This window comes from Hafnia paralvei ATCC 29927, assembly GCF_001655005.1.
Classification (GTDB): domain Bacteria; phylum Pseudomonadota; class Gammaproteobacteria; order Enterobacterales; family Enterobacteriaceae; genus Hafnia; species Hafnia paralvei.
This window is the reverse complement of record NZ_LXET01000009.1, coordinates 1-107,705: the sequence shown is the minus strand read 5'-3', so window position 1 is coordinate 107,705 and position 107,705 is coordinate 1. Positions and strand designations below refer to the sequence as shown.

General features: G+C 48.9%; 87 protein-coding genes, 2 pseudogenes, 1 riboswitch and 1 other annotated feature. Of the genes and pseudogenes, 43 read left to right on the top strand and 46 right to left on the bottom strand.

From position 1 onward, the window contains the following. Positions 1–169: 169 nt before the first annotated feature. The 3 genes from M988_RS03485 to M988_RS03475 form a co-directional block, all read right to left on the bottom strand. Entirely contained in the window at positions 170–1,642 is a 1,473-nt protein-coding gene (locus M988_RS03485) for a DASS family sodium-coupled anion symporter (protein WP_039185769.1), read from the bottom strand. A gap of 193 nt (positions 1,643–1,835) precedes the next feature. After that, a complete protein-coding gene (locus M988_RS03480; RefSeq protein WP_064572861.1) occupies positions 1,836–2,639 on the bottom strand; it encodes a nucleotidyltransferase domain-containing protein in 804 nt (267 codons plus the stop codon). After that, a complete protein-coding gene (locus tag M988_RS03475; RefSeq protein ID WP_064572858.1) occupies positions 2,639–3,775 on the bottom strand; it encodes a slipin family protein in 1,137 nt (378 codons plus the stop codon). Before M988_RS03475 ends, M988_RS03480 begins: the two co-directional genes overlap by 1 nt. A gap of 510 nt (positions 3,776–4,285) precedes the next feature. Here M988_RS03475 and rtcR point away from each other — a divergent pair. Beyond that, the gene (gene rtcR, locus M988_RS03470) at positions 4,286–5,863 is read left to right on the top strand and encodes an RNA repair transcriptional activator RtcR (RefSeq protein WP_064572856.1); all 1,578 of its coding nucleotides are present in this window, start codon (positions 4,286–4,288) and stop codon (positions 5,861–5,863) included. A 5-nt stretch (positions 5,864–5,868) separates the two neighbouring features. On the opposite strand, the gene M988_RS03465 is transcribed toward rtcR, so the two are convergent. Continuing rightward, positions 5,869–7,050, bottom strand: coding sequence for a sugar efflux transporter (locus M988_RS03465; protein WP_064572854.1), 1,182 nt, complete (start codon positions 7,048–7,050; stop codon positions 5,869–5,871). 225 nt (positions 7,051–7,275) lie between these two features. On the opposite strand from M988_RS03465, the gene sgrR reads away from it, so the two are divergent. From sgrR to M988_RS03440, 5 genes are all read left to right on the top strand, one after another. Beyond that, positions 7,276–8,994: an HTH-type transcriptional regulator SgrR gene (gene sgrR / locus M988_RS03460; RefSeq protein ID WP_008814615.1), complete on the top strand. Its 1,719-nt coding sequence runs from the start codon at positions 7,276–7,278 to the stop codon at positions 8,992–8,994. 186 nt (positions 8,995–9,180) lie between these two features. Then, positions 9,181–9,275, top strand: a riboswitch (TPP riboswitch). A gap of 47 nt (positions 9,276–9,322) precedes the next feature. Further along, positions 9,323–10,321 carry a thiamine ABC transporter substrate binding subunit gene (gene thiB / locus M988_RS03455; RefSeq protein WP_064572853.1) on the top strand — a complete coding sequence of 333 codons (999 nt, stop codon included), beginning with the start codon at positions 9,323–9,325 and terminating at the stop codon, positions 10,319–10,321. Further along, positions 10,297–11,901: a thiamine/thiamine pyrophosphate ABC transporter permease ThiP gene (gene thiP / locus M988_RS03450; RefSeq protein ID WP_064572850.1), complete on the top strand. Its 1,605-nt coding sequence runs from the start codon at positions 10,297–10,299 to the stop codon at positions 11,899–11,901. Before thiB ends, thiP begins: the two co-directional genes overlap by 25 nt. Next, positions 11,898–12,593: a thiamine ABC transporter ATP-binding protein ThiQ gene (gene thiQ / locus M988_RS03445; protein ID WP_008814618.1), complete on the top strand. Its 696-nt coding sequence runs from the start codon at positions 11,898–11,900 to the stop codon at positions 12,591–12,593. Before thiP ends, thiQ begins: the two co-directional genes overlap by 4 nt. Before the next feature lie 201 nt (positions 12,594–12,794). Continuing rightward, positions 12,795–13,793: a DUF3829 domain-containing protein gene (locus tag M988_RS03440; RefSeq protein ID WP_064572849.1), complete on the top strand. Its 999-nt coding sequence runs from the start codon at positions 12,795–12,797 to the stop codon at positions 13,791–13,793. A 68-nt stretch (positions 13,794–13,861) separates the two neighbouring features. Here the strand turns inward: M988_RS03440 and M988_RS03435 are convergent, their stop codons facing one another. Continuing rightward, entirely contained in the window at positions 13,862–14,629 is a 768-nt protein-coding gene (locus M988_RS03435) for a DedA family protein (RefSeq protein ID WP_064572847.1), read from the bottom strand. Between the two features lie 1,123 nt (positions 14,630–15,752). On the opposite strand from M988_RS03435, the gene M988_RS03430 reads away from it, so the two are divergent. From M988_RS03430 to M988_RS03405, 6 genes are all read left to right on the top strand, one after another. Continuing rightward, positions 15,753–18,107 (top strand): DNA polymerase II, encoded by a 2,355-nt coding sequence (locus M988_RS03430; protein ID WP_039185749.1) that lies wholly within the window; start codon positions 15,753–15,755, stop codon positions 18,105–18,107. Between the two features lie 230 nt (positions 18,108–18,337). Next, on the top strand, positions 18,338–21,244 hold the full coding sequence (gene rapA, locus M988_RS03425) for an RNA polymerase-associated protein RapA (RefSeq protein ID WP_008814622.1): 2,907 nt from the start codon (positions 18,338–18,340) through the stop codon (positions 21,242–21,244). Continuing rightward, positions 21,244–21,990: a bifunctional tRNA pseudouridine(32) synthase/23S rRNA pseudouridine(746) synthase RluA gene (gene rluA / locus M988_RS03420; RefSeq protein ID WP_008814623.1), complete on the top strand. Its 747-nt coding sequence runs from the start codon at positions 21,244–21,246 to the stop codon at positions 21,988–21,990. The genes rapA and rluA overlap by 1 nt, the downstream gene beginning before the upstream one ends. A 156-nt stretch (positions 21,991–22,146) precedes the next feature. Next, entirely contained in the window at positions 22,147–23,298 is a 1,152-nt protein-coding gene (locus tag M988_RS03415) for a double-cubane-cluster-containing anaerobic reductase (protein WP_064572845.1), read from the top strand. 9 nt (positions 23,299–23,307) lie between these two features. After that, positions 23,308–24,096 carry an acyl-CoA dehydratase activase gene (locus tag M988_RS03410; protein ID WP_008814625.1) on the top strand — a complete coding sequence of 263 codons (789 nt, stop codon included), beginning with the start codon at positions 23,308–23,310 and terminating at the stop codon, positions 24,094–24,096. Then, entirely contained in the window at positions 24,086–24,343 is a 258-nt protein-coding gene (locus M988_RS03405) for a putative Se/S carrier protein (protein ID WP_008814626.1), read from the top strand. The genes M988_RS03410 and M988_RS03405 overlap by 11 nt, the downstream gene beginning before the upstream one ends. A gap of 177 nt (positions 24,344–24,520) precedes the next feature. Here M988_RS03405 and djlA read toward each other — a convergent pair whose 3' ends face one another. Then, positions 24,521–25,354, bottom strand: coding sequence for a co-chaperone DjlA (gene djlA, locus M988_RS03400; protein WP_039185742.1), 834 nt, complete (start codon positions 25,352–25,354; stop codon positions 24,521–24,523). Between the two features lie 159 nt (positions 25,355–25,513). On the opposite strand from djlA, the gene lptD reads away from it, so the two are divergent. The 9 genes and pseudogenes from lptD to M988_RS03360 all read left to right on the top strand — a co-directional run bounded on the left by lptD (position 25,514) and on the right by M988_RS03360 (position 33,958). Continuing rightward, positions 25,514–27,916 carry an LPS assembly protein LptD gene (gene lptD, locus M988_RS03395; protein ID WP_008814628.1) on the top strand — a complete coding sequence of 801 codons (2,403 nt, stop codon included), beginning with the start codon at positions 25,514–25,516 and terminating at the stop codon, positions 27,914–27,916. Between the two features lie 108 nt (positions 27,917–28,024). Continuing rightward, complete coding sequence (gene surA, locus M988_RS03390; RefSeq protein ID WP_008814629.1) at positions 28,025–29,323, top strand: peptidylprolyl isomerase SurA; 1,299 nt, start codon at positions 28,025–28,027, stop codon at positions 29,321–29,323. Next, entirely contained in the window at positions 29,304–30,320 is a 1,017-nt protein-coding gene (gene pdxA, locus M988_RS03385) for a 4-hydroxythreonine-4-phosphate dehydrogenase PdxA (protein WP_064572843.1), read from the top strand. Before surA ends, pdxA begins: the two co-directional genes overlap by 20 nt. Then, positions 30,313–31,125: a 16S rRNA (adenine(1518)-N(6)/adenine(1519)-N(6))-dimethyltransferase RsmA gene (gene rsmA, locus M988_RS03380; RefSeq protein ID WP_039185736.1), complete on the top strand. Its 813-nt coding sequence runs from the start codon at positions 30,313–30,315 to the stop codon at positions 31,123–31,125. The genes pdxA and rsmA overlap by 8 nt, the downstream gene beginning before the upstream one ends. Before the next feature lie 76 nt (positions 31,126–31,201). Then, positions 31,202–31,579 (top strand): Co2+/Mg2+ efflux protein ApaG, encoded by a 378-nt coding sequence (gene apaG, locus M988_RS03375; RefSeq protein WP_004089015.1) that lies wholly within the window; start codon positions 31,202–31,204, stop codon positions 31,577–31,579. A gap of 57 nt (positions 31,580–31,636) precedes the next feature. Next, entirely contained in the window at positions 31,637–32,470 is an 834-nt protein-coding gene (gene apaH, locus M988_RS03370; RefSeq protein ID WP_008814632.1) for a bis(5'-nucleosyl)-tetraphosphatase (symmetrical) ApaH, read from the top strand. 422 nt (positions 32,471–32,892) lie between these two features. Further along, positions 32,893–33,021, top strand: a pseudogene (locus tag M988_RS23095) (fimbria/pilus outer membrane usher protein); the annotation flags it as partial. Between the two features lie 71 nt (positions 33,022–33,092). After that, the gene (locus M988_RS03365; RefSeq protein ID WP_064572841.1) at positions 33,093–33,635 is read left to right on the top strand and encodes a fimbrial protein; all 543 of its coding nucleotides are present in this window, start codon (positions 33,093–33,095) and stop codon (positions 33,633–33,635) included. A 20-nt stretch (positions 33,636–33,655) separates the two neighbouring features. Next, positions 33,656–33,958, top strand: a complete 303-nt coding sequence (locus tag M988_RS03360; RefSeq protein WP_064572836.1) for a type 1 fimbrial protein — start codon at positions 33,656–33,658, stop codon at positions 33,956–33,958. A 130-nt stretch (positions 33,959–34,088) separates the two neighbouring features. Here the strand turns inward: M988_RS03360 and M988_RS03355 are convergent, their stop codons facing one another. Then, complete coding sequence (locus M988_RS03355) at positions 34,089–34,757, bottom strand: helix-turn-helix domain-containing protein (RefSeq protein WP_008814635.1); 669 nt, start codon at positions 34,755–34,757, stop codon at positions 34,089–34,091. 130 nt (positions 34,758–34,887) lie between these two features. Here M988_RS03355 and M988_RS03350 point away from each other — a divergent pair, with 130 nt between their 5' ends. The 9 genes from M988_RS03350 (at position 34,888) to M988_RS03310 (ending at position 44,246) form a co-directional block, all read left to right on the top strand. After that, positions 34,888–35,793, top strand: coding sequence for a LysR family transcriptional regulator (locus M988_RS03350; RefSeq protein ID WP_008814636.1), 906 nt, complete (start codon positions 34,888–34,890; stop codon positions 35,791–35,793). 589 nt (positions 35,794–36,382) lie between these two features. After that, entirely contained in the window at positions 36,383–36,925 is a 543-nt protein-coding gene (locus M988_RS03345) for a fimbrial protein (protein WP_039185727.1), read from the top strand. A gap of 133 nt (positions 36,926–37,058) precedes the next feature. After that, positions 37,059–37,751: a fimbrial biogenesis chaperone gene (locus tag M988_RS03340; protein WP_008814638.1), complete on the top strand. Its 693-nt coding sequence runs from the start codon at positions 37,059–37,061 to the stop codon at positions 37,749–37,751. Positions 37,752–37,900: 149 nt separating this feature from the next. After that, positions 37,901–40,453, top strand: coding sequence for a fimbria/pilus outer membrane usher protein (locus M988_RS03335; RefSeq protein WP_341458090.1), 2,553 nt, complete (start codon positions 37,901–37,903; stop codon positions 40,451–40,453). Between the two features lie 325 nt (positions 40,454–40,778). Further along, complete coding sequence (locus M988_RS03330; RefSeq protein ID WP_169817466.1) at positions 40,779–41,459, top strand: fimbrial protein; 681 nt, start codon at positions 40,779–40,781, stop codon at positions 41,457–41,459. Positions 41,460–41,474: 15 nt separating this feature from the next. After that, entirely contained in the window at positions 41,475–41,999 is a 525-nt protein-coding gene (locus M988_RS03325) for a fimbrial protein (RefSeq protein WP_064572834.1), read from the top strand. Between the two features lie 71 nt (positions 42,000–42,070). After that, positions 42,071–42,604: a fimbrial protein gene (locus M988_RS03320; protein ID WP_064572828.1), complete on the top strand. Its 534-nt coding sequence runs from the start codon at positions 42,071–42,073 to the stop codon at positions 42,602–42,604. A gap of 19 nt (positions 42,605–42,623) precedes the next feature. Beyond that, positions 42,624–43,151: a fimbrial protein gene (locus M988_RS03315; protein WP_008814643.1), complete on the top strand. Its 528-nt coding sequence runs from the start codon at positions 42,624–42,626 to the stop codon at positions 43,149–43,151. A 171-nt stretch (positions 43,152–43,322) separates the two neighbouring features. Then, on the top strand, positions 43,323–44,246 hold the full coding sequence (locus M988_RS03310; RefSeq protein WP_008814644.1) for a LysR family transcriptional regulator: 924 nt from the start codon (positions 43,323–43,325) through the stop codon (positions 44,244–44,246). Between the two features lie 71 nt (positions 44,247–44,317). Here the strand turns inward: M988_RS03310 and folA are convergent, their stop codons facing one another. The 3 genes from folA to M988_RS03295 form a co-directional block, all read right to left on the bottom strand. Further along, the gene (gene folA / locus M988_RS03305; protein ID WP_008814645.1) at positions 44,318–44,800 is read right to left on the bottom strand and encodes a type 3 dihydrofolate reductase; all 483 of its coding nucleotides are present in this window, start codon (positions 44,798–44,800) and stop codon (positions 44,318–44,320) included. A 122-nt stretch (positions 44,801–44,922) separates the two neighbouring features. Beyond that, the gene (locus M988_RS03300; RefSeq protein ID WP_039185718.1) at positions 44,923–45,396 is read right to left on the bottom strand and encodes a threonine/serine exporter; all 474 of its coding nucleotides are present in this window, start codon (positions 45,394–45,396) and stop codon (positions 44,923–44,925) included. Beyond that, positions 45,387–46,163, bottom strand: a complete 777-nt coding sequence (locus M988_RS03295) for a threonine/serine exporter family protein (RefSeq protein ID WP_064572826.1) — start codon at positions 46,161–46,163, stop codon at positions 45,387–45,389. The genes M988_RS03300 and M988_RS03295 overlap by 10 nt, the downstream gene beginning before the upstream one ends. 164 nt (positions 46,164–46,327) lie before the next feature. Between M988_RS03295 and M988_RS03290 the strand changes: the two genes are divergently transcribed. After that, positions 46,328–46,942: a LysE family translocator gene (locus M988_RS03290; protein WP_064572824.1), complete on the top strand. Its 615-nt coding sequence runs from the start codon at positions 46,328–46,330 to the stop codon at positions 46,940–46,942. A gap of 44 nt (positions 46,943–46,986) precedes the next feature. Here M988_RS03290 and kefC read toward each other — a convergent pair whose 3' ends face one another. The 5 genes from kefC to dapB all read right to left on the bottom strand — a co-directional run bounded on the left by kefC (position 46,987) and on the right by dapB (position 55,393). Continuing rightward, positions 46,987–48,873 carry a glutathione-regulated potassium-efflux system protein KefC gene (gene kefC / locus M988_RS03285; RefSeq protein WP_008814649.1) on the bottom strand — a complete coding sequence of 629 codons (1,887 nt, stop codon included), beginning with the start codon at positions 48,871–48,873 and terminating at the stop codon, positions 46,987–46,989. Next, positions 48,866–49,438, bottom strand: a complete 573-nt coding sequence (gene kefF, locus M988_RS03280; protein WP_039185709.1) for a glutathione-regulated potassium-efflux system oxidoreductase KefF — start codon at positions 49,436–49,438, stop codon at positions 48,866–48,868. The genes kefC and kefF overlap by 8 nt, the downstream gene beginning before the upstream one ends. 233 nt (positions 49,439–49,671) lie before the next feature. Beyond that, entirely contained in the window at positions 49,672–52,896 is a 3,225-nt protein-coding gene (carB, locus tag M988_RS03275; protein ID WP_008814651.1) for a carbamoyl-phosphate synthase large subunit, read from the bottom strand. Between the two features lie 17 nt (positions 52,897–52,913). After that, positions 52,914–54,101 carry a glutamine-hydrolyzing carbamoyl-phosphate synthase small subunit gene (gene carA / locus M988_RS03270; protein WP_064572819.1) on the bottom strand — a complete coding sequence of 396 codons (1,188 nt, stop codon included), beginning with the start codon at positions 54,099–54,101 and terminating at the stop codon, positions 52,914–52,916. Between the two features lie 470 nt (positions 54,102–54,571). Then, entirely contained in the window at positions 54,572–55,393 is an 822-nt protein-coding gene (dapB, locus tag M988_RS03265) for a 4-hydroxy-tetrahydrodipicolinate reductase (RefSeq protein WP_064572816.1), read from the bottom strand. 513 nt (positions 55,394–55,906) lie between these two features. Between dapB and xdhA the strand changes: the two genes are divergently transcribed. From xdhA to xdhC, 3 genes are read left to right on the top strand one after another with little or no spacing between them, the layout of a single operon-like run. Beyond that, on the top strand, positions 55,907–58,192 hold the full coding sequence (xdhA, locus tag M988_RS03260; protein WP_064572814.1) for a xanthine dehydrogenase molybdenum-binding subunit XdhA: 2,286 nt from the start codon (positions 55,907–55,909) through the stop codon (positions 58,190–58,192). 2 nt (positions 58,193–58,194) lie between these two features. Continuing rightward, positions 58,195–59,073, top strand: a complete 879-nt coding sequence (gene xdhB / locus M988_RS03255; protein ID WP_008814655.1) for a xanthine dehydrogenase FAD-binding subunit XdhB — start codon at positions 58,195–58,197, stop codon at positions 59,071–59,073. Next, the gene (xdhC, locus tag M988_RS03250; protein WP_008814656.1) at positions 59,070–59,546 is read left to right on the top strand and encodes a xanthine dehydrogenase iron sulfur-binding subunit XdhC; all 477 of its coding nucleotides are present in this window, start codon (positions 59,070–59,072) and stop codon (positions 59,544–59,546) included. Before xdhB ends, xdhC begins: the two co-directional genes overlap by 4 nt. Before the next feature lie 259 nt (positions 59,547–59,805). Here the strand turns inward: xdhC and M988_RS03245 are convergent, their stop codons facing one another. From M988_RS03245 to ribF, 6 genes are all read right to left on the bottom strand, one after another. Next, a complete protein-coding gene (locus M988_RS03245; protein WP_114445855.1) occupies positions 59,806–60,789 on the bottom strand; it encodes an alpha/beta hydrolase family protein in 984 nt (327 codons plus the stop codon). 57 nt (positions 60,790–60,846) lie between these two features. Further along, positions 60,847–61,794: a 4-hydroxy-3-methylbut-2-enyl diphosphate reductase gene (ispH, locus tag M988_RS03240; protein WP_064572810.1), complete on the bottom strand. Its 948-nt coding sequence runs from the start codon at positions 61,792–61,794 to the stop codon at positions 60,847–60,849. Beyond that, positions 61,775–62,245, bottom strand: coding sequence for an FKBP-type peptidyl-prolyl cis-trans isomerase (gene fkpB, locus M988_RS03235; protein ID WP_008814659.1), 471 nt, complete (start codon positions 62,243–62,245; stop codon positions 61,775–61,777). The genes ispH and fkpB overlap by 20 nt, the downstream gene beginning before the upstream one ends. Before the next feature lie 5 nt (positions 62,246–62,250). Beyond that, positions 62,251–62,739, bottom strand: a complete 489-nt coding sequence (lspA, locus tag M988_RS03230) for a signal peptidase II (RefSeq protein ID WP_039185770.1) — start codon at positions 62,737–62,739, stop codon at positions 62,251–62,253. 11 nt (positions 62,740–62,750) lie between these two features. Continuing rightward, positions 62,751–65,600 carry an isoleucine--tRNA ligase gene (gene ileS / locus M988_RS03225; protein ID WP_048797516.1) on the bottom strand — a complete coding sequence of 950 codons (2,850 nt, stop codon included), beginning with the start codon at positions 65,598–65,600 and terminating at the stop codon, positions 62,751–62,753. Between the two features lie 92 nt (positions 65,601–65,692). Then, positions 65,693–66,631, bottom strand: a complete 939-nt coding sequence (ribF, locus tag M988_RS03220) for a bifunctional riboflavin kinase/FAD synthetase (RefSeq protein WP_008814662.1) — start codon at positions 66,629–66,631, stop codon at positions 65,693–65,695. A gap of 408 nt (positions 66,632–67,039) precedes the next feature. On the opposite strand from ribF, the gene rpsT reads away from it, so the two are divergent. Further along, positions 67,040–67,303, top strand: a complete 264-nt coding sequence (gene rpsT / locus M988_RS03215) for a 30S ribosomal protein S20 (RefSeq protein WP_008814663.1) — start codon at positions 67,040–67,042, stop codon at positions 67,301–67,303. Between the two features lie 68 nt (positions 67,304–67,371). On the opposite strand, the gene nhaR is transcribed toward rpsT, so the two are convergent. The 4 genes from nhaR to dnaK form a co-directional block, all read right to left on the bottom strand. Continuing rightward, a complete protein-coding gene (nhaR, locus tag M988_RS03210) occupies positions 67,372–68,274 on the bottom strand; it encodes a transcriptional activator NhaR (RefSeq protein WP_004089142.1) in 903 nt (300 codons plus the stop codon). Between the two features lie 236 nt (positions 68,275–68,510). After that, positions 68,511–69,692 carry a Na+/H+ antiporter NhaA gene (nhaA, locus tag M988_RS03205; RefSeq protein ID WP_008814665.1) on the bottom strand — a complete coding sequence of 394 codons (1,182 nt, stop codon included), beginning with the start codon at positions 69,690–69,692 and terminating at the stop codon, positions 68,511–68,513. Positions 69,693–69,914: 222 nt separating this feature from the next. Beyond that, a complete protein-coding gene (dnaJ, locus tag M988_RS03200) occupies positions 69,915–71,042 on the bottom strand; it encodes a molecular chaperone DnaJ (protein WP_004089150.1) in 1,128 nt (375 codons plus the stop codon). Positions 71,043–71,165: 123 nt separating this feature from the next. Continuing rightward, a complete protein-coding gene (gene dnaK / locus M988_RS03195; RefSeq protein ID WP_064572808.1) occupies positions 71,166–73,076 on the bottom strand; it encodes a molecular chaperone DnaK in 1,911 nt (636 codons plus the stop codon). A 513-nt stretch (positions 73,077–73,589) separates the two neighbouring features. Here dnaK and satP point away from each other — a divergent pair. Beyond that, positions 73,590–74,189, top strand: coding sequence for an acetate uptake transporter (gene satP / locus M988_RS03190; RefSeq protein WP_008814666.1), 600 nt, complete (start codon positions 73,590–73,592; stop codon positions 74,187–74,189). An 85-nt stretch (positions 74,190–74,274) separates the two neighbouring features. Here satP and M988_RS03185 read toward each other — a convergent pair whose 3' ends face one another. From M988_RS03185 to tal, 13 genes are all read right to left on the bottom strand, one after another. Further along, complete coding sequence (locus tag M988_RS03185; RefSeq protein WP_064572806.1) at positions 74,275–75,768, bottom strand: MFS transporter; 1,494 nt, start codon at positions 75,766–75,768, stop codon at positions 74,275–74,277. Positions 75,769–75,854: 86 nt separating this feature from the next. Next, entirely contained in the window at positions 75,855–76,754 is a 900-nt protein-coding gene (nanA, locus tag M988_RS03180; protein ID WP_039185688.1) for an N-acetylneuraminate lyase, read from the bottom strand. Between the two features lie 186 nt (positions 76,755–76,940). Then, complete coding sequence (locus M988_RS03175) at positions 76,941–77,705, bottom strand: transcriptional regulator NanR (RefSeq protein WP_371328677.1); 765 nt, start codon at positions 77,703–77,705, stop codon at positions 76,941–76,943. 228 nt (positions 77,706–77,933) lie between these two features. Further along, on the bottom strand, positions 77,934–79,268 hold the full coding sequence (locus M988_RS03170; protein ID WP_064572804.1) for an MFS transporter: 1,335 nt from the start codon (positions 79,266–79,268) through the stop codon (positions 77,934–77,936). Between the two features lie 165 nt (positions 79,269–79,433). Next, positions 79,434–80,021: a molybdopterin adenylyltransferase gene (mog, locus tag M988_RS03165; protein WP_008814670.1), complete on the bottom strand. Its 588-nt coding sequence runs from the start codon at positions 80,019–80,021 to the stop codon at positions 79,434–79,436. Then, complete coding sequence (locus M988_RS03160) at positions 80,018–80,674, bottom strand: HAD family hydrolase (protein WP_008814671.1); 657 nt, start codon at positions 80,672–80,674, stop codon at positions 80,018–80,020. Before M988_RS03160 ends, mog begins: the two co-directional genes overlap by 4 nt. Positions 80,675–81,368: 694 nt before the next feature. After that, positions 81,369–82,067, bottom strand: coding sequence for a DNA-binding transcriptional regulator CsiR (gene csiR / locus M988_RS03155; RefSeq protein WP_061059570.1), 699 nt, complete (start codon positions 82,065–82,067; stop codon positions 81,369–81,371). A gap of 131 nt (positions 82,068–82,198) precedes the next feature. Further along, on the bottom strand, positions 82,199–83,599 hold the full coding sequence (gabP, locus tag M988_RS03150; protein ID WP_008814673.1) for a GABA permease: 1,401 nt from the start codon (positions 83,597–83,599) through the stop codon (positions 82,199–82,201). Positions 83,600–83,740: 141 nt separating this feature from the next. Further along, positions 83,741–85,024 (bottom strand): 4-aminobutyrate--2-oxoglutarate transaminase, encoded by a 1,284-nt coding sequence (gene gabT / locus M988_RS03145; protein WP_008814674.1) that lies wholly within the window; start codon positions 85,022–85,024, stop codon positions 83,741–83,743. Between the two features lie 117 nt (positions 85,025–85,141). After that, positions 85,142–86,590 carry an NADP-dependent succinate-semialdehyde dehydrogenase gene (gene gabD, locus M988_RS03140; RefSeq protein ID WP_064572802.1) on the bottom strand — a complete coding sequence of 483 codons (1,449 nt, stop codon included), beginning with the start codon at positions 86,588–86,590 and terminating at the stop codon, positions 85,142–85,144. 48 nt (positions 86,591–86,638) lie between these two features. Continuing rightward, positions 86,639–87,898 (bottom strand): L-2-hydroxyglutarate oxidase, encoded by a 1,260-nt coding sequence (gene lhgO, locus M988_RS03135; RefSeq protein WP_064572799.1) that lies wholly within the window; start codon positions 87,896–87,898, stop codon positions 86,639–86,641. Between the two features lie 86 nt (positions 87,899–87,984). Continuing rightward, a complete protein-coding gene (glaH, locus tag M988_RS03130; RefSeq protein WP_008814677.1) occupies positions 87,985–88,962 on the bottom strand; it encodes a glutarate dioxygenase GlaH in 978 nt (325 codons plus the stop codon). A gap of 310 nt (positions 88,963–89,272) precedes the next feature. Continuing rightward, positions 89,273–90,226 (bottom strand): transaldolase, encoded by a 954-nt coding sequence (gene tal, locus M988_RS03125; RefSeq protein ID WP_064572798.1) that lies wholly within the window; start codon positions 90,224–90,226, stop codon positions 89,273–89,275. A 478-nt stretch (positions 90,227–90,704) separates the two neighbouring features. Here tal and M988_RS03115 point away from each other — a divergent pair, with 478 nt between their 5' ends. Together M988_RS03115 and yaaA are read left to right on the top strand one after the other, a co-directional pair. Next, positions 90,705–92,138 carry an alanine/glycine:cation symporter family protein gene (locus tag M988_RS03115; RefSeq protein ID WP_039185664.1) on the top strand — a complete coding sequence of 478 codons (1,434 nt, stop codon included), beginning with the start codon at positions 90,705–90,707 and terminating at the stop codon, positions 92,136–92,138. Between the two features lie 129 nt (positions 92,139–92,267). Next, complete coding sequence (gene yaaA, locus M988_RS03110) at positions 92,268–93,047, top strand: peroxide stress protein YaaA (RefSeq protein WP_039185662.1); 780 nt, start codon at positions 92,268–92,270, stop codon at positions 93,045–93,047. Between the two features lie 131 nt (positions 93,048–93,178). Here yaaA and thrC read toward each other — a convergent pair whose 3' ends face one another. The 6 genes and pseudogenes from thrC to yjjY all read right to left on the bottom strand — a co-directional run bounded on the left by thrC (position 93,179) and on the right by yjjY (position 99,521). Then, positions 93,179–94,468 carry a threonine synthase gene (gene thrC / locus M988_RS03105; RefSeq protein WP_008814681.1) on the bottom strand — a complete coding sequence of 430 codons (1,290 nt, stop codon included), beginning with the start codon at positions 94,466–94,468 and terminating at the stop codon, positions 93,179–93,181. Between the two features lie 3 nt (positions 94,469–94,471). Further along, positions 94,472–95,401, bottom strand: a complete 930-nt coding sequence (gene thrB, locus M988_RS03100; RefSeq protein WP_061059566.1) for a homoserine kinase — start codon at positions 95,399–95,401, stop codon at positions 94,472–94,474. A gap of 1 nt (position 95,402) precedes the next feature. Then, positions 95,403–97,862: a bifunctional aspartate kinase/homoserine dehydrogenase I gene (thrA, locus tag M988_RS03095; RefSeq protein WP_064572790.1), complete on the bottom strand. Its 2,460-nt coding sequence runs from the start codon at positions 97,860–97,862 to the stop codon at positions 95,403–95,405. Between the two features lie 25 nt (positions 97,863–97,887). Then, positions 97,888–98,011: a sequence feature (Thr leader region), on the bottom strand. After that, entirely contained in the window at positions 97,947–98,030 is an 84-nt protein-coding gene (gene thrL / locus M988_RS23315; protein ID WP_071603088.1) for a thr operon leader peptide, read from the bottom strand. (Overlaps the previous feature by 65 nt.) 241 nt (positions 98,031–98,271) lie before the next feature. Further along, positions 98,272–98,958, bottom strand: coding sequence for a tRNA/rRNA methyltransferase (locus M988_RS03090; RefSeq protein WP_039185653.1), 687 nt, complete (start codon positions 98,956–98,958; stop codon positions 98,272–98,274). Positions 98,959–99,372: 414 nt separating this feature from the next. After that, a pseudogene (gene yjjY / locus M988_RS23090) lies at positions 99,373–99,521 on the bottom strand (YjjY family protein). A 112-nt stretch (positions 99,522–99,633) separates the two neighbouring features. Between yjjY and arcA the strand changes: the two are divergent. Continuing rightward, positions 99,634–100,350, top strand: coding sequence for a two-component system response regulator ArcA (arcA, locus tag M988_RS03085; protein WP_004089205.1), 717 nt, complete (start codon positions 99,634–99,636; stop codon positions 100,348–100,350). 140 nt (positions 100,351–100,490) lie between these two features. Here arcA and M988_RS03080 read toward each other — a convergent pair whose 3' ends face one another. Continuing rightward, complete coding sequence (locus M988_RS03080) at positions 100,491–101,606, bottom strand: tRNA/rRNA methyltransferase (protein ID WP_008814685.1); 1,116 nt, start codon at positions 101,604–101,606, stop codon at positions 100,491–100,493. 270 nt (positions 101,607–101,876) lie between these two features. Here M988_RS03080 and trxC point away from each other — a divergent pair, with 270 nt between their 5' ends. The 4 genes from trxC to pssA all read left to right on the top strand — a co-directional run bounded on the left by trxC (position 101,877) and on the right by pssA (position 107,341). Continuing rightward, on the top strand, positions 101,877–102,308 hold the full coding sequence (gene trxC, locus M988_RS03075; protein WP_039185648.1) for a thioredoxin TrxC: 432 nt from the start codon (positions 101,877–101,879) through the stop codon (positions 102,306–102,308). Between the two features lie 132 nt (positions 102,309–102,440). Beyond that, positions 102,441–103,133 carry a tRNA-uridine aminocarboxypropyltransferase gene (locus tag M988_RS03070; RefSeq protein WP_064572789.1) on the top strand — a complete coding sequence of 231 codons (693 nt, stop codon included), beginning with the start codon at positions 102,441–102,443 and terminating at the stop codon, positions 103,131–103,133. Positions 103,134–103,177: 44 nt separating this feature from the next. Next, complete coding sequence (locus tag M988_RS03065; protein WP_064572787.1) at positions 103,178–105,853, top strand: bifunctional acetate--CoA ligase family protein/GNAT family N-acetyltransferase; 2,676 nt, start codon at positions 103,178–103,180, stop codon at positions 105,851–105,853. 132 nt (positions 105,854–105,985) lie between these two features. Continuing rightward, positions 105,986–107,341, top strand: coding sequence for a CDP-diacylglycerol--serine O-phosphatidyltransferase (pssA, locus tag M988_RS03060; RefSeq protein ID WP_008814689.1), 1,356 nt, complete (start codon positions 105,986–105,988; stop codon positions 107,339–107,341). Positions 107,342–107,443: 102 nt separating this feature from the next. On the opposite strand, the gene M988_RS23015 is transcribed toward pssA, so the two are convergent. Continuing rightward, positions 107,444–107,705, bottom strand: a 262-nt coding sequence (locus M988_RS23015) for a hypothetical protein (RefSeq protein WP_211271667.1), incomplete at its 5' end; no start/stop codon positions are given.

Sequence of the window (107,705 nt, the reverse complement as noted above, 5' to 3'; positions counted from 1 at the left end):
TTCATCGGTCGCCTTCGCCAGTAGGCTCATGGAAACGCATGTGCTGACCGGCGAACGAAACATTTCACCGTAATCCCATAGGATATTGACGTTCCAAACCGGAGCGAAGATGGCGTCTCGAATAAAAGCGCGCGAGTGCAGAGAACAAGTGGACGGAATCTGGTTCCTATTACCAATACCCCAACCACTTCCACCACAAACTCCCAATCACCATCCAAATCAGCAGGTTAATTACACTAAGGACAAAACCGGTTTTCCACCATTCCCCCAGCGTCACATATCCAGAACCAAAAATAATAGGCGCCGTCCCTGTACCATAGTGGGTTAAGGACATCATCAGCGAGGAGGAAAATGCTAATACCAGACCCAGCAGCGCAGGCGGTGCGCCCAGCGCCAATCCTGCGGCAAAGAACGCGGCGAACATAGCGGTGATGTGCGCAGTGGTACTGGCAAAGAAATAGTGCGAATAGACGTACACCAGCGTCAGCAAAATCATCCCGCCAATCCAGCCCATGCCAAGATGAGAAATCGCACCACCGACCGTTTGGGAGAGCCAACTAATCAGCCCTAATTTTCCCAGATAGGTCGCCATCATCACAAGCGCGGCAAACCACACTACCGTATCCCAAGCACCTTTGTGCTTGAGCACGTCATCCCAACTCAAAACACCGCTGGCCAACAGAATAGACAATCCGATAAATGCTGCGGTGGTTGGATTTACCGTCCAGTCACTCCCCAATAGGAAAGCCGGGATTCCTGCCCACAGGAAGAGCAACAGCGCGAATACCCCTAGGGTAATTTTTTCCGCCAGCGAAATTGGCCCCAGATCACGCAGTTTATCTTTGGCAAATCGCGGCGCATCAGGCGTGCTTTTAATCTCCGGTGGATACAGCCAGTAAACAATTAACGGCATCACCAGCAGAGAAATAATGCCCGGTACCAATGCAGCAATTGCCCACATCGACCATGTCAGCTCAAAGGTCGAATCCGTTCCTTTCAGTAAAAGATTCACAATTAACGGGTTGGGCGCAGTCGCGGTGATAAACATCGCCGACGTTACGGGGTTGATGTTGTAGTTCACTAACGATAAATAGCGACCAATTTTCTCCGTTGAGCCCGGCTCCGGCTTCGAGCCAAAACTATCGGCAATCGACTTCATTATGGGGTGGATGATCCCCCCACCGCGCGCGGTATTACTTGGCGTAACCGGCGCTAACGTTGTTTCAGCAAGCGCCAACGCATAGGCAATGCCCAGCGTTTTTTTGCCAAACAGCGAAATAAAGTAATAACCAATGCGTGCCCCCAGCCCCGTTTTATTGAGGCTCAGGGAAATCATGATGGAAATCCCGATCAGCCAAATCAGCTGATTTGAAAAACCACTGAGCGCATCGTCCAGCGCAGCGGTGGGCTTACCCGGATTCGTGACTTGTGTAACGGCCACCAGCGCAATAGCAATAATGGACACGGCACCAATCGGCATCGCTTTACCAATAATGGCTGCAATGGTGCCCACGAATAGCGCAAGCAAGTGCCATGCATTTGGACTAACGCCCTCAGGCACAGGGATCACGAACCAGATAATCAATGCGATAGCGATGGAGATCAGCGAAGGTATAGGTTTAAGCGGTGTTAATTTACCCATATTGTCATCAACTCTTCCAAAGTGAGTCGGTATCTCAAAGCGAGACAGGCAAGCGTAGTTAGGTTTTGCACCTTACATCATACGTTTTATAGGCTCACTGCGCACGGGCCATGTGCATGCGATTGGGTGTATGACAGTGGTTTATCCAAAAATCAGTAAGCACAGTTATCCTCATCTGCGCTTACTGCTCAACTTAACAATTAACCTCCTGAAACAGCAATCGGTTCAAAACATCATCACTACATGCAACATTGTCTACCATTTCACAACGAGAAAGATTGTCATCCAGCTCATATTGAATGAACTCATGGATCTTCTTCATCCGAGGCCCATACTTAGCTTCGCTGGCTTCACATTTTGCATACAATAATTGCGCTATTTCATCCAATAAATCAGCGTCATCAACAGTGCCAGCCACTAATTGATCGAAACGCATAGGCGGAACACCTTTACCTGCTTCAATCCAACGCACCGCCAGCAATGGCCGCAACACGTAGAAGTATTTTTTCAAGCGAACTTCTTCACCTTGCAGATACCCACGAAAGTTTTTCCGCGCCATCGACAAATAGTGATAACGCCCACGTAAGCCAGAGAAGTAATCGGGCAACAATGCTCTTAATGCAGCGGTCGCCCTTTCCTCATTGCGATAAACAATCGGGGAATCCAGCCATTCCATCAACGTTGGGTTCGAGCGTTTTATCAACCCCAACGTTTTACGTAGCTCCCAGCCACACACGTCTAACTCATCGTCAATTGGCATTTCTATCACATCACGACCGGGCTCAACTCGCAGATACCATTCTGGTCGATGAACGTAAATAAAGCGCACATCATAATCACTGTCCGTTGAAGCAAATCCCCAGCCTCGGCTGCCTGATTCACAGGCGTACAATATGCGTATCTGATATTCCTCTTCCAACGCACACAGCGTCTGTTGAATACGCATCCGCATTGCGGCGCTTACGCCGCATGAAGTTCTGAGTTCCATAGGTAACATTACATCCCTTTAATTTGTATAAGCCCGTTTAGCACCTGATCTAATCCACCAAACACGGATATTTTATCGATACGCTCTGCGACTCTTTCCAACGTTTCTAACTCTTTTAGGCGCAGCGCCACGGGGTTGTTTTCCATGACTTTCGCCGTATTTAATAACGATCGCGTCGCAGAGGTTTCTTCACGACGGCGGATCACATTAGCCTGAGCCAATTTTTCCGCTTCAACCACACGCGACAAAATGGTTTTCATATCACCCGGTAAAACAATGTCTTTAACACCTAGCGATACGACCTCAATGCCATAGCCAACCAGTTTCCGCGACACCTGCTCACTCACGATGTCGTCTATAATCTGCTTATTCTCCAGCAACTCGTCTAATGTGCGTGTACCAACAGCCTCACGCAGCGCGAACTGCAACTCGCGATAAATGTGCTCCAGCGGTTTAGCAACCAAAGCAAATGATTGCAGCACATCGCTGTAGCGCCAGTTAGCGGCTAAGTTCAACCGAAGATTCACTTTGTCACGGGTCAATATCTCTTGCCCGCTGACTTCTAACACCTGCAAACGGGTATCAACAATTTCGGCTTCCACCGCATGGTTGAAGCGCCAATATCCACTAATACCAGGGCTTAACAACGCCTGTGTTGCACCATCAATTTTTAATATGCCGACATGCCACGCTGGCACCTGCACCAATAACACCCCTTCTCCACCTTTAATCGTACGGTTGCGTAATTTCGGTTGATGCAGCGCAGCCACAATCTCTGACGGTACTTCTACATTATTAGCCTCAATTCGTTCGATGCGTTGCTGATTGCCATTCAACCAATAAAGACGACGCGTCCCCGGTGGCAATATTTCCTGTAAAATGTCATTTTCATAGCGCAGGCCGATCTCTTGTTCAGATAAATCCACCGCGGTGCAATAGCGTTCAACCCACTCAGGCTGGTAGCTGCGTAAATGTTCGGCCAGTGCGGGTTCCACTCTGCTATCGCTAAGATTAACCACCGTCACTGCCAACTGATTAGTCCAGTCAAAAAAGCGATATTCTCCCGCTTCGAGTACTTTCTGATAATCGCCTTTCTTCGTCAGTAAACCGATCTGCCCTTTTTGTATAATGATGTTCTTACGCATATTTTTTCTTCCTTGTGATTAATTAGCCCGCTGTCTTAGAAAACGGGCAGTGACGCGAAGCGGGTGGGGAGAACTCTCTAGCCGATACTCGCGCTAACGAGACCTTGCCACCTGCCCAGCGTGTTAGCTGGTTTTCTACGACGGTAACCATTAACGGCTTGGCTACACGGGCTGGCACTACAATAAATTTCTAAATTTCCTACCCATCAGGAATATTTGATGTTCTGGGATTCGAACCCAGGTTAACCAGGCCATCTACCGCTGGCAGAACACATCGCAGATAACGCAACTTGGCGTTCTTAATGTGCCGGTGGGAGTTTAGAATCCCTACGACCCCAGCAAGTGGCGTTATAAATATTGCCAAAAGCGTGCCATTTTTTAAAAACAGCAAAATAAAAAATTAATCACATGAAAAATAAGACATTTATTTTTATCGCTCGCGATATCGCCTTGAAGCAAATGCGTGTAAAGTTATCTTAAAATATCGTCATTTATAATTTAGGATAAACAATGAAGCGCAGAGTCGTTATTGGTGTGCTGGGCACTGTTCTGGATAAGCGCGGTAAACGAGCAAATCGTTGGAATAAATGGCGACCGACGGTAGGACTATGCCAACAGCCTGATTTGCCCATTGACCGGCTCGAACTTCTGTATCAGCCAAGAGATCTCGGCATGGCGCAGCAGGTAAGCGATGATATTGCCCAGCTCGGCAGCACTCAGGTTTGCCTGCATCAAGTTAATCTGCACGACCCGTGGGATTTTGAAGAGGTTTATACTGCATTTCTCGACTTTGCCACCCATTACCCTTTCGATACCGATAACGAAGAGTATTTAATCCACATCACCACCGGCACCCATGTGGTACAAATTTGCTGGTTCCTGCTCGCTGAAGCCCGCTATTTCCCAGCCAGCCTGCTACAAACCTCGCCAGCGCCTAAAAGCCAAGAGAAAACTGAGGCCACTCCCGCCGGTGTTTACTCCATTATCGATCTTGACCTTAGTCGCTATAGCAAATTAACTCGTCGCTTCCAGCGTGAACAGCAGGCTTCAATTTCATTTTTGAAATCGGGGATTGCCACTCGTAATGCCACCTTCAATACGCTGATTGATCAGATTGAACGCGTTGCCTTACGTTCGACGGCACCTATTCTGCTGACTGGCCCCACCGGGGCGGGTAAGTCATTTTTGGCACAGCGTATTTACCAGTTGAGACAATCACGGCATAAAGTTAGCGGGCGATTTGTGGCCGTAAACTGTGCGACGCTACGCGGGGACAACGCGATGTCAACCTTGTTTGGTCACATCAAAGGGGCATTTACCGGTGCGCTACAGGCGCGTAGCGGCCTGCTGCGAGAAGCCGACGGCGGCGTGCTGTTTTTGGACGAGATCGGAGAGTTAGGACTCGATGAACAGGCCATGCTGCTCAAAGTAATCGAAGAAAAAAGGTTTTTACCTTTTGGCTCAGATAAAGAGGTTTCCAGCGATTTTCAACTCATTGCAGGCACCCATCGCGATATGCGGCAATGGGTCAAGCAAGGACGTTTTCGCGAGGATTTATATGCGCGCATCAATATGTGGACTTTTCCTCTCCCCAGCTTGGCGCAGCGGCGAGAAGATATAGAGCCGAATCTGGATTTTGAACTCAACCGCTATAGCCAAGAACAGCAAGCACAGGTGCGTTTCAATAAAGAAGCACGTCAACGCTATCTGCAATTTGCCTGTTCCGAGCAGGCTGAATGGCGAGGAAACTTCCGTGAACTAGCGGCTTCGGTCACCCGTATGGCAACACTTGCGGATACAGGCCGTATTGATGACGAACTGGTACAAGAAGAAATCGCTCGGCTACAACAAAACTGGCAAAAAGATCAGCCAGAAATTTTACCCGATCTTCCCGAGTTAGATCTGTTCGATCGCAGCCAATTAGCCAGCGTGATCAGCGTCTGCCGCTCGTCAGACAGCTTATCCGAGGCAGGACGTAAGCTATTCTCCGTATCACGCCAACTGAAAAAACAGCCCAATGACGCCGACCGTCTACGTAAATATCTGGCGCGTTTTGGGCTAAGTTGGGAGATCATCAAAGGAGAATAAATTACCTAAGGCACATCTCGCACTCGCAAGCACAAAATCAAGGCCACTATCGCCAGCGCTGTCGCTAGCCAATATACCGCGTAGTGGCCTAATGTTTCAGCCAGCGCGCCTTGTAATACCCCTGCCATAATCACACCGGTCGAAATACTGTTAGTGAATAGCGTCGTCGCACTGCCCGCTCGACCCGGCATTAAATCTTGAAAATAGAGCATGCCGATACCGGCAATAATTCCGATGAACACCGCGTTAAACAACTGCAACACCATCAATGCCAATTTGAATTTAAACAACACCAAACCGGCATAAAATAAGACCCCAGCGGCAACGGCAAACAGCATCATGTTACGTTTGCCAAAACGTTTAACGTAGTAACCCGCTAGAATCATCGCGGGAATCTCTAAACCTGCAGCAGTCCCCATCAAGAGCCCTGCCAAATTTTCTGGCAGATCAAGATCTTGCGTGATATACAGCGGCATATCAATGATATACATGGTATTGCAGGTCCACATCAGCATGGAGGAGATAAACAGCATCACCACGTTTTTGTCGCCAAACGCATTGGTGGGAATAACGACGGCTTCACCCGTGGTTTCTGTGCGGGGCATTGATGGCAACATAAAGGCCACCAGCACAATCGCAAGAATAAACACGGCAGCAGCAATCAAATACATAAAAGTGAAGCCGTAATTCAGCGCCAGCATGAATGAAAGCGGCGGCCCAATCACCCATGCCAAAGAGAGCTGTGCTCGCATCACCGAACTAAACATCACAACTTCGCTGGCTGAACGGTCGGCATATTCACGCGCTAAGGCAAAAATCTGCGGCATTCCCGTATTCGCCAGCGCTGCCAAGAAAACGCCTGCGGAGATCAGCAACAAATAACTGCGACAAAACGCAAACAACAGGCAGTTTCCCACCGCCATTGCGCAACAAAACATGATCAGTTTGCGACGATCGCCCTGACGATCGGAACGCTTCGCTAGCAAGAAACTCACCGCAATCCCGACAATCGCATTCACCGTATAAAAGAGGCCAACCCAAAGGGGACGCACCTTCACTTCAGTCGTTAAAAATAAACTTAGCGTAGGAGCCTGAAGCGCTCCCGCAATTCCGGTTAAGAATGCAACAATCAAAAACGCGGCATAGATGGGATTAATTCGGCGGCGAGCAGTCAACAAAGAGGTCATCCTGATTTCCTAAGCTGGCATTATCAAATACGGCTGGCAGTACGATAACAGAAAAAAACCAGCAGGCAGACCTGCTGGTCGGTGAAAAGCACCATTACTCAGAAACACTCTTTGATGTCGGAGAGACAAATGATTACTCACCTCTTTCTCTTTCATCTGCTGAAATTATCTGCGTAATATAGGGAAAGAAAAATTGATAGCTTTACCTAAAAAGGTTCCTCTTTTATGGCGACGTCGCGTTTACAACATCAATTCATCCGCTTATGGCAAAGTTTTCAAGGCAAATCAGCGGAAACCACGCTAGCCGATCTGGCAGAAACGCTCAGTTGCTCGCGTCGTCATGTGCGAACCTTACTCAACGCTATGCAGCAACAAGGATGGTTACATTGGCAGGCCGAGTCTGGACGTGGTAAACGCTCCACACTCACTTTCCAATCAACTGGCCTTCAGGTACAGCAGTTACGCGCCGAAGAGCTGCTAGACCAAGATCATATCGAGCAGTTAGTGCAACTGGTTGGCGACCGCAGCTCAGTGCGCCAAATGCTGCTCTCTCAGCTAGGACGCAGCTTCCGTCAGGGTAAGCATATCCTGCGTATTCTTTACTATCGCCCGCTGTTTAATTTGCTTCCAGGAACGCCAATGCGTCGCTCCGAAACCCATTTGGCCCGACAGATATTTAGCGGCCTCACTCAGCTAAATGAGGAAAACGGGGAACTCGAGCCCGATCTAGCGCATCACTGGCAGGCTTTAACGCCGCTGCATTGGCGCTTTTACCTACGCCCCGCTATTCGTTTTCATAACGGACGCGAGCTAGAAATGGCCGATGTGATCCACTCTCTTGAACGGCTGCGGGAACAACCGCTGTTTTCACATCTGAAAAGCATTACCTCCCCAAATCCGTACGTTATTGATATTCAAATAAGCACGCCAGATGAGTGGCTACCGTGGCTACTCGGCAGCGTCAACGCCATGATTCTACCGCGCGAATGGAAATCACTGCCCAATTTTACTCGCTCCCCCATCGGGACTGGGCCCTATCAGGTGGTACGTAATACCCAGACTCAGCTTAAAATCCGCGCCTATGACGACTACTTTGGTTTTCGCGCGCTAATCGATGAAGTCAATATCTGGGTGTTACCCGAAATTTCGGAAGAACTGGTGCACGCAGGCGTGCAGCTTCAGTCCGATGAAACCGGAAAAGATGAATTAGAAAGTCGTTTGGAAGAGGGCTGCTATTTCATGCTGTTTGATCAGCGCTCAGCAATCACCTCCGACCCCGCAGTGCGTGAATGGCTGTGTCAGGTCATCAACCCTATCGCGTTGCTGAATAAAGCGAGCAAGATCCATCAACGCTACTGGTCACCTGCGTATGGCATTTTGCCTCGCTGGCACCACAACCTACTGATTAGCGATAACGAGAAACCGGCCCATCTGACCCATCTCACGCTGACGGTGTACACCAAGCACTCGGAGTTTCACGCAATATTCTTGGCACTAAAACCGCTGCTTGCAGACTATGGCGTTGAGCTCACGATGCAAGAAATCAGCTATAGCCGCTGGTATGAAGGCGATGCAAAAAGCGATCTGTGGCTGGGTAGTGCTAACTTTTACATGCCGCTCGAATTCTCGATTTTTTCGATGATGTATGAATTGCCTCTGCTACAGCACTGCCTGAGTGGCGATTTGCAGCAAGATGCCAGCCAGTGGCGTAACAACGCTCTGCCGATGGCGGAATGGAGCCAACGTCTAGTGCAAGAGCATCAGCTTCACCCCCTATTTCATCACTGGCTCAAACTCCACGGACAGCACAGCATGCGCGGTGTCCGGATGAACACTCTCGGCTGGTTCGACTTCAAATCCGCATGGTTCGCGCCTCCAGCGCAATCCAACGAAAGCGATATTCACGAATTAACCGTTTCAACCGGCTGTGAAAAACCTCGATAACGTTATTAATCCTTTCTAATAACACATGCTCTCTTTACAATAACGCGCTGTTCTCAACGGGGTGCAGAAAACAGAGTTGGATCGGCGATCTAAAAAACGCCGTGAGCAAGCGTTCAGCCGATGGAGGCCGGAGCGGAGTAACCGCAGCATACAATAGTATGTGAGGATTACGAGCACCGCACGACATCGGATCAACGCGGGCGCAACCAGTTTTTTGCTGAGAGAAACCCGTCGAACCTGATCCGGATAATACCGGCGGAGGGATTTGAGAGCGTATCCACGCTTGCTCAAAGACCTTTGCGACCTGACTTAACTCACGGAGTGCAAAGTGTTGAAACGAATAATTCCTGCCTTGATGCTGATATCTACGGCTTTTGCGGTGCATAGCGCTGCCGATAAACCGGTTCTAACGGTTTATACCTATGACTCTTTTGCTGCGGAATGGGGGCCTGGCCCGAAAGTGAAAGCCGCTTTTGAAAAAGAGTGTGGCTGCGAGCTGAAATTTGTGGCGCTAGAAGACGGCGTTTCGGTGTTAAACCGCATTCGAATGGAAGGCCAAAAGAGCAGTGCCGACGTAGTGTTGGGGCTGGATAATAACTTGGTGCAGGCGGCGGAAAAAACGGGGCTGTTCGTGCCTAGCAACGTTGATACGCAGACACTCACTGTCCCTGGCGGCTGGCGGAATAACACATTTGTGCCTTATGACTATGGCTATTTTGCCTTCGTTTACAACAAAAACACGTTGAAAAATCCGCCAACTAGCCTGAAGCAATTGATAGAAAACCCTGAAAAATGGAAAGTGATTTATCAAGATCCACGCACCAGTACACCCGGTCTTGGCCTGATGCTGTGGATGCAAAAGGTGTATGGCGACCAAGCGCCACAGGCGTGGCAAAAATTGGCGCAAAAAACCGTGACGGTCACCAAGGGGTGGAGCGAAGCGTACGGTTTATTCCTTAAAGGCGAAGCCGATTTAGTCTTGAGTTACACCACATCGCCGGCGTATCACATCATCGAAGAAAAAAAAGATAACTACGCCGCCGCTGAATTTAGCGAAGGGCACTATCTGCAGGTAGAAGTTGCAGCGCAGCTTGCGGGCAGCAAACAACCAGAACTGGCACATAAATTTATGCAGTTCATCACAACACCGGCATTCCAGAATGAAATGCCTACTGGAAACTGGATGTATCCGGTTATCCAAACGACGCTGCCACAGGGCTTTGAACAGTTAAACGTCCCCGCTAAGGCTCTCGAATTCACCCCAGCCGAAGTCGCTCAAAACCGCGCAACATGGATCCGCTCATGGCAAGCCGCCGTCAGCCGTTAATTCCATTCTGGTTACTTCCAGGGCTGTTCGCCGCCATTGCTATTATTGCCGTGGCGACGGCAGCGTTTAGCGCCCTTTGGCGTCACGCTCCGGAGTCGGATTGGCATAGCCTGTTGCAAGATGACTACCTGTGGCATGTCGTGCGTTTTACTTTTTGGCAGGCGTTTCTGTCCGCCATGTGCTCCGTATTCCCTGCCATCTTGCTCGCACGGGCGCTGTTCCGTCGCCGATTCATCGGCAGGCAGCTATTGCTGCGGCTCTGTGCCATGACACTGGTGCTACCGGTACTGGTCGCGGTCTTCGGTATCCTCAGTGTTTATGGAAGGCAAGGCTGGCTGGCGCAAATTTGCCAATGGCTGGGGATTGATTACGCATTCTCGCCTTATGGTTTACAGGGCATTTTGCTTGCGCATATCTTCTTTAACCTGCCGTTAGCGGCGCGCCTATTGCTACAGGCGCTGGAGAATATCCCCACAGAGCAACGCCAGCTCGCCGCTCAACTCGGCATGAGCAGTTGGCAGCAGTTCCGTTTTGTTGAATGGCCCTATCTGCGCCGCCAAATCCTGCCCGCTGGCGCGCTCATCTTTATGTTATGTTTCGCCAGCTTTGCCACCGTGCTGTCTCTTGGCGGGGGCCCTCAGGCGACGACTATCGAACTCGCTATTTATCAGGCCTTAAGCTACGACTACGACCTCAGCAGGGCTGCGCTTTTAGCCATGCTGCAACTGTTCTGCTGTTTAGGCTTAGTGATGTTGAGCCAAAAACTCAGCGGTATTCTCCCCGTCGGCCATACACGAGCCATCAAATGGCGTAATCCGCAAGACACTCTCTTCGCTCGCTGGATCGACGGTAGCGTAATTTTATGCGCCCTGCTGCTTATTCTGCCCCCGCTGTTTGCCGTGGTTGCTGATGGCTTAAATCAGGCGGTTAACCGCGTGCTCGTCCAGCCTATTTTGTGGCAGGCCACGCTTACATCGTTAAAAATTGCACTCGGCGCTGGTTTGCTGGCCGTGTTGCTAACCATGATGCTGTTGTGGAGCAGTCGTGAACTGGTGCTGCGCCAGCGACGCTGGCTGGGGCAAGGCATGGAGTTAACCGGAATGCTGATTTTAGCGATGCCGGGCATTGTGCTAGCCACCGGCTTCTTTTTGCTGCTCACGGATACCATTGGCATTCCACAGTCCGCCTACGGATTAGTGATTCTAACCAATGCCCTTATGGCCATCCCGTACGCGCTTAAAGTGCTTGAAAATCCAATGCGCGATCTGGCTGAGCGTTATAATCCGCTGTGTCTATCGCTGCGCATTCAAGGCATTAACCGACTCAGGCTGATTGAGCTACGCGCGCTTAAGCGCCCGCTGTCTCAAGCCATGGCGTTCGCCTGCGTTCTGTCCTTGGGGGATTTTGGCGTGGTGGCGCTATTTGGCAATGAGCAATTCCGTACGCTGCCATTCTACCTTTATCAGCAAATTGGGGCTTATCGCAGCCAAGATGGTGCAGTCACCGCGCTGTTATTATTGATCTTGTGTTTCTTACTTTTCACTCTGCTGGAACGCCTTCCAGGGCGGGATAAATCATGATTACGCTGAACGATCTCACTTATCTCTATGAGCATCAGCCGATGCGTTTTTCACTCGATGTTTCTGCGGGAGAGCGGATTGCCATATTGGGGCCAAGCGGCGCAGGCAAAAGCACTCTGCTGGCGTTAATTGCGGGTTTTCTCATGGCAGACAAAGGCACGGTGATGCTTGATGGTATCAATCACACCAACACGCCCCCCTCTAAGCGCCCCGTATCTATGTTATTTCAAGAGAATAATCTGTTCTCTCATCTGAGCATTGAGCAAAATTTAGGATTAGGGCTTGATGCGGGATTACGTTTGAACCGCACTCAAAAACAGCGCTTACATGAGATTGCGCAGCGGGTCGGAATTATCGATTGTTTACCCCGATTGCCGTCCCAGCTTTCTGGTGGACAACGTCAACGGGCAGCGCTGGCGCGCTGTCTGCTGCGTCATCAGCCCATCCTGTTGCTCGATGAACCCTTCTCCGCGCTCGATCCGGCGCTACGTGGCGAGATGCTGCAACTGTTGGAACAGGTGTGTTCAGAGCAAAACCTCACTCTGCTGATGGTTTCGCACAACCTAGATGATGCCGCGCGCATTGCGTCGCGCACGTTGCTGATCGCCGATGGACGATTCGCCTACGACGGCAGCACCCAAGATTTGCTCGATGGGAAAGATCCGCTGGCTGCGGCGCTACTAGGACGTTAAATCGACATCATTCATATGCTGAGAAGATGATAAATGCGTCAGTTTACGCAATCTATTTTCAGCGTATCATTTATTCTATTTATTATTTTATAAGTTTTGTTATTTTAATAATTATTATTCCCTCCTGTTCTAAATTAGATATTGTCACCATGATACAATTGTCACCGGATACATTATTTTATAAATACAAAATAGGGAAATATGAAAATTTTATATAAATGGAAAAAGCTAGCACTGTGCATATTGCTGGCAAGCACCACAACCATCACTGCCTGTGATGATAATAAAAGCACCAAGACTGCGACATCAGAGAACGACACGCAGAAACAGGTTAGAGATAAAGAGCAACACCAAATAGTTAAATACAATGCTTATATTGATGTTGCTAATGCTGAGTTCATTACCGATGGTTTCTCCGGTGATTTTGAGACGCAGATGCAATTCATCAACGACAACATTGAAAATAAAAAACCGTTAAAAAATTACTTCGCAGTCAACGACAATAATATTCAAGGCAAGAAAAAAGGGCTAGAGAACGCCCTTAAAATGGAAGGAAACCTCGCTGAACTGGACGTTGCAGCGGAACAATACCTGCAAGCGCTCAACGTTCTCGAACCACTGAATCAAGAACTATCCATGTATGGAAGTACTAAGGAATATCTTTCAGACGGTGGTAAGCTATTTATGGAGAAAGAACCCGCGTTGTTTGAACAACTCAAAAAAGTTCTGTTAGCGGAGAATGAGTTTAAAGAACAGATACAGATACTTGATGAGAAAAATATAAAGCAGACGTTCGATAGCGCTAAAAAAGAATCATTGTCCTATTATAAAATAGGCGTTATTTACTACGGCAAACTCATTAGCCGTGAAATAAAAGAAGCCATTTCTCAAGCGGATAATACCGGCCTCGCCAAACTGGATGAAAATATCAACTTGATGAACACGCTAGTTAAAGGCTATGACAAAACTAAAACGGTTACCGGCGGTACCTGTCTGAGTAGCATGACTTTATTTTTAGCCTCAGCGCGCACTATTAGCAATGAACTGAAACATGATAGAACAGAATACACCACGGTTCCCCCCGCCGCCTTCCCAGGTATGGCGAGTATGCAACGAGGTTCCCCTGCTCAGCAGGAAGCAAACACGATGAATGATAATTTATCTTCTGTCATCGATAGCTTTAACACTGACGGATGTTAACCCCAAGCTTTCATAACAAAACTGAGAAAGGTTAAATATCAAGGGCTGGTATCAACCCGCCCCTAACCTTAAAAATGCACCACCTTCCACAATAGCGAGCGATAAATGGGCATGAGGGGATGGTTGTGCATAAAGACAAAACTCACTGCGGCCAAACCCCACATGGTCACGGTGGCGATACGCAGGCGCAGCGGTGTTAACCACTGAGAGAGTTTATCCGCCGAGCGTTTCCCTTCTCGCCACCAGCGCCAACTTAGCCAGCCAGCAATCCAAATCGATACCACAACTAACGCGAGCAGCACTTTGAATAGCGTACTGCCACTACCGGCGGGGATATCAATCGCCACTCCCGCCAGAATGCCTGGAAAGAAATAAACCGGCGGCCACGTAATACAGCCAATGATATTGGGTGGAATAAATTTGCGCGGTGGGAGCGCCAACATTCCCGCCACCATCGGCACAACGGGACGAGTAGGGCCTACGAAGCGTCCAATCAACACTGTCATCATGCTATGACGATGCAGCGCATGTTCTGTTCTATCCAGCAGCGCTTTATTCTTCTTGATAAATGACCAACGATGTAATGGATCTTTAAAGGCGCGGCCAATAAAATATGAAATCCAGTCACCAGCAAAACACGCCAAAATCCCCACGCCCCAAGCATAGTAAAAATTCACCTGTCCACTACCGATCAGAGCACCTAGCGTCGCCATCATGACGGTTCCCGGCAAAAGCAGCCCCACCAACGCCAGAGACTCTAAAAACGCCACTAAAAATACGGCGATCAATGAGTAGGCCACTGACTGAGTCACCAAGTGTTGCAGGTATGCTTCCATAATTCTTCCACCGGAAATAATGAGCCAGCGATTTTGCGTAGCGCCCTCTTTGTCGTCAACATCTCATTGAGGGGATAAACGTTTATTTACAAATGAGTAACTTAATGAGTATAGGTAATGGTGGGGATTTCGGCTGAATGACGATTATGAAGCGACTGTGTCATATTTCGTTCGCCAACCGTTTATGAAGCAGCTGTGTAAGATTTCGTTCGCCGGTCAGCAAATGCGTTTCCATGAAACTGCTGGCGAAGGCGACCGATGAGAGCCCCGTTGCGCGGGGGCTCTCAACTCGCGCGCTTTTATCCGAGACGCCATTCCCGCTCCGGTTTGGTATCGCCCATCCAGGGCGCCCCAAACTCCGCCGATACATCCCTGTATCGGCGGCTCTCCCTACCAAGACTTAAACGATTAAAAAGGCAAAGGCAAAGGCAAAGGCAAAACAATATTGTTTTGTTTTTTCGTGTTGAAAGAATGCATGATAGAACCGCCATCAGGGAAGATGGCGGTAGGTCGAGGGCGTACAGGATGTGCGCTCCGAGACCGGTCGGCCAAACGACGCGGTAAAAAAGCGCGAGAGTCGAGAGGTTGCGCGCTGGCAACCGCTCGTCGGACGCCTACGCCAGCAGTTTCATGGAAACACAAACGCTGACGGGCGGACGAAAACTTTCACCATTTTTACATAGAAAGGTTCTGACGTATTTTTGTGTTGAAAGAATGCATTTTAGAACCGCCATCAGGGAAGATGGCGGTAGGTCGAGGGCGTACAGGATGTGCGCTCTGAGACCGGTCGGCCAAGCGACGCGGTAAAAAGCGCGAGAGTCGAGAGGTTGCGCGCTGGCAACCGCTCGTCGGACGCCTACGCCAGCCGTGTCATGGAAACACAAATGCTGACGGGCGGACGAAAACCTTCACCGTTCTAGTATAGAAATAATCTGGATGGAAGTCGGAGATTGAGCTGCCTTGCTCGGACGCTGGCACGGAGTGCATATCAGTTTCGGTGCATTAGGCGTACGAAACATTACATCGTTCTAACATACAAGAGCCAAGCACCCCGTAGACAACCACTGTATAAATACTCATACTAGCAATCAATACTTTCCCTTTATCGGCCAAAAGCACCACGATGACCCAATCCCCACAGCAAGGCTTCGTCCTCACCCGTCATTGGCGGGATACACCGGCCGGCGTGTCGGTGGAGCTGTGGCTGGCAACCGATAATGGACCACAAAAAGTTATTCTACCGCCGCAGAAAGCAGTGGCCTTTTTGCCCGCGGAGCAGCTTCCACAAGCTGAAAAACTGCTGCATAGCGAACGTCATGTGGAAATCAAACCATTGCCGATGAAGGATTTTCATCATCGTCCCGTGGTCGGCGTCTATTGTCACAGCTATCGCCAACTGATGAACCTTGAAAAGACATTCAAGGAACATGGAATCACGCTGTATGAGGCCGATATTCGCCCACCGGATCGCTATCTGATGGAGCGTTTCATCTGTGCTCCGGTGTGGTTTTCTGGCCATCAGGATACTCAAGGCGTTTGGCGTAATACCCAATTGAAACCGAACCCCTCCTATCGCCCCACGCTTAAGCTAGTCTCGTTGGATATCGAAACCACCATGCACGGTGAACTCTATTCCATCGGACTTCATGGCTGTGGCCAGCGCGTGGTCTATATGTTGGGGCCAGAAAACGGTGATGCCAGTCAGTTAGATTTCGAACTGATCTATGTCAACAGTCGTCCTCAGCTATTAGAAGCGTTAAATCAGTGGATAGCGCAGCACGATCCTGATGCGATCATCGGCTGGAACCTGATCCAATTTGACCTACGCGTATTGCAAAAACACGCCGAACGCTACGCGATACCGCTGCGTTTAGGACGCGGTGGCGACGTTTTAGAATGGCGCGAGCACGGTTTTAAGCAAGGGCATTTTTTTGCCTCTGCCACCGGCCGGTTGATTATTGACGGCATTGAGGCGCTCAAAAGCGCATTTTGGAATTTCCCTTCGTTCAGCTTAGAAAACGTTTCACAAACGCTGTTGGGCGAGGGTAAAGCCATGGACGATCCTTACAGTCGGATGTCGGAGATCGACCGACGCTTTCGCGAAGATAAGCCAGCGCTGGCTCATTACAACCTGAAAGACTGTGAGCTAGTGACCCGCATTTTTGACCATACGCATTTGATGACGTTTTTGCTTGAGCGCGCGACGGTCACAGGCCTGAATGCTGACCGTAACGGTGGCTCCGTCGCCGCATTTACCCATCTCTATCTGCCACGTATGCATCGCGTCGGATTTGTCGCGCCTAATCAGGGCGATTTGCCAGAAGAGGCGAGCCCCGGCGGCTTTGTGATGGATTCGCGCCCCGGTTTGTATGACTCCGTGTTGGTGTTGGACTATAAAAGCCTGTATCCCTCGATTATCCGTACGTTTCTTATCGACCCCGTCGGCTTAATTGAAGGTTTGCGACAACCAGACGACGCGCATTCTATCTCCGGTTTTCGCGGTGCGCGCTTTGCCCGCGCACAGCACTGTTTACCAGACATCGTTAGCCAAATCTGGCAGGGGCGCGAAGCCGCCAAACGAGAGAAGAATGCGCCGCTCTCACAGGCGTTAAAGATCATCATGAACGCCTTTTATGGTGTGCTTGGCTCAAGCGGTTGCCGCTTCTTCGATCCGCGTTTGGCATCATCGATCACCATGCGCGGACACGAAATTATGCGCCGCACCCGAGAGTTGATCGAGGCTGAAGGCTATCCCGTGATTTACGGAGATACCGACTCGACCTTTGTGTGGCTTAATCGGGCACACGACGAACAGCAAGCCGCCGCCATTGGACAACATCTCATTACCGTCGTAAACCAGTGGTGGAAAGAGCATCTTCGCACCGAATACGGTTTAGAAAGTGCATTAGAATTAGAATATGAATGTCACTATCGCCGCTTCTTAATGCCAACCATTCGCGGTGCCGAACTGGGCAGTAAAAAACGCTATGCAGGGCTTAAAGGCGATGAAATGGTGTACAAAGGAATGGAAACCGTGCGCAGTGACTGGACGCCTTTGGCACAGCAATTTCAGCAAGAACTGTATCAACGTATTTTCCTCAAACAGCCGTATCAGGAGTTTATTCGTGATTATGCGGCTCGTCTGATGAACGCTGAATTCGATGACAGACTGGTTTATCGTAAACGCCTAAGACGAAAGCTGAGCGATTACCAGCGTAACGTCCCACCTCATGCGCGCGCGGCGAAAATTGCCGATGAATATAACCGCGAGCTCAATCGTCCGTTGCAGTATCAAAACGGCGGCTGGATTAGCTATGTCATCACCACCGCAGGGCCGGAGCCATTAGAGTGCCAACGTGCGCCCATTGACTACGATCATTACCTCTCGCGCCAGCTTCAGCCGGTCGCCGATGCTATTTTACCCTTCATGCAGGATGACTTTTCTACGCTGGTTGCTGGTCAGCTTGGACTGTTTTAATTCAGACAAATCTTTTTTGGGGGTGACGAAAGCGCTGTCATCCATTAACATAGCGGCCTTCCCTCATTTCAAATATTGACTTCATTGCTTATTCAAAGCAACGAAGCGGCCTGCTATCGCTAATTAATGTAGGCCAAGTGAAAATCACTTACCCACGGCAGCGCCTGCTGCCTACGCAGTAGTTGTTCAATCATCAGTGTTCAATACATAAAAAGTTGAGTCGATAATCTATGCCATTTACCTTAGGTCAACGCTGGATCAGCGATACGGAAAGCGAATTAGGATTAGGAACTGTGGTCGCATTGGATGCGCGCATGGTGACATTGCTTTTCCCTGCGACCGGTGAAAACCGCCTTTACTCACGTAATGACTCCCCAATTACTCGCGTTATGTTTAACCCGGGTGACACTATCACCAGCCATGACGGTTGGCAGTTGAAGATAGATGAAGTCAAAGAGGAAAATGGTCTGCTGATCTATATCGGCACCCGATTGGATACTGAAGAAGCTAACGTCGTGATGCGCGAAGTATTACTCGATAGCAAGTTGACCTTCAGCAAACCACAAGACCGCCTGTTTGCCGGACAAATCGACCGTATGGATCGCTTTGCTCTGCGTTTTCGTGCGCGTAAATATCAAAGCGAGCAGTTCCGACTGCCGTGGAGCGGTCTGCGCGGCATGCGCGCCAGCCTGATCCCTCATCAGTTGCACATTGCGTATGAAGTCGGCCAACGTCACGCGCCGCGTGTTTTATTAGCCGATGAAGTGGGCTTGGGTAAGACCATCGAAGCAGGGATGATTATTCATCAGCAACTGCTAGCCGGTCGCGCAGAACGCATCCTGATCGTGGTGCCTGAAACTCTACAACACCAGTGGCTGGTCGAAATGCTGCGCCGCTTTAACCTGCGTTTCTCGCTGTTTGACGATGCTCGTTATTCAGAAGCTATGCTGGATGCCACCAACCCGTTTGAAACCGAACAGATGGTGATTTGCTCCCTAGACTTCGTGCGTCGCAACCGTCAGCGTTTAGAGCAGATGGCCGATGCCTCTTGGGATCTGCTCGTCGTTGACGAAGCGCATCATCTGGCCTGGAGCGAAAATGCTCCTAGCCGCGAATATCAGGTGATTGAACAGCTTGCCGAGCACATTCCGGGCGTACTGCTACTGACAGCAACTCCTGAGCAATTAGGCCAAGAGAGCCACTTCGCACGTCTGCGTCTGCTCGATCCAAACCGCTTCCATGACTATCAGGAATTCGTCAGCGAGCAGCAGAAATATCGTCCGGTGGCTGACGCTGTCACCCTGCTGCTCAACGATGGTCATTTGACCAACGAAGAGCTCAATATGCTGAGCGAAATGATCGCCGAGCAAGATATTGAACCGTTACTGAAAGCGGCTAACGCAGGCGGCACCGGCAGCGTAGATGCGCGCAACGAGCTGGTCAAAATGCTGATGGATCGCCATGGCACTAGCCGCGTGTTATTCCGTAATACCCGTCAGGGCGTGAAAGGTTTCCCACAGCGTGAGCTGCACCAAATCACCCTGCCGTTGCCTTCTCAGTATCAAACCGCGATTAAAGTGTCCGGCATTATGGGCAGCAAGAAAACGGTTGAAGCCCGCGCGAACGATATGCTGTACCCAGAGCGTATTTATCAGGAATTTGAGGGCGAAAACGCAACCTGGTGGAACTTCGATCCACGCGTTGAGTGGCTGATGAACTTCCTGACCTCACACCGCGATGAAAAAGTGTTGGTGATTTGTGCTCAGGCGGCTTCAGCGGTCAATTTGGAACAGGTACTGCGTGAGCGTGAAGCGATCCGTGCCGCCGTATTCCATGAAGGCATGACCATCATCGAACGTGACCGTGCAGCGGCCTACTTCGCATCACAAGAAGAAGGCGCACAGGTGCTGCTGTGTTCTGAAATTGGTTCCGAAGGACGTAACTTCCAGTTTGCTCACCATTTGGTGATGTTCGATCTGCCGTTTAACCCTGATTTGCTGGAACAGCGTATCGGTCGTCTGGACCGCATTGGCCAGAACCACGACATCAAAATTTTTGTTCCTTGCCTGGAAAACACCGCGCAGTCAGTTTTGGTTCGTTGGTATCACGAAGGTCTAGATGCCTTTGAGCACACCTGCCCAACCGGTCGCACCATCTATGACAGCAGCTATCAAACGCTGTTGGGTTATTTAGCGGCGCCTTCTCAGTTGGAAGGCTTTGATGACTTCATCAAAGCGTGTCGTACTCAGCACGATGCGTTGAAAGCGCAGTTGGAGCAAGGGCGCGATCGTCTGCTAGAAATGCATTCTAACGGCGGTGACGCGGCTCAAGAACTGGCAGAAGCCATTGCCGACCAAGATAACGATGTCGGTTTGGTTAACTTTGCGCTGAACCTGTTCGACATTGTTGGTATCAATCAGGACGATCAGAGCGACAACATGATCATCCTCACGCCGTCAGAACATATGCTGGTGCCTGATTTCCCTGGTCTGCCGCAGGATGGTTGTACCGTGACTTTTGACCGCGAACAGGCTCTGTCGCGTGAAGACGCTCAGTTTATTAGCTGGGAGCATCCGATTATTCGTAACGGCTTGGATTTAATCCTCTCCGGCGATACCGGTAGCTGCGCCGTATCCTTGCTGAAGAACAAAGCGCTGCCCGTTGGAACACTGCTGCTGGAAGCCATTTATGTGGTCGAAGCTCAGGCACCGAAGCATCTGCAACTGACCCGCTTCCTGCCACCAACGCCGGTGCGTATGCTGCTCGATGCCAAAGGTACTAATCTGGCGGCTCAGGTCGAGTTTGAGAGTTTTAACCGTCAGCTGAACTCGATCAACCGCCATACCTCCAGCAAGCTGGTCAATGCCGTTCAGCCAAACGTGCACGCTATGCTACAGGCAGGTGAAGCATTGATTGGTGAACAAGCGACTGCGTTGATCAACGAAGCGAAGCGCGAAGCAGATGAAAAACTGAGCGCCGAGTTAGCGCGTTTGGAATCCTTGAAAGCCGTTAACCCGAATATTCGTGATGACGAGCTGGAAACGCTGGAGTTCAACCGTCGTCAGGTCCTTGAGAATCTGGATCAGGCAGGCTGGCGTCTGGATGCGATTCGCCTCATCGTGGTGTCACATCAATAATGGCCTCTTCTGAGAACCATAAGGGTGTTTTGCATAACACCCTTATTAACTCCGTCGCCAGTGGCGGTGATCTGGCGCTACCGGCGATAAAGTTGGGGGAATACTTCCCCGCGCTCGAACCTTGGCTGCACGTGTTGTATCAAGATGACCACATCATCGTGGTCAACAAACCCAGCGGGTTACTGTCCGTTCCCGGTAAAGCAGAGGAACATAAAGACAGCGTGATGACGCGCGTTCAGGTCGATTTTCCTATCGCCGAGTCAGTGCATCGTTTAGATATGGCGACCAGCGGCGTTATTGCCGTGGCGCTGACGAAAGCCGCTGAACGTGAGCTCAAGCGCCAATTTCGCGAACGCGAGCCGAAGAAGAGCTATATCGCGCGTGTTTGGGGACATATGGAGCACGATGAAGGTCTGATTGATTTGCCTTTGATTTGTGATTGGCCGAACCGCCCTAAGCAGAAAGTGTGTTTTGAGCATGGTAAGTCGGCGCAAACTCAGTATCAGGTACTCAGTCGTGATGCTGATGGTTCGACCCGCGTCAAGCTTACGCCCATCACGGGACGTTCACATCAGCTGCGAGTGCATATGCTGGCGTTAGGCCACCCCATTCTGGGCGATAAGTTCTACGCTCACCCAGAAGCTAAAGCGATGGCTTCACGGTTACAGCTTCACGCACAAGAATTACAGATCACGCACCCAGAGTTTGGCACACCGATGCATTTCCGCTGCGAGCCTGATTTTTAATCCCCTCCTCATCCGGTGGCTCTGTGAGCCACCTCCTATACCCATCACCTTGTTAGGGTTATAGTCCTTCGCGGTCATTCGATTTTCCTACCGCACTTTTTTGCTGTGGGTTTTCTATCTACTAATCATTCGCCCGGGTCCGGGGAAGGAATAGCCATGTCTCTTATCAATGAACTACCCGCCATTTTCGATCATTTTTCCGATGCCCGCCGTCAGGGCTTTCTTACCGTATTAGAACTTAAAGAACAGAATATCCCGCTGGTTGGCACCTACTGTACCTTTATGCCACAGGAGATCGCGCTGGCTGCCGGTGCGGTTGTGGTTTCGCTTTGTTCCACCAGCGATGAAACGATTGAAGAAGCCGAGAAAGATCTGCCACGTAACCTGTGTCCATTAATCAAAAGTAGCTACGGATTTGGCAAAACGGATAAATGCCCGTATTTCTACTTTTCTGATTTAGTGGTGGGAGAGACGACCTGCGACGGCAAGAAAAAAATGTACGAATACATGGCGGAATTTAAGCCTGTACATGTGATGCAACTTCCTAATAGCGCCGATGACGCCGCCTCGCGCGCGCTGTGGCGCAGCGAAATTTTGCGCTTGCAGTCAGCCTTGGAACAACAATTCAACTGCACCATCAGCGAACAAGACTTACGTGCAGCAATTACGCTAAAAAACCGCGAACGGGCCGCCTTGTCGTCGTTCTACCGTCTAGGACAGCTTAATCCGCCCGCGCTCTCTGGTAGCGAAATTCTCAAGGTGGTATATGGCGCAACGTTCAAATTCGATAAAAATACCCTGATAGATGAGCTCAATGCATTAAGCGAAAAAGTACGCAGCGAATACCAACAAGGCAAGCGGTTAGAAGATCGCCCACGCATACTGATCACCGGCTGCCCGATTGGCGGGGCGGCAGAAAAAGTGGTACGAGCAATTGAAGAAAACGGCGGTTGGGTCGTTGGATATGAAAACTGTACCGGTGCTAAAGCTACCGAAATGCAGGTAAGTGAAGAAGGCGATGTCTACGATGCGTTAACCGATAAATATCTCGCCATTGGCTGCTCCTGTATCTCTCCGAATACCCAGCGTTTAACCCTGCTTAGCCAAATGATTGAAGAATATCAGGTAGATGGCGTCATCGACGTGATCCTTCAGGCCTGTCATACCTACGCCGTGGAGTCTTTAGCCATTAAGCGCCATGTTCGCCAACAGCATGATGTTCCTTATATGGCGATAGAAACGGATTACTCCAATTCAGATATAGGCCAGCTCAATACTCGCGTAAGTGCGTTTATCGAAATGCTGTAAGGAGCGCATGTGAGTTTAAGTATTGGTATTGATTCAGGCTCAACGGCGACCAAAGGGATCTTATTGAATAGTGCAAACGGGGGACAGATTCTGCGCCGTTTTCTCGCTCCGACTTCATTTCGTCCACAGGAGGCTATTGAGCAAGCATGGTCACAACTGTGTGAAGGCCTCACCGAGCGCCCGCATCTTACTCTCACTGGCTATGGGCGTGGCTTGATAGATTTTGCCGATAAGCAAGTCACTGAAATCACCTGCCACGGCGTCGGTGCTCGGTTTCTGTGCTCCGAAGCGCGCACCATCATTGATATCGGCGGGCAAGACAGTAAGGTCATTCATCTGGATGAGGAGGGAAAACTGACCGACTTTCTGATGAATGACAAATGTGCGGCTGGGACAGGCCGTTTTCTGGAAGTCATATCACACACCCTTGGCGCACAAATTAACCAGCTTGACGAATTAGTCACAGGCGTTGCTCCGCATGCCATCTCCAGTATGTGTACCGTGTTTGCCGAGTCTGAAGTCATCAGCCTACGTTCGGCGGGTGTCGCACCTGAGTCCATTCTATCGGGCATCGTTTACTCTATGGCGCGCCGCAGCGCCAACTTTATCGGGCGATTAGGCGTACATCCACAGGTGCTGTTTACCGGTGGCGTTAGCCGCTGTAATGCATTTCGTCAGCATCTGAGCGATACGCTCAATACGCCAGTGGCGACGCACTCCGACGCTCAATTTGCGGGAGCGATAGGCGCGGCACTAATGGGGTGCCGTCAGAAAAAGAGGAGGAGTCATGCAGGATGAATTTCTGTTTTTATTCCACAGCACGCTAGGCGTGGTTCGCTTAAAAAAACGGCTTCAGGCTCAGAATCGAGAATTCAAAGTCGCGGATATCCCACGCCAGCTCAGTAGCGGCTGCGGGTTGAGTATTCGGCTGAGCTGTACGGCGACAGAATTGGCACAATGGTGGGTAGACGGAGAAACCTCCGCTATTTTTCGTTGCGCCGAAGGGAGATATGTCCCCGTCTCGCCGCCGTCTTTCGGTCAATGAACGTAAAAAAGCCCGCGAATGCGTAATGCCGTTCGTTTAAGAGATCGAGATTCACGGGTCTAGCACTCCGCGGGGCACTCCGGCGACTTACGCCGCTACGACCCCATCGGGGTGCTCCCCCTAAAATCGAGCTTAAGTAAACAATGCTACGCGAATGCGGGCTCTCTTCAGAAAGGATTACTTGAAACCCTTCTCTTTCTTAATTAAATCGTAAGCAGCCTGAATCTCTTGAGCCTTTTGCTTCGCCATCTCCATCATTTCTGGCGGTAATCCTTTTGCCACCAGCTTATCAGGATGATGTTCGCTCATGAGCTTACGATAGGCGCGTTTAATCGTCGTCGCATCGTCATTGGGCTTAACACCTAAAACTTTGCAAGCATCCGCCAACGTAGGCCCCGTCTGACGCTGGTAACCACCGAATCCGCCCTGCTGCTGATACTGTCCTTGCTGCTGATAGCCACCGCCAAACTGGCGTCCGCCTTCCATCATGCTAAGAAACTGCTCAAACTGAACGCGTGAGAAACCGAGCTCTTCCGCAATCACGTACAAAACTGCACGTTCGTTGGGATGCAACGAACCATCAGCAAACGCGGCCTGTAGCTGGATTTCCAAAAACATGCGGATCAGATCGACACGTCCAAAGCAAATGCTGCGTAACTCGCGCAGTTTTTCCCGCAGTGGAAAATCGCCCTGTTTACCTTCACGAAACGCCTGCTGTGCCGCCGTTCTGGCCGCGCCATGCAGCTGCATTCGCTCCATCAGCGCGCTAGCAAGGTTGATATCCGCCTCAGTCACACGTCCTTTGGACTTCGTGAGATGCCCCATAACCTGAAATGTGGTGCTAAAGAACAGAGCTTGTCGCTGAGCCTGATTAGAAAAATAACCACTGCTTCTTACCTGACGCGATTTATCGATCATATGACCGATAAGTAGCCCTAACACCACACCCCAAAAGCCCGTTCCTGACATTAGACCAAGAACTAATCCGATTAATTTACCCCAATACTGCATATCGTCCTCAATTCATCATGCCGTGGGACATAATTTGCTTTATCATACCTGTCATTTATTCTGACGCCTAACGACAGCAACCAAGAATGCGTCAATTTAACACTAGCGTAACGCTTAGGGGTGATATAGTCTCTGACCGTTCGCTGCTCGACGCCTCTGATGACGGAACTTCTGAAACCGCGTATGAAAAAAAGTATTCCAACACTGGTTGCCACCTTGGTTTGGTCGGCACTCTATAGCCAGAACGCTCTGGCCGATCTCGCTGAGCAATGCCTGCTCGGCGTGCCTATGTATAACAAACCGCTGGTATCCGGCAATCCAAATGATTTACCGGTTCATATTCAGGCCGATAAAAGTGATGCCAACTATCCTGATAATGCGGTGTTCAGCGGCAACGTGAACATCGAACAGGGAAACAGCACACTGACAGCCGATCAGGTTCAGCTGGATCAGAAGTTTCTTAAAGATAAGCCCGATCCGCTGCGTACCGTGACCGCGACTGGTAACGTCAACTATTCAGATAATCAGGTAAAACTGAAAGGCCCGAATGCGTGGTCTAATTTGAATAACAAAGACACCAACGTATGGCAGGGCGACTATCAGTTCGTCGGTCGTCAAGGTCGCGGCACCGCGGACCTGATGAAAACCCGCGCTGAAAACCGCTATACCATTCTGGAGAACGGGACATTTACCTCCTGTTTGCCGGGCGATAACAGCTGGAGCGTCGCCGGTTCTGAAATTATTCAGGACCGTCAGGAAGAAGTCGCTGAAATTTGGAACGCCCGCTTTAAGATTGGCCCAGTGCCCGTGTTCTACAGCCCGTACCTTCAGTTGCCTCTCGGTGATAAGCGTCGCTCAGGTTTCTTGATCCCCGATTTTAAATACTCCAGCACAGACGGCGTTGAGTTCAGCCTGCCGTGGTATTGGAACATCGCGCCACAGGTCGATGCGACCATCACCCCGCACTACATGGAAAACCGTGGTCTGCAATTGCAGAACGAATTCCGTTACTTGACCGTTGCGGGTTCCGGCTTGATGGAGTTGGATTGGTTAAACCAAGATAAACAATATGCCGACGATCGTTTAAATAAGAACAATATTTCCGACGCAGAAAACGATAAAAAGCGTTGGTTGTTCTACTGGCAGCACAGCGGTGTAATGGATCAGGTGTGGCGTTTCAACGTCGACTACACCAAGGTAAGCGATCCTTACTACTTTAACGATCTGGATTCGACTCACGGTTCCAGCACCGACGGTTATGCCACGCAGAAATTCAGCTTGGGATACGCCGAGCAAAACTGGAATGCGACCCTATCAACCACGCAGTTCCAAGTCTTTGCGGACGCGGGTAACTCGAACTCATATCGTGCTGAGCCGCAGTTAGACCTGAACTATTACAAAAATGACATCGGTCCCTTCGACCTGCATATGTATGGTCAGGCGGTTAAATTCACCAATGAAAGCGATAATCAGCCAGAGGCCGATCGTTATCACTTTGAACCAACGATAGATCTTCCTTGGTCTAACGGTTGGGCAAGCGTGAATACTGAAACCAAACTGTTAGCAACTCACTATCAGCAAACAGTACCAGACAGTTATTACACCACTAACCGTTCAGCGGCTCATCTGGCTGATTCTGTTAACCGAGTGATGCCTGAGTTTAAAGTTGACAGCAAAGTCACCTTTGACCGTGATATGGACTGGGCTCAAGGCTATACCCAGACGCTGGAACCGCGCGCTCAGTACTTGTATATCCCTTATCGTGATCAAAGTGATATCGGCGTTTACGACTCTACGCTGCTACAGATGGACTATACCGGTCTGTTCCGTGACCGTATCTATAGCGGTCTGGACCGTATTGCTTCGGCAAACCAGATGTCTACCGGTCTGACAACCCGTATCTATGATGACGCATTGGTTGAACGGTTTAACGCTTCTTTGGGTCAAATCTACTACTTCGAACGTTCACGTACCGGTGATGAAACGCTGTCGACTGACAAAGATAAAGATACCGGCAGTCTGGTTTGGGCAGGCGATTCCTATTGGAAAATTACCGACCATTGGGGCATCCGTGGCGGCTTGCAGTATGACACCCGTTTAAACAGCGTCGCGCTAGGCGATGCAATAATGGAATATCGTAAAGATGCCGAAACGATGATCCAGTTAAACTATCGTTATGCTAGCCCTGAATACGTGACCGCAATGATCCCACGTTATGCAAGTAACGATCTGTATAACCAAGGGATCAGCCAAGTGGGTACTATCGGCAGTATTCCTATTGCAGACCGTTGGGCGCTGGTTGCCGCTTACTATTACGACACCAATGCTAACCAGACCGCGGATTCTCTGGTTGGTCTTCAGTACAACACCTGCTGTTGGTCTGTCGGCGTGAACTATGAACGTAAAATTACCTCATGGGATTCCACCGCCTCTCAACCAAACAGTAAGTATGACAACAAGTTCTCGTTCACCTTCGCACTTCGCGGACTGGGAACCAACTACAGCTTGGGTACCGCCGATATGCTGCAGAAAGGTATTCTGCCTTATCAGAGAGCTTTCTAACATTTTGAGATTTTTGTGGTCTAATCGTTGCCTAGTTGCATCTTGATTAGTAAAAGCAGAGTTTTGACATTAACCCGCAGTCATGCGGATTGGACAAATGGAAAAGGTATGAAGAACTGGAGAACGCTGATCCTCGGTGTGGCATTCTGTGCCAACACTGCGTTTGCAGCCCCTCAAGTCGTTGATAAAGTAGCGGCCGTGGTTGATAACGGTGTGGTGCTGGAAAGTGACGTCGATGGTCTGATGCAGTCCGTAAAACTGAACGCGCGTGAAGCCGGTCAGCAATTACCTGATGATGCAACCTTACGTCACCAGATCCTTGAGCGTCTGATTATGGATAACATCCAGTTGCAGATGGCGAAAAAGATGGGCATTGATATCAACGATGCCGATGTTGATCGCGCTATCGGCAATATTGCTCAGCAAAATCATATGTCACTGGATCAGATGCGTAGCCGTTTGGCCGCCGATGGGATTAACTACAAAACCTACCGCGACCAAATTCGCAAAGAAATGCTGATTTCAGAAGTACGTAACAACGAAGTTCGCCGTCGTGTCACCATCCTGCCTCAGGAAGTTGAAGCGCTGGCAAAACAAGTTGGCGCACAGAATGGTGCGGATACCGAACTTAACCTCAGCCACATTCTCATCGCACTGCCAGAGAACCCATCTCAGCAACAGGTTGATGATGCAGAGCAACAAGCTCGTCAGTTGGTTGACCAACTGAACAAAGGTGCTGATTTTGGCAAAATGGCCGTCAGCTACTCCGCTGACTCTCAGGCGCTGAAAGGTGGCCAAATGGGTTGGGGTAAAATTCAGGAGTTGCCATCCCTGTTTGCGGCTGCACTGCAAACGGCTAAAAAAGGCGACATCATTGGCCCAATCCGTTCAGGTGTTGGCTTCCATATCCTGAAAGTTAATGATCTCCGCGGCGGTCAGGGAAATGTGTCTGTCACCGAAGTTCATGCTCGCCATATCTTGCTGCGCCCATCGCCGGTTATGACCGACGATCAGGCTCGTGCAAAACTGCAAGAAATTGCTCAGCAAATCAAAAGTAAGCAAATTACCTTTGATGAAGCTGCTCGTGCGGTTTCTCAAGATCCAGGTTCAGCATTGAAAGGGGGTGACTTAGGTTGGGCAGTGCCAACCATGTACGATCCGGCTTTCCGCGACGCCTTAATGAAACTGCAGAAAGGCGAACTGAGCGCACCGGTTCACTCCTCCTTCGGCTGGCATTTGATCCAACTTCTGGATACTCGCCAAGTTGACCGCACCGATGATGCACAAAAAGATCGTGCATACCGTATGCTGTTCAACCGTAAATTTGCTGAAGAAGCGCAAACCTGGATGCAGGAAGAACGCGCCAGCGCCTACGTAAAAATTATTGATGGTAGCAATGCCCAGTAATAGTTCACATGACACGTTTCGTGTCGTCATAACCCCCGGCGAACCCGCCGGGGTCGGGCCGGATCTGGTTATCGCTCTCGCTCAACAGGCATGGCCTGCGGAGCTTGTAGTGTGCGCCGATCCGGCCTTGTTGCTTGAACGCGCCCAATGGTTAAAGTTGCCATTAACGTTGCGCGAATATCAGCCTCATGAACCTGCACGCCCACAAGATGCAAATACACTGACGATTTTACCAATCGCGCTACACAGCCAAGCTGTCGCGGGTCAGTTAGATGTCAATAACGGTACTTACGTTGTCGACACTCTGGCGCGTGCGTGCGATGGCTGTCTCAGCGGTGAGTTTGCCGCCTTAATCACTGGGCCAGTACACAAAGGCATTATTAATGATGCCGGAGTGCCATTTACCGGACATACCGAATTCTTTGCCGATCGCAGCCACTGCGCACGCGTGGTGATGATGCTGGCGACCGAAGAACTGCGTGTCGCCCTAGCCACGACGCACCTTCCTCTGTTGGAGGTTCCCGCAGCGATCACGGCGCAAACGCTCGATGAAGTCATCACTATTCTTAATCACGATTTACGCACCAAGTTTGGCATTCGTGAACCGCAAATCTATGTCTGTGGCCTTAATCCACACGCAGGTGAAGGCGGCCATATGGGGCGTGAAGAGATCGATGTGATTATTCCGACGCTAGAATCGTTGCGTCAAAAAGGTCTTCATCTCATTGGGCCTTTACCTGCAGATACACTTTTCCAGCCTAAATATTTGGCGCACGCCGATGCGGTTTTGGCGATGTATCACGATCAGGGCTTACCGGTGTTAAAATACCAAGGCTTCGGCCGCGCTGTGAATATTACTCTGGGGTTGCCGTTTATACGCACCTCTGTCGATCACGGCACCGCGCTGGATCTGGCTGCTACTGGCCTCGCTGATGTTGGTAGTTTCAGAACAGCATTAAATCTCGCTATTAAAATGATAAATAACAGTAATGAATAACAGAGTTCACCAAGGCCATCTGGCTCGTAAACGTTTCGGACAAAACTTCCTTACCGATCAATATGTGATCGATAGCATTGTGTCCGCTATTCATCCAATGCCAGGTCAGGCAGTGGTGGAAATCGGCCCGGGATTGGGCGCATTGACCGAACCTGTTGCCGATCGCATGGATAAAATGACGGTCATCGAGCTTGACCGCGATTTGGCGGCTCGACTGGCGACTCACCCATTCATCAGCAGTAAATTAAACATTCGCCAGCAAGATGCGATGACCGTTGATTTTGGCGAGCTGTCTCAAGAACTCGGCCAGCCGCTGCGCGTATTTGGTAATTTACCCTATAACATCTCAACCCCTTTGATGTTCCACCTCTTCACCTATACTGGTGCTATCAGCGACATGCATTTCATGTTGCAAAAAGAGGTAGTGAACCGTCTGGTTGCTGGCCCAAACAGCAAGGCCTATGGTCGTTTGACCGTCATGGCACAATACTATTGTCAGGTCATTCCTGTATTGGAAGTGCCGCCAACAGCATTCCGTCCAGCGCCAAAAGTTGACTCGGCCGTGGTTCGGCTGATCCCACACGCGACCATTCCGCATCCGGTCAAAGATATCCGTGTGCTCAGCCGTATTACCACTGAAGCATTTAATCAGCGCCGCAAGACCGTGCGTAATAGCTTAGGTCACCTGTTCACACCAGAGCAATTGACCGAGTTGGGGATCGATCCAGCCCAGCGCGCAGAGAACATCTCTGTTGAAAACTATTGCAAGCTCGCCAACTGGCTATGCGAAAAATCGCCAGAATAGTGGGTGTAATGCCCTTTTCGTTTAATCGATGAGGGTATAGGTCTCGCTGACAACGTCATAACGGGAGCCGTACATTATGATTGATTCACCTCGTGTGTGTGTTCAGGTACAAAGTGCCTATGCCGAAACCCAATCACTTCCAGATGAAGAGCGTTTTGTTTTTGCATATACCATCACCATCAGGAATCTAGGACGATTCAATGTGCAGCTCCTGCGGCGTTACTGGCTGATTACCAATGGTAACGGACGTCAGACGGAAGTTCAGGGCGAAGGCGTCATCGGTGAACAGCCACTGATTTTGCCCAACAATGAGTTCCAATACACCAGCGGTGCCATTATTGAAACGCCTTGCGGCACAATGGAAGGTCATTATGAAATGATTGACCATCAGGGTCAGGAGTTCCGTATTGCGATTCCCGTATTTCGTTTAGCAATCCCAACTCTAATTAACTAGTTGTATATTCACAAAATATTTTGAGTTGCGACAGAGCAGCAAGTAAGAAGGGTTTGAATGTCTACATTATTGATTGGCGATGTCCACGGTTGCTACGCAGAGCTACGGGCGCTATTGGAACAAGCTGATTTTGATCCTGCTAAGGATACGCTGTGGTTAACCGGGGACTTAGTCGCCCGCGGCCCTGACTCCCTAGAGGTTCTGCGCTACGTACAGTCATTAGGCGACAGCGTTCGCATGGTGTTGGGCAACCATGATTTACACCTTTTAGCGGTCTACGCAGGCATCAGCCGTAATAAGCCCAAAGATCAAATTACTCCGCTGCTGGATGCCCCTGATGCAGATAGCCTGATCAATTGGTTACGCCGTCAGCCCATCCTGCAGGTTGATGATAAGCTAAAACTGGTGATGGCCCATGCGGGTATCAGCCCCCAGTGGGATATTGCTACCGCACAGCTATGCGCCCGTGAAGTTGAAGCCGTACTCAGCAGTGACAGCTATCCGTTATTTTTAAATGCCATGTACGGTGATATGCCCAACAGCTGGATTGACGGTTTAACCGGACTTCAGCGCCTGCGCTTTTCTACCAATGCGCTGACCCGCATGCGCTATTGTTTCCCTGGCGGTGAACTGGACATGATCTGCAAAGATGCGCCAGGTGAAGCGCCGTCCCCTCTTAAACCATGGTTTGATTTGCCCAGCAAAGTGCTGGATGCCGGATACTCCATTGCTTTCGGTCACTGGGCATCATTGCAGGGTAAAGGGACACCATCGCAGGTTTATGCTCTCGATACGGGCTGCTGCTGGGGGGGAGAGCTAACGATGTTACGTTGGGATGACAAACAATATTTCACCCAGCCGTCTCTGCGGCCTAAAGAGATTGAGCAATAAAATTTCGCCGTGCTGAAGGATCAGCAATCAGTTAAGTTAATGTATGCCCAATTAACCCTTGGGCAATTCCTCCCTTAATCAATCCCGCTGCCGCAAAATAACACCCTTCAACGCAGATATTTTCACCGCCCCCAGCAGTAAGTATAAATTAATTCAATATTCACTTTCCCTAAATAAATATTTTGGAACATAAAAGAGCACACCTATCCTATTAATTATTCTCTTTTTTTTGACAACATATTTAGCCAGGCAATTTATTGAATTAAGTAAAACACTTGACTCCCCTCTTTATTTCCACATCTCGATTTCGGTCTACTTTTGGACTCTTTTCAAAAATAAAAAAAGGAATATATTGCACTCAGGAATGAGGACATATTCCGACTCATCATTTAATTACTGAGCCAATCTTTATTAAATATCGAGACAGCGGTGATTTAGATGTCACCATCAAAGAAGAAGATGGTAGCGAACTACATTTTGTACAGCCCTATTCAGCGGTACCCATTTTACAACGCGAAGGACACTTAAAAGACAGCATCATCGCTGGGGACCGTCATCGGTGTCACAACGGTTGCCTATACCGTTAAATAATTTTTATCCATTCATTAGGTTACGAATTACCATGAAAAATAGACTTTGGAAATCAACGAGTGGGTTATTTTTACTCGCCGCGCTCTCATCAACAGCGAGTGCTGCCGGTGATCAGACCGCCGTGATGGTGACAGCAAACGTCGTGGCCTCCCCCTGTGTGGTTCTATCGCCTAACCTCACCATTCCCTTGGGAAATATTGAAGCGTCGACGCTAGAAAGCGCCAATGTTTATACTGCATGGTCAGAGATGACGTCGACGGCAACGATAAAATTAGCCAATTGCCCTGCAGGAACCACGGAAGTTTTGATGACGTTTACTGGCCCCCCCGATCCCAACGGTGGCGCTGGTAGCTTCTTAAATATGGATACAGGAACGGGAGCAGCCACAAACGTGAGCGTGCAATTGAAACCCAGTGGCAGCACCGACCCAATAAGAAATAATGAGGTGATAGATATACCTATTGAAACCGGCGCCGCATTAATACCGCTGTCGGCACGCCTGTATACAAAATCTGGCGGCGTCACACCGGGCAGAGTGTCTTCAGTTATCAACGTGGCCTTTTCCTACAAATAAGCTAGCACAAGGACGATAGTATGTTTAACAGGGCTTGCTCTCAGTGGCTAACGCTATTTTTCCCGCTGGCATTATCCGAATGTGGATATACCGAAGAACCTTCTATTCAGGGGGATAATGCTGAGGTTAATATTTCTGCAACCATAACGGAATCGGTCTCTACTGTTATCAATCCTTCTAGCGACACTAACAGCGTTCATTTAGGAAAAATGCGCTCTGCAGATATGCATGACGCCGGCAGCGCTGGTCAGTCGATGCCATTTTACATTGAGCGAGTTAATTGTCCTACGCTGCAAATACACAAAATGTGGCTATTGAGCTGAGTGACATGCTGCCACATACGCCTTAAAACCCGAATGATCACGCCAAAAGGCAACGCACAAGTGGGCGCTGTTTCTGGGCTCGTTGAATTGTCATTGACTTATCAATAAAGAACTAATCTGAGAAAATATATCAATATTCTTTAGGGAATTTACGAATAATGCTAATTAACTTTCCATTTTCAATATTGATGTAAAGACCTTGCCGTAAATTAGCGAGTATTTTCATAATCCCGCTACGTGCCAGATGGCTACGTGCAAGAATAAAATTTAGCACGCTGATATGAGCCCGTTTATCGGCGGGAATTTTTTCAAGTTCAAAAAGCAATGCACAAACAATTTCGTAGGCTGATTTATTAATGAGTAAGTTATTTCGATAAGCCTGATAGTCATTAAAATAAATTTGATAAGCCAACAGGTCTTCTAGGAGACCGTGCTGCGCCACCAGTTCAATGGCTCGCGTTAGCGGCAATGTTTCTAGTTTGCTGTCGGGATTAGATTGAAATGTATACATATCATAACGATAAGCCGAGCCCTGCATACCGAAGATTGCGGGAGCAGCCGCGGTAGCGAAAAGGAGTTCATCAGAAGTGCGATACGCATCAACTAAGCCTTCTACGACGAGAAGAACGTGTAATTCGCCCGATGGGTTATGCAACCTGACGATGCAATCCTCGTTTTCAAAAACAAGTGGGACTGACTCTGTGCGAAAGAGCGACATCAGCCTACTGATTGCCTTAAGAGGCTTAGCCATCGGTTGAACTGAGGAGCCAACCGTCATATTAGTCTCAAACTCACGCATTATGTTTTCACCACATGATGTATAGGATTGTACACACGAAATTATAGCATAGCCGTTTTTGTCTATTGCTTACGCACCTGCATATCAGGTTATTTTACGCTGAGATAATAAATGACGTTCAGAGGACATTATGAATTCTAAGGATAAAAACACCAACAAAAAGTTAGACCTTAACCTTTTACCTATTTTTATTGAGATATTTATTCATCAAAGTATCACTAAGGCAGGTATAACGCTCGGCATTTCAACCACCGCGGTATCTAATGCTTTAGCTAAACTTAAGTATCACTTTGGTGATCCGCTTTTCCTAAGAGATGGATTGGTTCTATCGCCGACAAAAACAGCCCAAGAACTGTTTATATCATTACAGGATGACGTTGATAAGTTAGTTAACAACGTGAATTCATTTGGTCAAAACGATTATTTTAATAAAATAGCGATTCATTGCTCCCCCTATATCTCTGTTCGGCTGCTGCCAAAGGTGTCGAATGCCATATGGGCGAAAAATCCCAGTTGCGAAATAATTCATAGAAGCAATTTTTCTGACGCTAAAAATAACATCCACGGCGTTAGGCTGCGGATGAACGATCTGTTTTTTGCGCTTAAACCTAACTCTAGCCGATCGATGATTTGCGTTCCCGTTTTAGACGAGCCTATGTATTTGTTTTGTTCCCAGCAGCATCCAAGAATGGACAAGCTTATCAACAAGGATTTCAGCGCTGAGACATTTGTCACTTTTGAAACGCCAGATGACAAATTTACTCAGCAACACGTAGCAATTCGGCAAGCGCTTGGTGAAAATATAACATTATTAAAGAGCGATTCTTACTTTGCATTGCTGTCGATTATCGAAAACTCGGACAAACTGGGTGTCATGCCCCAATGGTTATATGAGAAATTTTCACCTTCGTTCAATGTCACCGCGCTTGATCAAGGAAAAAAGATGCCGTCAATATCCATACATTTAATCTATGACAAATCATCCCCAATCTCGAGTATTGCGGGTGATATTATTTCTGTTTTATCCGCCCAATGATGCATCGCATGAGTTTAAGATAGTGGGGAGCTGCGCCTCCCCTCGCTATATAGAATATTTTTTCTAAAAAACAGGTTTAAAGCTTTCGCTAATACATTCAGATACGCATTCTTTTACAGGCTGAATGTGTAAAGCATAAATTAATTCAATATTAAGTGGATTTAACGAATTAATTACCCATGCAACAAGCGCTGAAAAATGACGTTGATTTTATTGATTTTTTTAAATGCGGATTTATTTTTTCTATTTATAAATTAATCAACAATTCATTTCGCCTTGTTGTTTCACCCAAAATAACAACAGTCTATTTTTGGACTCTTTGCAAAAGAAAAAAAAGGAATAACATATGGCCCAGTTACGAAAGAAGTCGATTAGTTATTTAATATCTGAGCCAAATCACGCTTAGCATTTACCGAGTCAATTAATTCAATTTGAGTTAATCGTGAATGTCGCTCTTTCTGCTCTGTTCGGTCAACGAACTCAGTCTTAGGAAATGATTAGGCTTGATATTAGTCCCGTGTTGTTTAATGCAACAAAATAAAATCGTCCAAATGATTGGACTTTCAGTATAGGTTATAAGGAAATTTTTATGTCATTCAAGAAAACTACATTTTGCTTAGCATTGTCTTTAGCTGGTTTGGCATCTGCATCCGTAATGGCTGCCGATGGTACTGTCAATTTTAAAGGTAAGATTTCAGATGCGCCGTGTAGCGTTTCTATTCCTTCATCAAATCAGGTTGTTGATTTAGGTACAGTGCCTGCCGCTGACCTGAACGCATCAGGGCTGAAATCGACAGCTAAGAACTTCCAAATTGATTTGCTGAATTGTTCCGCTGCGGCTAAATCAGTCACGGTAACATTTGGTGGATCAAGTCCTGCTGGAAAAGATGCCTTGTTTAACATTTCATCTCCAGATGGCACCGCTGCCGGCACTGTGGCCACGAATGTGGGTATTGAAGTCGCCGATTCAAAAGGCGTGGATATTAAACCTAACGTAGCATCAAGCTCTATCACGTTAACGCCAAGTATCGCATCACAATCGCTTTATTTCACAGCTAACTATCAAGCCTATGGCGTTGCAACCACCGGTGATGCTAACGCAACCAGTGATTTTACGCTGACTTACCAATAATGGTAATACCCCCCTTCTTCATTATCTAACGGATGAAGAAACCAAGTCTGAGTGTTATTCGCTAATGTTGCTCTTTATATAGCGACATTAACCGAGTTCACTCAGGCTTTTAACACTAAAAAAGGTCATCTTTATGTACGGTAAATTAATTATTTCTTCACTTGCATTATTAATAGCCTCTCAGTCAGCTTTCGCTGCGGGTTCTGGCGGTATTGTATTAGGCGCAACAAGAGTAGTTTATGACGCCAATAATAAAGAAGCCTCAATAACGATAAATAATAAAAATAGCGACCAGTATTTTCTGGTTCAATCGTGGATTGATGATGAAAATGGGAATAAAAAAGTTCCATTTGCCATCACCCCCCCGCTGTTTCGTTTAGACGCTGAAAAAGAAAACATGATGCGTATTTTGAAAACCGCTGGCGACCTGCCTAGCGATCGCGAATCTGTTTTTTATATCAATGTGAAAGCTATTCCGCCAGTCCCTGAAAACACAAACGCCCAGAACACGCTCCAGCTCGCGATCAAAACGCGGATCAAAATGTTCTATCGCCCTAAAGGTCTGACGGGCAATCCTGCAGAATCAGGCAAGCAGCTGCAGTGGAGCCACCAAGGCAACGATCTCGTGGTGAAAAACCCGACCAATTATTCCGTGAGTTTTAATGAAATTAACCTCTCAGGCAAAGCGCTTAAAGATATCAACATGGTCTTGCCAAAATCAGAGACACACTACGCTTGGCCTGCCGGAGCAGGAAATAACGTCACCTTTGCTTTTATTAATGACTACGGCGGCGTATCTGAACTTATTAGTGCAACCGCTAATTAATCACTTAATTGATAAATATCTATTTCCTTTTATTAGAGAACACCATGATGCTGTTAAAAATATCTAAAAAGAGTCATTCGGCACCATCGCACTCTTTGCACAAGGAAAGTTATAGATATTTTTCGCTAAGTGCACTGACGCTTCTGATCATGTCCGCCAACGGCTACGCTGCCGGTGGCTTTGACCCCGCATTTCTAGAGCAAATAGACTCTAGCAATGAAGTCACCGATCTCTCTACCTACGCGTTGCCAGAAGGCGGTCAGATACCGGGTAAATATGTCGTCGATATTTATCTTAACAAGAACCCCGTAGATCATCGTGAAGTGACCTTTATTGCGTATAAAGGGCCTAACGCCAATGATAAGACGGGGCTCATTCCTTGCTTTACCGAAGAAGAGCTAAAAGACTACGGTATCAAAACCGATGCGGCTCTTGCCATGATAAAAAAAGGCACGGATTCCCCGATGCCTGCCGCCACGAAAGACAATACGGATACCGCAACTCAGCCGGCCGATAGTGCAAAGTGCAATTTATTACTGCAAGCGATCCCCTCCGCTAAGACGAATTTTGACTTTTCGAATCAACGTTTAAATATTAGCGTACCGCAGTTATTAGTTTCGAATTCAGCGCGCGGGTATGTCGATCCCTCTATGTGGGATGACGGTATCCCTGCCCTGCTGCTGAATTATAATTTCACCGGTGCCAACGACAGCGACGATCAGAGTAATTACTATCTCAACCTGCGCAGCGGTTTGAACTTGGGCGCTTGGCGCCTGCGTAACTACTCCACTTGGAACGACAACAACGGTGTTCGTCAGTTTACCAACGTCAATACCTATGTGCAGCGCTCCATTGCCGCGTTAAAAGCGGGTTTAACCCTAGGTGATAGCTACTCTGGCTCTGATGTTTTTGACAGCGTTCAGTTCCGAGGCGTTCAGCTCGCCTCCGATGACGACATGGTTCCCGATAGCCAGAAAAACTTTGCTCCGGTGATCCGCGGCATTGCGAAAACCAATGCCCAAGTGACCGTTGAGCAAAACGGTTATATGGTTTACCAAAGCTATGTCACGCCTGGCGCATTTGAGATTACCGATCTCTATCCAAGCTCCGATGGCGGCGATTTAACCGTTAAAATCAAAGAAGAAGATGGCAGCACGCAGACCTTTATCCAGCCCTATTCCTCTGTCCCTATTTTACAGCGCGAAGGCCACACCAAATTTAGCCTGACGGCGGGTCAATACCGTAACGGCTACGGTTCTGATAAACCGGATTTTGCTCAATTCACGCTGATTCACGGTTTTAGCAAAGGCATCACGCTGTATGGCGGTATGCAGGCAACAGAGAATTATACCGCGGCGGCGCTCGGCTACGGGCAAAACTTAGGCTCTTTCGGGGCAATTTCCGTTGACGTCACGCAGGCTCGCACTCAGCTTCCAGATACTAATTCATCGCAGGGTCAGTCATATCGCTTCTTATATGCAAAAACCTTTGCCGAGACCGATACCGACCTCCGCTTAGTCGGTTACCGCTATTCCACTAGCGGCTTTTACAGCCTTGATGACTCCGTCATATTGAATGACCAGAATAATGACTATACCGATTACAATATTCGCACCCACAAACGCAGCCGTATTGAAAGTTCGCTTAACCAGCAGCTAGGGGAAGACGCGGGTTCTCTCTATGTTTCGGCTAGCATGCAAGACTACTACGATGACAGCAGCAAAGAACAAACGCTGCAGGCAGGCTACAGCAATACCTGGGATGGCATCAGCTATAACATTGCCTATTCAGATAACTACATCAGCAACGAAGATCAAAAGCACGATAAGCAGATATCTTTCTCCGTATCAATCCAGCTCGATCGCTGGGTGAAATCAGCATGGGCTAACTACAGCGTTAACCATGGCTCAGATGGTCGAGTACAGCAAATGGCGGGCGTCAGTGGCACCTTGCTTGATGATAACAATCTGAGCTACAGCGTTTCCGAAAGCTATGCCAATCAGGGTGAAGGCGACAGCGGTAACGCTAACCTGAATTATCAAGGCCAGTACGGTAACAGCAACGTTGGCTACAGCTACAGCAAAGACACTCGTCGAGTGAACTACGGTGTACAGGGCGGCATCGTTGCGCACAGCGAAGGAATTACGCTTTCACAGCCGCTGGGTGAAACCGTGGCACTGGTGTCGGCATCGGGAGCCGATAACACCAAAATACTGAACAACATCGGGGTTAAAACCGATTTACGTGGTTATGCGGTTGTGCCGTATATCAGCCCGTATCGCCGTACCCGCGTCAGCCTCGATACCACCAGCTTAGGCGATAAAGTGGAAATAGAGGAAAGCGCCAAAGACGTCATCCCAACCCGCGGAGCGGTGGTGAGAGCGCGTTTCAATGCCCACGTCGGCTATCGCGTCATGATGACCTTGACCCGCTCGGACGGCAAATCGCTACCGTTTGGCGCCACCGTTGCGCTGATAGATGAAAGTGCAGATAAAGCCGGCAACGACAATGCCAACGCGGGCATCGTCGGTGAGCAGGGTGTGACCTATTTAAGTGGTTTGCCAGAAAAAGGTTCCCTGATTGCCCAATGGGGTAAAGGGGTTAATCAACAGTGCAAAATTAACTATCAACTTAGCCAGCAGGATCTAGAAAATTCGATATTAACCGCTGCGGCTACATGCCAGCCTGGCGAGGTGAAATAATATGTGGAATATTTCCGTTTTGAAAAAAATACGTTTTAATTACGCCAGTATTTTATTATTGCCCGTAATTTTATTTTGCAATACATCGTTTGCGGATTGCCAAACCAATGTTCCTATTGAGCTACCTGGCACAACCAAAACAATTTATGTTTCTAGGGATTACACTGACCCGGTAATGCGTGGCAATTATGTATTATCGACTCTTAATGTCACCTTTACTTGTCAATATAACGACGAAGCGCCCACCGCTACATTAAACGCCAACCCGAGCGGGTCGTTTGATCCTAGTAGTCCTTTTGGTCCAGACTTTCAGGGGAATACCGCGGTGTCATTAACCGGGGGTGGGTTAGGCATTGAAGTCTATGAAACGCCAGAAGGACGTTCGCCAGTCTGGTTTTCGAATTTTTTGAATCGACCTAACGCGGGGTTCCCTGCCTCTCAACGTTTCAACGCGGAGTTTGGCGTTGACCTGGTTTCTCTTAATAATGGCAGCGCAGTGACTGCTGGGGCTCATTCTTTTTCCGGTCAGGTGGGTACTCTCTATTTTAGGCAAACCGCTCAAAGCATCCCCGTTATCATGGGGGCTTTCAACCTGAATGTTATTTTCACCAGTTGCCAGTTAAATGCGAGTGAGGCCAACCTGAGCTGGATCAACCTCTCTTCGGCAGACATTATCAGCGGTGTCGTACCCCCTCAAGAAGCTCGCGTGGGCGCAGACTGTGGGGACGTTCCAACTCCCGTTGCAATTACATTCTCATCCAGCCGTGGTTATGTCAACGCAGCTCAGGGTATTGTCAAAACGGATAGCGATGGCAGTAACAATTTGGGGCTACAGCTGAGTTGGGTTAGTACGGGTCAGCCCATCAATATGAACGAAACAGTGCACGACACCATCAAAGCTCAACAGTTTGACGTATCGGCTAAGCCTGTGGCTATCAACTCTGGCGCCCCCGTTAAGTCAGGGGATTATAACGGCACCGTCACGATGATGTTTTCTTATCGCTAAGGCCAGGAATTTAAAATGAAAAAATTACTGTCTTACGGAATGTCATTCTCGTTATTCCTGCTGGCAATGCAATCCGGTATAGCTTCAGATGTGAATAACTTCACCATTAATTATTCCATTGGTGTACGGCCTGCTACGTGCGAAGTTCACACCAGCAACGTGGATATTGTATTTGAAGATGCGATTGGGGCCAATATGCTGGAAACACTCGGTAATATGACAGAGTGGAATAGCGGACACAGCATTGAACTGACAAACTGTGAACCCGGCTTAAAAATATATATGAGGATGGCAGGCACACCAGACCAAGATATTCAGTTTTATAAAAATGAAGGCACGGCAAATAATATTATGATTGAACTGTCTGGCGATGATAAAAACATCAGTTACCAGAATAGTTCAGTGCAGGCTTTCCAGCTACAACCCCAGCAAACCGCTATTTCAATTCCATTGAAAGCGCGGTTGTTAAATAACGGAAATGGTGCTGCAACACCAGGCACCGTTAGAGCGGTAGTGACAGCGACCTTTAGTTACAACTAATTCGTTACAAGCATCGCTCATTAAAACTGAGCGTTTACACACTCTATTACCGGAAATAAAAAGGACTTATCATGCAATATAAAAAATTATCTCTCCTGAGCACATTCGCTGTGGTAGGAATGATTTCAGCAGTCAATGCTCAGGCGGCGGCTGATACCACCATTAATATTACGGCAACCGTCACCGCAACGCCGTGCACGGTGAAAGCGCCGAGCACAATCAATATTGGATTTACCCTAGACGCCAGTGAAGTGGCTACGGCAGGCGTAGATTCGATAGCATCTGGTACTGCAAATATTGATCTGTCTGGCTGCCCGTCTACCACGACAAGCATTGATGCCAAATTTAGTGGCCCGTCTGTTGCAGGCGACACCAGTGGCTTCGGCATGAAAGATTCAGGCGGTACCATCGTGACAACGGGCAGTATTCGCCTAGCAAATGCTGATACCAGCGCCGTGATCAGCAATACTGCTAACACCTATACGGTAACACCGTCTGGCGGCGCAGCGACATTTAAATTGAAAGCCTATATGCACTCTATTGCAGGAGGCGTCAAGCCGGGTGTTTACACCACGCCGATTGAGGTTACCTACGCATACCATTGATATTATAAGCAGGTAAATTATGCGCATCTTTAATAGCAGATTGCAGATTTCTGCATATTGCATCACTGCCACATTACTGCTTCACGCGATGCCTTGCATGGCGGATGCAGATACAAATTTGGCGGTGAACGCAACAGTGACTGCCTCTCCTTGCGCACTGGTGGCAACGCCTGAGGTTGACTTGGGAGCTTACACTTCGTCAAATTTAACCACCGCAGGTAGCACGACGACCTGGGTGCCATTTAAAGTTGACCTAGAAAAATGCCCATCCACCAGCACCACGGTGACGTTAACGTTGGGTGGGACAACCGATCCTGTTTATACTCAGTATTATAAAAATACCGGCACCAGTACGAATGTGGTTATCGATGTCGTTAATGATGCGGATGGAAAAGCGCTTAATCCAGGCACTTCAACCAAAATCAATATCGACCCTAAAACGCACACCGCATCTTTCCCTATGAAGGCGCAGATGGTTTCTCCTCAGGGGGGGGCAACGTCAGGCACGGTCACAGGGCAAATGGAGTTAACATTTTTTTATGGGTAGTCAAAGCAGCATCTGCAATATACCAGATGCTGCTTTAACAATGATTATTGTTTGAAAGATAATCATCTTAAAAATTCATCGAGAAAAGTGAGATAGGAAATTCATTCAGCAGATATTAACGTTTTTATCTGCCTAAAAATTATATTCAACAGGATTGAATGTGAGTACAGAATGGACGAAAAAAAATTAGACCTAAATCTCTTACCTATTTTTATTGAAATATATATACATCAAAGTATAACTAAAGCAGGTATTACCCTTGGTCTTTCAACCACGGCCGTCTCTAATGCATTAACCAAACTGAAAAGTCATTTTGGCGATCCGCTCTTTTTAAGAGAGGGACTAAATCTGGCACCGACAAAAATAGCTCATGAACTATTTAGCTATTTGCAAGATGACGTTGATAAATTAGTCAGAAACGTGAATTCATTTGGCAAAATCAACAATTTCAGCCAAATATCAGTCCATTGCTCACCTTATATCTCTACGCGATTACTTGCCGATGTGTCTAATATTATCTGGCAAAAAAACCCTGACTGCGAAATAATTCATCGAAGCAATTTCTCAGATACCAAAAACAATATTCAGGGTGTCAGACTGCGGATGAACGATCTGTTTTTCGACCTTAAGCCGAATCTAAGTCGTTCAATGATCAATACTGCTGTCTTAGACGATCCATTATGCCTTTTCTGTTCTAAGCAGCATCCAAGAATTAATCAACTTTTATGCGGCGATGTTAGCCATGAAACGTTCATTGCTTTCGAAACGCCTGATGAAAAATTCAACCCACAGAAATTTCATATCAGAAAGACTTTCGGGGAAAGATTGACGTTGCTAAAGAGCGACTCCTGCTTTGCCCTTCTGTCTATTATTGAGGACTCTGATAAAGTGGGTGTATTACCCAAATGGCTATATGGGAAATTTTCGCAGTCTTTCGATGTCGCAATGATTGATTCGAGTAATCAATTACCCTCTGCATCTATATATATGATTTATAATAAATCGAATGGAATGTCAGATATTGCGGAAAGCATTGTCAGCCATCTATCACCAACGCGAATCGCTGCGCCAGTTGCGTTAAAAAACGTGAATTAACATAATCTTATTCAGCTATTTTAAATACCCTTCAGCCTTGAAGGGTATTTAATCGCATAGGTCATGCGTGATTAGCGCTTATGTAAAATCTCAAAGCAATAGCCGTGCGAGTTAGCGCTGTCTGCATCATGAAACTCGCTAAATGTGGTTTCCCATTCATCTGGCTCGTAATCAGGGAAGTAGGTATCACCTCCCACTTCAGCATCAACATGCGTCAGGTACATGCGTTGGGCTAACGGCAGGAATTGAGAATAAATGCTGCCACCACCAATCACCATCACCTCTTCCACATCGCCCGCAGCGGCAATAGCAGCCTCAGGTGAAACCACCCACGTCACGCGATCGTCAGTACCTGCTTGGCTACTCAATACAATGTTGTGACGTCCAGGTAAAGGACGGCCAATAGATTCAAATGTTTTACGCCCCATAATAACCGGTTTATCCAGCGTATTACGTTTAAACCACGCGAGATCAGCCGGTAAATGCCACGGCATCGCGTTTTCCATACCAATAACACGATCTGCCGCAAGCGCAGCAATCAGGCTGATATTCATGATGGTCGATCCTATCAAGTAGAAAAATTGCGCACACTATAAGTAAAGGGGTTGCAGGTGTCGATAGCCAGATGACGTCATTTAGCGCTACTTAAACTAACTCTCAGATAAACCAACATTATTTATACACTCGGGCGCTTACGATATAACCATAATCCTGGCAACGACAGGCCGATGGAGAGCGCACCGACAATAAATGACGCTTTTAGGAAGTTTGTCACCATCGTTTCAAACAGCGCATCGCTAAAACCCTGATGTGAAATTTTCACCACGGAGATCATCGCCGTATAAGCATAAATCCCCGGAAACATAGGGATCACCGCCGCAACGGTAAAGACTTTCGGGTGAGCAAGCAGCCTGCGAGACCATTGAATGCCCAGCACGCCAATCAATATTGCCGCGCCCAAAGTAGACCACTCGATGTTAATGCCAAAATGCATCATGAGCATACGTGAGCCATGGCCAATAGCGCCGAGCAGTGCGCAGTAACGTAAAGCACGAACCGGCACATTAAACACCAAGGCAAAACCCACTGCGGGCACCGCGGCCAAAATCATGTCTTGCAGCAGCGCGAGCAACAAATCGATTAAATCCATCCTCTTAGCCCCCACAACGACATCGCCATCACCACACCAATACAGGTTGCTAGGGTCAGCAACGAAGCCATCGCCCATCGTGCAAGCCCAGTATTCACATGGCCTTTAAACATATCTGCCACGGCATTTATCAGAGGAAATCCCGGCACCAGCAACAGCACGCTCGCCGCCATCGCAATAGTCGAGGTTGTTTTGAATGGATCGTATTGGATCAGCAATCCCGACACGCTGGTTGCAACGAAAGCCGTGATGCAGAAGTTAATTTGTGGATGCATTTGCCGCTGCGTGAGCACCTGACGCACATACATCGCCACGGCGCTGGCCATAAATGCCACGACAGAACCGTCCCAACCTCCACCGTTCAGTTTGCAAAAGCAGCCACAAGAAAGCCCGACCATTAACACCAGCAGCCAGCGCGGATAGCGCAACGGCTTGATATGCTCAAAGCGGCGGCGAACATCTTTAATGTCTAGCAAATGGTGTTCAGCCATAATCACAATATGCTGCACTTCCGTCACCACATGCATATTGATACCGCGATCGACGTTCTTGCGCGTCGACGTCATACAGTGACCATTAATGATCGTGCTGAGCACCACCGCATTCGCAGAGATAGAGCTTTCAACACTCTCAGCCCCTAGCGCAATGCCTAGACGAGAGGAAAGCTGCTCGACCAGCATACTTTCAGCGCCGTGCTGCAATAAAAAAAGCGCGCATTGTATGCACAGTCGCGTGAGCTCCCGCTGCCTGTCTGAATCCACATCCATGGTTATTCCTGACTCAATTGATTATTATCCATACCACTATCGTTTAAAAACAACTCACCTCAATTCTTATGACATCACCGATATAGCTCCTTAATAGATCTGATACACTCACGGAAAGGCGGCGTTATTATCTTGTTTTAACCACCTACATCACGGATCTCATCATGCTCGAAACCTCGTTGTTTGTTGCAAGTATTGCGACATTAGGGATGTTATCGCCCGGCCCTGATTTCTTTTTAGTGATCAAAAATGCGGCGCGCTATCGACGTCAGGCGGGCATGATGACCGCACTCGGTGTTATCTGCGGTGTCGCCACCCATATGTCATATTGTGTTGCAGGCTTGGCCGTTGTTATCACCACGACACCATGGCTATTTAATATCCTGAAATACGCCGGTGCCGCTTATCTCGTTTGGATTGGTATCCACGCCCTACTTTCTCGTGGCGGCAGTAAAATTCATCTAGATAGCCAAGCACCTCTCAATGTCAGCCTGAAAAGTGCATTCTTACAAGGCTACCTGTGTAACCTGCTTAACCCTAAAGCCACGCTGTTTTTCTTAGCGGTATTTACTCAAGTATTAGAGGTTAACTCAGGTTTTATTGAAAAACTGTGGTATGCGGGGATAATTTTAGGTTTATCTTTCATTTGGTGGCCGATGTTGGTGATACTGATTCAAAGCGCCCCGGTGCGCCGTGCTCTGACAAAAGCGCAGAAAATCATCGATCGTTTACTGGGTGTGATGCTGATTGGATTAGGCTTGAAAGTTGCCTTAAGCTAATTAAGACGCCCTCTTCTTATATCAAAGAAGAAGAGGGCGGAAGACTATGCCTCTTTCTGAAACTTCGGCACGTCCTCTTCATGAATGGTTACCATAGGATCGAGATCCGGTGACTTACCATCGATACTACCGCGCCAACCGCTTTGCTGAGCAATGGTCAAACGCGCCTTATCGTGTTCTATCGCCTGACTCAACATCTCTTTAGCCCGCTGTAAGCTCGCCAAACGGAATTCGACATCCTCGTAGTTAGGCACCGTATCTTCCAGCATCTGCACATTGTAGCGACGGAAAATATCTGCCTTTTCACGTGCTTCATACGCACCACAGCCAAGGTGTTCTAAGACATTTCTCCCTACGCGCAGCGAACCTTCAAACAACTCTCGTTCGACAAACTCAACCCCGCGCTGGCGTAGTTGATAGTAGTGATCGACATCACGCGCGCGCGCAATAATTTTCAGGTGTGGAAAATGTTCCTGCGCCAACTCGGTAAGTTGCAGATTGGCGTCTACATCGTCGATGGCGTTGATTAAGACTTTGGCCTTCGCCGCACCAGCAGACTCCAGCAAATCGACGCGAGTTGCGTCGCCATAAAAGACCTTCATGCCAAATTTACGCAACGTTTCAACGTGATCGGGATCGTGATCCAGCACCACCGTATGCACATCATTGGCTAACAGTAGGCGCCCCGCGATCTGTCCGAAGCGGCCAAAACCGGCAATAATCACACTGGCATTTTCGTCATCGATAATGTCCTGTGGTCGCTCTTCCTGCTTAACGTTCTTCTCGAGCCGCGAATAAATCACCAGCAAAATCGGTGTTACCGCCATTGATAACGCCACTGCCAGCGTCAGCGATTTCGCCCATTCAGCAGGTAACACCCCCGCCATTTGCGCGGCCCCAAAGACCACAAATGCAAATTCACTTCCCTGCCCTAACAGAACGGCAAACAACGCGCGTTGCTTGCGCGGCACGCCCAAAATAGGAGCCGCTAGCCAGAGCAAAACTCCCTTAAGGATCAGAAATCCAAACAGCAGCGTCGCAATCAGTAATGGGTGACTAAACAGCGTGCCAAAATCGATCGACATCCCCACACCGATAAAAAACAGCCCAAGTAACAATCCCTTAAACGGCTGAATATCACTTTCGAGTGCATGTCGATACTCTGAGCTCGCCAGAAGCACGCCAGCCAAAAATGCCCCCATCGCCATCGACATTCCGGCCATTTCCAGCAGCACACCGAAACCAAACACCAAGAACAATGCCACGGCGCTAAACACTTCTCGCATACCAGAGCGAGCCACAAAATGCAGCAGTGGACGAGTGACATAGCGCCCAAGCAGGATCACAACCGCTAACGCTCCGACTACCTTAGCCGCTGACATGGCAAATGCGCCCATGGTCGTCGTCGCACCACTGCTGGCGAGCAAGGGGATCATCGCAACCAGTGGAATCGCGGCAATGTCCTGAAACAGCAGCACCGCAAACGAGGAACGCCCAACCGGAGAAGGCGTTAAATTACGCTCGCTCATCGCCTGCATCGCAATTGCGGTCGAAGAAAGTGCCAGCGTTAAACCAATGAGCAACGCGACCTGCCAACTTAATCCCAGCAGATAGCAGAACAGACTCAGCACCAGACCGCAGCCCACCATCTGAATACTACCGCCGCCAAACACCGAAGCACGTAACGTCCATAGGCGTTTAGGGTCCAACTCAAGCCCGATGACAAACAGCATCAACACCACGCCGATCTCAGCAAAGGTGAGGATAGATTCCGCATCCGATACCAGCCTTAGCCCCCACGGACCGATGATGCAACCCGCAATCAAATAGCCTAAAACCGAGCCTAGACCTAGGCGTACCGCAAGTGGCACGAACAGCGCCGCAGAGCCAAGATAAATCAGCCCCTCAATCATCATGCCGTGATTATCCATGAGTCGGTTCCTCTGCATCGGTTGGCGGTAATTCCGTTTCGGCATGCAGCATCAGATAGTTCATCAGGCGCCGGCGATAGCTCTCACTGGCGCGTATAAGCGCAGGCTCATCACAGGAAAACGTATTATGTTCGGCAAAATAAGGCAGCCAATTCATACCACAGTAAAGAGCCGTGGCTTGGATTGGCTGGGACAAAACCGGAAAAGTGGGATGATCGCCCAAATCAAAATGGTGATCGTTACCCCCAGTGGTGACCGCCCACATGAAATCCTTGCCTTCCAAAGCTTTACCGTTATGTCCGTAGGCCCAACCGTGCTCCAAAACCTTGTCCATCCATAGTTTGAGCAACGGCGGCACGCTATACCACTGCATCGGGTGTTGCAGGATAATCAGGTCGGCCTGACTAAGTGCTTGCTGCTCGGCAGCCACGTTGATATTAAAATCGGGGTAAAGGTCATAGAGCGAACGGACTTTGACTTCTGGAATATTAGACACCGCGTCTAATAGGCGCTTATTGGCATGAGAATGCCGAGGATAAGGATGGGCGTAAATAATCAGGATCATGCGATTCTCGTTGTACGGAAGCCTTAATTTATCTTAGACACAAATATTAATGTCATTAATATCGGCTAGATGAAACAGGTAAAACTTAAGGTCTAACTCAGTGAATAGCATGACAGCAATAGAGAAAAATAAAATCCGAAATATTTAAATAAGTTTCTCAACTTTTTGAATGGAGTGAAAATTCCTAAAAAAAAAGCCCAACCGAAGTCAGGCTTTATATAACAAAATACAGGTTATCCTTTCAGACGAGCGTGCATTTCCTGCACCGAGATAACCTGATCGGTTGGATCGGAGTTCAGTGCCATTGCAGTAGCAAAACCACCGTTAAGCGTGGTGTCATAGTGCACTTTATACTGCAGCGCGCTGCGGCGAATCAGCTTAGAATCTTCAATCGCCTGACGACCAGCGGTAGTATTCACAATGTAAGAATACTCACCGTTTTTGATGCGATCCTGAATATGAGGACGCCCCTCATGCACCTTGTTGACTAAGCGAGGGTTAATCCCTGCTTCACCCAGCACAATTGCGGTACCGTGAGTGGCATCCAGCTCAAAGCCTTGCTTAAGTAATTTAGCGGCTAAGTCCACCACGCGGTGCTTATCCCCTTCGCGAACCGATAACAGCGCACGGCCCGGCGTTTTCACCTTAGACTGGCTGCCTAGCATCGCCTTCGAGAAGGCCTCCGCAAAGGTGCGGCCCACGCCCATCACTTCCCCTGTCGAACGCATTTCTGGCCCTAAAATAGGGTCTACGCCCGGGAACTTATTGAACGGCAGCACGACTTCTTTCACAGAGTAGTACGGAGGAATCACTTCTTTCGTGATTCCCTGCTGAGCCAGCGTTTGACCGGCCATGACTCGAGCCGCAACCTTCGCTAACGGAACCCCCGTCGCTTTCGATACAAACGGAACCGTACGCGCCGCACGTGGGTTAACTTCAATCAGATAAACTTCGTTATCTTTGACCGCAAACTGTACGTTCATCAAGCCACGCACGCCCAGCTCCATCGCCAGCTTTTCAGCCTGCTGACGCATCACGTCCTGAATCTCTTGGCTCAGCGTATAGGCAGGCAAAGAGCATGCAGAGTCACCGGAGTGAACGCCCGCCTGTTCGATGTGCTCCATGATACCGCCAATCAGCACCCGCTCACCGTCGCAGATGGCATCAACGTCAACTTCAACGGCGTCATCTAGGAAGTGATCCAGCAGCACCGGCGCGTCGTTAGATACGCTAACCGCATTCTGGAAGTAGCGACGCAGGTCGATTTCGTCATAAACGATTTCCATCGCGCGCCCACCAAGCACGTAGGAAGGACGAACCACCAGCGGATAGCCGATCGCGGCGCCCTTCTCAATCGCCTGCTCAATCGTTGACACCGTCGCGTTTGCTGGCTGCTTCAGGCCTAAACGAACCACCGCCTGCTGGAAACGCTCGCGGTCTTCAGCACGGTCAATGGCATCAGGGCTGGTGCCGATCACCGGTACTCCCGCAGCTTCCAGCGCACGAGCCAATTTCAGCGGAGTTTGGCCGCCGTATTGCACAATGACGCCTTGAGGTTTTTCAACTGCGACAATTTCCAGCACGTCTTCGAGCGTGACGGGTTCGAAGTACAGTCGGTCTGAGGTGTCGTAGTCGGTTGAAACGGTTTCTGGGTTACAGTTAACCATGATGGTTTCATAGCCATCTTCACGCAGCGCCAGCGATGCATGGACGCAGCAGTAGTCAAACTCAATCCCTTGGCCGATACGGTTCGGACCACCACCCAGCACCATGATTTTTGGACGATCGTTATTCGGGTTAGACTCACACTCTTCTTCATAGGTGGAGTACATGTAAGCCGTGTCAGTCGCAAATTCTGCGGCGCAGGTATCGACGCGTTTGTAGACCGGATGCAGATTGTATTTATGACGCAGTTTACGAATCTCAGTCTCCGCGACGCCAGCCAGCTTAGCCAAACGCGCATCGGCAAAACCTTTACGCTTCAGTTGGCGCAGGAATTCGTAGCTCAGCCCATTAATGCCCACTTCCGCCACTCGTTCTTCCAAGCGCACCAACTCTTCAATTTGCACCAAGAACCAGCGGTCAATGTTAGTCAGGTTAAATACGCCATCCACGGACAGCCCTGCACGGAAGGCATCAGCGATGTACCAAATACGCTCAGCGCCAGCGTCTTTGAGTTCACGACGGATTTTAGTCAGCGCTTCAGGGTCATCAAGACTGACTTTCGGGTCAAAACCAGCCGCGCCGACTTCCAGCCCGCGTAACGCTTTCTGTAAGGATTCTTGCTGCGTGCGGCCAATGGCCATCACTTCACCCACTGATTTCATCTGGGTGGTCAAACGGTCATTGGCGCCTGCAAATTTTTCGAAGTTGAAGCGAGGAATTTTGGTGACAACATAGTCGATAGACGGTTCGAACGACGCCGGAGTGCGACCGCCAGTGATGTCGTTCATCAGTTCGTCAAGGGTGTAACCCACTGCCAGTTTTGCCGCAACTTTCGCAATCGGGAAACCTGTCGCTTTCGAGGCCAACGCCGAAGAGCGGGAGACTCGCGGGTTCATTTCGATAACAATTAGGCGGCCATTTTTCGGGTTCACCGCGAACTGTACGTTGGAACCGCCGGTCTCTACACCAATTTCACGCAGTACCGCCATCGAAGCGTTACGCATGATTTGATATTCTTTATCTGTCAGCGTTTGCGCTGGCGCGACGGTAATGGAGTCACCGGTATGGATCCCCATCGCATCGAAGTTTTCAATCGAGCAGACGATGATGCAGTTGTCATTTTTATCACGCACCACTTCCATCTCGTACTCTTTCCAACCAATCAGCGATTCATCAATCAGCAATTCTTTAGTTGGGGAAAGGTCCAAGCCGCGCTCGCAAATCTCTTCAAACTCTTCGCGGTTATATGCAATACCGCCACCGGTTCCCCCCATGGTGAAGGAAGGGCGGATAATGCATGGGAAGCCAACGTCAGCCGCGACGGCAAGCGCCTCCTCCATGGTGTGGGCAATGCCGGAACGCGCGGTGTCCAAACCAATTTTCTTCATCGCAATATCAAAACGGCGACGGTCTTCAGCTTTATCAATCGCGTCAGCGGTGGCACCAATCATGGTGACGCCAAACTCAGCGAGTACGCCCTGACGTTCCAGCTCCAGCGCACAGTTCAGCGCGGTCTGGCCCCCCATCGTCGGAAGAACGGCATCAGGACGCTCTTTTTCAATAATCTTGCGCACGACTTCCCAGTGGATGGGCTCGATGTATGTCGCATCAGCCATCTCTGGATCGGTCATGATCGTGGCTGGGTTGGAGTTCACCAGAATGACGCGGTAGCCTTCTTCGCGCAGCGCTTTGCATGCCTGCGCACCAGAGTAGTCGAACTCGCATGCTTGGCCGATAACAATCGGGCCTGCGCCCAGAATCAGGATGCTTTTTATATCAGTACGTTTTGGCATTTGTTTATTGCTCCTGATTATTTAGCGTTTACGGCTGGGGTATTGACTGAGCCCGTGGAACGGTAGTTCTGAATTAAATCAATAAAGTGGTCGAACAGCGGCGCAGCATCATGTGGACCAGGGCTGGCTTCAGGGTGCCCTTGGAAGCTAAATGCGGCCTTATCGGTACGGTGAATGCCCTGAACCGTGTGGTCAAACAGTGATGTGTGCGTAATGCGCAGCGTCTGCGGCAAATTATCGCCGTCTACGGCAAAACCATGGTTTTGAGCAGTGATCATCACAACGTTTTTATCCAGATCTTTTACCGGATGGTTGCCGCCGTGGTGACCCAACTTCATCTTGATAGTCTTGGCTCCGCTAGCCAGCGCTAAAAGTTGATGACCTAAGCAGATGCCAAACACCGGAATATCCGTATCCAAGAAAGTTTTAATTGCGCGAATAGCGTAATCACATGGTTCAGGATCCCCTGGACCATTCGACAAGAAAATGCCATCTGGATTAAGTTTCAGCACATCTTCAGCAGGGGTTTGCGCGGGTACGACCGTCAAGCGGCAGCCTCTGTCTACCAACATGCGTAAAATGTTACGTTTGACGCCGTAATCGTAGGCAACCACGTGGAATGGCAGCTCAGACGCCTCTTTCGCGGCGGGCAAATCGCCCATCAGCGTCCAGCTACCTTGAGTCCATGCGTAAGATTCTCGGGTTGTGACTTCTTTGGCCAGATCCATTCCTTTTAGGCCTGGGAACGCGCGCGCTTTTTCCAGCGCGAGCTGCGCATCAGGCAATGAGCCATCTACCGGGCCAGTAATAATGCAGCCGTTCTGTGCACCTTTCTCACGCAGTAGGCGGGTCAGCTTACGCGTATCAATATCAGCAATAGCGACAACGTTGTGACGTTTCAGATAATCAGAGAGCGATTCTGTGCTGCGGTAGTTGCTGGCAATCAGAGGCAGATCGCGAATAATCAGACCTTGAGCATGAACAGCGGAGGATTCTTCATCAGAGGCGTTAGTGCCGACGTTGCCGATATGAGGATAAGTAAGAGTGACTAGTTGGCGGGAATAGGAAGGATCAGTAAGGATTTCTTGATAACCGGTCATTGACGTATTGAAGACCACCTCGCCCACTGCCGATCCATCTGCGCCTATCGACCGACCGTGAAACTGGGTTCCGTCTTCCAGAACCAATATAGCTGACTTAATCAAAACACCCTCCAAAGAATATTCAGTCACATTATTTGCATATTAATGCAGATCATTCGATCTAAATCAATGCAAAAAACTGCCTTCTTGACTAATTTCCGGCAAATTGCGCGCATTCTAAAGACGCGACGAATCCTTGTCTACATGAAAACGGGATTTTTTTGTGTTTTTTACAGCTTTGAATTGATTTTTACAGCGAAGTGGTTAAAAGAAGATATTAATTGAAAATAGAAAACGGTTGCCAGTATCGGAGTTCAGCGGCAATGGGGTTATGATGCAATTTTCCTCTACAAAGGTCAATCAGAGTTTCCGCCAAGGTTAATAAAAAGTAAAATATGGTGATTTATACCAACCTTACAGTCAAATACAAAATCAGCTAATAAAAAAACAAAAACCCATAAATAACACCTTGTTATTTATGGGTTTAAAATAAAATTAAAAACAACAAAATCAAACAAAAATACGCATTTCACCTAGAGTTCATTGAGAGAAAGAACATCTCGCATATCATAGAGCCCTGTCGCTCGAGTGCCTATCCATGCAGCCGCGCGCACTGCACCACTAGCAAACGTCATCCGGCTCGATGCTTTATGCGTAATTTCAATACGCTCGCCCACATCGGCAAACATCGCCGTATGCTCTCCCACAATGTCTCCTGCACGAATAGTGGCAAAGCCGATACTCTTAGGGTCGCGTTCCCCCGTATACCCTTCGCGGGAATATACCGCACACTCTTTTAGATCACGGCCAAGCGCCTGCGCAATGGTTTCTCCCATTGCCAAAGCCGTTCCCGATGGCGCATCGACCTTATGACGATGATGCGCTTCGATAATCTCAATGTCGGTGTAGTCCCCCATGACTTTAGCGGCTTTTTCTAGCAGTTTAAGCATCACATTGACACCCACGCTAAAGTTGGCCGCAAATACAATCGCGATAGATTCGGCGGCCTGACGAATCGCCACCTTACCCGCGTCATCAAAGCCGGTCGTACCAATCACCATATTTTTATGTTGCTTCACGCAGAACTCAAGATGGGATAACGTGCCCTCTGGACGGGTAAAATCGATCAATACATCAAAACTATCGGCGGCATCTTGCAGGCTGGAACTCACGACAACACCGGTTTTACCGATGCCGGCAAGCTCACCCGCATCAACGCCTAATAACGAAGAACCTTCGCGTTCAAAAGCTGCGCCAAGTACGACACCATCAGTGTTTGCAACAGCGCTGATCAGTTGGCGTCCCATACGCCCGCCAGCCCCAGCGACAGCAATACGGATCTGAGAATTAGACATCTTCCCTCTCTTAATTATTTAATTTCGCTCAGCAATATGGTCAATGAGCCTGCAATGTTAGTTTCAGGTTAACGGCTCTAAGATGTCACTGCCAGAAAAAATGCGCTGTAATTAGAAAATTGCGATGAGAGCTCAATATCATCAGCAATAACAATTCCCAGACAGTATGTTTTTGGCCTAAAACAGAAGCAAAGAATAAAAAACAATCATCCGCATAATCATGCAAAACCAAACAGTTAGCGCCGGTAGAACTAACATCTCATTACGATAAGTTCAGTGTCAATTTGATACCAACATTCCCACTTTGATAGGCCTGAGCCCCCCTTTCAAGGCCTAAAACTGCCGTTGGTCACATTCTGTGGCCTTGCAGGTGAAAAACAACCGATCATGCTCACGTTTCCGAAAATCACACTATTCAATAGCACCCGATGGCGTGCATCTTGCTGCTTTTATTCTGTTTATACATTCCTCTTAATTTTATTAAAAAAACCACGCTCCTCTAAGGAGAAAGCTATGTCGTTAGGATCACCACTCAAACGGGTTGATGCTGAAGCAAAGGTTACCGGACGCGCCCGTTATACCGACGATCATCAAATGCCGGGGATGCGCTATGCCAAATACGTACGCAGTCCTGTTGCCCATGCGAAGGTCACCGCTATTGATACTTCTGCTGCGCTTGCCATGCCAGGCGTAGAAGCGATTTTTACCTTTAAAGATGTGCCCGAACTCCTCTTCCCTACCGCTGGGCACGCTTGGTCCTTAGAGGCCGCCAAACGTGACGTTGCCGACCGTAGTCTGTTGACCCAGCACGTCCGCCATTTTGGTGATGGGGTGGCGATTGTGGTCGCCAGAGATGCGCTTACGGCAGAACGCGCCGCAGCACTTGTGGACGTGACCTATCAAGAATTACCGGTCATCACTAATGCCCAAGCCGCACTGGCAGAAGGCGCAACGCCCATCCATCCAACGGGAAACATACTGAAAAAAAGCGACATCAGCGCTAATCAGCCCACAGAGGCGATCTCCGCGGCTGATTTACAGCTCTGCGCTCATTTTCAAACGCCAGTGATTCAGCATTGCCACATGGAAAGCGTGACCTGTTTCGCTTATATGGAGCAGCCCGATCACATTGTGATTGTGTCCAGCACCCAAATTCCTCAAATCGTTCGCCGCACCGTTGCTCAAGCGTTGGGATTACCATGGTCAAATATTCGCGTGATTAAACCCTATATTGGCGGTGGTTTTGGTAACAAGCAGGACGTTTTAGAAGAACCTATGGCAGCGTTTCTAACGCTGAAAATGGGGGGGATTCCGGTTAAAGTCGAATTGAGTCGTGAAGAGTGTTTTTTTGCCTCTCGGACTCGCCATGCATTTAGCATTGATGCCAAGTTAGGGCTCAATAAAGACGGCATACTCACGGGCTATCAGCTTGATGTGCTCTCCAATACCGGCGCTTACGCTTCTCATGGGCACTCTATTGCATCTGCCGGTGCCAACAAAATTAGCTATCTCTATCCCCGCAGTGCCTTTGGCTATTCGGCCCTCACCCACTACTCCAACTATCCTGCCGCGGGTGCCATGCGGGGATACGGTGCGCCTCAGGTCGCTTTTGCCCTTGAGTGCTTATTAGATGATGCCGCCGAAAAACTCGGGTTGGATGCCGTAGAGGTGCGCTTACTGAATGCCGCACGCAGCGGCGATATTAATCCGGTTAACCACAAAACCATATACAGCGCTGGATTAGTCGAATGCTTGGAAAAAGGCCGCGACATGTTTGAGTGGGACGCGCGCAAAGCCGAATGCCTGCAGCAAAACGGAGATGTGCGGCGCGGCATTGGCATTGCCTGCTTCAGCTATGGCTCCAATACCTATCCGGTCGGCGTTGAAATTGCGGGCGCTCGAATGCTGCTTAATCAAGACGGTACGGTTAATCTGCAAATCGGCGCGACGGAAATTGGGCAAGGCTCGGATACCGTATTCGCTCAGATGGCGGCGGAAACGCTAGGACTCCCTTTTGAGCATATTCGCGTCATCTCCACCCAAGACACCGATATTACCGCCTACGATCCGGGCGCATTTGCATCGCGTCAGAGCTACGTAGCAGCGCCCGCGGTTAGACAGGCGGCAACCGAGCTGCGTAGCAAAATTCTGGCTCATGCCGAGTTGATTAGCCACCAGCCTCAGTGGGGGCTTACGCTACTCGATGGAAATGTGGTGATGGCCGCGCAGCCTGAAATGGTACTGATGAGCGTCGCTGACGTCTCTATGCATGCCTATTATCATCAGGAAATCGGCGCTCAGTTGCTGGCTGAAATCTCGCACAAAACCACGACTAACCCACCGGCTTTTGGCTGCACCTTTGTCGACCTCACTATCGATATTCCTTTGTGCAAAGTCACCATCAACAAGATCCTCAATATGCATGATTCTGGCCGAATTCTTAACCCTCAGTTAGCGGAAGGTCAGGTACATGGCGGCATGGGAATGGGAATTGGTTGGGCGCTGTTTGAGGAGATGATCATCGATGAGAAAACCGGTGTAGTACGCAATCCAAACCTGCTGGACTATAAGTTCCCCACCATTATGGATCTGCCCGATCTGGACTGTGCCTTTGTTGACACCTACGAACCGCAGTCTGCGTATGGGCATAAAGCACTGGGTGAACCACCGATTATCTCGCCCGCTCCGGCAATCAGGAATGCAATCCGCATGGCGACCGGCGTGGCAATTAACACCTTGCCTATCACGCCTAAAACGCTGTTTAACGAATTTGTTCTCGCCGGACTCATCAGGGAGTAATCATGTACGATATTGAAAGCTATCACCGCGCTCGCAACGTACAACATGCCTGTGAGCTGCTCACTGAACACCCACAGGCTCGTCTGCTGGCCGGTGGCACGGATGTGTTAATCCAACTGCATCACCTTAATCCTAAGTATCGTCATATCGTCGATATTCACGACTTAGCTGAACTCAAAGGGATCACGCTCGATCGCCATAACCATCTGCGGATCGGTTCAGCCACGACCTTTACTGAAATAATTGAACATCCATTGATCCAACAGCATCTGCCTCTACTTGCCGAGGCTGCGGCTACCATCGCGGGGCCACAGGTGCGTAACGTAGCCACCTTCGGTGGCAATATCTGCAACGGTGCCACCAGCGCAGACTCGGCGTCCCCCACGCTGGCGCTTAAGGCCGAATTAGAAATCGCCACCCAAAGCGGAAGCTATAAGCGCTCAATCGAAGGTTTTCACACCGGCCCCGGTAAAGTGGCGCTACAGCAAGGTGAAATCGTGGTGGCTTTCCACTTTGCTCCGGCCTACTACCAAAATATCGGCAGCAGTTACATTAAATACGCGATGCGCGGTGCGATGGATATCGCCACTATTGGCTGCACGGCAGTTTGTCGCATTGCCGAAGGGCGTTTTACAGAATTGCGCTTAACCTATGGGGTGGCTGCACCGACCCCAATTCGCTGCCCACAGGCTGAGAACTGCGCCATCGGTCAGCCAATTACCCAGCAAACTCTCGCCGCCGTTAGCGAGGCCGTTGCGCAAGATGTTTCACCACGCTCATCTTGGCGCGCAGAAAAATCATTTCGTCTACATCTGATCCGCACCTTGGCCCAACGGGCTATCACATTAGCCGTTGAACGCGCTGGAGGACATATCCAATGAAACATAAAAACTGGGTTGATATTGAGTGCCAAATTAATGGCAAAACCTATCAATTTTGCCTGTCTCCAGCGATGTCTTTAATGGAATTGCTACGTGAACAAGGCCTAACCAGCGTGAAGCAGGGATGCGGAGTCGGAGAATGCGGTGCTTGCACCGTGCTGATTGACGGCGTTGCCACTGACAGTTGCTTATACCTCGCCGTATGGGCCGATGGTAAGCAGATCCGCACCGCCGAAGGCGAGGTGAGAAATGGGGAAATATCAAAGGTACAACAGGCATACGTCAATGCTGGCGCGGTACAGTGCGGATTCTGCACGCCGGGTTTGGTGATGGCAACGACGGCCTTGCTGGCTAAACATACCTCTCGCCCGCTGACGCACGAAGAAATCCGCCGGGGATTAGCGGGTAATCTATGCCGTTGCACAGGGTATCAAATGGTGATCCGCGCAGTAGATGCATGTAGGGATGAATAGCAGAATATTTGCTGGCTAGGAATAAGCAGGACACTCAACGGGTGCTCTATCCATTTAGAGCACCTAAAATCGCTGTCATCGCCTTTCCACTCACTCTACCGTGCTAGTAAGAAGCATTATCCGAATTCATTATGCTCATGTTTCTGGAACAAATATTGTTTAACGAATCTACGTAACCGACGACATTCACAAAAGGCCAGTAAAACTGGCCTTTAACAGCAGAAAAATTTCCGTAAAAATTTAAACCCACACACAGAAACTAGTGAGAGATACCGTTTTGAATGGTACGCAGATCGCCATCGCTGAACGAAATATTCACTTTATCTTCGGTATCTTGCAGAATTTTTTGGGCTATCATCTCGGTTACCGGAGTAATGATATTAAAATGGTCTCCACCATCTATTTTATAGATATGCAGCGGGATAGACTTTTCTTTGGCAACCACGTTTAAGTCATCGAACTCCGGCCAGAAATACTCTTCACCTTCGAAATAAAAGGTTGGCGATTTTATTGATGTTATAAACTCGCCAGGGGAGCGTAGGCGAAACTCTTCAGGGTTATTCTGATTAAAGGGTACGGCAACCATCATCTTCCCTCCCTCGATACGTTTTTTCAGATCGGGAATTCCGCCCAGAGAAAATGCCGCTCTAAATCCTGTTAGATACTCACTGCCTAAAAGAACACGAGTTCCCCCCGTGCTGTGCCCCGCCAAATAAATCCGATTTGGATCAACGTAAGGCTGTGATGCTAAGTATTTTCTGGCTGACTCTAAGTCGTCAATTTCACCATAAAACATCTCATATTTTCCTGGGTTAGCATTTTCTCCACGAAAACTGGGCACCATCATCACTAAGCCCGATTTTCTAAATGCGCTACCACTTTGATCGTTACTGCGATCTTGCTCGGTCCAGAAAAAATCATCGCTACCAATGCCGCCATATCCACCAACCAGCCAAATAACCGCAGGGTGTTTTTTTCCATCGTGGGGATCAGGTGTCAGAAATGCCGCCATTTTGCCATCTTGGGCAGGATAGCTTACGAGGGAAAAGATATCTGCGGGGGGAGTTGCCGGTTCACCATCGCCTTGGAAGCTGGTATCGACAATTTCTGTTTTGAATTTTGCTCGAGCACTGCTCAAACTCTCTGGAGTCGCTGCGCTGTTATCACACGCACTGACAAACACACTGGCAACCAAAACCATCAGCGTCATTACACGCTTAGAGAAATACTTGTAACCTTCCATGAGAAACTCCGTTTCGTACAACATCCATTAAGCGCCCCACTGAAGTGGGGCAAAATTTTAATCTAATAGTTTAACTCGCAGTTCTTTCGGCACTTCGAAAACAATGTTTTCTTCACGTCCTTGCATCTCAACCGAACCTTCTCCGCCTAATGCCTGAAGACGTTTAATCACTTCTTGCACCAGAATATCGGGGGCTGAAGCGCCCGCGGTGACGCCGATGCAATTCACACCTTCTAACCACTCTTCGCGAATATCTTCAGCAGAATCGATCAAAAATGCTGGAATGCCCGCTCGCTGTGCTAATTCGGCTAAACGATTTGAATTCGATGAGTTCTTTGAACCAACAACCAGGACCACTTCGGCCTCAGCAGCCAAGTTACGTACGGCTTCCTGACGATTAGTGGTCGCATAACAAATATCATCTTTGCGTGGGCCAATAATCTGCGGAAAACGCTCGCGCAGTGCGTCGATAATGTCTGATGTGTCATCCACTGAAAGCGTAGTTTGCGTCATGAAACACAGGTTAGCTTCATTTTTAACCTGTAACTTCCACACGTCCTCTGGCGATTCAACCAGATACATCCCCCCTTCAGGGTTGCTGTACTGGCCCATCGTGCCTTCGACTTCTGGATGCCCTGCATGCCCAATCAAAATGGCTTCAGTGCCTTTACGGCTAGCACGGGCAACTTCCATATGGACTTTAGTCACCAGCGGACAGGTTGCATCAAACAACATAGTAAGATTACGCGCTTTGGCTTCTGCACGTACCGCCTGAGAAACGCCATGAGCGGAGAAAATCAGAATCGTGTTATCAGGGACTTCGCTGATCTCTTCAATAAACACGGCTCCGCGTTCACGCAGGCTGTTGACGACATAACGGTTATGCACCACTTCATGACGGACATAAATCGGCGCGCCATAAATTTCTAGCGCGCGTTCTACGATACTAATAGCCCGGTCGACACCCGCGCAGAAACCACGCGGATTAGCCAGCAGGATTTGCATCAACGTCTCCCTGCTGCGGGTCAATCTCCAGCACCTCTACGTCAAAGGCGACCGGATGTCCCGCAAGCGGATGGTTAAAATCAACGGTCACTGAATCACAGGCAACTTCACGCACAATACCCGGCATTTCGCTGCCGTCTCGGCCAGTGAACATCATAATAGTTCCCGCCTCTGGAACGCCTACATCGGCGAAATCACGGCGGGTAAAGAACTGAACAAGATCGGGGCTGTTCTCACCAAAAGCATCCTGCGGCTGTAAAGTGAACTGAAACTTATCGCCCACCTTATGTCCCAGCAAGTGCTCTTCCAACGCGTCAGACAAACTACCGTCGCCTAAACGAAACAGAGCGGGCTTGCCACTGCTGCGCGTAGATTCAGCCTGAGTGCCATCCTCTAACTGCAAGGTGAAATGCACGAGTACTGCGCTGTTGCTCTGCACTTGCTGAGTCATAACGGTTATCCCTTTTTCTTAGGAAGGAAACCTTCCAAAACAATGAGCGCAGCGCCAACGCAAATGGCGGAGTCCGCTAAGTTAAAGGTGGCAAAATGCCAGTCTCCAACGTAGAAGTCGATCATATCGACGACGAACCCATGCCAGAGTCGATCAAACAAATTGCCCAGCGCACCACCGATGATCAGGGCATAGGCGATGTTATTCAGTTTTTGCGTCGCACTTGAGCGATACATCATCACTAACAACACCACACAGATCCCAATGGCAATGCCAGCAAAGAACCAGCGCTGCCAGCCACCGCTGTCAGCTAAAAAGCTGAAAGCGGCGCCGTAGTTACGTGCATAGTGAAGATTTAACGATGGCAGCAATACTTTGGTTTCGCCTAAAGCGAACTCTTGTAGGACTAAATACTTACTGCCTAAATCTATCACTAACACGACCAGCACCAGCCAGAGCCAGCGCAGTCCTGTAGACATCATAGGTCGTTTCATTGCACCTACCATTATGCAAACTTACGTTGTTCGCCATGACCGGCGACGTTGATCACGCAGCGTGGGCACAATTCTGGATGCTCTGCGCTCTGACCAATTTTGGTAGAGAAGTGCCAGCAGCGTGGACATTTCTGGCCATCAGCCTTGCTCAGCGCCACTTTCAGCCCTTTCAACACGTCGCTTTGTACTGCATCGGCCGGCGCATTCGCCAACGCTTCAACCTGAGCACCAGAGGTGATCAACACGAAACGCAGCTCATCTTCCAGACTGTTCAGTTTAGCCATCAGATCATCATCGGCGTACAGCGTGACGCTCGCTTCCAGAGAGCCGCCAACGCGCTTATCGTTACGCGCCTGTTCAATCACCTTGTTCACTTCGCCACGAACTTTCAGCAGCTCAGCCCAGAAGTCATTATTCATGGACTCGGAATCACCCAAACCAAATAGCCCTTGATACCACTCTTCAGTGAAGACAAACTCGGCACGGTCGCCCGGCAGATAGCCCCACAGTTCATCAGCGGTGAAGGACATAATTGGCGCCATCCAGCGAACCAATGCTTCAGCGATATGGTACAGCGCGGTCTGACAGCTGCGACGCGCAATACTGTCTGCTTTGGTGGTGTACTGGCGGTCTTTAATGATATCCAGATAGAAGGAGCCCATTTCAACCGAGCAGAACTGCATCAGACGCTGAACCACTTCATGGAAGTCATAGTTCTCGTAAGAGACCAGAATTTCCTTCTGTGCTTCCATCGCGCGCTCAACCGCCCAACGATCCAGCACCACCATGTCTTCAGGCTTAACCATGTGCTGTTTCGGATCGAAACCATTCAGGTTAGCCAGTAAGAAGCGTGCAGTGTTACGAATACGACGATAAGAATCCGCAGAGCGTTTCAGAATTTCGTCGGATACCGCGATTTCGCCGGTGTAATCGGTAGATGCAACCCACAGCCGCAGGATGTCGCCACCCAGCTTGTTCATCACATCCTGTGGACTTACGGTATTACCGATTGATTTGGACATCTTGCGTCCCTGACCATCAACGGTGAAACCGTGGGTCAGTACCTGGCGATAAGGCGCTTTGCCTTTCATCGCGGTAGAAATCATCAGCGAGGACATGAACCAACCACGATGCTGGTCAGAACCTTCCAGATACATATCTGCCGTGTGACCGTGGAATTCAGGACGCGCATCAACCACAGAGAAGCTGGTTGAGCCAGAATCAAACCATACGTCCAAGGTATCAGGCACTTTTTCATACTGGTCTGCATCTGCGCCCAGAATGTCTTTTGGATCCAGATCCCACCATGCCTGAATGCCGTCTTTCTCAACGCGCTTAGCCACTTCTTCCATCAGTTCAGTGGTGCGCGGGTGCAGTTCCTGAGTCTCTTTATGCACGAACATCGACATGGGAACGCCCCATGTACGCTGACGAGAAATACACCAGTCAGGACGGTTCGCTACCATTGATTCAATACGCGCTTTACCCCATGCAGGGATCCAGCCGCTTAGACCATTTTCTTTCAGGCCAACCTGTTCAATTTCGTCGATCTCAGCCAGAGACTGCTTGCGCAGGCCCTTCTGATCCATGCTGATAAACCACTGTGGGGTCGCTCGGAAGATGATCGGCGTTTTATGGCGCCAGCAACATGGGTAGCTGTGATTCAGCTTTTCCACGTGCAGCAGCGCACCATGTTCTTTCAGCAGCTCAACCACCACGTCGTTGGCTTTGAAAACAAACAAACCATCCAGACCAGGGAAAGTCCCCTTCAGGTAGCAGCCGTTCGGGCCAACAGGGTTAGCCGTTTCCAAACCATATTTCTGACCGATAACATAGTCGTCAGGACCGTGGCCTGGAGCGGTATGAACGGCACCCGTACCGGCTTCCAGCGTGACGTGCTCACCCAGAACGATAGGCACATCAAAGCCCATAAACGGATGTTGGAAGCGCTGTAGTTCTAAATCAGCGCCTTTGCAGCTTCCCAGCACGACCCAAGACGTGATTCCTGCGCGTTTCATCACGCTTTCAACCAGATCGGCCGCCAAGATCAGGCATTCGCCTTCAACCTGCACTAACTGGTATTCAAAATCAGGGTGCAGAGAAATCGCACGGTTTGCAGGCATAGTCCACGGCGTGGTTGTCCAGATAACCACGGAAACGTTGCCTTCGACGTCTTTTACGCCAAATTTAGCCAACACTTCGTCTTTATTGACCGCAGCAAAGCGCACGTCAATGGATGGCGAGGTTTTGTCATAATATTCAACTTCGGCTTCAGCCAGTGAAGAACCACAGTCTGGGCACCAATGAACCGGCTTAGCGCCTTTCATCAGATGGCCGTTATCCACGATTTTAGCCAAAGCACGAATGATGTTAGCTTCAGTGTCGAACGCCATGGTCAAGTATGGATGATCCCAATCACCCAGCACGCCAAGACGTTTGAAATCTGCTTTCTGGCCTTCAACCTGCTCGGCAGCGTATTCGCGACATTTAGCACGGAACTCGGCGGCGCTGAACTTTTCGCCCGGCTTGCCGATCAACTGCTCAACTTTCAGCTCAATAGGCAAACCATGGCAGTCCCAACCCGGAATATACGGGGAGTCAAAACCGCTCAGACCTTTGGACTTAATAATAATGTCTTTAAGAATCTTGTTTACTGAGTGACCAATATGAATACTGCCGTTCGCATAAGGAGGGCCATCGTGCAGAATGAAGGTTTTCTTGCCTTTTTTCGCGTTACGGATAATCCCGTACAGATCCTGCTCATACCAACGTTGCAGCATGCCAGGCTCGCGCTTGGCGAGATCGCCGCGCATCGGGAACCCTGTTTCCGGCAAGTTCAGGGTATTCTTATAATCACTCATTCGATTCTCGGTTCCGTTTTCGGCTATCCCCTTGGCTCAACAAACGGCTCGCTCAACGGCAGCCTCTGTGACTTTGGGTATATGTATATAGATTAAACCGGTGTCGCCAGCCCAAAAAACGCGCGGGCCGTCACCACATCATTGGCGATTTGTTGCTTTAATGCATCAAGCGAAGCAAAACGCTGTTCATTGCGCAGTTTTGCGCGGAGCACCACATCAATGTGGCGTCCATAAAGATCCATCGTGGTATCCAGCAGATGGACTTCTAACTGCTGACGTATGCCAGCGACTGTCGGGCGGGTGCCGATATTCGCAACACCGGGTAACGGCGTTGGCCCCAGCCCATAAACATCCACGGCGTAAACACCTTTTACCGGTGCCACCAGCCGCTTAAGCGGCAGGTTAGCCGTTGGAAAACCCATCGTTCGCCCAACTTCATCACCGTGCACAACGCGCCCAGAGATGCTGTATGGATGGCCTAAGAGGCTTTCCGCCAGATCAAGTTTATCTTCCTGTAATGCCTGTCGAACGGCGGTGCTGCTAATGCGTTTATTACCTTCGCAGAAGCTATCAGAGTTCGTTACGGTAAAACCGAACTGTGCTCCCGCCAATTTCAACAACTCATAATCGCCTTCGCGCCCTGCGCCAAAACGAAAATCATCACCGACCATCAGATATTTTACGCCGAGCTTTTCAACGAGTAACTTTTTAACAAAGTCATGAGCTGAATTCGCCGCAAAATCACGGTTAAAACGAACACACAGAAGATAATCAACTCCTGCGTCTGCCAGATAATGACATTTATCGCGTAACCGAGTCAGGCGAGCTGGCGCTTTGTCTGCGCTAAACAGCTCCAACGGTTGGGGTTCAAAAATCATCACCATGACGGGCAACCCCAAGCGTTTCCCTTCCTGCTTCAAACGGGTTAGCAAGGCCTGATGACCGCGGTGCACACCATCGAAATTGCCGATCGTCAGCACGCAGCCATGATGGCGCGCCCGTAGATTGTGAATGCCGCGAATTAGCTCCATATCAGGCTCAAAACAGTGGAAATCGGCGGATTATACCTTGTACAGAGACTAAGGTTAACCAGCGATTAGAGAGTTTAAAGGGATTCTGCCACCATACCGGAGATAAGCCGCCGGTTAAATACATTACGCGTGATTTATGCCACTCTATTTACGCATCGGCTAAATGATATTTCGCTAAACCTGCGTTTTTGTTGCAAACGCTGATATAATCAGCAACCGCACAGGAAAAAACTCTCGAAAGGGTGTATTCCAAGGGACAAAGCTGGTAAAATCCCGCGCCATCACAACGCGAAAGTGTCGTTCGTACAAGCGACGCTTATTTGCACAAATCCATTGACAACAGAGGGCTAAAAAGGCATATTTCTCGGCCTTTGAATTGTCCTCATAGAATATTTTGGGAGTTGGACCTTGGCTAATATCAAATCAGCTAAGAAACGCGCCGTACAATCTGAGAAGCGCCGCAAGCACAACGCTAGCCGTCGCTCCATGATGCGTACTTTCCTTAAGAAAGTATACGCGGCGATTGCAACCGGCGATAAAGCCGCTGCACAAAACGCATTTAACGAAATGCAACCAATCGTGGATCGCCAGGCTTGTAAGGGCCTGATCCACAAAAACAAAGCTGCACGCCATAAGTCAAACTTGGTCGCGCAAATCAACGCAATGCAGTAATTGCTTTACGTTGGTAGCTTTGAAAAAAACCGGCCTAGGCCGGTTTTTTTACGCCTAAACGCTGAGTGTTAACGACTGAATAACGCTGAGAAATCTTTATTACATACGCGTTGAACTGCCGGATGTTGGATCATTCGCTCGGCAAAAATCACGTAGTACTCTTCCTGCAAGTTATCAATTCGCCCCACTTCCTTGATGTTATCCGATTCATTGGCGTACATATCCTGCGCATAAATCGACGGAGCAACAAAAATTGCATCGTGAAATTGAGCAAATGCCTTCATCAAGGCGGCATCATCAAATTCCCCGAGGATTTGTACTGTTAGTCCTTGGCTATTAAACCAGTTCAGCAATTTACGGCCGAGCATGGTTCTACGTCCTGGGATCAGCAGCTTACGTTGCTCGAGGCAGGCCGGAAATGGCTGCTCTGGCAGCGGCTGACGGCAAAAGAAACTGACGCCACACTCGCCCAGCTTTACTGAAAATAGCCCTTCTTGCTGGCTAGAATCAACGGGGCAGTCGGATAAAATCATATCGAGCTTATGCTGGCTAAGCTGTTCCAACAGCATTTCATGCGTAGACTCAAAGCAGCGTAAATGAATTTGCTCATGGTCTGCTACCGCCGTTTCTAGCACCTGACTCACCAGGCGCTTCGACAACGCATCAGCCACACCAACGTCAAACAGCATGTTAGATTCTTTGCGATAGTTCACGATATCTAGCATTTCTTGGCTAAGCATGAACATACGATCGGCATAACGGAAAACGAGCTGTCCCAGCTCTGAAGGTACTAAGCCACGTCCTTGGCGCTTAAACAGTTTCCCGCCTAACCGCTCTTCTAACGCTTTAATCTGCCCGGTGATGGTTTGAGGTGTTAAAAACAGCGCTTCAGCCGCGCCGACCACCGACCCTTCTTTGCAAACCTGCCAGAAGTAATACAGATGGTTAAAATTGATATGTGCTAGACGCACGATAGTGCTCTCCTATTACGTCCTACATGGGTTAATCACCATGCGAACATTGCTGCAGTGTTTGCCCTTTAGGGCTAATCAAGAAGGCAGCACAAACTGTGCGCCAAGAAAAACGCAGCGGCGTATGACTTATCTTGCCACTAAAACCGCTGACGACCTATGACGGTGCCTCTTCAACGGGAGCCAGATTACAAAAGACGCCCCAACTAATGTTGGAGCGTCTCAGGTAAAGTGGATTACTCCTCGTCGGCAGCTCGCCGTGGTAGTACACGCCTTAGCAACATATATCCCACTAAGGCAGAGGCCGTAGACCCAAGTAAAATCCCTAATCTTGAATAGGTTGCAAGCTCAGGTGCCCCTCCAACAAACGCCAGTGAAGCAATGAAAATAGACATGGTAAAACCGATGCCGCATAGCACCGAGACGGCAAAGATATGGCGGAAATTAATCCCACCCGGTAAACGTGCGATACCGATTTTCACCGCCACCCAGCTAAACAAGAATATCCCAAGAGGTTTACCAACGAACAGCCCCATCATAATCCCAGCAGGAAGAACGCCTGTTAGATCGCCTAGAGATACCCCCTGCAGAGAGACTCCCGCGTTCACAAAAGCAAACAGCGGCAAAATCAGATAGGCTACCCATGGATGCAGGCTGTGCTCTAATTTTTCGGCTGGACGTTTGCCGTTCTTGGCTTTGATTGGCAACATAAAGCCAACGATAACGCCTGCCAGCGTGGCATGAACGCCCGATTTCAGAATAGCCGTCCACAGTACCGCACCAACTAACAGATAAACCGAGGATTTTCCTACCCCACGCCAGTTGAGATATCCCAGCACCGCAATAGATGCCGCAGCCACGCCTAATGCCGATAAAGAAACCTCATGCGTATAGAACAAAGCGATAATCACGATAACGCCTAGGTCATCAATAATCGCTAGCGCTAGCAGAAAGACTTTCAGGCTGGTTGGTACTCTCTTACCCAGCAGCGCCATAACACCTAAGGCAAAAGCAATGTCCGTTGCTGCCGGAATCGCCCAACCTTGGCTGGTAACAGGATCGGCATGGTTAAATGCAAGATAGATCAACGCCGGAGCCAGCATTCCGCCAAGAGCGGCGATTGCTGGGAAAACGGCCTTATCTCGGCTGGCGAGTGAGCCACACATCAACTCACGCTTAACTTCTAAGCCAACCACCAAAAAGAAGATGGCCATCAGGGCATCATTGACCCATAACAGCAGAGTTTTGTTGATATCCAATGCCATAAAACGGAACTGAACTGGCGAATCTAAAAACTGCTGATAAAGGCCCTGTAGCGGGCTGTTTGCCAGAACTAAAGCCACAATAGCGGCCATGATGAGAATTATGCCGCCAGCGGCCTCAAGGCGCAGAAACTGACGGATTGCACGGGTTACCATAGTCACTCTCAGAAACTCCTTACACACATTCATTAATAATGGGCGAGAGAACGAATTAATGCAGTTAGTTTACGGATTACTTTATTTCGGGAAAAGTAGTTTATAAGTGCTATTAACCAAGGTAAAACCGAGTAATTGATGAGTTTCGTCACACAAAATGTAAAAAAATCCCCACGGGTTAGGTAGGGATTTTTTATTAACTGCTTATTTTTAAAGAAAATCCTAGCGAGTTAAATCGTCGAAGAATTTCTTTACACCGTCGAGAAAACTTTTAGAGCGTGGGCTGTTATTAGCGCTCGAAGAATCGCCAAAACTATCTTCTAGCTCACGCAACAGCTGTTTCTGCTTCTCGTTTAGGTTAACCGGAGTCTCAACCACTACGCGGCACAGCAGGTCGCCCTGACTCCCACCACGAACGGATTTAACCCCTTTACCACGCATGCGGAACATCTTGCCAGTTTGAGTTTCAGCAGGGATTTTCAGCTTTACGCGTCCATCAAGCGTAGGAACTTCAATCTCACCGCCGAGTGCAGCCATGGCAAAGTTGATCGGCACTTCACAGAACAGGTTATTATCTTCGCGCTCAAAGATTGGATGCGCTTTTACCTGTACCTGTACATACAGATCGCCAGCTGGCGCTCCATGCTCACCGGCCTCCCCTTCGCCGCTCAAGCGAATACGGTCACCGGTATCCACACCAGCAGGAATTTTCACCGACAGCGTTTTGGATTTCTCTACGCGGCCATGCCCGTGACATTTGTTGCACGGATCTTTGATAATTTGGCCACGACCATGACAATGTGGACACGGCTGTTGTACGGTAAAGAAGCCCTGACGCATCTGTACCTGACCTGCGCCATGACAGGTTGGACAGGTCACTGGATCAGTGCCTTTCTTCGCTCCGCTGCCGTGGCAAACTTCGCATTCAACCAGTGTAGGAATGCGAATTTCTTTGGTCACACCGCGTACCGCTTCTTCCAGCGTCAGCTCCATGTTGTAACGGAGATCTGCACCACGGGTCGCACGCTGACGACGACCGCCGCCGAAGATGTCGCCGAACACGTCACCAAAGATGTCGCTAAAGTCTGCACCGCCGCCATAGCCGCCGCCTCCGCCCATTCCACCTTGTTCAAAGGCGGCATGACCGTACTGATCATAGGCTGCACGTTTCTGCGCATCGGTTAAGATTTCGTAGGCCTCTTTGACCTCTTTAAACTTTTCCTCTGCGTCCGTATCCTGATTGCGGTCAGGATGGAACTTCATCGCTAGGCGCTTATAAGCCTTTTTGATTTCGCGCTCTTCCGCGTCGCGGGATACGCCCAAAACCTCGTAATAGTCTCTTTTCGCCATTCTATTTATCCTGCCCTTAACATAACTGCACGGGCGTTGAGTTTCCTCGACGCCCGTGCCGGTTAACAGTCACGACGGTTAGCTAAATGCCACTTCCGCCGTCACCAAGCCCGCTAAGGGCAATTATTTTTTATCTTTAACTTCTTCGAATTCAGCGTCTACCACGTCGTCATCTTTCTGAGCGCTGGTATCAGCCTGCTGAGCACCACCGGCCTGAGCCTGCTGCTGAGCCATTTCTAACAGTTTGCTGGAAGCTTGTACCAGAGTCTGGATTTTCGCTTCGATGTCAGCTTTATCTTCGCCCTTCGCTGCAGTATCCAGCTCAGCCAAAGCAGCTTCGATCGCAGTTTTATCTTCAACTGGCAGTTTGTCACCGGCTTCTTCCAACTGCTTGCGAGTACCATGAACCAGCTGATCGGCTTGGTTACGAGTTTGTACCAGCTCTTCAAACTTACGGTCAGCTTCAGCGTTAGCTTCTGCATCACGTACCATTTTCTGGATTTCTTCTTCGTTCAGACCAGAAGATGCCTTGATGGTGATCTTCTGCTCTTTACCGCTGTTTTTGTCTTTAGCAGACACGTGCAGGATACCATCAGCATCGATGTCAAAGGTAACTTCGATCTGTGGCATACCACGTGGTGCTGGCTGGATACCATCTAGGTTGAACTGACCCAGAGATTTGTTATCCGCAGCGCGTTTACGTTCACCCTGAATGACGTGGATCGTCACAGCAGACTGATTGTCTTCAGCGGTTGAGAACACTTGGCTATGCTTAGTTGGGATAGTGGTGTTCTTCGCAATCAGTGAGGTCATTACGCCGCCCATGGTTTCGATACCCAGAGACAGAGGGGTAACGTCCAGCAGCAGAACGTCTTTAACTTCACCGGTCAATACACCGCCCTGAACCGCAGCACCGATAGCCACTGCTTCATCTGGGTTAACGTCTTTACGTGGTTCTTTACCGAAGAAATCAGCCACTTTCTTCTGAACCATAGGCATACGAGTCTGACCACCAACCAGGATAACGTCCTGTACGTCAGAAACAGACAGGCCAGCATCTTTCAGAGCCACTTTCAGTGGTTCCATAGAGCGGTTAACCAGATCTTCAACCAGTGACTCCAGTTTTGCACGGGTCACTTTAATGTTCATGTGTTTTGGACCAGACGCATCTGCAGTGATGTACGGCAGGTTAACGTCGGTCTGCTGAGCAGAAGACAGCTCGATCTTCGCTTTTTCAGCCGCTTCTTTCAGACGCTGCATCGCCAGCGGATCGTTGCGCAGATCCATGCCCTGTTCTTTCTTGAACTCTTCAACCAGATAGTTGATCAAACGGCTATCGAAGTCTTCACCACCCAGATGAGTATCACCGTTGGTTGCCAGAACTTCGAAGGTTTTTTCGCCGTCAACTTCGTCAATCTCAATGATAGAGATATCGAAAGTACCACCACCCAAGTCGTAAACGGCGATAGTGCGGTTACCCACTTCTTTATCCAAACCATAAGCCAGAGCAGCTGCGGTTGGTTCGTTGATGATACGTTTTACTTCCAGACCTGCGATACGGCCAGCATCTTTTGTTGCCTGACGCTGAGCATCGTTGAAGTATGCAGGAACGGTGATAACAGCTTCAGTCACTGGCTCGCCCAAGAAGTCTTCTGCAGTTTTCTTCATTTTCTTCAGAACTTCTGCAGAGATCTGCGGCGGAGCAATTTTCTGACCTTTAACTTCGACCCATGCGTCGCCGTTGTCAGCTGCGACGATACCGAAAGGCATGATGCCTTTATCGCGCTGAACTTCTTCATCCTCAAAACGACGACCAATCAAACGCTTGATCGCGAACAGGGTGTTTTGTGGGTTAGTCACCGCCTGACGTTTTGCAGGCTGACCAACCAGAATTTCGCCGTCCTGAGTGTACGCAATAATAGAAGGAGTGGTGCGGTCGCCCTCGGCGTTCTCCAGCACACGTGCGGTAGTCCCATCCATTACAGCTACACAAGAGTTAGTTGTACCCAGGTCGATACCAATAATTTTACCCATCGAACATCTCCACTAAGAATTTTGTTATTAATCTCGTTGCTACCGTAGGTGGGGGCGATATTTCATTTTTCAACCGCCTTTTTTCTACCTATACCCTAAATCATTCAAGTTGCTGGAAGGCGGCAAACGAATGAGTCCCAATAAGCTTACCTAAGTAAGTGGCTCGGGTGATTGAGTGCAGCCAACACACCAGCAGCTTGAAGTATGGCGGGAATACCCGGTAACTAACTGCGTTGTAAGTAAGATGGGGTCGCTCAAGACGACAACAAGGGGGGAGATTAAAAAAAATATGATTTTTTAACCCACAAGATCATTGTTTATGTTCTGACTCCTCATTATTATGCCGCGCGCTCGATCGTTGAAAAGAACCACAATGCGATAAAACATTGTGTTCTCGGGCACGTACCAATGAATTTCCACGCCTAACCAATTGATGTTGCAAATATAAAAATCAACTTCAATGGCGCTGGAATATTTATTTCTACATTAAACTTCTCTTATTACAGAGGCTCTATGCACACCAACAAGTTGGCGAATCCCGGTCCTTTAGGCCTGATGGGCTTCGGGATGACCACCGTCTTGCTGAACCTGCACAATGCAGGCTTTTTCCCTCTTACTTCCGTGATCATCTCAATGGGGATTTTCTTTGGAGGGTTTGCCCAAATTCTCGCTGGGCTGCTTGAGTACAAAAAAGGCAATACTTTCGGTTTAACCGCATTTACGTCCTACGGCGCATTCTGGCTGTCGCTGGTCGGTATTTTATTACTGCCAAAAATGGGTCTGGCCGATGCCAGCGATGCCAGCTTCCTAGGTACTTATTTAGCACTGTGGGGCATTTTTACCCTGTTCATGTTCTTCGGTACTCTGGGCGCTAACCGCATTCTGCAATTCGTGTTTGCCAGTCTGACCGTTCTGTTCTTCCTACTGGCCTACGGCAATATCACGGGCAATGCTGCGGTTCTACACTTTGCCGGTTTTGAAGGCATCGTTTGTGGTGCGAGCGCCATTTATCTGGCTATGGCTGAAGTGATCAACGAACAAGCAGGCCGTACCGTGCTGCCAATCGGCGAATGCAAATGCCATAAAGCAAACGCTCATCCTGCTGAACTGTAATTCTAAGCAGTATCACGTTTTTCTATATCCAGAGCGTTAAACAGCAAAAAGCCCCGCCAATGATGCGGGGCTTTTTTTACCCTGATTATTTGTGTGCAACAGGTTCTACTAACGCTTTCTTGGGTATACGCCCAATGGCGCCGCTGAAAGGTTTTCCATCGATGGTATCGTGCGTTCTGATCCCTTCTGGCTTCAACCAGCGTTGTACCCTTGATGGCATATCCAATCCAATCAACAGAATAACGACAAAGGTCAGGCTGAAGGAAAGCGAAGCTAACGCCGTACCAAGATCCAGGCGTTGGGCTATGGTCGCGCCAAGGATAGGTGCAAGCGCCCCGCCTAACGCGCCGACGTTATAGGTAAATCCTAACCCTGCCGCTCGTTGCTCAGTGTCAAAATAGCCGCCAATGAGCTTAGGTAAAATACCGGAAATCCCCTGTCCCAGCATTTGCTGAAGAAACAGCAGAACCCCCAGCGTCCATAGGCTTCCACCGCCAATAGCAAACACAGGAATAATCAGCAGTTGAGATAACAGTAGGCTATACACATAAGCTTTACGCGTTCCCAGCCAATCACCTAGGAAGCCACCAACACAGCACCCAACCGCAGCCCCAAATCCGCTAAAGAACAGAATATGTGCCACGGTCGATGGATCGTAAGCCAACTCAGTCTTTAAATAGGTGGGTAATAGAGCCTGAATCGGCCATGAATAAAGGAAGGCGAACAACACCACGACCATCAGCATCACGCCCGTGGGCCAGCGATTCCCACTGCTTTGCACCATGAAACTAATGAAAATAGCAGCACACAAAAGCCCAAGCACCGTGATGGCAAAAGGATTTCCAATATCGCCTGCAAAACATAAATAGAGAGCCAGTGAAGCGACTATCGTCATACCAACGTTCATCACTTTATAGGGTCCACGATATAAAATATCCACCATGGTTTTTACTGGCTGTTTATTACCAAATTTCTTTTCCCAGTCTTCCGCTTCAGGAATATTTTTACGTAGCCATAGCGCAAAAATAATCGGCAGAATGCCAATAAAGAATAATGCACGCCACCCCCATACAGGTACGACTACGCTGTATACCTGCGCGGAAAGAACGGCACCGATCGAAAAACCTGAAATCAAAAATCCGCTGGCTTTATTTCGTAAATGTTTTGGCCAGCTCTCAATAACATAGGTCGCGCTAGAACCATATTCACCCGCCATTCCCATCCCAATCATCAGACGAGCAATAAACATGGTGGTGAAACCGGGAGCAAAACCACAGGCTAAAGTTCCGACTGAAAATAAGACAATGCTAGTTATCATTGCTAATTTTCGGCCATATCGGTCCCCCATTGCGCCTAATAATAACCCTCCAAACCATCTGGAGATAAATGCGGCTGAAATAAGGCTGGCAGCTTCTACGGTAGTTAATCCAAATTCACTTTGAATTTCGGTTAATACCAAAGCGATCAAGACAAAATCAAAGCCATCTAACAGATAACCAATCCATGCGGCAGAAAATGCCTTCCATTGCGGCTTACTGATGTGTCGATACCACGGTAGATCTTGGGTAGTGTTATTCATAAAGCACTCCCGGCGCAGGTCTTTTAAATTGCCTGCGCTCTATATCGTAGGGTAAGAGTTGTTAGTAGATAAGAAACGGTGTTGTATTATTTTGCCGTTCTTTCTGCACTCAGTAATTGGGCTAGCTGACGCAGCTCAGGTAAATACTGTTCTTCAACCGGAGCAAACGGCTTGCGACAAATTGGCGTATCAACAACATCCATATAGTGCAGAATGGTTTTCAGTCCACGGAATACGCCGACTTTAATTAGAACATCTATCACTTTATTACATTCCGTTTGCAGCGCTTGGGCTCGTGCAATATTGCCCTCTTTCAATGCCTGCATAATACCTTTATAACGCCAGCCCATAACGTTATAGGTACTGCCGATACCGCCATCGGCCCCCGCCAACAAGCCGGAAAGGAAGATTTCATCATAACCGTTATAAATGACCTTATCAGGATGTGCACGTCGCACTTGTTCCATCTGATAGAGATCGCCTGATGTTTGTTTCAAAGCAGCCACACCCGGCAGAGTAATCAGCGTTGAGATTTGATCGAGTGAAAGCTTCACTCCGCTCAACGCTGGGATGTTATATACCACCATCGGCAACCCTTCGGCAGAGTCGATAATGGCGCGATAGTGATCGCAGTGCTCGGCAAAACTGAATGGATAATAGAAAGGAGTCACCGCAGATACAGCGTCAAAACCATAGCCCTTGGCAGCCTTCGCCAACACCTGACTTTCATGCGTACTAATCCCACCCACGTGAGCAATCAGCGTCACTTTACCTTTCGCTTCTTCTGCGACGACTTCCAAAACCTGCTCACGTTCCTGAGCGCTTTGAATGAAAGCCTCACCGGTAGAGCCCCCCACGTAAAGACCGTCAACGCCTTGAGCAATATTAAACTGCACTAAACGACGCAGGCTTGGAATATCGAGCTGTTGCTGCGGGTTAAACGGAGTGAGTAACGCGGGCATAACCCCATGGAGATGTTTTGACATATGACCCTCTGACTTGTTTATTTGATGAGCTTAAAGATATACCTTTATACCTATTACACCAGCCTAAAAAACGAACTTTAGCGATATTCGGTTTAATATGTGATCAATCTCAGATATCAGAGAAGGTAAACGATCTTATTTCAATGCAAATGCTGAATAAGATCTCGTTTCACGATCCAAGGATCGTTACTTTTTGCGCGCGTAATAGGCTGCAAATACGCTGTTGAGGTGGGACTTCAAAGCTTTGTCAGCGGCATCAGGCTGCCGAGCACAGATGGCTTTATATATTTCAATATGCTGCTGATAACTCACGTTATTATGGGCATGAAGTTCTGCCAGTGACACGGTTGGACGCGCAGCAATCAGCCAGTCCAGCAGTGCCACATGGATAACCATAAAAATTGGATTTCCGGGGATCTCAGCAAGCTCACGGTGGAACTCAATATCAGAACGAATAAACAGATCGTTATCGTCGAGAGACTGGCTGTTCATTTCCAGTGCTTTCCCCAAACGCGCAATCTGTTCGTCAGTAGCGAACTCCGCGGCATAACGCACTAAACTGGATTCAAAGAATAGGCGCAGCTGTTCAAAATGGGCGATACCGTCCGGCTTAGTCAAAAAGTCTTTCGCCATTCCCGACAGTTCAGAAATGATAGTATCTGCCGAAGGACGACACACGCGGGCGCGTTCTCCGTTATTGATCTGTACCAGCCCTTTACGTTTCAGCGCCGCCAGTGCTTCACGCACGGACGGGCGACCCACGTTGAAAAAAGCCATCAGCTCACGCTCAGAGGGCAGTTGCTCCCCTTCGGCGAATTCACGCCGACGGATCATCTGCTCGAGTTCTTCCTCCACCATATCAGACAACTTTTTGCGCGACACCGGCCTACGACGCATCGCATGGCCGATAGCTTCGGGAGTTTCAATTGGACGATCGTCTGATGTGCTCATAGCGTTTACGTTTTGGCTGGTTCCGTCAGTCATATATTCATCACCGAGAGACGGTACATGCTGAATCGCCCCGCTGGATGACAGATAAATAGTTAATAGGTATAACCATTTGAATCATAACATAGGAAAAGAGAAGCGGCTAAGCAAGAGAGAAAGTGGAAAGCGTGATGTCTGACGTGGCGAAAAACAAGCTCACCGCCTTAAAAGCGGAGAGCTGTTCGCACTGTGTTAGCTTTGCTTTTGCTGATTTATCGATACATCCAACAGAGATTCAGCATGCGCTTCACTATTCAAGTCACGCTGTAAATAAAGGCCCAACAGTACCCCAACTAAAGACAGAGCCAGCACATAGTAAGCCGGTGCCATCGGCGTTAGTTTCATTATCAGCGTAACAAAAATCGGCGTTAATCCCCCAAAGATGGCATACGCCACGTTGTATGAGAATGAAATACCGCTGAAACGAACTTCTGCAGGAAACGCGCGTACCATGACATAAGGAACGGCACCCACGATCCCCACGCTAAAACCGGCTAGTGCATAACCCAAGAATAGCTGTTCGGCACTCACGCCGGCGGCAACCGAGTGGTAAAACGTCCAGCTACACACAGCCAGAAAAAGGCTACCTACGATAAACGTTTTGCTCGCACCAAAGCGATCGATCACACGACCGGCAATCACGCATCCCATCGTCAGCGCAATTGTCGCCAAACAGTTTGCCTGTAAAGCCAACGCCGGTGAGATACCAAACTGTTTTTGCAGATAGGTTGGCGTCATGAGAATCACCACCACAATGCCAGCCGAAAGCAACCATGTGAGCAGCATAGAAATGGCGACCTCTTTGCGGTGATTTTTCACTACCGTTTTCAGCGGCATTTCTTCTGCTAATGCTTTTCGTGCCTGCATTTCAACAAAGATGGGTGTTTCTTGTAACCAACGGCGCAAATACATGGCAAATAGACCAAAAATCCCGCCTAAGAAAAACGGAATACGCCAGCCACCAGCCAAAATGGACTCTTGGCTCATAACGGTATTGAGCAATGTCGCCACCAGCGATCCCAACAGGATCCCTGCCGTTAATCCTGCGGTTAACGTGCCGCAGGCAAAACCAACACGTTTACGCGGTACGTGCTCAGCGACAAATACCCATGCCCCTGGGACTTCACCACCAATAGCCGCACCTTGCAGTACACGCATTAACAGTAATAACAACGGGGCCGCAATCCCGATGCTTTGATAGGTCGGTAGCATCCCCATGGCTAACGTAGGCAACGCCATCAGCAATATACTGAGTGAGAACATTTTCTTACGGCCAACTTTGTCACCAAAGTGCGCCATAATAATTCCGCCAAGCGGGCGAGCAAGATAACCCGCCGCGAAAATACCAAAGGTCTGCACCTGACGTAACCACTCAGGCATATCGACGGGAAAGAAAAGGTCGCTGACTACCGCCGCGAAGAATACAAAAATGATGAAGTCATAGAACTCTAATGCACCGCCCAAGGCGGCCAGCGTCAGAGTTTTGTAGTCCTGCCGATTTAAACGGCGATTATGATGTTGTTCCATAAGATCCAGCCCAGTACGTTATTTTCATATTATTTTGCGATGTTGTGCTGTTTTAAACAGATGTCATAAAACAGATGTTAAACATTTGTGATGCGAAATAATTAATATAACGTTACTGGGTGACTGGCTAGTCGTACTGAATCTTATGCCACAATGAGCTCAATTTCAGTTGATTGTTTCGCGCCTTGCGCTTTTCGGGCGAAAAGCTGCTATTACACGCGGATCGGTTTCAACATAAGGACCGTCGAGTAATTGGATGCAATAAGGTACGCTGGCGAAAATACCGTGAACGATAGATTTACCGTTTTCATCTTTCACACCTTCCAGCGTTTCTTTGATCGACTTAGGCTGTCCGGGCAAGTTAATGATCAACGCCTGCTTGCGAATAACGCCCACCTGACGAGATAAAATCGCCGTTGGTACATAGTGCAAACTGATCTGACGCATCTGTTCACCGAAGCCTGGCATTTCACGATCCGCCACGGCTAATGTCGCATCCGGTGTCACATCACGACGTGCCGGCCCAGTACCGCCCGTGGTCAACACTAAGTGACAGCCCATCTCATCAACGAGCTCGCACAGAGTCTGTTCGATCATCACCTGCTCATCGGGGATCAGACGCGTTTCCAGCGTAAACTCTGTGGTGAGCGCCTGCTCTAACCACTCTTGTAATGCTGGAATACCTTTATCTTGATAAACACCGCTGGAAGCACGATCGGAAATCGAGACCAGACCTATACGCAATGCATTCATGCAACTACCTCTATGACTATTCCTTGACGCTGGGGATGCAGAATAATACTACGCCAGCCGCTAATAACCACATCTGCACGCTGTAAATGATGCCGTTGGTGGCGATTTGTGATGGCAATAACCGTCATCCCAGCGGCTTGCGCAGCCTTGATCCCAGCCTCATCGCTTTCAAATACCAAGCAATCACGAGGATCCACGCCGTAATAACTGGCCGCCAACAGATAGGGCTCAGGGTCAGGGCGTCCGCTAGTCACTTGTTCTGCGCCAATCATCAACGGCGGCTGCGGCATACCTGCCTGCTGCATTTGCACAGCGGCACGCGACTGGCTTGACTGCGTCACTACACCCCACGGTGTTTCTCCCAAGGCCTGCAACAGTTCAAAAACCCCCTGCTGTAATTGGCTGTGGTGGCGCTGAGTCATCTCTAACAGCGCTTGCTCTAGCGCCTCTAATTCCTGTTGAGTCTCCAGATGAGGCGCTAAACGACGTACGATCTCCTGTACCCGCTGACTATGAATCTGCGCGCCCAACAAGGCATTATCGATACCATGCCGCTGTGCCCACTGCATCCACACCTGTTCCGCATGATTACCTGAATCTAACAGAGTGCCATCCATATCTAGAAAAACGGCGGCAAATTGTTTTCTCCACATAACGAATACCTCTTAGATAGGAATTAAGCCAAGTATAAGACTTACGGTAAATCCGTCTGGTTTATGAATCAAAGATTCGGAATAAACTGTAGGGGGATGAGTGGCAAGGAGTGATGACAGGAGTTATCTGGATTACATAAATGTCAGGTTTCGTTCACCAGTATATACGCCGCGGAGTAAAGTTTCGTTCGCCGGTTAGCATCTGCATTTTCATGAAATTACTGACGTAGGCGACCGAGTCGGGTGCGCCAGCGCGCGCACCCGACACCCGCGCGCTTTTATCCGAGACGCCATCTCCGCTCCGGTTTGGTATCGCCCATCTCGGGCGCCCCAAACTCCACCGGCACATCCCTGTACCGGCGGCTCTCTCTACCAAAACTTAACTCAAAAAAGACAAAGTCTTTTAGGCTTATTAGATTTTGATCTTGCCGTTGACCTTTTCAGGCACATTACCGGACAGCCGAGTGAATCATGCTGGTTAGGATTCGCCTACAGGGATGTAGGCGAAAGAACGGAGGAGCCAGGATGGCGATTGCCGTTCGTTCCGTTAAGACCGGAATGATGAAATGAGGGCACCCGCGTAGCGGGCTGGAAGGTGGAGCCAAGCCGGGTTGTTAGGGGGCGGCGACTGGCCCCCTAACACGGACGCCCGCGCGGTTTAAATGTGGAGTTCAGTGTTTTAAGCGGACGTAGCTTACTCCATATCTAAAACACTTATGCCTCCTCCCCCCATGGCCTCCATGATAATCGGTATCGGCGTCAACAAGTGTTGTCGCATCAACTCACCCGCCTGTTTTCCATCACGAGCCAGAATGACGTTCACCAGTTGATCGTGCTCATGGTGTTTATTCTCCAGCATTTCTACGGAAAGTACGGTCTCGCGCAGCCAAATAAATCGATAACGTGCCGCCAAATCAAACAAACGCACTCGCATTTGCAGTAAATATTGCGAGCCACAACCAGCTACAATCGCGGTATGAAACGCCTGATGACGTTGATCCCATTCATCGAGCAGTGCTTCGCTAGCTTCTGTCGCCTCGAGTTTGGCAAGCATATGGGCACGCGCCAAAATGTCCGCCTCCCAATCATCGCCTCCGCGCTCAATCGCCAGTTGTACCAACATTGATTCCATATTGGCGCGCGCATCAAAAATATCCAGCAACTCAGCCTGCGACATCGGCGCTACGCGATAACCCTTTTGGCTCACTACGGTCACCAGATGTTCGGCCACTAGCTGTGACAACGCCTCTCGCAGCGGGCCAACACCTAGGCCGTAGCGATTCGTCAACAAGCTCATACGCAGTTTTTCTTCCGGCTGATAGACGCCACGAATAATGTCCCGTTTCAGCCATTGATAACCGTCAAAGGTAGGATGGGGTAAAGAGGCGGTCATAGGTATGGCTCCTAAACTAGCAACGAAGCAAAAAGAATCACCTGCCAAAAGTACAGGCTTTCTAATACCAATAAACGCCGTCCCAGTTCTCGCTGAGATCGGCGCATCAAAATTATTGCCAAGCTTCTGCGTTATCTCAAACTCTGCTGAGGCTGTTTTTGCCACTGAAACAATGTTTTCCAGCGGGTCATAATAGGCACTGTGCAAATAATACCAATGCCCAGCAACACGGTCGAAACCACTTCAACGCGTTGCTCTGGTCTGAACATCATGACCACCAGTACAAAAGTGATAAACAGAATTACCGTCCAAGTCAGGTAAGGATAAAGCCACATTTTGAGTTTGATCTCCTGCCCACGCATCAACAGAATTTTACGCATGCGAAGCTGGGATACCGCGATCACCAGATATACCAACAAAGCGATGGCACCAGAGCTCGCAATTAAGAAATTAAACACCTTGGCTGGCGCATAGTAATTCACTACCACGGTAAGAAACGCCGCACCGGTAGAGAGTAATACCGCCACATAAGGCGTTTTACTGCGGTTAGTTTTTCCCATAAATGCAGGTGCGTCACCGCGATGGCTAAGTGAGTACAGCATACGTGATGCGGTATAAAGCGCCGAATTCAGACAGCTGGTTACCGACAATAAAATCACGCAGTCCATAATCAACTTGGCATGAGGAATATGCAGCAGCTGTAGCACTGAACTGTATGAGCCTATCGTTTTTAGCTCTGGGGCATTCCACGGAACCAACGCCACGACAACGAAGATCGAGCAGAGATAGAAGATCGCAATACGCCAAATGACAGAATTGGTTGCGCGCACAATGTGCTTATCCGGCGTATCGGACTCAGCGGCTGCAATCGTGACGATCTCGGCCCCCATAAACGAAAACATAGTGATCAACATCGCGCTAATTACGGCACCAAAACCATTCGGCATAAAACCGCCATGATCCCACAGACGAGAAATACCGCTCACCTGAACGTGCGGATAGAAACCAGTAATCGCAATGGTTCCTAGAACGATAAAAGCCAGAATCGCAATGACCTTGCACAGCGCTAGCCAGAACTCAAACTCCCCGTAATTTTTAACACTGAGCAGATTACTACCGGTCAAAGCAAGGGTAATTAATAGGGAAAAGAGCCAGATCGGCACCACCGGTAGCCATGAGTTGAGAATAATGGCGGCAATATTTGCTTCCAATGGGATCACTAAAACCCAAAACCACCAGTAGAGCCAACCAATGGTATATCCCGCCCATTTGCCGATAGAGCGTTCTGCATAGGTGGAAAAGGAGCCGGTATCCGGTGAAGCGACCGCCATTTCGCCCAGCATGCGCATGATCAGCAGCACCAGCAGACCGGCGAATAAATAAGACAGTAATACCGCTGGCCCTGCTTGAGAAATCGCAACGCCAGAGCCCACAAATAGACTTGCGCCGATAACCCCCGCAATGGACAGCATCGTGACATGGCGGGACTTCAGCCCGCCTCCCAGCGAGTTTGTTTCTGCTACCTGACCCATAATTAAACCCTCTCGAAAGTTTTTCACTTAGGGAGAGCGCTCCGGCATTCCCGCGCCGGAGCACGCGCGTTGTTATTATTTATCCATCAGACTTCCTTTATGACGGGTGCTACTCACATACCCTCAAGCACCACGTTGCGCTTAATTCTTCTTAGCCTCAGTAAAACATTCAGCAATAATATCCAACCCTTGCTTAATCTGTGCGTCGCTTACCGTCAACGGAACCAAAATACGTAGCACGTTGTAATACGGCCCACATGACAGCAGGATTAACCCTTTGTCACGCGCTCTCGCCACCACTTCAGCCGTCAATTTGGCATTAGGTTTATGGACGTCGCCGTCTTCAAACAACTCGATAGCAATCATGGCGCCCAAACCACGTACATCACCAATTTCACGATGCGTCTCTGCGATACTTAATAAGCCTTCTTTCAGCTTTTGACCGACATCGTTGGCGCGCTGTAGCAGGTTTTCCTCATCGAAAGTGTCGAGCACGGCAAGCGCAGCAGCGCAGGCAATCGGGCTCCCCGCATAAGTTCCGCCTAATCCTCCCGGCGCAATGGCGTCCATGACTTCAGCTTTACCCGTTACGCCCGCGAGAGGGAAACCCCCTGCGATAGATTTAGCGAAAGTCGTGATATCGGCGGCAACGCCCAGCTGTTCCATTGCAAACAGCGTACCGGTACGTCCTGCCCCACTTTGCACTTCATCGGCTATCAGCATAATCCCGTGCTCATCGCACAGGGCCCGTAAGCGCTTCATAAAGTCCGGCGAAGCAGAGTAGAACCCGCCTTCCCCTTGTACGGGTTCAATGACAATCGCCGCAATATCTTCCGGCGCTGCGTCATTTTTGAAGATGCGATGAATACTGGCGATGGCATCATCGTCGCTCACACCGTGTAACTCACACGGGTACAGCGCGCGAAATACGTGGCCTGGCATTAAGCCCATCCCCGCAGAATACGGGTTCACCTTACCGGTGAGCGATAAGGTATAGTGGGTACGCCCATGATATGCCCCGCTAAAAGCAATGGTGCCGCTACGTTTTGTGGCGGCGCGAGCGATTTTCACTGCATTTTCAACCGCCTCTGACCCCGTCGTCACCAGAAGCGTTTTCTTGGCGAAATCTCCAGGCACGCGTTTATTCATGATCTCGCACAGCTCCAGATAAGGCTCATAGGCGAGAACTTGGAAGCAGGTATGCGACAATTTTTTCAGTTGAGCTTCCACCGCAGCGACGACTTTAGGATGCAAATGGCCAGTGTTCAGCACCGCAATTCCGCCTGCAAAATCGAGATACTCACGCCCTTCAACGTCCCATACGCGGCAATTTTCTGCACGCTCGGCAAAAATGGGATGGATCTGCCCCACTCCGCGTGGAACGGCGTTGCCGCGGCGCTGCATCAACTCTTTATTCGTGCTCATCAGATGTCCTCTCAGTGTTCGGGTAGGCGGCTAATGCCGCTCTATTGGCGTTAATAAATCAGTGTGGGTACCTTTATCCCAATCCCTTGAGAAAGAGATGGGCAGCATTGGGTTGTCTTACAAACCAATGCACATATATTTGATTTCTAAGTAATCCTCGATGCCGTATTTGGAACCTTCTCGGCCAAGGCCTGAGGCTTTAATACCGCCAAAAGGCGCCACTTCGTTGGAGATAATTCCGGTATTGATGCCGACAATGCCGTATTCCAACGCTTCACCCACGCGGAACACACGGCTTAAATCACGAGCATAAAAATAGGCTGCCAAACCAAACTCGGTATCGTTAGCCTGAGCAATAACATCAGCTTCATCGTTAAATCTGAACAGCGGCGCTAACGGACCGAAAGTCTCTTCCTTTGCCACTTTGGCGCTAGATGGAACGTTAACGAGAATGGTGGGCTGAAAGAAATTACCGCCTAAATCGTGGGGCTTGCCGCCGGTAATGATGCGAGCACCTTTTGATAGTGCATCCTCGATATGCTCTTTCACTTTAGCCACGGCTTTTTCATCGATCAGCGGCCCCGTCGTCACCCCCTGCGTCAAACCATCGCCCAGAGTGAGTTTTTCGACTGCTGCCTGTAACTTTTCAGCAAAAGCGTCATAGACCCCATCCTGCACATACAAGCGGTTAGCGCAGACACAGGTTTGCCCCGCATTACGGAATTTAGAGGCTAAAGCACCTTCCACCGCTTTATCTAAATCAGCATCATCAAACACAATAAACGGCGCATTGCCGCCCAGTTCGAGAGAAACTTTTTTGATATCTTTGGCACATTGCTGCATAAGCTGGCGGCCAATCTCTGTCGATCCAGTGAAAGAGAGCTTACGTACCAATGCGTTACCGGTAAGCTCATTACCAACCTCACTGGCAGATCCGGTCACGACGTTAAATACCCCAGCAGGGATACCAGCACGCTGAGCGAGCTCGGCTAACGCTAGAGCAGAAAACGGCGTTTGGCTGGCGGGTTTGAGTACCATTGTGCAACCTGCAGCAAGCGCAGGTCCCGCTTTACGAGTAATCATTGCTGCGGGAAAATTCCACGGTGTAATCGCAGCGGTAACACCAATGGGCTGCTTAATCACGATAAGACGTTTATCCGCCTGATGCCCCGGAATTGTATCGCCATAAATACGTTTGCCCTCTTCGGCAAACCATTCGATAAAAGAGGCCGCGTAGGCAATTTCACCCTTAGCCTCGGCGAGCGGCTTGCCCTGCTCCAGCGTCATTAACTTGGCAAGATCGTCTTGATTAGCCATCATCAAATCAAACCAGCGACGTAAAATCACCGCGCGCTCTTTGGCGGTCAATGCACGCCATGCGGGCAGAGCCTGATTAGCCGCTTCAATGGCGGCGCGAGTTTCATCTGCCCCCATTTTGGGCACCGTGCCCAATAACTGACCATTGGCCGGATTTGTCACGTCTATGGTTTGTTGATGAATGGCATCACGCCATTCCCCTTGAATAAAGGCCTGCTGACGAAATAGCTTATGGTCGTTAAGTTGCATTTTTATTTCCTTACTCATCATTAATTTAGCTATTTTTATGCGGTATTTTTACGGCACTGCAAACGCAGTTTTATCTTTAATATTCGCGGTTAATGAACGACCGAGATGAGTTTGCCCAGCCAACAAAGCCTGAACTTTACTTACAATATGCGTGCCAATGGGAATGGCTGAAGTCGCCGCCGGTGAAGGTGCATTGCAGACGTGGATACTGCGTGCGGTCGTCACGAACAGGAAGTCGTCGATAAGTTTGCCGTCGGGAGATACGGCCTGCGCACGGACACCTGCGGGATAAGGCTGCAGATCGTTTTTCGTTAAGCTAGGGCAATACTTTTGTACGCGTTTGAGGTACCCACTCTTACACAAGGAATTCTTCATCTCGTCCAAACCTGATTTCAGGTTTTGACGCATAACGCTGCGGATACCAGAAGAACCCAATATCTCCAGCGTATCGCTCAATGAAATATCGCGCTTACGGTAGCCCTCACGCTTAAATGCCAGCACAGCGTTTGGCCCCACCGTCACGCTACCGTCGATCATGCGGGTTAGATGCACGCCGAGGAATGGCATTGCTGGATCGGGAATGGGATAAATAAGATGGTTGACGATCTGATTGTGCTGCGGCGCTAAACGGAAATACTCACCACGGAATGGGCAGATAATGAATCCGGGATCGATGCCCAGCATTTTCACCAAACGATCCGCCATTAGGCCAGAACAGGTGATCAGGTTAGATCCTTCGTATTCCCCCTGAGTCGTGGAAACAATCACACCCTGCGCATGTTCCTGAAGAGCGGTGACTTCTGCGTTATAAAAAATCTCGCCACCAGCCGCACGAAAGCGCTCGGCCATCGCGGCGGTCACTTCGGTGTAGCTCACAATGCCGCTGGAAGGAACCAGAATACCGCCTAAGCCCACAATATTGGGTTCGCGCTCGTGTAGCTCTTCTGCGCTAAGCCAGTAACGCTCTAAGCCGTTAGCTTCGGTGCGATCCCACAGCGCACGCATCCGTTCCATTTCCAGCGCTGAAGTTGCCACCAGCATTTTTCCACAGGTATCATATCGAATACCGGTTTCATCACAAAACGCTTTGGTCGCACGGTTACCTTCAAGGCAAAACTTAGCCTTTAGACTACCGGGCGTGTAATAAACCCCCGCATGTATTACACCGCTGTTATGCCCAGTTTGATGACGCGCGGGGCCGTTCTCTTTTTCTAGCACTGCAATACGGGCGTCAGGGTAAACGCCGATCAACTGCATGGCCGTCGACATTCCAATAATGCCACCGCCAACGATCACAAAGTCATACATCCGGCTAATTCCTTCCTCGAACTTTCTTGCGTGCTCTCGTACTTACATACACAAGGGCACGCTTGGTTAATAAAAGGCAGGGGGACTTATTGCCCTGTCTGATAGTGCGAAGTGGAATAGCTGATATAACCACGCTGACGCATCAACTCTCGGCGCAGTTCTGGATGCGGTGTAAAACGATCGCGGCCATGTAGCCAGAACAGGTTGTTAATCAGCAACAGCTTTCCAACCGGAACCGGAACCGAAACAATATTGCGGCTACCTTCTAAGGCGTCTGATAACTCACTCAGCCAGTTCCCCTCTTCAAAATCTTTTGGTTGGACAAACTGATCGATATACCGCATCACAGGACGGCCTAGCCCATCGACATCAAATACGGGATGGAAAACATCTTGCGAGACATTTTTGCTCGGTGGCGCAGTCCAACGCATTGGTCGGCGTGCCAGAGGATGACTGAAATATTTGTCCAGCGATTCCCAATCATCGAGATGTAGCAGAAGGGAGTTTCCGCCTTGCATATTCTGTTCATCGATTTTCATCATCAAAACATAGTCGGTCACTTCGTCGACAAAGGTGCCGTCGTTATGCAACTCCAGCACACGATGTGGCTGACGCAGATAGCTATCTGAACTATCCACATTTTTCACCACAAAACGTGCATAGAATTGGCCACTCATCGCATCGTAGTTTGAACGACCAATGAGATGAGCTACCGCGGTAGCAATTTTTACCATCTCATCAGCTTGCTCAACGTGATCGATACCGTCTGCGCCAATCAGTAGCGCGCCCTGTGAGCGGGAAAGAATGGTATTGAGCAACAGCGGCTGGAGCTGCTCTGCACAGAGTTCATTGAGGATCTTTGCCACTCGGAAACGCAGGAAAGATTTGTACTCCAATGCTTGTACCGGCCATTCTTCAACTAACGATAAAAAGCGTTGGATTGTGGTTGCATCAAAATTGAGTTCAAGCATGCGCGGCGACTGTGCAGAGGGTCGAACGGTAAAGCCCTGCCCATTGGCTTTAGCTTCAGAGATATCCTGTTTTACGGCGGTTAACGCATTCATCAGAAAGTATCCTCGTTGCAGAAAATTATCTTCGGCAGAGCAATTCCTAGACATGCTCATTTCGTAGCCATAATCTAAAAATATCTACATTTTTGAGAATTGCGTATAAAAAGCACAGAAATGTTTATTTTTTGTGATCAAAGATACACATTTTATTTACATGAAGGGACTAAGGGATTAGCGGGAAAATAATTAATTTCTTTAAATTCAAATAATTATTTATTACCCAATAGGATGGGAAGAAAAATGGATGTTATTTGGATGTAAAAAAACCAGCCCTAAGGCTGGTTTCATTGGCTGAATAGCGAGATTACAGCAGATCAGCGATCATTTTTTCCAGTTTGCCCTGGTCTACGGCAAACTTACGGATGCCATCAGACAGTTTATCAACGGCCATTGGATCCTGATTGTGCTGCCAGTAGAATTCCGCTTCGGTCAAACGGGCTGGACGCGCTTTGATTTCGCCGGTGTAGCTCAGTTTACGCTCAACGTCGCCCTGTGCTTCAGACAGTTCTTTTAACAATGCAGGTGCGATAGTCAGACGGTCACAACCAGCCAGTTCCAGAATTTCGCCCATGTTACGGAAGCTTGCGCCCATAACCACGGTTTCATAGCCGTGCTGCTTGTAGTATTCGTAGATTTCGGTCACAGACACTACACCCGGATCTTCTTTTGGCGCGTATTCTTTCTTATCGGTGTTAGCTTTGTACCAGTCAAGGATACGACCAACAAACGGAGAAATCAGGTATACGCCAGCTTCTGCACAAGCACGAGCCTGCGCGAAGGAGAACAACAGAGTCAGGTTACAGTTGATACCTTCTTTTTCCAGCTGTTCAGCAGCACGGATACCCTGCCAAGTAGAAGCCAGTTTGATCAGAATGCGATCGTTGCTAATGCCAGCATCGTTATACATTTTGATCAGACGCTTAGCCTTAGCAACGCTTGCTTCAGTGTCATAAGACATGCGGGCGTCAACTTCAGTAGAAATACGGCCCGGAACCAGTTTCAAGATTTCCAAACCGATATTGACGGCCAGCTTATCTGAAGCATCCACAACCTGCTGAGCTTTGTCGTTGCTCTGGCTGCGAGCCCAAGCGATAGCTTCATCGATCAGCTTACGGTATTCAGGAATTTGTGCCGCATTCAGAATCAAAGAAGGGTTGGTCGTTGCATCTTGTGGTTGATACAACTTCATTGCGGCGATATCGCCGGTGTCGGCCACAACGGTGGTCAGCTGGCGTAGGGATGTCAGTTTATCGGTCATTTTTAGCGTTTCCATTATTGGTGCATAAAACCAGAATTAATGCAGCAATGGTTTTGCTTGTCACTTTTGAGCTATAACACTGATAACCCCAAGTGAATAACGCCATTGTGCATGAACTGTTGGCGGTTTATGACGTGCCTATCGCTGATAATAACACGCATCACGTGTTGCGCAATGCACTAAACTCGTCATAAAACCTATCACTTTTATCGGTTCTAACGCAGAAATGGCAAGCAACCGTTTTCGGCCTAAGTAAAAACAGCGCATAGCCGATAACAAGAATAAATCGCCATAGGTTTTCAAACTTATGCTACATTCTTGCCGTTTTTTCAAACCACACTTTTGCGCGAGTTGCGCAACGCCGAAGCCCATTTGTCACAATAAAAATATCCTCGGCTAGGTAAAATTTGCGTAATGCTTGCCGATGTAGTTACAGCAGGTATAGTTACGCTAAGTAATTAAACACCAGGAGAGCATTTTGACGGATCTAATTAACTTTATTAACAGCATATTGTGGGGATCGGTACTGATCTACCTTCTGATCGGTACCGGTCTATTTTTCACTATACGTACCGGTTTTATTCAGTTTCGCCACTTCGGCCATATGTTTTCGGTACTCAAGAACAGCAACAAGTCAGACACGGCTGGGATTTCCTCATTTCAAGCACTCTGCACCAGCCTAGCGGCTCGCGTTGGCACGGGTAATCTTACCGGCGTGGCGATTGCCATCACCGCTGGTGGTCCTGGCGCGATTTTCTGGATGTGGGTGGTCGCTATTATCGGCATGTCGACATCCTTTATTGAAAGTACGCTGGCTCAGTTATACAAAACCAAAGACGATCAAGGGAACTATCGCGGCGGCCCAGCCTACTACATGGAGAAAGGGCTAGGCATGCGCTGGATGGGAGTGCTGTTTTCCATCTTCTTAATTATCGCATTTGGTTTGGTATTCAACGCCGTCCAGTCAAATTCTATCGCACAGGCAACAGCCGTCGCCTTTGGTGTACAGCCATTTTATGTTGGCATTGGATTGGTGATCCTCAGTGGCGCTATTATTTTTGGTGGGCTACGTTCAATTGCCAAAACAGCAGAGCTCATTGTTCCGTTTATGGCTATTGCCTATCTTCTGCTCGCGTTCTGGGTGGTGGGGCATAATCTAAGTCGTATGCCTGAAGTGATTATGCTGATCTTTAGAAGCGCTTTTGGTCTGCAGGAGGCCGCTGCCGGCGCGGTCGGTTATGGTATTGCCCAAGCAATGACGCAAGGGATTCAGCGCGGTCTATTCTCAAACGAAGCGGGAATGGGCTCGGCGCCTAACGCAGCAGCGTCAGCAACCCCTTACCCGCCGCATCCGGCGTCACAAGGCTATGTGCAGATGTTTGGAGTGTTTGTAGATACTTTGGTTATCTGTAGCGCTACAGCCGCTATCATCCTGTCATCCGGAGCATTAGAGCATACGTCAGGTTCCATCAGCGGTATTGAACTCACCCAGCGTGCACTCTCTTCTGCCGTGGGAGGGTGGGGCACTATCTTTATCGCCACCGCCATCTTCTTCTTCGGCTTTACGTCAATCATCGCTAACTACTCCTATGCTGAAAGTAATCTCATTTTCCTTGAGCATAACCATCCTGCTGGGCTGATGCTGTTTCGTTGCTGCACGCTCGGCATGGTGATGTTTGGTACCCTTGCCGAATTACCGCTAGTGTGGAAGATGGCCGATCTTTCGATGGCAATGATGGCCATCACTAACCTAATTGCCATTTTGCTGCTCTCAGGCGTGGCGCTCAAACTGGCTAAGGACTATAACCACCAGCGCAGTATTGGCCGATTGCCTACTTTTGACATCAGCCAATACCCTGAAATCCAACAGCAGGTTGAGCCCGGTATTTGGGACAAGCCTAAATCTGAATAATTCATAGACTCCATCATCCGCTATTCATCATTAGGGGAGCAAACTATCGCTCCCCTATCACACTGATTCATCACTCCGCATAATAAATTTGTTACATTAGTCACCAGACACTAACCACAGGATCGATCCATGCTGATTATTATTTCACCTGCCAAAACGCTGGATTATGAAAGTCCGCTGGCGACAACGCGCTTTACCCAACCTGAGTTGCTCGATCACTCTGCCGAACTGATGGAGTACTGTCGTGAGCTAACACCTGCGCAAATCGGCAGTCTGATGAAAATCAGCGATAAATTAGCAGGCCTAAATGCGGCTCGTTTTGCAGAATGGCAGCCTAATTTCACGCCGCAAAATGCCCGTCAGGCTATTTTGGCATTCAAAGGCGATGTTTATACGGGTCTTCATGCTGAAGATTTCAGCGAGCAAGACTTCGACTTTGCTCAACAACACCTACGCATGCTCTCTGGACTGTATGGTTTACTGCGTCCGTTGGATTTGATGATGCCTTATCGTTTAGAGATGGGCATCAAGTTACACAACGCTAAAGGCAATGACCTGTATAGCTTCTGGGGCGATTTGCTCACCGAAAAATTAAACCAGCAACTAAAAGAACAAGGCGATGATGTGCTGATCAATCTGGCCTCCGATGAGTACTTTAAAGCCGTCAAACCCGCCAAACTGGATGGCCAACTGATTAAGCCAGTGTTTTTAGATGAGAAAGGTGGGAAATTTAAAGTCATCAGTTTCTACGCTAAAAAAGCGCGTGGACTAATGAGCCGCTTTATTATCCAGAACCAATTGACTCAGCCAGACCAGCTGAAAGATTTTAACCTTGAAGGTTATTTCTTTGATGAAGAAAAAATTGATAAATCAGGCAGCGAGCTAATTTTTAAACGCCACGAGGCGTAAACCGCTGACAACGTTGCAGGGAGCAAGAAACATATGAATGTGCTCCTTGCTCCCTCGGCGTGGTAGACCCGCGTATCTCGATCTCTTAAACGATCAGGACACCTAGCTTTTTATCACTTATTTTCGCGTTTTCACTTTGCCCATTGCATCATAAAAGCGCGAAGCGGAACGAAATCTGCCGCCATCTGATGCGAGAGCAGAGGCAAATTGGCGCGTTCTGCCAGTTCGGCAGGCAAAGGTAAGTCGCTAGATAAAATCTCGTCAACCACCTCTTTAAATTTCGCTGGGTGTGCAGTGCCCAAGAACAAACCAAACTCGCCCGGTTGCAATGTATCGCGCAACACACGATACGCAATCGCAGCATGTGGCTCAGAGATATACCCCAACTGGGAAAGTTCGCGCACGGTCTGGCGTGTGACATCATCAGAAACATGCCCATACGCCAACTCTTTTAGCTGCCAAATTTTACGCCGGAATAGCTCTTCTACTCGTGGCCAGTTATTTGGGCGGCTCACATCCATCGCATTCGACAATGTCGCTACGGTGTTGTGCGGTTGCCATTGTCCCGTAGCAAGAAAACGAGGCACGGTATCGTTCGCGTTGGTCGCCGCGATAAAGCGTTTGATTGGCAGCCCCAACGATTTCGCCAACAGACCCGCGGTTAAATCACCAAAGTTACCGCTGGGAACAGAAACCACCAACTGGTTGCGCGCTTCCTGCGGGAGTTGAGCCACAGCTTCAAAGTAATAACAGATTTGCGCCAACAATCGGCTGATATTGATAGAGTTAGCAGAGTTAAGTCCCAATGCCTTTTTCAGTTCTTCATCATCAAAAGCCTGTTTGACCAGCGCCTGACAATCATCAAAATCCCCCTCAATGGCAATCGTCTGAATATTTCCACCTAAGGTACAAAATAACTTTTCCTGCAGTGGGCTAATTTTGCCCTGAGGGTACAGAATAACAACCCGCACGTTTTCCAAGCCATAAAACGCATGGGCCACTGCAGCTCCGGTATCGCCCGAGGTCGCCGTCAGAATGGTCACTGGCTCATTGCCGGCGACTTCCTGCAGCATCTGCGCCATAAAGCGCCCGCCGAAGTCTTTAAACGCTAGCGTAGGCCCATGGAAGAGCTCCAATGCTGCAATGTCAGGCTCAACCGAAGCAACTGGTGCAGGGAAAGCAAACGCTGCTTTGACTCGGCGATAAATCACGTCTGCTGAGAATTCATCCCCCAGATATGCCGATAAAATATTAGCACTGCGGGTAACAAAATCTTGTTGTAAGAGATTATCGATCTCTGTCAGTTCAAACTCAGGGAGCTCGAGAGGGAAAAATAGCCCCTGATTCTTACCTAGCCCCTGTTTAATCGCCTGCGCAAAGCTGACCTGTTCGTTATGATCTTTCAAATTATAAAGTTTCATGCATTATCCCAGTCGTCGTGCGCCTGCGTTATCCAGACGGCAAATGTGAACAAAACCTTCTTCGTTTTGCAGATAGTTATTTTCCAGCCACTGTGCCATACGCTGCGCAGTATCTTGACGATCGCAAATGGCAAACAGCGTTGGGCCAGAACCAGAAATCCCGCAGGCTAGTGCGCCGATATCCTGCGCAGCCTGACGTGCCTGCGCAAATCCGGGTAACAGTCGAGTACGGTATGGTTCGGCAATAACATCATGCATCAATTTAGCCGCCAAAACGGGCTGGCGGGTATGGCACGCATGGATGAAGCCGGCCAGATAGCGTCCGTGGCTGATACAGTCTTGTCGGCGATACTGAGCAGGTAAAATAGCGCGGGCTTCAGCGGTGGAAACTTTGATGCCCGGATAAGCCATCACCCAGAACCATTCATCGAAACCGGGAACGGTTTGGCTAATGATGCCGTTTTCTTCCAAAATCAACTGCAACCCACCGAGGTAACACGGTGCTACGTTGTCATAATGCACGCTGCCGGAAATGCGCCCTTCCATTTCCCCCATCAGGGCTAATAGCTGAGTTTGATCGAGTGGTTGCTCAGCGAACTCATTGAGAGCCATTAATGCGGCCACAACGGAGCAAGCACTAGATCCTAAACCAGAGCCAATAGGCATGTTCTTTTCTAGTACCATCGCTACCGGCAGTTCGTGACCAATGGCCTGACAGAAGCGCTCCCAGCACTGATATACAATGTTATCTTTCGGATCGCTTGGCAGCTTACTCACGAAGCTACCTTTCGCACTCAAGCTGAATACATCCGCAGCTTCAACGCTAACGCAATCACCAAGAAATTGGCCATCAATAGGTGACACGGCGGCCCCCAACACATCAAAACCCACGCTGACGTTACCAATTGAAGCCGGTGCGTAAACCTTAACCATATTAGACTCCCAACTTCCATGACAAAGTACGCAGCAAATCTGCAAATACACCGGCAGCGGTCACGTCGTTACCCGCACCGTAGCCCCGCAGAACCAGTGGAATCGGCTGATAATAGCGACTGTAAAACGCTAAGGCATTTTCGCCATTTTTCACTTTATAGAGCGGATCATTGCCATCCGCTTCTACCATTTTGACCTGACAGCGACCATCAACAATTTGTCCAACGTAACGCAGCACCGCTCCTTTCGCGCGCGCTTTCTCCACTCGTTCAGCAAACCAATCGTCTAACTGTGGTAGGTGAGCCAAGAACGCCGATGTATCCCCACCTGCGTCGAAATCGGCAGGCAGCACAGACTCAACCTCAATGTCGTTCAGCTCCATGCTGTAGCCCGCTTCACGCGCCAAAATAAGTAGCTTACGTGCGACGTCCATTCCAGAAAGATCGTCACGTGGATCGGGCTCGGTATAGCCGAGTTTCTTCGCTTCAAGCGTGGCTTGCGATAAAGACATCCCCTCCTCTAACTTGCCGAAAATAAAGGAGAGTGAGCCAGACAAAATCCCAGAGAACTGTACTAGCTCATCGCCAGCGCTCAGCAAATTTTGCAGGTTTTCGATAACCGGCAAACCCGCACCGACGTTGGTGTCGTATAAAAACTTACGGCGCGACCCCGCTGCTGCCTGACGCAGTTGATGGTAGTAGTTCATGGAGCCGGTGTTGGCTTTCTTGTTTGGCGTCACCACGTGGAAACCGTTGCTAAGGAAATCAGCATATTGATCGGCAACTTCCTGACTGGAGGTACAGTCAACAATCACGGGATTCAGCAAATGGTATTCGTTCACTAAACGGATTAAGCGACCAAGGTTAAACGGCTCTTTGGCATCAGCTAATTCACTCTGCCAGCGATCGAGTTCAATACCATGCACGTTGGTTAGCAGCGCCCGCGAGTTCGCGATACCACACACTCGCAGGTCGATATGTTTATTCTTCAGCCATGATTGTTGGCGATGGATCTGCTCAATTAGCGCACCGCCTACGCCACCGGAACCAATCACGAAGACCTCAATCACCTGATCGGTATTGAACAACATCTGGTGGCTGACACGAACGGCCGTGGTCGCTGAGTCGTTATTAACTACCACGGAAATAGAGCGTTCTGAAGAGCCTTGTGCAATCGCAACAATATTGATATTGGCACGCGCCAGAGCGGAGAAGAACTTAGCCGAAATACCGCGCATAGTCCGCATACCATCACCGACGACGGAGATTATCGCTAAGTGCTCAGTGACATCCAGCGGCTCTAGCAAACCGTCTTTCAGCTCTAGATAGAATTCTTCGTTCAGTGCACTTTGCGCACGCTCCAGCTCACGCTGAGGGATGCAGAAGCTAATGCTGTATTCGGATGAGGACTGTGTGATCAGCACGACCGAAATCCCACTACGCGACATGACCGCAAACACGCGCGCCGCCATGCCAACCATACCTTTCATGCCTGGACCGGAGACGTTGATCATCGCCATATTGTTCAGGTTAGTTATGCCTTTTACCGGTACGCCATCAGCCCCACTTTCGCGACCGATGAGAGTTCCGGGAGCTTGGGGATTTGCGGTATTTTTGATGAGGCAGGGAATTTGGAACTGGGCGATAGGTGCAATGGTGCGAGGATGAAGAACTTTGGCGCCAAAATAAGAGAGCTCCATCGCCTCTTGATATGACATTGATTTTAATAATCTTGCATCGGGTACAGTGCGTGGATCGCAAGTGTATACGCCGTCAACGTCGGTCCAGATCTCACAACAATCAGCGCGCAGGCAGGCCGCGAGCACCGCAGCGGAATAATCAGAGCCATTGCGGCCTAATACCACCAGTTCGCCTTTATCGTTACCTGCGGTGAAACCCGCCATTAATACCATGTGATCGGCAGGAATCGGTTCATCAGCGATGCGACGAGTGGACTCCGCAATATCTACGGTTGATTCCAGATAGCCGCCAACGGCCAAAAGTTTTTCCACCGGATTAATCACGCTAACGCCGTAACCACGCGCCCTAAGCAGCTCGGCCATAATTGCAATCGAGAGTTTTTCACCGCGACAAATCATCGCTGCATTCACACTATCTGGGCATTGTCCCAACAGCGAGATACCATGCAACACCTGTTTGATTTGAGCAAACTCAGCGTCAACCAGCTGTTTAAGGCGGCCATATTCAAATCCAGACTGAGCCTGATCAAGCCCTGTCAGTAAATCGGCAAAAATCGTTTCTGCGTCGCTGATATTTGGCAGCGCATCTTGTCCGGCAATCGTTTTTTCTACCATCGCCACTAAGTGATTGGTTATTTTCGCCGGCGCAGACAGCACGGTGGCAACCTGTCCCTGACGGGCATTATTTTCTAAGATGTCAGCAACGCGCAGAAACCGATCTGCATTCGCCACTGAGGTACCACCAAATTTCAGCACTCGCATTTGTAACACTCTCCCGAATTAGGCTTAAAAAAAAGCCCGCACTGTTTAGGTGCGGGCTTTTTTCTTTCTCTTTTTCTGTACGCGTCAGCCCGCCCCGTTACATGTAGTATCGGTGGTGGTAATAATTGTTGTGGTGTTCAGGCTGTAGTTATGAAAACTAATACGCATCTCTGTCTGTCCAATAAATTCTTGTGTCTGCCCTATATTGGTTAAAGCAAAGGCCAAACTAAGTCAACGAAATTCTGTTGTTACTCGACAACATACTGATAACCTAAGCAGCATAAAAACCTTTATAAAAACCCTATCTCAGCAAAAGTGCGCTGAGTCACACTTTATGACTGAGCAGAATGAGATAACTTTGCGCACCTTCACCGAGCATTCGACGTTTTCAGTTTTTTTCTTCGTTAGCTTATTTTTTCAGCGCCTTTTCGATATCGTGAATTAACGTATGTAGCATCGAAGTGTCACGCTGAGCGAGTAAACCGAGTCGTTGATCGAGCCAATCTGATAGTTTTTGATCGTCCTCAACGTTCAACGCGCTCAGCAAACGATGAACCCTATGACGCAAAGCCACTAATTGATTCTGTTCGGCCAGCTGTTGGGTTTCGACCCTATTTTGTATCAACGACGATAGCTGATAGCAAAACACCATCACCGCCTGACCCAAATTCAACGATGGATAGTCCGCCACCATCGGAACCCCCGTCAGAATATCCGCTAAGGCGAGTTCTTCGTTTGATAACCCCGACTCTTCTCGACCAAAAACGATAGCGCAACTGGCAGTCCAGCTCTGCTTTTCCTGCAAGATACCCGTAAGTTCCTGAGGCGAGCAGTAATAGTGGTATCTAGCACGGCTTCTGGCGGTCGTCGCAACGGTGAAATCCACATCAGCTAGCGCAGCTTCCAAGGTATTAAAGTGCTGGGCGTTATCTAAAATATCTCCAGACCCGTGCGCGACCCAACGCGTGGCAGGCTCAAGATATGCCTGACTATCAACGATCCGTAAAGATGAAAACCCCATGGTTTTCATAGCCCTTGCTGCAGCGCCAATGTTTTCAGGTCTGGCCGGAGCGACCAGTACGATGTGTATTTGCATATAAATGCCCGATTTTTAACAATTCGTAATTAACAGAGCGCACTTTATCTTGCTCTAGCTGGTTTTTCCAATAGCTTCAAAGTTACATTTTTTTAACAAAAAAACGGATTTTTCTATTAGATAAAAAAGGAAAAAGGTATTTTAATCAAAAAACATGCAGAGACTACGTTATTTAGAACAAATACGATAAATTCATTTTTACAATCAATGAATTAAATTTTATATAAATCTAGAATAAAGTTTAGTTTTGTCGTGCAAATTTACCGAGCTTAATCAGAGACAAACTGGCTTAAGTTCGTTATTAAGCTCACATACTTGTAAGTGTTTTTCACAAATCTGTTAACGTGCTACAATTGGATTTGATATATGTCAACAAAGCGTAGTTTTGTTGGATGGCAATTGCGGTGTGTGCTGTTATATTGCTGTTAATAGGGTTAGGATGTGCGCCGCTTTTGGCACCACCGGGGCTGTAGGGAGTAACATCCCCTGACCAACCTAGCGATGTTGTTGACGTTGATGGAAAGTGCATCAAGAACGAGTTTACGTACTTTAGTCTGTTGAATCTCTATGTTGTTACATCATCGAAACAGCCACACTCTCGATTTGATGTTTTAGGATCCAAGACTACTGTACTTCCCTATTTCTATTTTGTTGGCAATTTTAGGTAGCAAACACATGCAGACCCCGCACATTCTTATCGTCGAGGACGAACTCGTCACTCGAAACACACTTAAAAGTATTTTTGAGGCGGAAGGTTATATCGTTCATGAAGCCAATGATGGCGCAGAAATGCACCAGATCCTGTCAGAATTTGACATCAATCTGGTTATCATGGATATCAACCTGCCTGGTAAAAATGGCCTGTTGTTGGCTCGCGAGCTGCGTGAACAAGCAAATGTAGCGCTGATGTTCCTGACTGGCCGCGACAATGAAGTGGATAAAATCCTTGGCCTGGAAATCGGTGCCGATGATTACATCACTAAGCCATTCAACCCACGTGAGCTGACTATTCGTGCTCGTAATCTTCTGTCTCGCACCATGAATCTGGGCGGTGGCACCGAAGAGCGCAAGCTGGTTGAAAGCTATCGCTTTAACGGTTGGGAATTGGACATCAACAGTCGTTCATTAGTCAGCCCTAACGGCGAACAATACAAGCTGCCACGCAGTGAGTTTCGTGCCATGCTGCACTTCTGCGAAAACCCGGGGAAAATTCAGTCCCGTGCAGAACTGCTGAAAAAAATGACCGGCCGTGAGCTCAAGCCACATGACCGTACCGTTGACGTGACCATCCGTCGTATCCGTAAGCACTTCGAGTCTACGCCAGATACTCCGGAAATCATCGCGACGATTCACGGTGAAGGCTATCGTTTCTGCGGCGATCTGGAAGAGTAATCTCCAGCGTTAAGCAAGACACACAAAAAAGGCCGGATAATCCGGCCTTTTGCTTATCTGTCGTATGAATGTCTCATCAATGACAGCAATAAAAAAGCGGAGTTTCCCCCGCCTATTCATCATCTCAATCTGAAACGCAACTACGCGTTTTGACGCCACCACTCAGCGAGTAGAATGCCGGTTGCAACAGACACGTTCAAGCTTTCAACTTGGCCTGTCCCCCCGATGGACAGACTTAAATCGCCCTGCTGCATAACGGTTTCAGACAGACCGTCACGCTCTTGACCTAACACTAACACCATTTTCTTAGGCAGTGTGGCCTTAGTCAGCGGCGTAGTGCCTTTATGGCTGGAGGTGGTGACAATGGTATAGCCTGCACGACGAAACTCATCCAGCGCGCCATCAAAGCCATCGGCATCAATAGCCTGAATATGCTCTGCGCCACCTTCAGCAGTACGCACAGCCGCGCCAGATTCCAGCATCGACGCATCCTGAACCATCAGCCCTTTTACACCAAAGTGCGCACAGGTACGCATGATGCCGCCTAGGTTATGCGGGTTGCCCACATCTTCCAACGCCAGCACACAGTCGGTGTCCGCGGCAGTTTTCAGGTAAGAACGAGCATCTAGACCATTACGTTTTTTGATCAGGAAGCAGACACCACCATGATGTTCGGTTCCTGATGCTTTCGTCAGTTCCTCATCATCAACCACATGATAGGCTTTACGGTTCGCCGCCATCCAGCGCAGAGCTTCTCGGAAACGTGGTGTTACCGACTGAACAAACCATGCGCGCACGATAGCGTCAGGACGGCTTGCAAACAAAGCCTGACATGCATTTTCGCCGTAGACTCGAGTTTCTTCAGCCCGCTGACGACGCAACTGCTCAGGGTCGATAAAGCTCTTACCGGCGATACCACCGTGATCTGGCTTATCTTCTTCATTCGGTGCACGAGAAACCGTTTTCCAAGGCGAACGATCATAAGGGCCTTCACTACGCCCTTCGCTACGGCCTTCACTGCGGTTCGCACCAGCAGGACGGCGTGAGCGATCGTTTTCTTGGCTACGGCCTTGACCACCACGGCGATCGTTGCGACGGTCTCCATCCTGAGCACTACGGCCCTGTCGACCACCTCGTTCACCTTGACGCCCTTTACCTTCCGGACGCGATTTTTGGTCACGGTCTTTGCTGTCGTCCTCACTACGGACGTACATCACTTTGACCTTGCCATTTTTGCCATTAAAAGAATCGTTCATTGCTATCTCCACCAACGCGCAGGGCGCGAAGATTACCTGATGTGTGACCACTAAGCTATACCCAAATGACTTGCATCCGCTAACAAATTACGGCGGCAAACAACCTGAGCACTTAAGCTTTGGACAAAAGCTGGCATCTATTATAACCATTGAGGAAACCTGATTGTGATTAATATCCCCAAGCACCATAATGCTTAACATTATCTAAACATTAACGTTGCTTTTACCGTTGAAAAGCTCGGAATATTTATCCAAACCACGAGGTTAACCATGAATACCGTTTGTCCATCCTGCCAAACCACCAATCGTTTACCCGAAGAGCGCATTGAGGATCAGGCTAAATGCGGTCGCTGCGGTCATGAGTTATTCGATGGTGAAGTGATTAACGCAACGTCTGCTACGCTGGATAAAATTCTCCAAGACGAATTACCAGTCCTAATCGACTTTTGGGCACCATGGTGCGGCCCGTGTCAGGGATTTGCCCCCGTTTTTGAAGAGGTCGCTGAAGAACGTGCAGGGCAGATTCGCTGTGTGAAAGTCAACACTGAGGCAGAACCCGAGCTCAGCACCCGTTTCCGCATTCGCAGTATCCCAACGATCATGCTTTACCAAAATGGTCAATTGGTGGACATGCTAAACGGCGCGGTGCCAAAAGCGCCATTCGATGGCTGGATCAACGAACAACTTGCCACTAAAGCTTAGTTATCTCATTGATGCTATCAAGCCCAGAGAAATTCTGGGCTTTTTACTTTTTATCGATGCCCATACCTATCGCCGCTGTACCCTGCTAGCCCGCTTGTTTAAAATAGCGCTTTTGCCTCATCAGAGAAGTCGATGCCTCCTAATGCCGTTCTGCGTTTGCGTGAGCTACGCTTAGCCAAAGCAACAAAACCCTTTCTTACCCGTGGAGGTCGAGTCACGCGCTGTCAGCGTTGTCTATTGCCCGCAACGCGCTGCTTATGCGAGACCATCTCACCACGCATAGCAAACAGCCGTTTTTGTCTGATGATGTACGATACCGAGCCGATGAAGCCGAGTAATACAGGACGCCTGATTGCCGATATTTTGCCAAATACCGCGGCCTTTCAATGGGCGCGCACCGAGGTTGATCCTGCGCTTTTAACATTACTTAATAGCCCTGATTATCAACCCTATGTCGTTTTTCCCGGTTCATATGCCCCAGAGCGGGCCGTGACAACGCTAGACACAAGTATGAATGCCAAGCCACCGTTATTCATCATGCTAGATGGCACATGGCGCGAGGCGACCAAAATGTTTCGTAAAAGCCCTTATCTCGACAAGTTCCCCGTTTTCTCGTTAGAGGCAAAGCTTGAGAGTGACTACACGCTACGCGAGTCGGCACGTGACGATCAGCACTGTACGGCAGAGGTTGCCGCGGCTTTGTTGGATATTGCTGGCGATAGCGAAGCGGCTTTGGGGTTACAACAGCACTTTACCTATTTTCGTCGTCAATATTTGCTAGGTAAGCCTCATCACCGTGAAGAGGTCACTGCAGAAAATATCTAGAGGTATTAGACTCAGCCTATCCGCTTCGGCAAGGAGTCATGGCTATGAGTCAACGCAGTCTGGAATCGTTGTTACGCCCCAAATCAATCGCCGTTATCGGTGCATCAAATAAGGTTGGGCGTAACGGCCACCTGATAATGCAGAATCTGCTGAAAGGAGGATTCTCTGGCCCTGTAATGCCCGTCACTCCTCGTTATCAGGCCGTTTGTGGTGTCCTTGCCTATCCAGACATAGAGTCTCTCCCCTTTGCTCCCGACCTCGCCATTTTGTGTATCAATGCTAAACGCAATATCGAAGTCATCGCCGCATTAGGAAAAAAAGGATGCCGAGCAGCGATTGTTCTCTCATCTCCAAACGCTCAGGCTCAAGAGCTAAAATCCTGTGCCCAGAAACATAATGTGCGTCTGCTAGGGCCAAACAGCTTAGGCCTGTTGGCTCCGTGGCAGAAAATGAATGCCAGTTTCTCTCCTGTCCCTATTTTGCCTGGCAAGCTGGCGTTTATCTCTCAGTCTGCAGCCGTATCCAATACGATTCTAGATTGGGCTCAACAGCGTGAGATTGGCTTTTCATTATTTATCGCATTGGGTGATAGCCTTGATATCGACGTTGATGACTTACTCGATTTTTTAGCACGAGACAGCAAAACCAGCGCCATCTTGATCTATCTTGAGCATTTGCATGATGCCCGTCGTTTTCTTTCTGCGGCGCGAAGCGCATCGCGTAATAAACCAATACTGGTCATCAAAAGCGGTCGCAGCCCGCAGGCTCAGCAGCTACTCAATAGCGTGCAAGGACTGGACGCTGCCTATGACGCAGCGATCCAGCGCGCAGGCTTACTCCGCGTTCAAGATACGCATGAGCTTTTCTCTGCGGTAGAAACACTCAGTCACATGCATCCCCTACGAGGGGAGAAGATCCTAATTATCAGCAACGGCGCAGCACCGGCAGCGATGTCAGTTGATGAGTTACTGCGCCGCAACGGCAAGCTTGCCACGCTTGATGAGGAAACCCTGACGGTATTACGTAGCAAAATGCCTGAAGATGTTTATCTGAAAAACCCGATTGACCTACGAGATGATGCAACGCCAGCGCGCTATCAGGTAGCTATCAGTACCTTATTAGACAGCCACTGCTACGATGCGGTATTAATCATCCATGCACCGAGCGCTGCGGCACCGGCCACAGCCACTGCAGAAACCGTGATTCAGGCGCTTAAGCAGCATCCTCGCGGCAAACGAATTTCCGTACTGACAAACTGGAGCGGCGAGTTTTCATCGCAGGAAGCGCGCCGATTATTCAGCGAAGCTGGAATACCGACCTATAGAACACCAGAAGGTGCAATTACCGCCTTTATGCACATGGTTGAATATCGCCGCAACCAACGTCAGCTCATGGAGACGCCGGCTCTGCCTGCAGCCCTAATAGCCAACCCTACTCAGGCCCATGACCTTATTCAGCAGGCAATGAAAGAGGGGATCTACCATCTCGATACGCATGAGGTGAGATCGATTCTGTCGCACTATGGTTTGCATACGCTACCCACATGGATTGCCAACGATAGCACCGAAGCAGTACATATTGCGGAGCAAGTTGGATATCCAGTCGCCCTGAAACTCCGTTCGCCAGACATTCCTCATAAATCGGATGTACAAGGAGTTATGCTTTATCTGCGTAACGCGAGTGAAGTTGAGCAAGCGGCCAATGCCATTATAGATCGTGTTAAGCACGCGTATCCTCAGGCACGAATTCATGGTCTGTTAGTCCAAAGCATGGCTAACCGCGCAGGCTCTCAGGAGCTACGGATACTCGTCGATAATGATCCGGTTTTCGGCCCACTGATCATGCTGGGAGAAGGTGGTGGGACGTGGGATCCTGACCATGATGCGGCCGTTGCTCTTCCGCCGTTAAATATGACACTGGCTCGCTATCTCATCATGCAGGCAATTAAAGGCGGTAAAATTCGTAGCAGAAGCCCTCTGCAGCCACTGAATATCGATGGGTTAAGTCAGCTACTTGTTCAGGTTTCTGACCTTATCGTCGACTGCCCAGAGATTACCCGCCTCGATATTCATCCCGTCTTGGCCTCGGCAGATGATTTCACCCTGCTGGATGTTTCGTTACAGCTAACACCTTTTGCTGGTGATGCCGAAAACCGCCTAGCCATACGCCCTTACCCACAGCATCTGGAAGAAAACGTCACCTTGCGTAACGGAGCGACCTGTTTGCTACGTCCCATACTTCCAGAAGACGAGCCGCTACTGCAGCAATTTATTCAAAAGGTAACTAAGGAGGATTTGTACTATCGTTACTTTAGCGAGATCAACGAATTCACTCATGAAGATCTTGCTAAGATGACGCAGATTGACTACGACAGAGAAATGGCTTTTGTCGCGGTTATACAGGAAGAAGGGCGTGATGCCATTATTGGTGTCACTCGCGCACTATCGGACCCTGATAATCACGAAGCAGAGTTTGCCGTCCTCGTTCGCTCAGATCGTAACGGCTTGGGGCTAGGAAAAACGCTATTAAGTAAAATGATCGCTTATTCAACCCAGCGCGGTCTTGAGAAGCTCGTAGGTATTACGATGCCCAATAATCAGGGAATGATTGGCCTAGCGCGAAAACTCGGATTTCAGGTCGATATCCAAATCGAAGACGGTATTGTCAATCTAAGCTTGCCGCTAGGTAATCTCACACAGGAACATACTGAATTTTGCTGAGAGGGTAGCGACAAATCGAGGCAAAACATACGCAATCAAGGGAAAGTAGTGTTATTATCGCCCGATTCCCTAGGCTAATATAACTGTATGTAGCATTTTGCTACACAATGATGAGAGAAGAAGCGCACTGTGATGTTGTCTAAATTTAAACGAACGAAACATCAACAACACCTTGCACAACTGCCAAAACTTCCCCAGACAGTTGAGGATGTTCAGACGCTGTTTACGCCAGAGGCTTTCCGACTGGCGCTAATAGACGCGATTTCTAACGCCTCTCGCCGTATTTACATCACGGCTCTGTATCTGGAAAACGATGACGGCGGACGCGATGTTCTCAATGCCTTGTATAGCGCAAAGCAACAGCATCCAGATTTAGAAATCTACGTTCTCGTCGACTGGCACCGTGCACAACGTGGACGTATTGGCGCCGCGGCAACGAATACAAATGCCGACTGGTACTGCGCCATGGCCGATCAACACCCTGGCATTTCAGTTCCTATTTATGGCGTACCGGTAAATACCCGTGAAGCTCTCGGCGTTTTACACCTCAAAGGCTTTATTGTCGACGATCAAGTGATTTATAGCGGCGCAAGCCTGAATGACGTTTATCTACACCGTCATGATAAATATCGTTATGACCGATATCACTTCATCAAGAACAGCCGCTTGGCCGATACGATGTCTGCTTATATTCAAAATAAGCTGCTTACCGATCCCGCGGTTCAACGACTAGATCGTGACGATCGCCCTAAAAGTCCAGAAATTCGCAATGAAACACGACAATTCCGCCATGGCTTACGCAGCTGCGGTTATGATGTTGCAGCGATTGCCAGCAACGATGAATTAGCAGTAACCCCTCTTGCTGGATTGGGTAAACATAGCGTACTCAATAAAACAATCCACCATTTGATGTGCAGTACAGAAGAGAAAGTGACGCTATGTACGCCTTATTTCAATATGCCGGCTCTTTTAGTGCGCAATATTATTTATTTATTGCGACAAGGTAAGCAGGTCGAAATTATCGTGGGCGACAAAAAGGCGAATGATTTCTATATTCCAGAAGATGAGCCATTCAAGATTATTGGTGCGCTTCCCTACCTCTACGAAATTAACCTACGACGATTTATGAGCCGCCTGCAACGTTTCGTGGATAATGGTCAACTCATTGTGCGTCTTTGGAAAGATGAAGATAATACCTATCATCTAAAAGGTATGTGGATTGATGATCAATGGCAGTTGATTACAGGAAACAACCTGAACCCACGAGCATGGCGACTAGATTTAGAGAACGCAGTTCTCATTCATGATCCTAAGCATCAGTTACATGACCAACGCCAGAACGAGCTAGAGTGTATCAGGACCAACACGCATATTGTGCGTAGCTACCTTGAGCTTGAAACTATTCAACAGTATCCACTGAAAGTACGTAAGCTAATAAGACGACTCCGCAGAATTCGTATTGACCGCCTAATAAGCCGAATATTGTAACTATATTAAGCCTCCTTTTTGGAGGCTTTTTTATATTCGTAATCTAATGAATGCTATTCATTCGTACGTCTCCATTAACAACTCAGCCTCGCGCAAAACAAATTAACCCGAAGATTTCCATCGGCGATTCTTTTTAGGTTTTCTTTTTTCAAATAGCAAAGAACCCCAGCCTTTCGACTGAGGTTCTTTATAATGCCTGGCAGTTGTATGACGGGCTTCCTGCCCGTCACCCTTCGGGCAGCACTTCGCGCTGTGCAAATCCGTTCCCGACGGATTTGTCCTACTCAAAGCGTAACTCACCGACAAACAACAGATAAACAAAAAAGCCCCATGCTTTCGCATGAGGCTTTTTCGTTTATTTAAT

Excerpts from the sequence above, each read along its gene's own strand:
- sgrR (WP_008814615.1), top strand. The coding sequence starts at position 7,276 with ATGGCGACGTCGCGTTTACAACATCAATTCATCCGCTTATGGCAAAGT.
- M988_RS03355 (WP_008814635.1), bottom strand. The coding sequence starts at position 34,757 with ATGCGTGAGTTTGAGACTAATATGACGGTTGGCTCCTCAGTTCAACCG.
- dnaK (WP_064572808.1), bottom strand. The coding sequence starts at position 73,076 with ATGGGTAAAATTATTGGTATCGACCTGGGTACAACTAACTCTTGTGTA.
- thrB (WP_061059566.1), bottom strand. The coding sequence starts at position 95,401 with ATGGTTAAGGTTTACGCACCGGCTTCAATTGGTAACGTCAGCGTGGGT.
- M988_RS03340 (WP_008814638.1), top strand. The coding sequence starts at position 37,059 with ATGTACGGTAAATTAATTATTTCTTCACTTGCATTATTAATAGCCTCT.
- lhgO (WP_064572799.1), bottom strand. The coding sequence starts at position 87,898 with ATGTATGACTTTGTGATCGTTGGCGGTGGCATTATTGGAATGTCGACG.
- M988_RS03185 (WP_064572806.1), bottom strand. The coding sequence starts at position 75,768 with ATGAATAACACTACCCAAGATCTACCGTGGTATCGACACATCAGTAAG.
- gabD (WP_064572802.1), bottom strand. The coding sequence starts at position 86,590 with ATGCAACTTAACGACCATAAGCTATTTCGTCAGCAGGCCTTTATTCAA.
- M988_RS03325 (WP_064572834.1), top strand. The coding sequence starts at position 41,475 with ATGAAAAAATTACTGTCTTACGGAATGTCATTCTCGTTATTCCTGCTG.
- M988_RS03335 (WP_341458090.1), top strand. The coding sequence starts at position 37,901 with ATGTCCGCCAACGGCTACGCTGCCGGTGGCTTTGACCCCGCATTTCTA.
- mog (WP_008814670.1), bottom strand. The coding sequence starts at position 80,021 with ATGAATGCATTGCGTATAGGTCTGGTCTCGATTTCCGATCGTGCTTCC.
- M988_RS03465 (WP_064572854.1), bottom strand. The coding sequence starts at position 7,050 with ATGACCTCTTTGTTGACTGCTCGCCGCCGAATTAATCCCATCTATGCC.
- thiQ (WP_008814618.1), top strand. The coding sequence starts at position 11,898 with ATGATTACGCTGAACGATCTCACTTATCTCTATGAGCATCAGCCGATG.
- rapA (WP_008814622.1), top strand. The coding sequence starts at position 18,338 with ATGCCATTTACCTTAGGTCAACGCTGGATCAGCGATACGGAAAGCGAA.
- dapB (WP_064572816.1), bottom strand. The coding sequence starts at position 55,393 with ATGTCTAATTCTCAGATCCGTATTGCTGTCGCTGGGGCTGGCGGGCGT.
- rsmA (WP_039185736.1), top strand. The coding sequence starts at position 30,313 with ATGAATAACAGAGTTCACCAAGGCCATCTGGCTCGTAAACGTTTCGGA.
- nhaA (WP_008814665.1), bottom strand. The coding sequence starts at position 69,692 with ATGGTAACCCGTGCAATCCGTCAGTTTCTGCGCCTTGAGGCCGCTGGC.
- xdhB (WP_008814655.1), top strand. The coding sequence starts at position 58,195 with ATGTACGATATTGAAAGCTATCACCGCGCTCGCAACGTACAACATGCC.
- thrA (WP_064572790.1), bottom strand. The coding sequence starts at position 97,862 with ATGCGAGTGCTGAAATTTGGTGGTACCTCAGTGGCGAATGCAGATCGG.
- apaG (WP_004089015.1), top strand. The coding sequence starts at position 31,202 with ATGATTGATTCACCTCGTGTGTGTGTTCAGGTACAAAGTGCCTATGCC.
- M988_RS03080 (WP_008814685.1), bottom strand. The coding sequence starts at position 101,606 with ATGAACGATTCTTTTAATGGCAAAAATGGCAAGGTCAAAGTGATGTAC.
- M988_RS03345 (WP_039185727.1), top strand. The coding sequence starts at position 36,383 with ATGTCATTCAAGAAAACTACATTTTGCTTAGCATTGTCTTTAGCTGGT.
- nanA (WP_039185688.1), bottom strand. The coding sequence starts at position 76,754 with ATGTCAAAACATCTCCATGGGGTTATGCCCGCGTTACTCACTCCGTTT.
- glaH (WP_008814677.1), bottom strand. The coding sequence starts at position 88,962 with ATGAATGCGTTAACCGCCGTAAAACAGGATATCTCTGAAGCTAAAGCC.
- pdxA (WP_064572843.1), top strand. The coding sequence starts at position 29,304 with ATGGTAGCAATGCCCAGTAATAGTTCACATGACACGTTTCGTGTCGTC.
- djlA (WP_039185742.1), bottom strand. The coding sequence starts at position 25,354 with ATGCAGTATTGGGGTAAATTAATCGGATTAGTTCTTGGTCTAATGTCA.
- thrC (WP_008814681.1), bottom strand. The coding sequence starts at position 94,468 with ATGAAACTTTATAATTTGAAAGATCATAACGAACAGGTCAGCTTTGCG.
- gabT (WP_008814674.1), bottom strand. The coding sequence starts at position 85,024 with ATGAGCACGAATAAAGAGTTGATGCAGCGCCGCGGCAACGCCGTTCCA.
- M988_RS03295 (WP_064572826.1), bottom strand. The coding sequence starts at position 46,163 with ATGGATGTGGATTCAGACAGGCAGCGGGAGCTCACGCGACTGTGCATA.
- M988_RS03415 (WP_064572845.1), top strand. The coding sequence starts at position 22,147 with ATGTCTCTTATCAATGAACTACCCGCCATTTTCGATCATTTTTCCGAT.
- M988_RS03090 (WP_039185653.1), bottom strand. The coding sequence starts at position 98,958 with ATGCAAATACACATCGTACTGGTCGCTCCGGCCAGACCTGAAAACATT.
- surA (WP_008814629.1), top strand. The coding sequence starts at position 28,025 with ATGAAGAACTGGAGAACGCTGATCCTCGGTGTGGCATTCTGTGCCAAC.
- satP (WP_008814666.1), top strand. The coding sequence starts at position 73,590 with ATGCACACCAACAAGTTGGCGAATCCCGGTCCTTTAGGCCTGATGGGC.
- M988_RS03440 (WP_064572849.1), top strand. The coding sequence starts at position 12,795 with ATGAAAATTTTATATAAATGGAAAAAGCTAGCACTGTGCATATTGCTG.
- M988_RS03475 (WP_064572858.1), bottom strand. The coding sequence starts at position 3,775 with ATGCGTAAGAACATCATTATACAAAAAGGGCAGATCGGTTTACTGACG.
- kefF (WP_039185709.1), bottom strand. The coding sequence starts at position 49,438 with ATGATCCTGATTATTTACGCCCATCCTTATCCTCGGCATTCTCATGCC.
- M988_RS03070 (WP_064572789.1), top strand. The coding sequence starts at position 102,441 with ATGCCTCCTAATGCCGTTCTGCGTTTGCGTGAGCTACGCTTAGCCAAA.
- yaaA (WP_039185662.1), top strand. The coding sequence starts at position 92,268 with ATGCTGATTATTATTTCACCTGCCAAAACGCTGGATTATGAAAGTCCG.
- M988_RS03485 (WP_039185769.1), bottom strand. The coding sequence starts at position 1,642 with ATGGGTAAATTAACACCGCTTAAACCTATACCTTCGCTGATCTCCATC.
- rtcR (WP_064572856.1), top strand. The coding sequence starts at position 4,286 with ATGAAGCGCAGAGTCGTTATTGGTGTGCTGGGCACTGTTCTGGATAAG.
- dnaJ (WP_004089150.1), bottom strand. The coding sequence starts at position 71,042 with ATGGCGAAAAGAGACTATTACGAGGTTTTGGGCGTATCCCGCGACGCG.
- xdhA (WP_064572814.1), top strand. The coding sequence starts at position 55,907 with ATGTCGTTAGGATCACCACTCAAACGGGTTGATGCTGAAGCAAAGGTT.
- csiR (WP_061059570.1), bottom strand. The coding sequence starts at position 82,067 with ATGACCGCCTCTTTACCCCATCCTACCTTTGACGGTTATCAATGGCTG.
- kefC (WP_008814649.1), bottom strand. The coding sequence starts at position 48,873 with ATGGATAATCACGGCATGATGATTGAGGGGCTGATTTATCTTGGCTCT.
- M988_RS03170 (WP_064572804.1), bottom strand. The coding sequence starts at position 79,268 with ATGGAACAACATCATAATCGCCGTTTAAATCGGCAGGACTACAAAACT.
- ileS (WP_048797516.1), bottom strand. The coding sequence starts at position 65,600 with ATGAGTGATTATAAGAATACCCTGAACTTGCCGGAAACAGGGTTCCCG.
- ribF (WP_008814662.1), bottom strand. The coding sequence starts at position 66,631 with ATGGAGCTAATTCGCGGCATTCACAATCTACGGGCGCGCCATCATGGC.
- lspA (WP_039185770.1), bottom strand. The coding sequence starts at position 62,739 with ATGAAACGACCTATGATGTCTACAGGACTGCGCTGGCTCTGGCTGGTG.
- M988_RS03245 (WP_114445855.1), bottom strand. The coding sequence starts at position 60,789 with ATGGAAGGTTACAAGTATTTCTCTAAGCGTGTAATGACGCTGATGGTT.
- thrL (WP_071603088.1), bottom strand. The coding sequence starts at position 98,030 with ATGCGTATTAGTTTTCATAACTACAGCCTGAACACCACAACAATTATT.
- M988_RS03480 (WP_064572861.1), bottom strand. The coding sequence starts at position 2,639 with ATGTTACCTATGGAACTCAGAACTTCATGCGGCGTAAGCGCCGCAATG.
- M988_RS03065 (WP_064572787.1), top strand. The coding sequence starts at position 103,178 with ATGAGTCAACGCAGTCTGGAATCGTTGTTACGCCCCAAATCAATCGCC.
- carB (WP_008814651.1), bottom strand. The coding sequence starts at position 52,896 with ATGCCAAAACGTACTGATATAAAAAGCATCCTGATTCTGGGCGCAGGC.
- arcA (WP_004089205.1), top strand. The coding sequence starts at position 99,634 with ATGCAGACCCCGCACATTCTTATCGTCGAGGACGAACTCGTCACTCGA.
- lptD (WP_008814628.1), top strand. The coding sequence starts at position 25,514 with ATGACGGAACTTCTGAAACCGCGTATGAAAAAAAGTATTCCAACACTG.
- M988_RS03430 (WP_039185749.1), top strand. The coding sequence starts at position 15,753 with ATGACCCAATCCCCACAGCAAGGCTTCGTCCTCACCCGTCATTGGCGG.
- M988_RS03290 (WP_064572824.1), top strand. The coding sequence starts at position 46,328 with ATGCTCGAAACCTCGTTGTTTGTTGCAAGTATTGCGACATTAGGGATG.
- folA (WP_008814645.1), bottom strand. The coding sequence starts at position 44,800 with ATGAATATCAGCCTGATTGCTGCGCTTGCGGCAGATCGTGTTATTGGT.
- rluA (WP_008814623.1), top strand. The coding sequence starts at position 21,244 with ATGGCCTCTTCTGAGAACCATAAGGGTGTTTTGCATAACACCCTTATT.
- M988_RS03300 (WP_039185718.1), bottom strand. The coding sequence starts at position 45,396 with ATGGATTTAATCGATTTGTTGCTCGCGCTGCTGCAAGACATGATTTTG.
- M988_RS03175 (WP_371328677.1), bottom strand. The coding sequence starts at position 77,705 with ATGAGCACATCAGACGATCGTCCAATTGAAACTCCCGAAGCTATCGGC.
- M988_RS03350 (WP_008814636.1), top strand. The coding sequence starts at position 34,888 with ATGAATTCTAAGGATAAAAACACCAACAAAAAGTTAGACCTTAACCTT.
- M988_RS03360 (WP_064572836.1), top strand. The coding sequence starts at position 33,656 with ATGTTTAACAGGGCTTGCTCTCAGTGGCTAACGCTATTTTTCCCGCTG.
- xdhC (WP_008814656.1), top strand. The coding sequence starts at position 59,070 with ATGAAACATAAAAACTGGGTTGATATTGAGTGCCAAATTAATGGCAAA.
- thiP (WP_064572850.1), top strand. The coding sequence starts at position 10,297 with ATGGCAAGCCGCCGTCAGCCGTTAATTCCATTCTGGTTACTTCCAGGG.
- gabP (WP_008814673.1), bottom strand. The coding sequence starts at position 83,599 with ATGGGTCAGGTAGCAGAAACAAACTCGCTGGGAGGCGGGCTGAAGTCC.
- M988_RS03435 (WP_064572847.1), bottom strand. The coding sequence starts at position 14,629 with ATGGAAGCATACCTGCAACACTTGGTGACTCAGTCAGTGGCCTACTCA.
- ispH (WP_064572810.1), bottom strand. The coding sequence starts at position 61,794 with ATGCAAATCCTGCTGGCTAATCCGCGTGGTTTCTGCGCGGGTGTCGAC.
- pssA (WP_008814689.1), top strand. The coding sequence starts at position 105,986 with ATGTTGTCTAAATTTAAACGAACGAAACATCAACAACACCTTGCACAA.
- M988_RS03315 (WP_008814643.1), top strand. The coding sequence starts at position 42,624 with ATGCGCATCTTTAATAGCAGATTGCAGATTTCTGCATATTGCATCACT.
- M988_RS03365 (WP_064572841.1), top strand. The coding sequence starts at position 33,093 with ATGAAAAATAGACTTTGGAAATCAACGAGTGGGTTATTTTTACTCGCC.
- apaH (WP_008814632.1), top strand. The coding sequence starts at position 31,637 with ATGTCTACATTATTGATTGGCGATGTCCACGGTTGCTACGCAGAGCTA.
- trxC (WP_039185648.1), top strand. The coding sequence starts at position 101,877 with ATGAATACCGTTTGTCCATCCTGCCAAACCACCAATCGTTTACCCGAA.
- fkpB (WP_008814659.1), bottom strand. The coding sequence starts at position 62,245 with ATGACTCAGCAAGTGCAGAGCAACAGCGCAGTACTCGTGCATTTCACC.
- M988_RS03405 (WP_008814626.1), top strand. The coding sequence starts at position 24,086 with ATGCAGGATGAATTTCTGTTTTTATTCCACAGCACGCTAGGCGTGGTT.
- tal (WP_064572798.1), bottom strand. The coding sequence starts at position 90,226 with ATGACCGATAAACTGACATCCCTACGCCAGCTGACCACCGTTGTGGCC.
- M988_RS03310 (WP_008814644.1), top strand. The coding sequence starts at position 43,323 with ATGGACGAAAAAAAATTAGACCTAAATCTCTTACCTATTTTTATTGAA.
- M988_RS03160 (WP_008814671.1), bottom strand. The coding sequence starts at position 80,674 with ATGTGGAGAAAACAATTTGCCGCCGTTTTTCTAGATATGGATGGCACT.
- M988_RS03320 (WP_064572828.1), top strand. The coding sequence starts at position 42,071 with ATGCAATATAAAAAATTATCTCTCCTGAGCACATTCGCTGTGGTAGGA.